102 protein-coding genes, 12 pseudogenes, 1 riboswitch and 1 other annotated feature are annotated in these 110887 nt (G+C 32.0%); of the genes and pseudogenes, 56 read left to right on the top strand and 58 right to left on the bottom strand.

From position 1 onward, the window contains the following. Window positions 1-88 precede the first annotated feature (88 nt). Entirely contained in the window at window positions 89-1036 is a 948-nt protein-coding gene (locus VK90_RS14925; protein WP_048373888.1) for a nucleoside hydrolase, read from the bottom strand. A gap of 460 nt (window positions 1037-1496) precedes the next feature. Between VK90_RS14925 and VK90_RS14920 the strand changes: the two genes are divergently transcribed. The 4 genes from VK90_RS14920 (at window position 1497) to VK90_RS14905 (ending at window position 5947) form a co-directional block, all read left to right on the top strand. Further along, complete coding sequence (locus VK90_RS14920) at window positions 1497-2291, top strand: VOC family protein (RefSeq protein WP_048373886.1); 795 nt, start codon at window positions 1497-1499, stop codon at window positions 2289-2291. A gap of 116 nt (window positions 2292-2407) precedes the next feature. Beyond that, window positions 2408-3160 (top strand): aminoglycoside phosphotransferase family protein, encoded by a 753-nt coding sequence (locus VK90_RS14915; protein ID WP_048373883.1) that lies wholly within the window; start codon window positions 2408-2410, stop codon window positions 3158-3160. A 118-nt stretch (window positions 3161-3278) separates the two neighbouring features. Next, entirely contained in the window at window positions 3279-4079 is an 801-nt protein-coding gene (locus VK90_RS14910) for an ABC transporter ATP-binding protein (protein WP_048373881.1), read from the top strand. Further along, entirely contained in the window at window positions 4064-5947 is a 1884-nt protein-coding gene (locus tag VK90_RS14905; protein WP_048373879.1) for a hypothetical protein, read from the top strand. The genes VK90_RS14910 and VK90_RS14905 overlap by 16 nt, the downstream gene beginning before the upstream one ends. A gap of 76 nt (window positions 5948-6023) precedes the next feature. On the opposite strand, the gene VK90_RS14900 is transcribed toward VK90_RS14905, so the two are convergent. Beyond that, window positions 6024-6992 (bottom strand): phosphotransferase enzyme family protein, encoded by a 969-nt coding sequence (locus VK90_RS14900; RefSeq protein ID WP_048373877.1) that lies wholly within the window; start codon window positions 6990-6992, stop codon window positions 6024-6026. Window positions 6993-7268: 276 nt separating this feature from the next. Between VK90_RS14900 and VK90_RS14895 the strand changes: the two genes are divergently transcribed. Beyond that, window positions 7269-8345, top strand: a complete 1077-nt coding sequence (locus tag VK90_RS14895) for a helix-turn-helix domain-containing protein (protein WP_048373874.1) — start codon at window positions 7269-7271, stop codon at window positions 8343-8345. 69 nt (window positions 8346-8414) lie between these two features. On the opposite strand, the gene VK90_RS14890 is transcribed toward VK90_RS14895, so the two are convergent. Together VK90_RS14890 and VK90_RS14885 are read right to left on the bottom strand one after the other, a co-directional pair. Beyond that, window positions 8415-10106, bottom strand: a complete 1692-nt coding sequence (locus VK90_RS14890) for a M3 family oligoendopeptidase (RefSeq protein WP_048373872.1) — start codon at window positions 10104-10106, stop codon at window positions 8415-8417. 17 nt (window positions 10107-10123) lie between these two features. Then, window positions 10124-11062 carry a DMT family transporter gene (locus VK90_RS14885; RefSeq protein WP_048373870.1) on the bottom strand — a complete coding sequence of 313 codons (939 nt, stop codon included), beginning with the start codon at window positions 11060-11062 and terminating at the stop codon, window positions 10124-10126. Between the two features lie 127 nt (window positions 11063-11189). Between VK90_RS14885 and VK90_RS14880 the strand changes: the two genes are divergently transcribed. From VK90_RS14880 to VK90_RS14865, 3 genes are all read left to right on the top strand, one after another. Next, on the top strand, window positions 11190-12560 hold the full coding sequence (locus VK90_RS14880; RefSeq protein WP_048373868.1) for an aminotransferase-like domain-containing protein: 1371 nt from the start codon (window positions 11190-11192) through the stop codon (window positions 12558-12560). Window positions 12561-12936: 376 nt separating this feature from the next. After that, on the top strand, window positions 12937-13815 hold the full coding sequence (locus tag VK90_RS14870) for an SDR family oxidoreductase (protein ID WP_048373866.1): 879 nt from the start codon (window positions 12937-12939) through the stop codon (window positions 13813-13815). Window positions 13816-13959: 144 nt separating this feature from the next. After that, window positions 13960-14163: a hypothetical protein gene (locus VK90_RS14865; protein WP_002172077.1), complete on the top strand. Its 204-nt coding sequence runs from the start codon at window positions 13960-13962 to the stop codon at window positions 14161-14163. A 35-nt stretch (window positions 14164-14198) separates the two neighbouring features. On the opposite strand, the gene VK90_RS14860 is transcribed toward VK90_RS14865, so the two are convergent. Next, window positions 14199-14441, bottom strand: coding sequence for a hypothetical protein (locus VK90_RS14860; protein WP_048373865.1), 243 nt, complete (start codon window positions 14439-14441; stop codon window positions 14199-14201). Between the two features lie 122 nt (window positions 14442-14563). On the opposite strand from VK90_RS14860, the gene VK90_RS14855 reads away from it, so the two are divergent. From VK90_RS14855 to VK90_RS14835, 5 genes are all read left to right on the top strand, one after another. Continuing rightward, window positions 14564-15490 (top strand): alcohol dehydrogenase catalytic domain-containing protein, encoded by a 927-nt coding sequence (locus tag VK90_RS14855; RefSeq protein WP_048373864.1) that lies wholly within the window; start codon window positions 14564-14566, stop codon window positions 15488-15490. Between the two features lie 81 nt (window positions 15491-15571). Beyond that, the gene (locus tag VK90_RS14850) at window positions 15572-16429 is read left to right on the top strand and encodes an NAD-dependent epimerase/dehydratase family protein (RefSeq protein ID WP_048373863.1); all 858 of its coding nucleotides are present in this window, start codon (window positions 15572-15574) and stop codon (window positions 16427-16429) included. A gap of 123 nt (window positions 16430-16552) precedes the next feature. Further along, window positions 16553-16993 carry a DUF421 domain-containing protein gene (locus VK90_RS14845; RefSeq protein ID WP_442853653.1) on the top strand — a complete coding sequence of 147 codons (441 nt, stop codon included), beginning with the start codon at window positions 16553-16555 and terminating at the stop codon, window positions 16991-16993. A gap of 572 nt (window positions 16994-17565) precedes the next feature. Beyond that, entirely contained in the window at window positions 17566-18081 is a 516-nt protein-coding gene (locus tag VK90_RS14840; protein WP_048373860.1) for a DinB family protein, read from the top strand. A gap of 601 nt (window positions 18082-18682) precedes the next feature. Next, complete coding sequence (locus tag VK90_RS14835) at window positions 18683-19843, top strand: SH3 domain-containing protein (RefSeq protein ID WP_048373859.1); 1161 nt, start codon at window positions 18683-18685, stop codon at window positions 19841-19843. Window positions 19844-20987: 1144 nt separating this feature from the next. Here VK90_RS14835 and VK90_RS30755 read toward each other — a convergent pair. Next, window positions 20988-21258 (bottom strand): annotated as a pseudogene (locus VK90_RS30755) (hypothetical protein); the annotation flags it as partial. 236 nt (window positions 21259-21494) lie between these two features. Further along, window positions 21495-21671, top strand: a riboswitch (M-box (ykoK) riboswitch). 213 nt (window positions 21672-21884) lie between these two features. Here VK90_RS30755 and mgtE point away from each other — a divergent pair. The 6 genes and pseudogenes from mgtE (at window position 21885) to mgtA (ending at window position 27906) form a co-directional block, all read left to right on the top strand. Continuing rightward, on the top strand, window positions 21885-23213 hold the full coding sequence (mgtE, locus tag VK90_RS14830) for a magnesium transporter (protein WP_002172084.1): 1329 nt from the start codon (window positions 21885-21887) through the stop codon (window positions 23211-23213). Window positions 23214-23357: 144 nt separating this feature from the next. Then, a pseudogene (locus VK90_RS28735) lies at window positions 23358-23519 on the top strand (FtsW/RodA/SpoVE family cell cycle protein); the annotation flags it as partial. Between the two features lie 238 nt (window positions 23520-23757). Beyond that, window positions 23758-24099: a heterocycloanthracin/sonorensin family bacteriocin gene (locus VK90_RS14825; protein WP_048373857.1), complete on the top strand. Its 342-nt coding sequence runs from the start codon at window positions 23758-23760 to the stop codon at window positions 24097-24099. Window positions 24100-24266: 167 nt separating this feature from the next. After that, window positions 24267-24524, top strand: a pseudogene (locus tag VK90_RS29890) (DNA polymerase thumb domain-containing protein); the annotation flags it as partial. After that, window positions 24519-24938 (top strand): annotated as a pseudogene (locus tag VK90_RS30750) (replication-relaxation family protein); the annotation flags it as partial. The pseudogenes VK90_RS29890 and VK90_RS30750, both read left to right, overlap by 6 nt. 274 nt (window positions 24939-25212) lie before the next feature. Then, a complete protein-coding gene (mgtA, locus tag VK90_RS14815) occupies window positions 25213-27906 on the top strand; it encodes a magnesium-translocating P-type ATPase (RefSeq protein ID WP_048373855.1) in 2694 nt (897 codons plus the stop codon). A 435-nt stretch (window positions 27907-28341) separates the two neighbouring features. On the opposite strand, the gene VK90_RS14810 is transcribed toward mgtA, so the two are convergent. After that, window positions 28342-28542, bottom strand: coding sequence for a DUF2187 domain-containing protein (locus VK90_RS14810; RefSeq protein ID WP_002172089.1), 201 nt, complete (start codon window positions 28540-28542; stop codon window positions 28342-28344). Between the two features lie 256 nt (window positions 28543-28798). Here VK90_RS14810 and VK90_RS14805 point away from each other — a divergent pair. Then, window positions 28799-29206 (top strand): annotated as a pseudogene (locus tag VK90_RS14805) (DJ-1/PfpI family protein); the annotation flags it as partial. A gap of 250 nt (window positions 29207-29456) precedes the next feature. Here VK90_RS14805 and pdxR (VK90_RS14800) read toward each other — a convergent pair. Next, complete coding sequence (pdxR, locus tag VK90_RS14800) at window positions 29457-30887, bottom strand: MocR-like pyridoxine biosynthesis transcription factor PdxR (RefSeq protein WP_048373852.1); 1431 nt, start codon at window positions 30885-30887, stop codon at window positions 29457-29459. Window positions 30888-31035: 148 nt separating this feature from the next. On the opposite strand from pdxR (VK90_RS14800), the gene VK90_RS14795 reads away from it, so the two are divergent. Continuing rightward, entirely contained in the window at window positions 31036-31953 is a 918-nt protein-coding gene (locus VK90_RS14795) for a DMT family transporter (protein ID WP_048373850.1), read from the top strand. A 71-nt stretch (window positions 31954-32024) separates the two neighbouring features. Here the strand turns inward: VK90_RS14795 and secY are convergent, their stop codons facing one another. Next, window positions 32025-33329, bottom strand: a complete 1305-nt coding sequence (gene secY, locus VK90_RS14790) for a preprotein translocase subunit SecY (protein WP_002172094.1) — start codon at window positions 33327-33329, stop codon at window positions 32025-32027. Window positions 33330-33825: 496 nt separating this feature from the next. On the opposite strand from secY, the gene VK90_RS14785 reads away from it, so the two are divergent. Both VK90_RS14785 and pulA read left to right on the top strand, forming a co-directional pair. Continuing rightward, a complete protein-coding gene (locus tag VK90_RS14785) occupies window positions 33826-34140 on the top strand; it encodes a hypothetical protein (protein ID WP_156185422.1) in 315 nt (104 codons plus the stop codon). A gap of 585 nt (window positions 34141-34725) precedes the next feature. Beyond that, window positions 34726-37296: a type I pullulanase gene (gene pulA, locus VK90_RS14780; protein ID WP_048373845.1), complete on the top strand. Its 2571-nt coding sequence runs from the start codon at window positions 34726-34728 to the stop codon at window positions 37294-37296. Window positions 37297-37836: 540 nt separating this feature from the next. On the opposite strand, the gene VK90_RS14775 is transcribed toward pulA, so the two are convergent. Continuing rightward, window positions 37837-38838 carry an alpha/beta hydrolase gene (locus tag VK90_RS14775; RefSeq protein ID WP_048373843.1) on the bottom strand — a complete coding sequence of 334 codons (1002 nt, stop codon included), beginning with the start codon at window positions 38836-38838 and terminating at the stop codon, window positions 37837-37839. A 683-nt stretch (window positions 38839-39521) separates the two neighbouring features. On the opposite strand from VK90_RS14775, the gene VK90_RS14770 reads away from it, so the two are divergent. Next, on the top strand, window positions 39522-40949 hold the full coding sequence (locus VK90_RS14770; protein WP_048373842.1) for an ABC transporter permease: 1428 nt from the start codon (window positions 39522-39524) through the stop codon (window positions 40947-40949). An 11-nt stretch (window positions 40950-40960) separates the two neighbouring features. After that, the gene (locus tag VK90_RS14765; RefSeq protein WP_048373840.1) at window positions 40961-41638 is read left to right on the top strand and encodes an ABC transporter ATP-binding protein; all 678 of its coding nucleotides are present in this window, start codon (window positions 40961-40963) and stop codon (window positions 41636-41638) included. A gap of 295 nt (window positions 41639-41933) precedes the next feature. Here the strand turns inward: VK90_RS14765 and VK90_RS14760 are convergent, their stop codons facing one another. Continuing rightward, window positions 41934-42116 carry a hypothetical protein gene (locus tag VK90_RS14760; protein ID WP_002172101.1) on the bottom strand — a complete coding sequence of 61 codons (183 nt, stop codon included), beginning with the start codon at window positions 42114-42116 and terminating at the stop codon, window positions 41934-41936. Window positions 42117-42441: 325 nt separating this feature from the next. Continuing rightward, entirely contained in the window at window positions 42442-43377 is a 936-nt protein-coding gene (gene bla / locus VK90_RS14755; protein ID WP_048373838.1) for a class A beta-lactamase, read from the bottom strand. A gap of 457 nt (window positions 43378-43834) precedes the next feature. Here bla and VK90_RS14750 point away from each other — a divergent pair, with 457 nt between their 5' ends. The 3 genes from VK90_RS14750 to VK90_RS31240 all read left to right on the top strand — a co-directional run bounded on the left by VK90_RS14750 (window position 43835) and on the right by VK90_RS31240 (window position 45847). Continuing rightward, entirely contained in the window at window positions 43835-45127 is a 1293-nt protein-coding gene (locus tag VK90_RS14750; protein WP_048373898.1) for a hypothetical protein, read from the top strand. Window positions 45128-45219: 92 nt separating this feature from the next. Then, window positions 45220-45528: a hypothetical protein gene (locus tag VK90_RS28730; protein ID WP_231595866.1), complete on the top strand. Its 309-nt coding sequence runs from the start codon at window positions 45220-45222 to the stop codon at window positions 45526-45528. Beyond that, window positions 45449-45847: an EamA family transporter gene (locus VK90_RS31240; protein WP_048373836.1), complete on the top strand. Its 399-nt coding sequence runs from the start codon at window positions 45449-45451 to the stop codon at window positions 45845-45847. Before VK90_RS28730 ends, VK90_RS31240 begins: the two co-directional genes overlap by 80 nt. A 40-nt stretch (window positions 45848-45887) precedes the next feature. On the opposite strand, the gene VK90_RS14740 is transcribed toward VK90_RS31240, so the two are convergent. After that, window positions 45888-47360: a sensor histidine kinase gene (locus VK90_RS14740; protein ID WP_048373835.1), complete on the bottom strand. Its 1473-nt coding sequence runs from the start codon at window positions 47358-47360 to the stop codon at window positions 45888-45890. Beyond that, complete coding sequence (locus tag VK90_RS14735) at window positions 47353-48018, bottom strand: response regulator transcription factor (RefSeq protein WP_048373833.1); 666 nt, start codon at window positions 48016-48018, stop codon at window positions 47353-47355. Before VK90_RS14735 ends, VK90_RS14740 begins: the two co-directional genes overlap by 8 nt. Window positions 48019-48525: 507 nt before the next feature. Between VK90_RS14735 and VK90_RS14730 the strand changes: the two genes are divergently transcribed. From VK90_RS14730 to VK90_RS14715, 4 genes are all read left to right on the top strand, one after another. Then, complete coding sequence (locus VK90_RS14730; protein ID WP_048373832.1) at window positions 48526-49203, top strand: HAD family hydrolase; 678 nt, start codon at window positions 48526-48528, stop codon at window positions 49201-49203. A 167-nt stretch (window positions 49204-49370) separates the two neighbouring features. Then, complete coding sequence (locus VK90_RS14725; protein WP_048373830.1) at window positions 49371-49739, top strand: DUF4180 domain-containing protein; 369 nt, start codon at window positions 49371-49373, stop codon at window positions 49737-49739. Between the two features lie 237 nt (window positions 49740-49976). Further along, window positions 49977-50480 carry a MepB family protein gene (locus tag VK90_RS14720; RefSeq protein ID WP_053081424.1) on the top strand — a complete coding sequence of 168 codons (504 nt, stop codon included), beginning with the start codon at window positions 49977-49979 and terminating at the stop codon, window positions 50478-50480. 235 nt (window positions 50481-50715) lie between these two features. Continuing rightward, a complete protein-coding gene (locus VK90_RS14715) occupies window positions 50716-51483 on the top strand; it encodes an arylamine N-acetyltransferase family protein (RefSeq protein ID WP_048373829.1) in 768 nt (255 codons plus the stop codon). Here the strand turns inward: VK90_RS14715 and VK90_RS30270 are convergent. Then, complete coding sequence (locus VK90_RS30270; protein ID WP_197088212.1) at window positions 51473-51649, bottom strand: hypothetical protein; 177 nt, start codon at window positions 51647-51649, stop codon at window positions 51473-51475. The two genes, VK90_RS14715 and VK90_RS30270, sit on opposite strands and share 11 nt — an antisense overlap. Before the next feature lie 144 nt (window positions 51650-51793). On the opposite strand from VK90_RS30270, the gene VK90_RS14710 reads away from it, so the two are divergent. Both VK90_RS14710 and VK90_RS14705 read left to right on the top strand, forming a co-directional pair. After that, window positions 51794-52447: a YdeI/OmpD-associated family protein gene (locus tag VK90_RS14710; RefSeq protein WP_048373828.1), complete on the top strand. Its 654-nt coding sequence runs from the start codon at window positions 51794-51796 to the stop codon at window positions 52445-52447. Window positions 52448-52572: 125 nt separating this feature from the next. Next, complete coding sequence (locus tag VK90_RS14705) at window positions 52573-53688, top strand: NAD(P)/FAD-dependent oxidoreductase (protein ID WP_048373826.1); 1116 nt, start codon at window positions 52573-52575, stop codon at window positions 53686-53688. A gap of 42 nt (window positions 53689-53730) precedes the next feature. On the opposite strand, the gene VK90_RS14700 is transcribed toward VK90_RS14705, so the two are convergent. Next, the gene (locus VK90_RS14700) at window positions 53731-53988 is read right to left on the bottom strand and encodes a hypothetical protein (protein ID WP_048373824.1); all 258 of its coding nucleotides are present in this window, start codon (window positions 53986-53988) and stop codon (window positions 53731-53733) included. Between the two features lie 136 nt (window positions 53989-54124). Between VK90_RS14700 and VK90_RS14695 the strand changes: the two genes are divergently transcribed. From VK90_RS14695 to VK90_RS14680, 4 genes are all read left to right on the top strand, one after another. Beyond that, on the top strand, window positions 54125-55555 hold the full coding sequence (locus VK90_RS14695; RefSeq protein WP_048373822.1) for a PQQ-dependent sugar dehydrogenase: 1431 nt from the start codon (window positions 54125-54127) through the stop codon (window positions 55553-55555). A 181-nt stretch (window positions 55556-55736) separates the two neighbouring features. Next, the gene (locus VK90_RS14690; RefSeq protein WP_048373820.1) at window positions 55737-56309 is read left to right on the top strand and encodes a hypothetical protein; all 573 of its coding nucleotides are present in this window, start codon (window positions 55737-55739) and stop codon (window positions 56307-56309) included. A gap of 151 nt (window positions 56310-56460) precedes the next feature. Next, the gene (locus VK90_RS14685; RefSeq protein WP_048373819.1) at window positions 56461-57024 is read left to right on the top strand and encodes a GNAT family N-acetyltransferase; all 564 of its coding nucleotides are present in this window, start codon (window positions 56461-56463) and stop codon (window positions 57022-57024) included. A 77-nt stretch (window positions 57025-57101) separates the two neighbouring features. After that, complete coding sequence (locus VK90_RS14680) at window positions 57102-57482, top strand: nucleotide excision repair endonuclease (RefSeq protein ID WP_001048942.1); 381 nt, start codon at window positions 57102-57104, stop codon at window positions 57480-57482. A gap of 57 nt (window positions 57483-57539) precedes the next feature. On the opposite strand, the gene VK90_RS14675 is transcribed toward VK90_RS14680, so the two are convergent. Then, window positions 57540-57746, bottom strand: coding sequence for a hypothetical protein (locus VK90_RS14675; RefSeq protein ID WP_048373817.1), 207 nt, complete (start codon window positions 57744-57746; stop codon window positions 57540-57542). A 132-nt stretch (window positions 57747-57878) separates the two neighbouring features. Between VK90_RS14675 and VK90_RS14670 the strand changes: the two genes are divergently transcribed. The 5 genes and pseudogenes from VK90_RS14670 to VK90_RS14650 all read left to right on the top strand — a co-directional run. Then, a complete protein-coding gene (locus tag VK90_RS14670) occupies window positions 57879-58658 on the top strand; it encodes an undecaprenyl-diphosphate phosphatase (protein ID WP_048373815.1) in 780 nt (259 codons plus the stop codon). Between the two features lie 81 nt (window positions 58659-58739). Beyond that, entirely contained in the window at window positions 58740-60062 is a 1323-nt protein-coding gene (locus tag VK90_RS14665) for an FAD-dependent monooxygenase (protein ID WP_048373813.1), read from the top strand. A gap of 63 nt (window positions 60063-60125) precedes the next feature. Continuing rightward, window positions 60126-60653, top strand: a pseudogene (locus tag VK90_RS14660) (GNAT family N-acetyltransferase). 18 nt (window positions 60654-60671) lie between these two features. Beyond that, complete coding sequence (locus VK90_RS14655) at window positions 60672-61193, top strand: YfiT family bacillithiol transferase (RefSeq protein WP_025149060.1); 522 nt, start codon at window positions 60672-60674, stop codon at window positions 61191-61193. Window position 61194: 1 nt separating this feature from the next. Continuing rightward, window positions 61195-61668, top strand: a pseudogene (locus VK90_RS14650) (GNAT family N-acetyltransferase); the annotation flags it as partial. A 121-nt stretch (window positions 61669-61789) separates the two neighbouring features. Here the strand turns inward: VK90_RS14650 and VK90_RS14645 are convergent. Continuing rightward, a complete protein-coding gene (locus tag VK90_RS14645) occupies window positions 61790-62167 on the bottom strand; it encodes a PH domain-containing protein (RefSeq protein ID WP_048373811.1) in 378 nt (125 codons plus the stop codon). A gap of 179 nt (window positions 62168-62346) precedes the next feature. Here VK90_RS14645 and VK90_RS14640 point away from each other — a divergent pair, with 179 nt between their 5' ends. The 5 genes and pseudogenes from VK90_RS14640 to VK90_RS14620 all read left to right on the top strand — a co-directional run. After that, window positions 62347-63198, top strand: a complete 852-nt coding sequence (locus VK90_RS14640) for a patatin-like phospholipase family protein (protein ID WP_048373809.1) — start codon at window positions 62347-62349, stop codon at window positions 63196-63198. A 12-nt stretch (window positions 63199-63210) separates the two neighbouring features. After that, window positions 63211-63582: a YxiJ-like family protein gene (locus VK90_RS14635; RefSeq protein ID WP_048373807.1), complete on the top strand. Its 372-nt coding sequence runs from the start codon at window positions 63211-63213 to the stop codon at window positions 63580-63582. Window positions 63583-63719: 137 nt separating this feature from the next. Further along, a pseudogene (locus VK90_RS30740) lies at window positions 63720-64406 on the top strand (alpha/beta hydrolase); the annotation flags it as partial. A gap of 21 nt (window positions 64407-64427) precedes the next feature. Then, window positions 64428-64835 carry a J-domain-containing protein gene (locus VK90_RS30735; RefSeq protein WP_048373806.1) on the top strand — a complete coding sequence of 136 codons (408 nt, stop codon included), beginning with the start codon at window positions 64428-64430 and terminating at the stop codon, window positions 64833-64835. Next, window positions 64820-65392, top strand: a pseudogene (locus tag VK90_RS14620) (YwqG family protein); the annotation flags it as partial. The gene VK90_RS30735 and the pseudogene VK90_RS14620, both read left to right, overlap by 16 nt. A gap of 830 nt (window positions 65393-66222) precedes the next feature. On the opposite strand, the gene VK90_RS14615 reads toward VK90_RS14620, so the two are convergent. The 3 genes and pseudogenes from VK90_RS14615 to VK90_RS30730 form a co-directional block, all read right to left on the bottom strand. Further along, the gene (locus VK90_RS14615) at window positions 66223-66618 is read right to left on the bottom strand and encodes a RidA family protein (protein ID WP_048373803.1); all 396 of its coding nucleotides are present in this window, start codon (window positions 66616-66618) and stop codon (window positions 66223-66225) included. A gap of 155 nt (window positions 66619-66773) precedes the next feature. Beyond that, window positions 66774-67856 (bottom strand): hypothetical protein, encoded by a 1083-nt coding sequence (locus tag VK90_RS14610; RefSeq protein WP_048373801.1) that lies wholly within the window; start codon window positions 67854-67856, stop codon window positions 66774-66776. Window positions 67857-68052: 196 nt separating this feature from the next. Beyond that, window positions 68053-68160, bottom strand: a pseudogene (locus VK90_RS30730) (endonuclease); the annotation flags it as partial. Window positions 68161-68429: 269 nt separating this feature from the next. On the opposite strand from VK90_RS30730, the gene VK90_RS14605 reads away from it, so the two are divergent. Continuing rightward, on the top strand, window positions 68430-69392 hold the full coding sequence (locus VK90_RS14605) for an MBL fold metallo-hydrolase (RefSeq protein WP_048373799.1): 963 nt from the start codon (window positions 68430-68432) through the stop codon (window positions 69390-69392). A gap of 102 nt (window positions 69393-69494) precedes the next feature. On the opposite strand, the gene VK90_RS14600 is transcribed toward VK90_RS14605, so the two are convergent. The 13 genes from VK90_RS14600 to VK90_RS14540 all read right to left on the bottom strand — a co-directional run bounded on the left by VK90_RS14600 (window position 69495) and on the right by VK90_RS14540 (window position 79718). Further along, complete coding sequence (locus VK90_RS14600) at window positions 69495-70433, bottom strand: hypothetical protein (RefSeq protein WP_048373798.1); 939 nt, start codon at window positions 70431-70433, stop codon at window positions 69495-69497. 145 nt (window positions 70434-70578) lie between these two features. Continuing rightward, window positions 70579-71709: a DNA polymerase III subunit beta gene (dnaN, locus tag VK90_RS14595; protein ID WP_048373795.1), complete on the bottom strand. Its 1131-nt coding sequence runs from the start codon at window positions 71707-71709 to the stop codon at window positions 70579-70581. A 30-nt stretch (window positions 71710-71739) separates the two neighbouring features. Next, window positions 71740-72183 (bottom strand): NUDIX hydrolase, encoded by a 444-nt coding sequence (locus tag VK90_RS14590; protein WP_048373791.1) that lies wholly within the window; start codon window positions 72181-72183, stop codon window positions 71740-71742. 182 nt (window positions 72184-72365) lie between these two features. Beyond that, window positions 72366-72782, bottom strand: a complete 417-nt coding sequence (locus tag VK90_RS14585; RefSeq protein ID WP_048373789.1) for a GNAT family N-acetyltransferase — start codon at window positions 72780-72782, stop codon at window positions 72366-72368. Window positions 72783-72961: 179 nt separating this feature from the next. Further along, complete coding sequence (locus VK90_RS14580; RefSeq protein ID WP_048373787.1) at window positions 72962-74170, bottom strand: L-lactate MFS transporter; 1209 nt, start codon at window positions 74168-74170, stop codon at window positions 72962-72964. A gap of 281 nt (window positions 74171-74451) precedes the next feature. Continuing rightward, window positions 74452-74595: a hypothetical protein gene (locus VK90_RS30265; protein WP_025149072.1), complete on the bottom strand. Its 144-nt coding sequence runs from the start codon at window positions 74593-74595 to the stop codon at window positions 74452-74454. 31 nt (window positions 74596-74626) lie between these two features. Continuing rightward, on the bottom strand, window positions 74627-75655 hold the full coding sequence (locus VK90_RS14570) for a serine hydrolase domain-containing protein (protein ID WP_048373784.1): 1029 nt from the start codon (window positions 75653-75655) through the stop codon (window positions 74627-74629). 113 nt (window positions 75656-75768) lie between these two features. Then, entirely contained in the window at window positions 75769-76026 is a 258-nt protein-coding gene (locus VK90_RS14565) for a heterocycloanthracin/sonorensin family bacteriocin (protein ID WP_048373782.1), read from the bottom strand. A 199-nt stretch (window positions 76027-76225) separates the two neighbouring features. After that, window positions 76226-76672, bottom strand: coding sequence for an NUDIX domain-containing protein (locus VK90_RS14560; protein WP_048373779.1), 447 nt, complete (start codon window positions 76670-76672; stop codon window positions 76226-76228). 25 nt (window positions 76673-76697) lie between these two features. Then, the gene (cutA, locus tag VK90_RS14555) at window positions 76698-77036 is read right to left on the bottom strand and encodes a divalent cation tolerance protein CutA (protein ID WP_048373777.1); all 339 of its coding nucleotides are present in this window, start codon (window positions 77034-77036) and stop codon (window positions 76698-76700) included. Between the two features lie 30 nt (window positions 77037-77066). After that, window positions 77067-77525, bottom strand: coding sequence for a GNAT family N-acetyltransferase (locus VK90_RS14550; protein WP_002172148.1), 459 nt, complete (start codon window positions 77523-77525; stop codon window positions 77067-77069). 77 nt (window positions 77526-77602) lie between these two features. Next, the gene (locus tag VK90_RS14545; protein WP_048373774.1) at window positions 77603-78526 is read right to left on the bottom strand and encodes a nucleoside hydrolase; all 924 of its coding nucleotides are present in this window, start codon (window positions 78524-78526) and stop codon (window positions 77603-77605) included. Between the two features lie 283 nt (window positions 78527-78809). Beyond that, window positions 78810-79718, bottom strand: a complete 909-nt coding sequence (locus VK90_RS14540) for a DMT family transporter (protein ID WP_048373772.1) — start codon at window positions 79716-79718, stop codon at window positions 78810-78812. Window positions 79719-79872: 154 nt separating this feature from the next. On the opposite strand from VK90_RS14540, the gene pdxR (VK90_RS14535) reads away from it, so the two are divergent. Further along, window positions 79873-81306 carry a MocR-like pyridoxine biosynthesis transcription factor PdxR gene (gene pdxR, locus VK90_RS14535; protein WP_048373770.1) on the top strand — a complete coding sequence of 478 codons (1434 nt, stop codon included), beginning with the start codon at window positions 79873-79875 and terminating at the stop codon, window positions 81304-81306. A gap of 45 nt (window positions 81307-81351) precedes the next feature. Here the strand turns inward: pdxR (VK90_RS14535) and VK90_RS14530 are convergent, their stop codons facing one another. After that, a complete protein-coding gene (locus VK90_RS14530; protein ID WP_002172152.1) occupies window positions 81352-81882 on the bottom strand; it encodes a DUF4269 domain-containing protein in 531 nt (176 codons plus the stop codon). A gap of 175 nt (window positions 81883-82057) precedes the next feature. Here VK90_RS14530 and VK90_RS14525 point away from each other — a divergent pair, with 175 nt between their 5' ends. Beyond that, window positions 82058-82519, top strand: coding sequence for a DUF2306 domain-containing protein (locus VK90_RS14525; protein ID WP_002172153.1), 462 nt, complete (start codon window positions 82058-82060; stop codon window positions 82517-82519). Window positions 82520-82611: 92 nt separating this feature from the next. Here the strand turns inward: VK90_RS14525 and VK90_RS14520 are convergent, their stop codons facing one another. Together VK90_RS14520 and VK90_RS14515 are read right to left on the bottom strand one after the other, a co-directional pair. Beyond that, on the bottom strand, window positions 82612-83487 hold the full coding sequence (locus VK90_RS14520; protein WP_048373768.1) for a glycerophosphodiester phosphodiesterase: 876 nt from the start codon (window positions 83485-83487) through the stop codon (window positions 82612-82614). Window positions 83488-83533: 46 nt separating this feature from the next. Continuing rightward, a pseudogene (locus tag VK90_RS14515) lies at window positions 83534-84324 on the bottom strand (GNAT family N-acetyltransferase). A gap of 517 nt (window positions 84325-84841) precedes the next feature. Between VK90_RS14515 and VK90_RS14510 the strand changes: the two are divergent. Next, a complete protein-coding gene (locus VK90_RS14510) occupies window positions 84842-85540 on the top strand; it encodes a hypothetical protein (protein WP_048373765.1) in 699 nt (232 codons plus the stop codon). Between the two features lie 192 nt (window positions 85541-85732). On the opposite strand, the gene VK90_RS14505 is transcribed toward VK90_RS14510, so the two are convergent. Next, window positions 85733-86305 (bottom strand): GNAT family N-acetyltransferase, encoded by a 573-nt coding sequence (locus tag VK90_RS14505; protein ID WP_048373763.1) that lies wholly within the window; start codon window positions 86303-86305, stop codon window positions 85733-85735. Between the two features lie 592 nt (window positions 86306-86897). After that, entirely contained in the window at window positions 86898-88193 is a 1296-nt protein-coding gene (locus VK90_RS14500; protein WP_048373761.1) for an MFS transporter, read from the bottom strand. A 167-nt stretch (window positions 88194-88360) separates the two neighbouring features. Here VK90_RS14500 and VK90_RS30725 point away from each other — a divergent pair. Further along, window positions 88361-88615: pseudogene (locus VK90_RS30725) on the top strand (MFS transporter); the annotation flags it as partial. Window positions 88616-89064: 449 nt separating this feature from the next. Then, window positions 89065-89997: an NAD-dependent epimerase/dehydratase family protein gene (locus VK90_RS14495; protein WP_048373760.1), complete on the top strand. Its 933-nt coding sequence runs from the start codon at window positions 89065-89067 to the stop codon at window positions 89995-89997. 240 nt (window positions 89998-90237) lie between these two features. Here VK90_RS14495 and VK90_RS14490 read toward each other — a convergent pair whose 3' ends face one another. The 18 genes from VK90_RS14490 to VK90_RS14405 form a co-directional block, all read right to left on the bottom strand. Then, a complete protein-coding gene (locus tag VK90_RS14490) occupies window positions 90238-90789 on the bottom strand; it encodes a TetR/AcrR family transcriptional regulator (RefSeq protein WP_048373758.1) in 552 nt (183 codons plus the stop codon). A gap of 348 nt (window positions 90790-91137) precedes the next feature. Continuing rightward, window positions 91138-92361 (bottom strand): methyltransferase domain-containing protein, encoded by a 1224-nt coding sequence (locus tag VK90_RS14485; RefSeq protein ID WP_048373756.1) that lies wholly within the window; start codon window positions 92359-92361, stop codon window positions 91138-91140. A gap of 153 nt (window positions 92362-92514) precedes the next feature. Then, window positions 92515-93321, bottom strand: a complete 807-nt coding sequence (locus VK90_RS14480) for a DegV family protein (RefSeq protein WP_025149091.1) — start codon at window positions 93319-93321, stop codon at window positions 92515-92517. 199 nt (window positions 93322-93520) lie between these two features. After that, window positions 93521-94027: a DUF3189 family protein gene (locus tag VK90_RS14475; protein WP_048373754.1), complete on the bottom strand. Its 507-nt coding sequence runs from the start codon at window positions 94025-94027 to the stop codon at window positions 93521-93523. Window positions 94028-94106: 79 nt separating this feature from the next. Further along, window positions 94107-94562 (bottom strand): DUF1453 family protein, encoded by a 456-nt coding sequence (locus VK90_RS14470; protein ID WP_048373752.1) that lies wholly within the window; start codon window positions 94560-94562, stop codon window positions 94107-94109. Window positions 94563-94832: 270 nt separating this feature from the next. Continuing rightward, window positions 94833-95426 carry a GNAT family N-acetyltransferase gene (locus VK90_RS14465; RefSeq protein ID WP_048373750.1) on the bottom strand — a complete coding sequence of 198 codons (594 nt, stop codon included), beginning with the start codon at window positions 95424-95426 and terminating at the stop codon, window positions 94833-94835. Window positions 95427-95430: 4 nt separating this feature from the next. Continuing rightward, on the bottom strand, window positions 95431-96456 hold the full coding sequence (locus VK90_RS14460) for a serine hydrolase domain-containing protein (RefSeq protein ID WP_048373748.1): 1026 nt from the start codon (window positions 96454-96456) through the stop codon (window positions 95431-95433). 109 nt (window positions 96457-96565) lie between these two features. Next, on the bottom strand, window positions 96566-97804 hold the full coding sequence (locus VK90_RS14455; RefSeq protein WP_048373890.1) for an MFS transporter: 1239 nt from the start codon (window positions 97802-97804) through the stop codon (window positions 96566-96568). Window positions 97805-97867: 63 nt separating this feature from the next. Further along, window positions 97868-98125 (bottom strand) — a binding site (T-box leader). Window positions 98126-98180: 55 nt separating this feature from the next. Beyond that, complete coding sequence (locus VK90_RS14450) at window positions 98181-99002, bottom strand: SDR family NAD(P)-dependent oxidoreductase (protein WP_048373746.1); 822 nt, start codon at window positions 99000-99002, stop codon at window positions 98181-98183. 89 nt (window positions 99003-99091) lie between these two features. Further along, on the bottom strand, window positions 99092-99769 hold the full coding sequence (locus VK90_RS14445; RefSeq protein WP_048373744.1) for an SGNH/GDSL hydrolase family protein: 678 nt from the start codon (window positions 99767-99769) through the stop codon (window positions 99092-99094). Window positions 99770-99819: 50 nt separating this feature from the next. Beyond that, window positions 99820-100416 (bottom strand): TetR family transcriptional regulator C-terminal domain-containing protein, encoded by a 597-nt coding sequence (locus VK90_RS14440; RefSeq protein WP_048373742.1) that lies wholly within the window; start codon window positions 100414-100416, stop codon window positions 99820-99822. 189 nt (window positions 100417-100605) lie between these two features. After that, window positions 100606-102744, bottom strand: a complete 2139-nt coding sequence (locus VK90_RS14435; protein ID WP_048373740.1) for a penicillin-binding protein — start codon at window positions 102742-102744, stop codon at window positions 100606-100608. 224 nt (window positions 102745-102968) lie between these two features. Continuing rightward, window positions 102969-103568, bottom strand: a complete 600-nt coding sequence (locus tag VK90_RS14430) for an undecaprenyl-diphosphatase (RefSeq protein WP_002172170.1) — start codon at window positions 103566-103568, stop codon at window positions 102969-102971. Between the two features lie 273 nt (window positions 103569-103841). Then, entirely contained in the window at window positions 103842-104831 is a 990-nt protein-coding gene (locus VK90_RS14425) for a zinc-binding dehydrogenase (RefSeq protein ID WP_048373738.1), read from the bottom strand. Between the two features lie 148 nt (window positions 104832-104979). Then, on the bottom strand, window positions 104980-106395 hold the full coding sequence (locus VK90_RS14420) for a HAMP domain-containing sensor histidine kinase (protein ID WP_048373735.1): 1416 nt from the start codon (window positions 106393-106395) through the stop codon (window positions 104980-104982). Beyond that, entirely contained in the window at window positions 106392-107066 is a 675-nt protein-coding gene (locus tag VK90_RS14415; RefSeq protein WP_048373733.1) for a response regulator transcription factor, read from the bottom strand. The genes VK90_RS14420 and VK90_RS14415 overlap by 4 nt, the downstream gene beginning before the upstream one ends. Window positions 107067-107078: 12 nt before the next feature. Then, window positions 107079-107609 (bottom strand): hypothetical protein, encoded by a 531-nt coding sequence (locus tag VK90_RS14410; protein ID WP_002172174.1) that lies wholly within the window; start codon window positions 107607-107609, stop codon window positions 107079-107081. Between the two features lie 105 nt (window positions 107610-107714). Continuing rightward, window positions 107715-108233: a GrpB family protein gene (locus VK90_RS14405; RefSeq protein WP_048373730.1), complete on the bottom strand. Its 519-nt coding sequence runs from the start codon at window positions 108231-108233 to the stop codon at window positions 107715-107717. Between the two features lie 126 nt (window positions 108234-108359). Between VK90_RS14405 and VK90_RS14400 the strand changes: the two genes are divergently transcribed. Further along, the gene (locus VK90_RS14400; protein ID WP_048373727.1) at window positions 108360-109241 is read left to right on the top strand and encodes a serine/threonine protein kinase; all 882 of its coding nucleotides are present in this window, start codon (window positions 108360-108362) and stop codon (window positions 109239-109241) included. A gap of 46 nt (window positions 109242-109287) precedes the next feature. After that, window positions 109288-110607, top strand: a complete 1320-nt coding sequence (locus VK90_RS14395) for a sensor histidine kinase (RefSeq protein WP_048373725.1) — start codon at window positions 109288-109290, stop codon at window positions 110605-110607. A 100-nt stretch (window positions 110608-110707) separates the two neighbouring features. On the opposite strand, the gene VK90_RS28705 is transcribed toward VK90_RS14395, so the two are convergent. Then, a complete protein-coding gene (locus tag VK90_RS28705; protein WP_000007808.1) occupies window positions 110708-110806 on the bottom strand; it encodes a YjcZ family sporulation protein in 99 nt (32 codons plus the stop codon). Window positions 110807-110887: the final 81 nt, after the last annotated feature.

Genomic DNA, 110887 nt, shown 5'->3' with positions numbered 1-110887 from the left:
CTTAAGTTGATGGATGTGTGGCGGGACCCCTATATACAAAAATCACAGTTAAATAAGCTTAGAAAAGTTAATTTTATTTTGAAATAACTTATCTAATTTTTAGGAATGTCCTTAAAATATCATTTGTAAATTCAAACTCATTAAAGTTAAGAGCCACTTTATGCTTAACAAAGCCTGGGGTAGGCTTACTCCTAAAATCACCTAAACTTTGCCCGAAAGCCTCTCCACGATCAACTACAATTTTAATAGGCAATTCCCTTATAGTTACCTTGTTTCTATTTAATAAATACCAAATTGGAAATACATCATGTAAGGGGCTTCCTAGAATTCCAGGTACGCTTTGTGAATAAAATTGATAATAAAAATTTAATAATGGTTTAATAATTAAACCTATTGGATCTTTTGTTTTCTGATGAAAATGATCAATCTGTTCGACTTGTTGAGGTGTAATAAGAGCTCTTTGTGTGACATTCAAAGGGATAATTGTTAAATTTTTGGCATAAGTAATGATAATGTTGGCTGCATACGGATCACTATGGAAATTAGCTTCTGCAGATGCTGTAACATTCCCTGGGTAAAAAATAGCCCCTCCCATTAATAAATATTCTTTAGCTTCTTGCATAAGTTTTAGCCCTAAAACAAACGTTGTAGCTAAGGAGGTAAGTCTTCCAACATTAACAATTGTTAAATCGTTTATGTGTTGCTCTACCAAATCTAAAACCATATGTAGAGGATAAATTTGATAATTTATTGAAGGGGTAATAATTGGCCCTAAACCTTCTGGACCATGAACATCTGGATAATATTCTGCTGTAATACCTGTCAGGGTACAGGATGCTCCTTCATAAACAGGTATATCTTTGTTTCCTGATAAATACTTTAAGTAATTTATATTTTTAAGCACCTTTTCTCTCGGGACATTTCCATAATCCGCTACAATACCGACTATTTCAATTTCTTTAGTAAAAAAAGAATATATAAGTGCTATTGCATCATCAATTCCAAAATCACCAAAAAGTAAAATTTTTTGTTTCATCATTTTCCCTCTTTCATTATATTATATTTGATATTACGATCCTCTTCTAAGCGATATATATTTCGTTATAAATAAGTTATTCTTTACAACCAATAAATATTAATGACACATAGTAATATGTAATGCTTTTATCTTTTCTAATAGGCAAATACTATTAACCTAATATACATTGTGTAAGCTAAGTATAGAAAAAATTTTGAAATCTTTATATAATACAAGGGTAGTCCATACAAGGATTGCCCTTGTTTTATAGTTTTTATTTTTAATGATGATAGGCGATTGGAAAAGAAGGTATACAGAAGGTGAAATTAGATTACTTAAATTCATGAAAATGTTAAAGCAAACAGGGATGTCTTCTAGCAAATAACTTATTAGACGATTAAAAACGTATAATACGAAAGGGGGATAGATTTAGTAAGGGTTTTGTCCATATGAGACACCCCCTCACTAAAGATAAATTGTGATTACACATATAGCAGATATAAAACTACAAACGGTTTCTATAGAAGGGGTAAAACAAGTCTATAAAGACATATTATCTTTTCCGATAAAAACAGAAACAGCAACATTTATTCAATTTGAAGTCACACCTTACACAACAATTAGTTTCCAGGAAGTATATGAACCGATTGCACCTGCGCATTTCGCTTTTGAGATTCCTTATTCAAAATTTCATAAAACGGCAAAATGGCTAGAAGGATCTGGGTTACTCATTGCGAAATGGAAAGATGGTCATACAATTGATGAGGAGAACGGTCTTTTCAATTTATACTTTAGAGATGGCGATGGAAACCTTCTCGAAATTATCGCACATAGCTATGTTGAGGAAAATATATTAGTTCCGCATTCACCTTTAAACATTTTATATGTAAGGGAAATTGGTCTTCCGGTTAAAAGTGTGCCCGTATTTACAGAATGGTTGAAATCAAATCTAGACATGAAAACGAAGGAAGATGGGGATATTTTCAACTTTGTTATTGGTGGAACTGCATATATTGTTGCAACTTGGTGGCAGCGACCTTGGATTCCAATTGCGATGAAAGCTTTACCACCGAAAGTACACGTATCTTTCGGAACATCTGATCACGCATTTTTAAAACGAATTCAAAATAATTTTAAGAAAAATAGTGTTTCATTTGAAAGCAAACATAATGAAGTATTATTTATTCAACAGGGGTATACATTTTCTGTTTTGCATACACCAGATTTTCATTCCGGTATTCCTAGAAAATTAAACTTACCACTTTCTATATAATTATAGGAAGTGGTAAGTTTTTTGCATTTTCATGAAGAAGGGATTCAGCATAATTACACTGAATTTATAGAGGAGTGTAGGGTGTAATACTAATTTACTGTAAGGAGAGAAATGAATTGAATTTAGGAAATCCGATAGCAAAAGGAAATACGGCTGAAATTTATCTTTGTGATAATAAAGTTGTGAAACTATTTAAAGAATACCTCCCTAATACAGAATCTCTATATGAAGCACAAAAACAGAAGTATGCATATTCACGTGGTTTACACGTTCCTAAAGTATTCGAAGTTACAGAGATACAAGGTAGACAAGCTATTATTATGGAATATGTAAAAGGGAAAAGTGTTGGTGAGCTTCTGCTAAATAATTTAAGTGAAGCGGAGCATTACATAAGTATGTGTGTTAATGAACAACAAAAGATTCATGCTATTTCTGTAAGCTCGGATGAAATAGAACAGATGGAAGAGAGACTTTATCGTCAAATTCAATCTGTTCAAAATCTAGATGAGAAACAAAAGAAGAATATATTGAGCAAAATGGATTCAATCGTGTTTGAACCTAGATTATGTCATGGTGATTTTCATCCGTTTAATTTAATTATGAGTAATGATAATGTGAAAACTATAGATTGGGTTGATGCTAGTTTAGGTGATATTCGTGCAGATGTGTTTCGAACATATTTGTTGTACTCACAATCTTCGGTAGAATTAGCTGAAATGTATTTACATATATATTGCAGGAATACCGGAATATCAAGAAATGAGATTTTTCAATGGGCACCTATTATTATTGCGGCTAGAATATCTGAAAATGTATCTGCTACAAACATTGAATATTTGAATGATCTGGTAGCACAGTATTGTAATTAAAGAAAAACTTTCGATATTTTAATTTTTAAATTAAATACGTTCTAACAATACAAACAGATGAGTAAAGGTATTGAGATTTACAATCAGATATTAAATTTGCAAAGAAGGAGTCCATTTTATGAAATCTTTTGAATCGATTTCAGGGGAACCTGAATGGGAGGAATCTGCTCCCGCGCTACAAATTTCGAAGCTGTATAAACAATTCGGCGAGTTTATTGCAGTCAATCATATTGATTTAACTGTTCCGAGGGGATCTTTTTATGGAGTTGTTGGCCCTAATGGGGCAGGAAAAACTACTTCGTTGTCGATGGCTGTTGGTTTATTACGACCAGATGGCGGGAACGCTAAAGTTTTTGGGGTTGATGTTTGGGGAAATCCTGCACAAGCAAAGACATTGATCGGGGTATTACCAGATGGATTGGCCTTGCCGGAAAGACTTACTGGTCGCGAATTATTAACATATATGGGCCTGTTAAGAGGAATGAGTGCCAAAGAAGTTAATCGACGAACAGAAGAATTACTTACAATACTAGAATTGAATAATGCTGAAGGAACGCTAGTTATCAATTATTCTACTGGCATGCGTAAAAAAATTGGTCTTGCACTTGCACTCCTCCATGCACCGAAATTACTCATTCTCGATGAACCATTTGAGGCAGTAGATCCTATTTCTGCAACTACTATTAAAAAGATTTTACAGAAATTTGTTAGTTCTGGTGGTTCAGTAGTATTTTCAAGTCACGTCATGGCGTTAGTTGAACAACTTTGTGATCACGTTGCAATTATTTCCAAAGGAAAAGTGGTATCTTCAGGAACAATGGTAGATGTTTGCGGTGAAGAAACGCTCGAAGACATTTTCGTTCAGTTAGTAGGCGTCCCTGCTGTTAAAGGAGGAGAACTGTCTTGGCTAGTGTTTTGATTCGAATGAAGTTATCAATCCTAAAAAATTCAATGAATAGTGGTAAAGCAGTTCTTTTAATTATTACAGGAATAGTGGGTTTATTGATAGCAATTGGAACCATCTTGCTCTTTTCTTTCTATCCTACGGAACATAACGTTTCAAAAAGTATTCTATATGTGATATTCGCTCTGTGGACAGTAGGGTGGATTTTAGGCCCACTTCTTACTGGGGGAGATGGAATGTTACGTCCTGAATATTTCGCGCTGCTTCCACTCACTTCATTTAAACTTGCTAGGGCGTTACTCGCTGTAGCTTTTATAGGATTAGGCCCACTTGCTAGTCTTATAGCATTCATAGGATTATTAATTTACGCAGCTAGGGCTAGTTTAACTGCAACTATAGTTGCAGTTCCAGCAATTATTTTACAGTTAATATTTGTCGTGCTGTTATCAAAAGTAGTAGTTAGTATAATTGGTGAGACGATGAAATCAAGGATCGGTATGGAATTTGGAGCAATGCTCTTTGGTTTCATCATTGCGTTTTTAAATGTAGGCTGGTATGCACTTCCTGCTATTAATGGGATAACACTTAACGAACCTACATTTCTTTACATGTTTCCGTCTAGTTGGGCGATACTTGCTGTAGAGTTTGCTATTCAATCTAATTGGTTATTAGCTTTTGTTTTATTAATTGTTCTAACAATATTATGCGGACTGCTTTTATTTATATGGACGACATTACTGATGAAAAGTACAGTGAAGGATACTAAGAAAATCCAAAATACGATTACTATTATTAAACATAGAAAAGCTCTACGAATCTTTTCAGAAAAGAAAATTGGAGCAATAATAACTAAAGAATTAAAAAGTTGGGGAAGAGATCCACAACGAGGTCGTTTCCTCCGGATGGGTATTTGGATAGGAGTGTTTTATGGTATTTTAATTACAAGTGCTCATATATCGTATTTAATGCCTTGGGCAGGGGTAATTATGATTGTTTTCACAAGTATGTTTGCCTGCAATATATATGGGTTTGATGGGAGTGCATTATGGTTAACATTAACGACACCTGGCGCAGAACGGATTGATGTGCGTGGTCGCCAATTGGCTTGGTTGATAGCTATTGGCCCGATTGCAATTTTAACAACAATTATTTTCACTATCTATAGCGGACTTACTTTCGTTTATCCTTGGGTATTTGCGATAATTCCGGCATTACTCGGTGGAGCTGCAGGTCTTATTATGTTGTTTTCTGTATTTAACTTAATCCCAATAACTGATCCTCATCGCCGAGGAAGAGGAACCGTTATCTCAGGTGATGATATGAGTGCCAGTAAAATGTTTATAACAACGTGGTTAATGATGGTGATGGTATTAGCAACAGCTATACCCGCTTTGTTAGTTGTATGGATTGGGACATTACTACATATAGAGCTCTTACAATGGCTAGGTGTACTGACTGGCATTTGTACAGGAGTGTTTTTAGCTTGGTGGCTTGGTCGAATTGCTTACTTAAAACTTGAAAAAAGTGGCCCTGAGTTGCTATTTGCAATGAAAAGTGGCATGAAAATATTGCGCGATGATAACAAAGAGAAAAATAACAGAATGGCGGCTGAATTACCTAAGAAAAAACTTGCTGTTGTTGTTCTATTAGTATTTATGGGTATCTTTTTTTTGATTCATCAAAGTATAATACCGTTAATTTTTGAGATATTTAGTGTAGATGAAAAAGTTCGTCTTTTCTTTCTCCCACGCTACTTTTCGCATATTGTTCGTATTCCTATAATCGTCGTATTTACTGTATTAGGTATAGCATCTTTGTATAAAGCTATTTTAATTAAGAAAAGACATGGGAAGGAAGATCAATTTATAAAAGATGAAATGTAGAATATACCTAAAAATAAACTAGTAATTACATGATGTTGTTCAACTATGATAACCGTGTAGTTGAACAACATCTGTGTTATATGTTAATGAAAGAATGATTATTTTCGATCTTCATTCTATAAAGATTCATTATCCGTACTTGTTCCTCAGTTAATTCTTCTTTATCCCAATACATATGCATTAAGCTATATTCGAATATCTCCTTTAATTTAATAAACAATGGTAGCTGGTCTAGCATCTCTTTAGGTAAATCATGTTCCTCTTTGTATCCTTCAACTATTGCTTTTGTAATAGAGTTCTCATAGTCAACTATGTTACCATTCCCAACGAATGAATATTCTATCGCACTATAGATTGGAACTGCCAAATCGAATATATAAAAATGTTTTTCACAGTCTTGAAAATCAATCATAGTTAAATTCAAATCATTTTCCACTAATATATTTTCTAGCCATAAATCTCCGTGTATTAACCCGTAATTTGAAGGGGATTTTGAAAGTTCCTGTATAGAAGTTAAAACATCAGATGCAATTTCTCTTATAGTAGTTTCTTCTATAGGGATATAGTGAAGAAAATTATATTCTTCATTTTCATACCAATCGTTTATATGTATTACCGGTTCAATACTTTCAAAGTTTTTAGATATACGATGTAATTTGCCGATTTGTTGTCCTAATTTTTTAAATACATTGGAATTCCATTCGCTTTTTGGCAAATGAATACCGGGAGCAGCTTTATATAATACAGTAAAGAGTTCTTTGTCTAGTGTTATTTTTTCTACTAAATTCCTCGTTAAAGAAGGTATTATTGGAGGTACTCCTAATCCTTCTTTATATAAAAAGTCCGTATATTTTACTTCTTCCAACTGCTCTTCATAAGTTTTATAGTTAGTTATTCTAACGAAATAATTTCCTTGTTTCGCGAGACATTGATACATTTCATTTGTTACTGGTGTAATGTTAATAAAATCCAATGGATATAGCTCGTTAATTCGTTTAAGTATTTCTTTTTCTATATTCTTCATATTAACTTCCTTTCCAAACATGGCTTTTCCATTTACAAAGCTACTAGTTTCTTAACTTACAAAATTCGTGTTTTATTTTACAGAATCCTTTGAAAAGTATTTCTCAGACTGATTAAGTTTGAACTTTATTGGAAATTTAAGTAAATGTATGACAAAATAAGATAGCTGAAAAAATATGAAAATAAAAGTTACATATAGTATTTAAAGATTTTAGAGGATATTTAACGTTATAAATCACAAGAAATATCAAAAGAAAGAAATGGATAGCTCGTATAATTTTATTCAGGGGTGAGGTTAATGAATGAACATATACAACTTATGATCGATTGGATTGAAACAAATTTAAATAGTGAATTTTCATTAGATGCATTATCTAATTATATGGGTTTTTCTCCTTATTACTGTTCTTTTAAATTTCACCAAGTAACAGGTATAAGTATTAGACGCTATACTCTTCTTAGGAGATTGTATTTATCTACGGAAGATTTGATGAATGATAGAAAGATAATTGATATTGCATTTGAATATGACTATTCTTCACAAGAGGCTTATAGTAGGGCTTTCAAAACTATTTTTGGTATAACTCCAAGAGAATTCCAGCTTAAGCAAATGCCTGTTCAATCATTTAGTAAACTCTCAATCAATAATGGTAAGGAGTGGTGTAGAATGAATATTTCTAGAAAAATTGAGGTAGAACAGTTAAGAAATAAAAAGAGTGAGTTGTTTGATAGAGATGTACTTAACATATTAAATGGTCAAGTTATGTATGAAGAATTTGAAAATGAAAAACTAATGGGAGAGTCTGATTACGCTCCATTTAATGAAGCAATGTGTGTAAACGCAGCTACTACACAGGTTTTTGATGATGAGTTTATTAAAATGAGGGCGAAGGGGCATAATAGCTCAGTAGAAGATTATATAAAAAAGGTTATTGATCCATTAGAGAATCTTTTTAAGAGAGAGTATAAATGTATCGTTTTATGGTTTGGTGAAGATATGTTTTGCCAAATAAATCTACTTACATTACTTTCATACCTTGAACAGTCTGGTTATGAGGGGAAGGTATACATCAATAGCTTCAGAGATGATGAATATAAAGTAAGTCAGATGGAACTTGAGTTAGGAAACTATGATGCTATTTACAATGAAGTAGTAATAAATCATAAAAAGCCATCTCATGAGGTATTACCCGTAATGTATCAAGCAATAGATTTGTATTTAAATATGCTAAAAGAAAAAAATGCAGTAGTAAAGTATATCTCCAAAAATAAAGATTTACCAACACAAGAACTATTAAAAAGGTTATTTAATCTTTTTCCAACAATAGGATATGGGGATCTACAATATATAAAGCTTATTAATAAAGTGAGATAAAAATTGAAACAAATTAGGAGAGAATACGGAAAAAAGATGCACCTAAAAGGATAAGTGCATCTTTTTTTCTTATATTTGTTTAAGTAAATTTAATTCTGCTTCTACAAATGCCATTAATTCTTTTATTGTTTCACTAGAAAAATCAAAACGAATTCCAGCTGCTTCATATACTTCTGTTAAAGATTTAGAGCTACCTAATGATAAAGCTTTTTTATAATTTTCTAGTGCTTGTTTTGGATTTGCTTTATATTGTTTATACATTTGAAGCGCACCAAGTTGTGCGATTGCATATTCGATATAATAGAATGGCACTTCAAAAATATGTAGTACAGGTAACCAGCCAGTTGCTATCCAATTCTCATAACCTTCAATATTTACCACATTCGATTGGTAAGTGTTATGTAATTCTAAATATTTTTCATTTCTTTCTTTAGCAGTATGATTAGGGTTTTCATACATCCAATGTTGGAATTGATCAACGATAAGCATTTGTGGTAAATACTTAATAATATCTTTAAAGAAATCTAATTTTGCTTTTATAAATTCTTCTGTATTCTCATAAAACGCATCCCAATACTCCATCGAAAACAATTCCATTGTCATGCTAGCTAGTTCGGCTGATTCTGAAGGGATTTCTAAATATTTTTGTAGCTCTAGCTGCTTCATACATTCATTATGAATACTATGGCCCATTTCATGGAGGAAAGTAGTAACATCATCATGTGTATGATTGAGATTCATAAAAATAAAAGATAATTGAGAAGCAGGTAAGTGTTCGCAAAATCCTCCGGGTCCTTTTCCTTTACGACTTTCTAAATCTAAGCAATCATTTTTATGCATACGGCTCAATAATGCAGAAAATTCAGGGTCTAATTTGTGTAAAATGTGAGAACTTTTTTCGATTAAATCCTTCTCGTCTTCAATAGGTCTTAATACTTTTTGATTTGGTGCGGCTGCTTTTAGATCCCACGGACGAAGTGTATCTACTTGAAGCTCAGCTTTTTTCTCATTAAATATATTATCAATAAGTGGTACAACGTATTTACGAATAGATTCTGCAAGTTCGTAGCAATCTTCCGCTGTATAATCAAAACGTTCATATTTTTTGAACATATAATCACGATAATTATCTAATTGAATGTTTTTTGCCTTTTGATGGCGAATTTCAACTAATTTATTTAAGATGTTTTGGAGTTCTTTCTCAACAGTTAAATACTGTTCTGAGATAAGTGTTCTTGCTTTTTTACGTATATCTCGATCTGGATCTTGTAAATATGATTGTAATTCAGTTAGTGTTTTCTCTTCGCCATTCCATATTGCACTTAAACTTCCTGTGATTTCAAAGTACTCTGTTACGAATTTATCTTCTCTTATTTCTAGTTCAATATTTTTCTCGCAAAATAATGTTTGAGCATTTTGTATTTTTTTATCCAACAAACCATAGTCTTTAGAATCTAATTCCATTCGAAAAGGTAATTCTAAATATTTATTATCAAATAAATTTTGATAACGTTTGATAAGTGGTCTTACGTGCTGCTGATCGTATTCAAATGTATCTTTAATATCCTGATTATCTGTATTACATTGAAAAGCGATATAATGAGATCTTAGCTGTTCTTCGATTTCCCAAATTAATTTAGATTGCTCTTTTAGCCAGTTTTCAAGGTCTAGTTTTGAAGAAATGTGTATATCTAATAAAGACGAAAGAGCTTTTTCTAATTCTAGTACATTACTAATATCAATCGTGTTCAAGCGCTGCATTTTACATCCCTCACTTTTTATTTATTCATGGAAATATTCTTCTTTCGCGCTAAAATTCCTTTTTTACCCAAAAAATTTGTACCTATTACACCAATAATAATCATAATTGTACCGATGATATGATAGTAGGCAATTTGCTCGTGTAAGAATACAACGCCTGCGATAATGGTAATAAGTGTAGATAAGTTGCTAAAGACACTTATTTTAGCTGCTTCAATATAAGATAATGAATAGTTTAATAATAAGGCCGTTAGTAAGGATGATAGTAATCCTAAATATAAAATGGAGATAAGAAATGTTCCGTTTGTAAAGGGCTTAAAATATATAATTATTGTACCTTTATTTAAATGATCGACGATTACGATGGAATTAAAACTAATAAAACCGAGCGCTGTCATTGTGTAGGTTAAATCCATTAGCTTGAATTTCTTTGTCATTTTTCGAGCTAACACATTATAGCAAGCAGATGATAATGCTGATAACAGGATGAGAATAACACCGATGAAGCTAGTTTTATGAGCAACGATACCATTCATGATAAATATATAAATGACACCGATGACAGAAATGAGTACAGATGTTTTTTGCCATATATTCGTATACTCTTTTAAAAAATAGGAAGCGAGTATCATTGTAAATATAGGGATAGCAGCCTGTATAATTCCAGCTTCAGATGAACTTGTATATACTAAGCCAAATGCTTGGAAAGCAAAGAACAATGCTGGATAAAATATTGCAAGTGGCAAAAGTGCAAGTATGTTTTTGAATGAAATATTCAACTTTACAAAACCAAAAATAACTGGAATGCTTGCTGCTATGAAAGCAACTGTAAAACGATGAGCAAGAGTATCAAGAGGGTTCGTAATGGTTAATGCTAGTTTCACAAACATAAATGAAAATCCAATAATAAATGAATAGAGTAACGCTGATATATATGCTTTTGTTGTATTTTTCATAATTTCACCTCATAGTAGTTGATTTCTTACTGGCCAGTATACGTACATAGTAATCTTTCTGATCTAGTGCTACAATGTGAACAAATACAAACTGTACCGGTACAAATTAAATGTTGGGGTGGTAATGATGTATAAATATTTACATGTTTTAAACGACTTAGAAAGTATGATTCAAAATGGAGAGATAAAAGAAGGAAAGAAATTACCGTCAATACGATCACTTGTTACGCAATTTGAATGTAATAAGGCTACAATTATACGTGCGCTTCATGAACTAGAAAAGCGTCATATTATTTATTCTGTACCTCAAAGTGGATACTACGTTGTTAAGAAATCTGAGAGTTACATAGAAAATAACGAGATGATTGATTTTGCTTCCTCAGCACCAGATCCAGATGTTTTTCCGTACTTAGATTTTCAACATTGTATTAATAAGGCAATTGATACATATAAAAATGATTTGTTTGTATACGGAACACCGAAAGGCTTATCGTCTTTAATTCCAGTTATTCAAAAACAGCTGGCAAACTATCAAGTCTTCACAAAAGAAGAAAATATCTTTATAACGTCAGGTGTGCAGCAAGCACTTGCAATATTAACTTCTATACCATTCCCGAATGCACATAGCACAATTCTAATTGAACAGCCAAGTTACCATTTATATATTGAATATATAGAAACAAATAACGTCCCTGTAATCGGAATAAAGCGTACGCATAATGGGATAGATTTAGATGAACTAGAGAGGGTATTCCGAACAGAAAAAATTAAATTCTTTTATACAATACCAAGATTTCATCATCCGCTTGGAACTTCTTATTCTAAAAAAGAGAAAGAGAAGATTATTCAACTTGCGAAGAAATATAATGTGTTTATAGTGGAAGATGACTACTTAGCGGATTTAGAAACTGATTCAAAAGTAGATCCGTTTTACAACCAAGATAATTGTAATCATGTTATATATTTAAAAAGTTATTCGAAGATTATCTTCCCAGGCTTACGAGTCGGTGTTGCAGTCATTCCGCAATCTATTGGAGAGGCATTTTATAAATATAAAAAAATATTAGATATAGATAGTCCTATGATTTCACAAGCTGCTTTAGAAATTTACATAAAGAGCGGGATGTTTGAACGGCATAAACATAAAATTAAAGCATCTTACTACAGTAGGTCAAAAAAACTTGCGGAAGTAGTAGAAGGTGTTCAAAATGAAAATCCACATTTGTTTACTTTTAGAGCAGTAGATCCAATTGGAATACACACGTGTTTACAGCTGAAAAGAAACATAGTTACCGACACATTTATTGAAAATGTAAGCAAGAGTCACATAAGGATAGATTCTATTGATAAAAATTATTTAAGTAACTTTCATAAAGAAAGATTGTTAAAGTTAAATGTATCAAATGTAAAAGAAACCAATATTGAAGAAGGTATTTGTAAGATAATTGAGGAAATAAAACGAATGAACCGTGTGGATTTTCAGTTCAAAAAAGAATAATGTTTTTTAGGAGGCTTATTATGAAAAGAAAAATAATAGCCTTGTTTGTATGTATTGCTGTAGTAATTGGAGTGATTACAATTACTATATAATAAAGAAAGTGATAAATGTATAGCGATTGCTATTCACTCAAAGTCAGTTGTTGTTGGCCGAAACGACAATCCTATATCATTTGTGAAGATTTACGCAGGCTCAATTAAAAATAAGGAAGTCGCTATATCAAATATGCAAGGCGAATTTCAATTTTATAATGGAGTTTGCGGTGTAATTACGCTAAAATTTATTACTCCAGATGGAGAAATCTATACGAAAAAATATGAAAGTAAGAGTGTACTCAAAATAATAAAACTTGATAATGAAAATTAAGGAGAATGATATGAAACCATTACAAGGTAAAGTAGCAGTTGTAGCCGGGGCAACAAGAGGTGCGGGTAGAGGTATTGCGATGATGCTCGGCGAAGCAGGCGCAACTGTCTATGTAACAGGAAGAAGTACAAAAGGTAATCTATCCTCTATGGGAAGAACTGAAACGATTGAAGAAACGGCAGAACTTGTAACAAAACAGGGTGGGACAGGAATTGCTGTCCGTGTTGACCATACGGTTGAAGAGGATGTGAAAGTACTATTTGCAAAAATTCAAGACGAGCAAAATGGACAGCTTGATATTTTAGTTAATGATGTTTGGGGCGGTGACCCTTTAACAGAATGGGGCAAAATGTTTTGGGAACATGATTTACATAACGGATTATTGATGCAGCAAAGGGCAGTCCATTCTCATATGTTGACGAGTTATTACGGCGTGCCATTAATGGTGAAAAATAAAAAAGGACTAGTTATTGAAATTACAGATGGCGTCGATTATCAATACCGTGGTAATTTGTACTATAGTTTAGCCAAAGTCTCCACAATTCATTTAGCAGAAGCGATGGCGAAAGATTTAGGGAAGGATAATATTACAGCAGTTGCAGTTAGCCCAGGATTTCTTCGTTCCGAAGCGATGTTAGATATATTTGGTGTAACAGAGGAGAACTGGCAAGAAGGAGCAAAAACTGATCCTCATTTTATTGCATCTGAAACTCCTTTCTTCATTGGAAGAGCTATTGCAGCTTTAGCAAGTGATCCAAATGTACATGAAAAAACAGGCCGTGCGCTTAGTTCATGGGAATTGGGAAGAGAGTATGGTTTTACAGATATGGATGGAAGACGACCGGATTGGGGCAAATATTTTGAGGAGAATGTTTTAAATCAAAATTAATATTTTTTTAGAGCACTCATTTGTAGGAGTGCTCTTTTTAAAATTTAATTATTATAGATTTTCTGTTAAAACAATGGTAAATAATTCCTGTTTAATGATATCCTATAAAGTATAGTTTATTTATTTTATATGGGGGTGAAGTATATGGCAGTTCTTTTAGTGGAAAATTTATATCAAATGTCTATAGTTTTACTGCTCTTATGCTCATTTTGTTTTTATAGATATTTAAAGAAGATGAAAAGAGAAAGAAAGCTTACAGGTTTTGAACTTACGATGTATATCGTAACACAACTTGCGTATTTCATTTGGGCATTCACTTCTTTTATTAAATTATTGTCTAAATCATAATTTGTATTAAAATTATCTATTTTAAGTAGTTCCTGTTACCTTCTAGGAAAATATATATAGTCTGTGTCTAAATCAATTACAATATCACTTAACATATCTTTTAAATAAACCTTTGAAATACGTTGGTAATTATTTTTAACGCAAAATAAAGTAACAATTTCGTTATAAGATAGATCATCTTGTTTTATGCTTTGATACTTTTTCTTCAAATCAGCAATAGAACAGTTACTTCCAATAATATATTCATTTATTTCAAATCCTTCAAATTCAACAATCACTTTATCACTGTTGGTTGCTAGCCAACTCTATAGCTTTAATTTTGGATGAGACATCCATATTGGTTATTTTATATAGTTCAAAAGTTAGTTTGAATACATTTCCATAAAAAGAGAGGATAACAATGAAACAATATAAGTTAGTGTTAGAAGGACCCAAACAACTTAAATGGGAAACGGATGAAGTCAGGTTATTACAGGACGATGAAATAATCGTTAAAACAATAGCTGGTGCAATAAGTATTGGCGCTGAATTACCACAATATAATAATTCGGATATTTCGGATTCTAATCCGTTATATCCGAAAGAAACCGGATATGAAAGTTATGGTGAAGTTGTACAGGTAGGTAATAAAGTGACCAATTTAAACGTAGGTGATAAAGTAGTTTCTTTTTATGGGCACCAAACATTAGGTGTTGTTAAGAGCCATAAAGTAATTCGAGTGCCTAATTACATAAAACCTAAAACAGCGTTATTATCAATTCTCTCATGTGATGCCGCAAAAGGAATATTGAAACTAAACCCACGTAAGGATGAAAAAGTACTTATAGCTGGAATGGGAGTTATGGGGTTACTCACAAGTTATTTCTTAAAATACTATGCAGGTGTTGATCATGTGGATGTTATTGAACCTAATAGTAGCAGAAAAAAATTTGCAAAGAAATTTAGTGCAAAAAACATATATGATTCAGAAGAGCAAATATTAGAAACATATAGTTACGGTTTCGAATGTTCAGCTACAAATAGCGGATTTCGTACATTGCAAAAAGCTCTTAATAATAATGGTGTAATATGTATACTTTCTGATGGTAATAAAGAAGAACTAACATTAACCGCCGACTTTTATGGGAAAGAATTGAAAATCATTGGGTCAAGTGATGGATACGATTATCAAAAACATGCAGATTGGTTTTTTAGCCAAATAGAATACACAACATTTATAGAAGAAATTTTTCAACATGAAATACAATATGCTAGACTCATACAATGTTTTGAGGAATTGAGTCAAGGTATAATTAGCCCTTTAAAAGTGTACGTTTCATATGAATAATGAAAAACTAACCAAATATTTGTCACATACCTTACATATGTTTCGTCTCAATTATGATATTCAAAATGAGGAGGAACACATATGAAGATTTTTGTAGCAGGTGCAACAGGTGTAATAGGACGTAATTTATTACCGATGTTAATAAATGAAGGGCATACGGTATATGCAATGATTCGGAGTGATTCACAAAAAGAGTCATTGAAAAATCTGGGGGTATTACCGGTAATAGCTGATGTATTTAATCGTAAAGAAGTATTCTCTGTTTTAAAAGAAACATTGCCAGATGTAGTCATCCATCAATTGACGGCGCTATCAAATTGGAATTTAGAGGACAATGCAAGGATTAGAATTGAAGGTACTCGTAATCTTGTCGATGCTGCTAAAAATGTAGGTGTAAAGAAAATGATTGCTCAAAGTATTTCGTGGGCGTATGAATCGGGGGATAAACTTGCGACAGAAACAGACCCGCTAGATTTTTACGCTCCTATGCCTCGTCAAGTTACGATAAATGGTATTGCTAAATTAGAAGAAACAGTTTCGGAATTACCTGAAGCAGTTATACTTAGATACGGTACGCTATATGGACCAGGAACATGGTATGCGGAAAACGGAGTATTTGCGAATCAAGTTCGTAATAACGAAATTATTGCAACAGATGGTATGAGCTCTTTTATACATGTGGAAGATGCCGCTAGAGCAGCTGTGTTAGCTCTTGATTGGCCTTCCGGAATCGTAAATATTGTAGATGACTCTCCAGTAACTAGTAAAGAATGGTTACCGATATATGCAGCTGCAATAGAGGCACCTGAACCTAAAGTTCAAGTTTGGAAAAATAGTTGGGAAAGAGGAGCTTCAAATAATAAAGCCCGTAAAGAATATGGATGGAAGCCTTTATTTCCATCATGGTTCGAATGGTTTAAAAACTTGAAAAGTATGTAAAATATAATAAAAATGATTCTTTAATGGGAATGCTAGTAACATTCACTATTAAAGGATTGGGCTATTATGAATATTCTTTTGGAAAGCATTATTTTAATCCTCACTGGAATTATTGTTTTAAAAATGACAGGTAGTAAATCTGTTAGCCAAATGACGAGAGCTGAAATAATTATAGTTGTATCAATTGGACGTATTATTGTAGAACCAGTATTGAGTAGGAAAGTGATTCCATCTATTTTTGTAGCTATAACATTTTCGAGCATACTATTTATTATTCATTTCTTAGAATTGAAATCACGGAAGGTAGAACAATTTCTAAATGGAAGTAGTATTGTAATTGTTGAAAACGGAGAGATTGTAAAAGAGAATTTGATGCGGGCGAAAATGTCAGAACAACAATTATATATGCAGTTAAGAGAAAAAGGGATTCATGATTTAAAGAGTTTACAGAAAGTTACAGCGGAACCGAACGGGCGTATTGGGTATCAACTTAATGCATTAGCGCAACCAGTTACTTTGGAAATGCTAGAAAAAATATTAGATCAGCACATTATGAAAAAGTGATTTGTCATGAGAAAAGCCAATACTACATTACAAGTATTGGTTTTTCTCATGTTTATAAATGACTTGATTTCAAATAAATACAAATGGTTTTCATGAGAATGTATCGAAAAGTTAAGAGGAGAAAGGTTTTGTACTATGACAAATCCAAGAAGTAATACAACAAAAAAATAATCCTTTTATTAATCAAGTGAAAATATTTATAAATAAACATTTTCAGGAATTGCTATATTTTGTGGTGGAATTAGTTTTGTTCTTATAATAAAAACGTTAATGGATTGTTCTTTAATCAACGTCGGAAATAGAACTCGATTAAAGTGACATGACATTAATAGTTACCATAGTGACATCTCTGGAAAAACCTGTATTAAAAAAGCTGATAATTTTAAAAAAAGTTTGATAAACCCCTGTATAATAGGATTTTTCTTTTGACCCTTTAACTTCATATGGAATGTTCAATTAAAGGGCCTGTTTGTAGAGGGTTTTAATAGGTTCTTAGAGTTATTATATAAATAGGGATTTTGAAGTCTTTTGGTGAATATTAAATATTAATCTAAAAGATGGAGGTTGCTGTGATGTTGAAACTGTTTCAATATAACTGGCAAGTTCGTGATGATTGGTTTACATTGTGCGAAGATATACCGGATGAAGAACTATTAAAAAAACGGGTCGGTGGGTTCGGCAGTATCCTACATACCCTATTTCATATTGTAGATGTGGAATGTATGTGGATCTTAGGTTTACGAGGTGAACCAGTGCCTGAGGAGCTATTATTTGAAGATTATGCTAATTTACAAAAAGTGAAAAATCTTTCAGCTCAATACCACGAGAAAGTAAAGGCATTTGTGACATCTTGGACAAATGAAATGGATTCTCGAAAACTTTCAGAAACTGATTTCAATGAAGAACCGATTAGCTCTAGAGACGCACCAATCAGGCGCCGAGTCATTGAATGTACACATGGAGAGATTATACGTCATGTCATTGCCCATGAAATCCACCATATCGGCCAGTTATCTATATGGGCACGTGAAATAGGAAAGGAGCCTGTTTCCGCAAATCTGAGAGGAAGAGGGCTATTCGATAATTAGACTGCCTTTGCCAATTTCGCAATTGGACGCTTTAATAGCACAAGGATCAAGAAATGATCAAACTTATTTTTACGATTTTTATGCATTAACGTGAGATTCTTTTGAAGTGTACCTAAAGATGCGTCAGGATATCGAGCTATCGAAACAAAATTCCCCTGAAATTAAAAAGTACGCTATCCTATCTGTAGAATCATAAGAAATGATGGTGTTTTGATGCTGGTGAAAGAACACAAAAGCTTTCGCACGTGAACCTAATATTATTAATTTCTATACCAGCATCTTCTTTTATGAAAATAAGATAACAATTTTATTTAATCTCATTTGTTTTATAGGAATTATAAGCTATGCTGAATGTAGGTGCAAAAATGTACCATTTGAAAAAGAGTGTGAGGCAAAAAGGAACCTATAAAAGGTTCCTTTTTTGTGTTTAAAAAATGAAGACACATTATAAATCTGGAATGAAAAGGGGTTTTATAAACAACCGTATATTAAGTTGTGTTAATATATTGTTACAAATATATTGTTATTCAGTGAATTATCCTAATTTTACGGAAACATTTGATATAATAAACTGCAAAAAATAAATATAATGGAGGCTATTATGAAAAAAATAATTGGTGCAGCAACAGCAACAGTTTTTGGGTTGGGGGCTTTTACAACATCCGTTACCGCAGAAACTATTGTAACAGCTGATGTACTAAACGTACGCGAAAACCCAACTACAGAATCAAAGGTTGTCGGTAAAGTATTAGATGGGCATAAGTTAAATGTCATACATACTGAAAAAGGGTGGTCGAAAATTGAGCTAAACGGTAAAGAGGCATTTGTAAGTTCCGAGTTTACAAAAAATATTTATCATGTAACAGCAAACTTGTTAAATGTACGTTCTGAAGCGAACACAGAATCAGAAATTCTTGGCAGACTGAAAAAAGATGATGTAATTGAAACAACGCAGCAAGTGAAAGATGGATGGCTGCAATTTGAGTATAAAGGAAAAACAGCGTATGCAAATGTTTCTTTCTTATCAAGTACAGCAACAGTTGAAAAGAAAGGTGAAGAGAAAACGCAAGAAGTAGTAAAAGCGAAAAAAGCAATGCAAGTGAAAGAAGTAGCAAAAGCGCAGGAAGTAGCAAAAGCAGAAGAAGTAGCAAAAGTACAGGAAGTAGCAAAAGCGCAGGAAGTAGCAAAAGTACAGGAAGTAGCAAAAGCGCAGGAAGTAGCAAAAGCAGAAGAAGTAGCAAAAGTACAGGAAGTAGCGAAAACGAAAGAAGCAGCAAAAGTACAGGAAGTAGCAAAAGCGCAGGAAATAGCAAAAGCAGAAGAAGTAGCAAAAACAAAAGAAGTGGCAAAAGCGCAGGAAGCAGTGAAAGCGCAGGAAATAGCAAAAGCGAAAGAAGTAGCAAAAGTGCAGGAAATAGCAAAGGCAAAAGAAGTATCTAAAAATAACACACAGTCTGCTAAACGTGAATTAACGGTTATAGCAACAGCGTATACTGCTGATCCAAGTGAAAATGGTACATATGATGGACGCGTATTAAGTGCGATGGGGCATGATTTAACGGAAAATCCGAATATGAGAATTATAGCAGTTGATCCGAAAGTAATTCCATTAGGATCAAAAGTATGGGTAGAAAATTATGGTGAAGCGATCGCTGCTGATACCGGTAGCGCAATTAAAGGTAATCGTATTGATGTTTTAGTAGGTTCAAAAAGCAAAGCTATTAATTGGGGAAGACAAACTGTTAAAGTAAAAGTTCTATGATAATTATGGTTACCTAAATAGAAGTCAGTTCTCTTTATTGAGACTGGCTTTTATTTTTTGAGTTAGTGCAACTCATTGCCGACCTAGGCATTTCAAGGAACTTATTGTTAAACCTGCACCTAAATATTAATATATTGGTTCAGAACCTAATTAACATTTAAACGATTTAAAATGAAAATTCGAATTTATTAACGCTGATAAACTGTCAAATAAAAAAAGACCCTGTAAAAAATACAGGGCCGGATACAGGGTTAAGGGAACACATAGTTTCTTAGCAACATAATAGCATATGTTTTTTGGGGAATTACATATGAAATTTGACAACTTTAAGAACAAGATAGAAGGTTTTTAAGAGAACAAATATAGTACTGGAATTCGATTATATTAAAAAAGAAAAGACACCTTTTTGTTGTCTTTTCTTTTTTAGTATACAGCTCACGCGTTGCTGAATTAGATATGAAACCATAATTCGATTATGAAATAAACAACATAAGAAATTCTAACATAATTTGGACTACAAAGAATATGTAATACTGCATTCTATAAGTTTTTATTTACTTTATTGGATATAGCAGCAATGTAAGTAAAAAGGGCATGCAGTTGTATCTGCCGCCCTTTTAGGAGGAATTTATTCTGGATAAAAACTACGAATAACCAGAAAATGTACTTATGATCTGTAAAATCCAAATATTAAAGAAGCTAAGAAGGAATTCAAGACACCAATAGGACACGTATTGGTAAATAGGTTCAAAAATAGTATATGTGAAAAGGAAAAGTCTTATACAAAAAGTAGACAGAACCTTACCCTTTCTGCTTTTTCAAAAATCAATTTCCTTCCTGTTTAAAATCAGTACAGCACGCAATTTCTATATGGTTTGAAATGAAATCAGAAAAAGTATACATGAAAATGGCAGGCAACAATTTTTGTTGCCTGCCGGTACCAGTGGATTGAATGAGTTAGTCAATTACAATAAATTGCTTTCCCATTACCAGAAGAGTGAAGCCGCTAGTTCAAACGGCTTAGACATAGTTTGCCTAATAAATAAAAAATTATGAGTAAAAATTCTGTATGCTCTATATGAAAAGATAAATAGATATTCATCAGACAAGGATAAAACAGCATATCTTGAATAGGGTGTAGGAACTAAATAAGGAAAAGGGTGTTCATAAAGGAAGGGACTGAATCAGGAGTGGGGTTTTCAGACAGGATTTGGAGAGCGGTAGTTGCTTGTATATAGCCATTAAAGTCTACTGAAGAATAATAAATTTCTTTTGGTATACTTTCTTTAGACTGGAAATGTGCTTTTGAGTACTTTACATAGTGGCATTTAATAATTTTTGATTCAGGAACAATAGTATTTTTGTGTAACAGTAGAAGATGGTATGAACTTAATAGAGTCTTGATAATGATGATTTTAATATACTATTAAACCTGCTTAATGAGTTCATGGTTAATATTTTATAGTTTTAAAAATTTAGCGCATAAATTGTAAGGTTCGCTGTATAAATATAAATTATTATACGGATGTTTATATCTATGATTTGGGAATGTTTTGATATTAAAAGGTGGAAAAATAAGTTTCATTATAACTTGACAAGTTCAAAAATAGTGGATATGCTTTAAAACGAAACAAGCAAAAAATTTTTAATATTTATAACCTGTTAGGTGAGGCTCCTATACAAACACAGGCTATTGCCCAAAAATATCGAAAGATGCCAATGGGTAGAACAGGAATTGTCGGATTAAGGCTCTTCTTAAGATAGCTAAGTGATGAATGATTCATCCTTTACGTTGTATAGTGCCAAAACTCAACTAGGGGGAATGAGCTTTATTTAGCTATGTCTTTTTTAAAATCAGCCTCCTTTAGTTGAATCACTAGGGGAGGTTTTTTATATGTAAAATTTTATTTGTAATAAATCTCTTATAAAAAGGGGGGAAAACTAATGATTGATGATATTGATCCCATATGTATTAAGAAATTTGTTTTCCCAAAAGTGGGAAAATGAAAACAAGTACCACTGTCCTTAAGGAGGAATTACGATGAAACAATGTTTACAACAACTATTAACGACAAAAGACATACACTTAGTGCGAGAACTTATAAAAACTCAATCTTATGATATTGCAATGGAAATGAAAGACTTTCATCATAAAGATCAGATATCTCTAATGAAATGTTTTCCTACTGAAAAAGGTGCGAAAATTCTTAGTTACCTTACTCCAGAGGAGCAATATAATATTTGCACCAACTTGTCTGTGGATAAAGGGGAAGAGCTATTAGCTAGGCAATCTATTGATGACCTTGTTGATGTAATTCTTTCAATTCATCCACTTCAGGCTGAAAAGTTGATACAACTTTTGTCTGAAGAATCTCAACAAAGAATTAGAAGTCTGCTGGTTTTTCAATCTGGAACAGCTGGCAGTCTGATGACAATTGACTATATTGCTGCCAGAGAGAATTGGAAAGTTAAAGATACGCTGTCGCATATTAGAAAAATTGGGGCAGGGGTAGAATCAATTTCGTATATTTATGTTCTTGATACGCGTGGTCAGCTTAATGGAATTGTGTCTATTCGTGAATTATTGCTAGCTTCAGATGATAAGACTTTATCATCAATAATGGCATCAGATGTTATTTCAGTTTCAGTGGACCTAGACCAACAGGAAGCTGTACAAAAGCTAATGGATTATGATTTATCCGCTATACCTGTAACAACGATGGATAATCGGATGATAGGTATCATAACCTTTGATGATGCAATGGATGTTTTCGAAGAAGAAGCAACTGAAGATATTCAAAAATTAGGAGGGAGCACCCCATTAGATAAGCCATATTTCGAAACCTCTATTTGGCAAATATACCGTAAACGTATAGGTTGGTTATTACTTCTGTTTGTAGCAGAAGCATATACTGGTTCTGTACTTCGACATTATGAAGAAACCTTGACTCATGTAGTTGCACTGGCTTTCTTTATTCCATTGTTAATTGGAACTGGTGGAAATACAGGTACACAGGTCGTAACTACATTGGTTCGTGCTGTAGCTCTAAATGAGGTGAAATTTAAAGATATATTTCGTGTTATGAAAAAAGAAGCTTTAGTAGGTATTTTACTCGGGCTTACATTAGCCGTGGCGGCATTAATTCGTGCGTACACTTTAGGCGTAGGTACAGAAGTCGCACAAGTTGTAGCTATTACTGGATTATTCATTGTTATTTGGTCGTCTATTGTTTCATCTGTATTACCCTTGATTCTAAATAAGTTAAAGCTGGATCCAGCTGTTATCTCAGGTCCGTTCATTACGACATTAGTCGATGGGACGGGGTTAATTCTGTACTTTACCATTGCAAAAATGTTACTAGGTTTATAAAAATTTTTTATTAAGTTTTTATACCTAAGTTCGTTCCCGCAAAGTTTGTAGACAAATTTGTTGGAAGTATGGAGATAGAGAGAATAGAAATGAAAAAAAGTATTAAAGTTAATAGATTATCCGTTGGTGTTTTCGATTATCATTACAATTCAAAAGGAAGGTTTTTTACCTGAGCCTCATACTGATTTTATTATGTCAATTGTATCTGAGGAGCTTGGTATTATAGGGGCACTGATCATATTAACTGGTTTATTTATAGTACTTCGCTCTTTTAAAATTGCTCAAGAGTGTAAAAGTCAATTTGGAAGGTGTCACGGGAATTTTTCCCCCTTACAGGCATCCCCCTTCCATTTATAAAAATGAGCCCATAGTAAAAACAACCTAAAAATAGGCATATGAACAAGGTGCATCATCTAGTGATAGGTCATATTTTGTTGGTGTACGTATTGAACTTAGTTTATAGCGCTATTTCTACTTAGATTTAACGAACAGAAATATAGGAGAGCATCGATGGATTTTTAGTTTATAAACGGAGGTCATGAAAATGAATAAGTTTCAACAAGAACTACAAGCGTTAAGCCTTAATGATTATCAGTCTGGAAATATTGTGTATTGGGACCAGCAAAACCAATATCCATATTACTATATTGAAGATGCTGCTCGTCGCTGTGGTGGTTGTGGTCGTTGTGGCGGTGGTCGTTGTGGCGGTGGTCGTTGTGGTGGATTTCGTTGTGGTGGATTCCGTTGTTTTGGTTGCTTCGGTTGCTTTAGTTGTTTTGGTTGCGGTGGCTGTGGTGGCTGTGGTGGTTGTGGTGGCGGTGGTTGCTCTAATTGTTTTGATGGTTTTACTGGTACTACTGATACTATTGTAACATATGAATATTGATAAGAGACAAAAGGAATCCATTTTGAAAAAAGATTGATCAAAATGGATTCCTTTTTTTGGAGTGTTATACATTTTTTGTTAAAAGTTTAATCGAAACGCACTTAGAATTTTTTACTTGAAGGAATAAAGCATCGTATCTTTTTTATAAATATCGTAACTTTATTTCAAAGCTACAACGACCACTTAATAAATTTCGGAGAATTCCCCACAAAACAGAAGAAAAGTTAAACCGAAAGGGAATACATTCTATCGGAGATTTAGCCATTTACCCTCTTAAACACTTAAAACAGAGCTTCGGTAAGAACGGAGAGGAATTGCACTTACATAGCAACGGAATTGACTTCAGCCGTAATTCGGAGAAATATATTCCTGCTACAACTTCTGTCGGGAAAAGCCAAATCCTAATGCGTGACTATACAAAAGAAGGGCATGCAAAGTTTGGTGATGATGGGAAGGTTGTATCAAGAGGAAAGCTTGCGCATGCATTACTAAGGAACGAATCATGGTTACGTTTATTCTGTCCAGATGATTGGCAAGTAGAAACAGAAATACGCTTCAGGAAGAATGGAGAGAAAAAGAAAATTATTCCGTATGTGAAATGTCGAGATGAAGAAGGCGTGCTCCATGCAATTGAAGTAAATCGCTCACAGAAAATGAAAATGAATGAAGAGAAATTAAAAAAGTACGAAGAGTTCACATGAATTTATAAACAGAAATATAACGGGAAAATGCCGATTATTCATTTTTTTACGATTACAAAATACAGAGAAAAGAAATTGGAAGAGTTAGCAGCTAAGTATGATGTTTTTGTGAAGGTGTATGTATTAGAGGGAATATAAAAAAGTGCTAACAAGTTTGCAAACGAAGTTCAAAAATAATAAATGAAGAATCTACACTACTATACTAGCGACAGACCACATTATATTCAAAAGTTTTGCTGCTAATAAGAGGAAACTTATAAATAAAAATTACTTTTTACGGTGAGAATAATACTATTTAAGTGCAATAGTACTTCTAAATTCAATTGAAAATTCAGGGTGATTTTAAAAATGTAGTTTTAAAATTATATTTTGAAAAAACAGGAGGATTTTATTTAATGGATAGGAGGTTAAGTTGTTGCGATCTAATAAAAAAAAATCTTTTTATAATCAGGAAGTACTAAGCAAAAATTATAAAATGCTAAGTGAAATTGCAAAAAGTGATGTTGAGTCGACGTTAGCTTTTTTTAAAACAACGTCTCATGGACTTTCTCAGGAGGAAGCTACTAAGCGGCTTGAAGTATATGGGGAAAATAAAGTAGTTTATCAAAAAAGAATAAAATGGTATATAACATTATTTAATTCTTTTAGAAGTCCGTTTATTTCTCTTCTAATAATATTAGGGATGTTATCTTTTCTTACTAATGATATAAAGGGTACTATTATTGTAGGGATTATGGTGGCTGTAAGTGCGTTAATTCGGTTCATACAAGAAATTCGTTCTCAGAAGTCTATAGAAAAATTACAAAATCTTGTATATGAAAAGGTAACCGTTCTCAGGGCGGGGAATGTTTTATATAAAGAAAATAAGAGGGCGGTATTAGAAGAAAGTGAAAAGGTACAAGTTGCTCTTGAGAATCTTGTACCAGGGGATATTATAGAATTATCTGCTGGGAATATTGTACCTGCAGATGTACGAATTATCTCATCGGAAAATTTACTTGTAAATCAATCATCACTAACAGGGGAAGCATTACCTATTGAAAAATCAAATCAATATTTCCATATGTACAAAAAACGTAAAATTAGAAAAATCCAAAATTTAATTGAATTAGAAAATCTCTGTTTTATGGGAACCCATATTATAAGTGGTACCGCAAAAGCAATAGTTGTAGGTACTGGAACAGATACTTACTTTGGTTCAATAGCAAAGAATCAGTTCAAACTGAACAAGAAATCTGATTCTAGATTCGATAAAGGGGTAAGCAAAGTTAGCTGGCTATTAATTAAATTTATGATTATCATGACACCTATTGTCATGATGATACATGGGGTTATAAATGGGAATTGGTATGAGGCATTTTTATTTGCTATAGCTGTAGCGATTGGACTTACTCCAGAGATGCTTCCAATGATTGTAACCGCTAATTTAGCTAAAGGTTCTATTAATATGAGTAAAAAGAAGGTACTTGTAAAACAACTATCTTCTATCCATAATCTCGGAGCTATGGATATTCTCTGTACCGATAAAACAGGAACGTTGACAGAAGATAAAATGGACCTGGTACGCCATACAGATACAAATGGGGAGAAGTCGGATGAGGTTTTGAAATTAGCGTGTTTAAATGGTTACTTTCATACAGCATATAAAAATGAAATTGATCTATCGGTTATGCGTTATGTAAGAGATAGTAGTAAATATGATATATCTCAATACACAAAAATAGATGAATACCCATTTGATTTTGATCGAAGACGAGTTTCAGTTGTTGTAGAAAAAAATGCTAACGAACGAATAATGATATGTAAAGGTGCTGTTAGAGAAGTTGAATCAATTTGTAGTTATATAAAAGAAAATAATAAGATTATTCCTATTACAGATGAAATCCAACGTAAAAATAAACACTTAATTGAACTCTGGCAGGAAAAAGGGATGCGAGTTATTGCAGTTGCATATAAGCAGTTAAAGAGTGATAAAGTGGGGAGTTACTCAATTGATGATGAATCAGATATGATACTTGTTGGATATGTAGGCTTTTTAAATCCACCCAAACAATCGGCTATCGCTGCACTTCATACTCTACAAAAGAAAGGAGTACAAGTGAAAATTTTAACTGGTGATAATGAGTCCGTGACAAGAAATATATGTAGGAAAATGGGCTTGTATATAGGAGAACCAGTACTGGGTTATGAAATTGATAGTCTTCCTGATAAAGTATTAGTAAAACTTGCAAGTAAAACAAGTGTGTTCGCAAAATTAAATCCTAGTCAAAAATTCCGTATTATTAAGGCACTTCAAATGAATGGTCATACAGTTGGGTTTATGGGGGATGGCATTAACGATGTGTTTGCTTTAAAACAGTCTGACGTTGGTGTATCTATCCATACAGCAGATGATATTGTTAAAGAGTGTTCAGATATTATACTTATAGAAAAGAATTTACATGTTTTAGAAGATGCTATAGTGGAAGGTCGGACAACGTTTGGAAATATACTGAAGTATATTAAGATGACAGCAAGTTCAAATTTTGGAAATGTATTAAGTTTATTAATTGCTAGTGCATTTCTTCCTTTTCTTCCAATGCTACCAATTCAAATATTATGTCAAAACTTACTATATAATCTATCCCAGCTTTCAATTCCATGGGATAAAGTAGACAATGAATTTTTAGTAAAACCAAGAAATTGGGACACAAAAGATTTATTTCGTTTTATCATTTTTATTGGGCCGGTAAGTAGTGTTTTTGATATAATCATTTTTATTGTAATGTGGAATATATTTGGTGCAAATATTCCTGAAATGCAATCCTTATTTCAAACGGGTTGGTTCGTAGTAGGGTTATTAACACAATTATTAATTGTACATATGATTCGTACTCAACATATTCCTTTCTTACAAAGTACGGCTGCTGGGCCAGTTTTGGTACTTACAGGCTTAGTTATGATTATAGGGATTTCCCTTCCATTTACCAGTTTAAGTGCTCAAATTGGCTTAACTCCACTTCCGTTTTATTATTTTCTGTGGTTATTGGGAATTTTAACAATGTATGCACTAGTTACTCAGATTATAAAGAGAATATACATCAGGAAGTTTAATCGATGGCTTTAAAACTAAAAAAATTGGTCAAAAAACAAGTTTTACTAAATACTACATCCTTTATGAATAAGGAATTAATGGCTAATACAATGTATATTTGGTTTGGCTGAAAATGAATCAAGTAGAAGTGATTTTTTAACAGTTACAATAAACATAAAAGAACAACCTCACGTCAGCTAATCGTAATAAAGGTGGTTCAAAAAGAAAATAACTTTTTGTAACCTAGCACCTAACAGCAGTAGTTACATATCAGACGGGATGTTACCAGCATCTTGTCTTTTATTTATTCACTATTTTATTTATGCATATGAATGTAATGGAAAAGTCTATACAAGTAATTGTTTCACAGGATACTTTCCACCATGCGGTACCCTTAAGCGTGGTAACTGTCCAACGTTAGATAAAAAGATCCTAGTGGGTACTAGGATCTTTTTATCTATTATAAATTTACTTCATTTTGTGATAACAACCATGTTTTACGACTTGTCTAGTTTCGTCTATAGCATGTGTTTCTGCAATCTCTGCAATATCAACTACAATCGTATTTTGTAAGATATTCACTACATAACCTGTTAATTGTAAGGAGGAGTTATTACGATAGGGAAATTGTACGAAAGAACCAATTGTAACGTTATTTTTTGTTTCCATATGATACACCTCATTGACACTAGTTTTCTTCTTGTGAAGTTTCTTTCATCATATAATACATGAATGAATAAAAAATACAAGAGCAAAAATCAAGTATACATGGGGAGAAGTACCTTTGACTAAGGGTGTTATAAATAGTTTTCACATGATGAAAACTATGAGAACTAGGGCATTTGTAAAGCTTACTTATTTTATCAAATAACGTTAAATAATCGTACAATATAAAGCTGAAATTAATAAAAAGAAATAATATTCACTAATGGAAGGCGTGAATACTTGGAGCGAAAATATACATGAACCTATATTGAAAAAAGTTGGTGAGGCTTTAAAGCTTGGTACTATTGTAGCTGCAATTTGTGGTGCAACTGAAGGTCTTGCAAATTTCGGATACTTAGATTCTAGAAAGCATACTAGTAATAGTTTAGAGTACATTAAAATGGTTTGTCCTAATTATAATGGAGAAAAATTTTATAAAATGGGACCTGTAGCATCTGGTGAAAATTTAATTACTGCATCAGGAGTAGCTCCTTTGGAATTTGCGATGGAAGTACTGGAAAAACTAGATGTATTTGCACCAGATACACTTCGTTCATGGTATAACTTAAATAATACTCATAAACCTGAATATTTCTTCCAGTTAATGAATTCAATAAATAATGAGTAAACAAATTAGTAGTTTTATAGTAGTTTTATAATATTTTAACTTGGGACTCTCCAGAAATTTATTAACAAAATTTTAATATGCTAAAAAGGATATTAAGTTGTTGAATTAAAATGTCTGTATACCAATAGTTTAATATTGGTTTCCGAACAAATCGCTACATTAGGACTTTATAATGCCTCAAAACAAAGGAATTGTACATCTTCTTTGTTTTAAGGTATTTGCTTTTCTTAGTATATTGGAGATGAAAAGACTATTTAAAATTGCTTATTGTATCATGTAATTTCTCTAAACCAATCAACATATCTTTTTCATTTAACATTGAATAACTAATTCGCAAGTGATTACATTGAGTTTCATGATTTAATAGACAAGCTGTGCCGGGTAAAAAAGAAACATCTACTTCATTAGCTTTTTGTAGTAATGTAAAGGGATCGATTGAGTCAGGAAGTGTAACCCATAAATTAAATCCGCCATTAGGTATTTCAAACTGTATTTCTTTTAATGGCAATAATATATCAATTGTTATATCACGTCTTATTTGTAAAGCTGTACGTAATTTTTCTAAATGATTTTTCATACGTTCTGCACGTAAAAAGGGAAGGAGTGCTTTTTGTGTTAATAAAGGACTGCCAATATCCATTGAACCCTTTACTGCATAAAGCCATTCAAAAATAGGTCCTTCGGCTACAAGTGCTGCAATGCGAAGTCCTGGTGCTAACGTCTTACTAAATCCTTTTACATATATAACATGACCATTCGTATCAAAGCTTTTCATTGGAGGTGGTACTATAGCATCCTCAAAATATATTTCTCCGAAAGAATCATCTTCAAGTATAAAAAATTGGTATAACTCTGCTAGCTCTACAATCTCCATGCGTCTTTCTTTACTCATCACAGTACCTGTCGGGTTCTGAAAAGTAGGATTCACATACAACAAAACAGGATTCTTTCTTTGACAAATATCATCGATCAAATCAGAGCGAATTCCGTTTTCATCAAGACTGATAGGTATAATTTGAGCTCCTTTATTAACAAACACATCAAGTGCAGCGCCATAACACGGACTTTCTACTAACACTATGTCTCCAGGTTTTAATAATGTTTGGGCGATTAAATTGATTCCTTGCTGGGCTCCGCTTGTAATTAATAATTGAGATGGATCTGTAACTAATTGTTGGTGTTCTTTTAAGTAATTGGCTATTTCGCCTCGGAGCTCACTATCGCCTTGAACAGGTCCGTAAGTAGCTAGTATCATCTGGTCTTTATTAAGTAATTTGTGCATTTCATCAGATAGAAATGGATTTGGTAATAAACGTGGATACAAGATCGCTTGTGAAAAATCATAATATTTACGATGTTGATTCATTACATATTGAGAACGCATAACATTGATGGATTTCGTTTGTTGCCATTGATATGGAATTGGTTTGAAATCTTTCTTTACACGTTTATATATATAAGCACCTTTTCCTTGCTCAATCCGTATATAACCTTTCGTTTCTAACTGTTTATATGCCTTACGAACAGTTAATAAGCTAATTTGCAAATCCACGGCCATAGAGCGTAAAGAAGGGAGGGAATCACCATGTAAAAGCATTCCGTTTTGCACTCTCTCAACAATTTGCATATATATTTGTTGATAATAGGGTATGTTGGATTCTTTACGTAGTACAATCTTCATGGCATCACCTATTTTTCTTTTTAATTTTATTAAAGCGAAAAATATGCTAGTAATCAACTATAACTGTGGGCAACTGTTATATGCGCTAATACACTGTTATACACCGTATCCTCTATACTCATTTCAAGAGTAAAAAGGAGGAAGCTTAATGGTCATTTTCAATTACATTTTAGTATGTATCATTTTTGGAACAACATTTTTAACGATAAAGCTCGGAATAGAAGCAGGTGCACCACCTTTGTTTTCGGCAGGAATTCGTTTCTTTTTGGCGGGGATTATTCTTATGGTTATATTTAAGTTAAAACGAAAAGAAATTATGCCGTATTTATTTTCAAAGCGTATTATGTACGCTGGTTTTTGTTTAACATTTATGACATTTGCAACATTGTACTGGGCTGAACAACATATTTCTTCTGGCTTAGCTGCTGTCCTTTCTGCGACGGGACCAATGATGATTTTGTTATGGCAGTCAAGGCGAAATAAAACGAAATTACAAAAAGAACAACTCGTTGCTTTAGTTATAGCACTTGTAGGTGTTTTTTGTATTTCTTTACCTGGACTGCATCAAGAACTAACATTTATATGGAGCATCGCTTGCCTCGTTATATTAGTGGGAGAGTTATTTTACGGAATAGGTTCTATTCATTCAAAAGAAATACTTTCAGATTTATCGGACGTATCACCATTTCTAATTAACGGTATTCAAATGTTTTATGGGGGGATTTTGTTATTAATTGTATCTATTACATTTGAACAGCCAAATCTAACAATCTTAATATCTTGGAATGTACAATGGCCGATTTTATATCTCATATTTGTAGGGTCGATTGGTGGACACGGCTTATACTACTGGCTCTTATCAAAAACAAATCCAGTATTTCCATCAACATGGTTATATGTATCACCATTAATCGCCGTTATTGTGGGATATATCATTTTAGGAGAGCCTTTAAATCCTGCCATGGGTATTGGAGCTTGTTTAATCTTGATTGGTGTATTTTTAGCGAATCGTACTACACTTGGAGTTTATTTTAAGCAAGGGAAGTTATTGAAGAAGGAAATGTAGTTTTGAAAAATAAGTTTTTATAATAAAAAACACACTAGATAACAATTGTGATATCTAGTGTGTTTTCGTAATTAATTCACTTTTTTTATAAATCCTTTATAATGACGTTTCACAAGTTGGCTTTCTAACGTCTTCATCGTTTCTAATGCTACACCTACGATGATAAGTAAGCTTGTACCACCGATTTGAGCAGATGGCGGTAATGTAGCGATTTTCGTAAATACAAGTGGCAATATTGAAATTGCTCCTAAGAAAATTGCGCCAATAAATGTTAAGCGATATAAAATTTTTGTTACATATTGTTCTGTAGATTTACCTGGACGAATGCCAGGTACGTATCCATTTTGCTTTTTCAAATTCTCAGCCATTTGTTCAGGGTTCACTTGAATGAATGCATAGAAATATGTGAAAGCAACGATAAGACCTACATAAAGTGTCATTCCAATTGGATGTGCGAAATCGAAGTTCGCAATTATCCATTTAGATACGCTTGAATCAGGGAAGAGCTGCGCTATTGTACGCGGCGTCATTAAAAAGGCAGAAGCAAAGATGACAGGGATAACACCTGCACTATTTACTTTAAGAGGTAAATGAGTATTTTTTGCTCCTTGATATTGATTGTTTCCTGAAACAGCTTTTGCATATTGAATAGGTATTTTCCGAACAGCTTGTTGGATGTAAATAACACCTACAACAATTGCTAAAATAACAAGTCCAATTAAGACAATTTTTATGATGTGCATAAATAACTGATCGCCCGCGTTTTGGAATTGTTGTAAATAAATTTGATTTGCAACGTTTGGAATCGCTGCAACAAGACCTGCGAAGATAATCATTGAGATTCCATTACCGACGCCGTTAGCGGTAATTTGTTCACCTAACCAAAGTAAAAATGCAGTACCAGCAGTTAAAACTGTCGCAATAAATAAGTATGTAGTCCAGCTTGGATCTGTTATTAATTGTCCGCCTGCTATATTATTAAAGCCAATAGACATTCCAATGGCTTGTATGAATGCGAGAATGATTGTAAAGTATCGAGTGAATTGAGCTGATTTCTTGCGGCCCATTTCTCCTTGTTTTGCCCATTCTGTAAATTTAGGTACAACGTCCATTTGTAGTAATTGTACAATAATAGAAGCTGTAATATATGGTGTGATACCTACAGCAAAGATTGAGAAGTGTTGCAGTGCTCCTCCGCCAAATACGTTCAGCATGCCTAAAACGTTGGCTTGATCTTGTACTTTTAATACCTCTGCGTTAGTATGAGGAACTGGAATAAACGTGCCAATTCGAAAAACAATTAACATCGCTAGTGTAAAAAGAATTTTGTTTCTTATCTCAGCCACTCTCATAAAGTTTGAAATCGTACGAAACATCATGTCGCCTCCTGTATTTTTATCAGTTCAATAAAACTGATTATTATATCCCGATGAAATAACCACAAACCTCCTTCCGCATTAAATTCATTTGACAAATGGAATTTCATACATTTTGTAGTTTTCACGGATATAAAAATATAAGGTGTTATATAAGCGACCTATAAATTTTTCGTAATCATTCAATACCCATAATATATCGAATAAATTAACAAATGTACATACATACGCATTAAAAATGAATGAATAGGGTGATTTTTTACATTTATTTAATGTTTGATTGATAGAACATGTTCTTAATTGTTATAATTTTCTTAACGAATAAAAGGAGGTGAGTAGATCGGATGAAGTCTTTAAAAGAGAAACATGTGGAAATACATCTAGATCTTTCTCACATAATTGATGGTGTATACATTAATAAGTATTAAGCAGTATTTTATACATCATACATAAAGTACATTTCCACATTGTTTAAAAACGTGATGAGGTGGATTGTATGATGAAATTAAGTACGATGTTAAAAGTGGTCGTAACTGTTGATGAAGAATGGCGAAGTTCTTTTGCTGAAAATATTTTAACAAACTGGGAACACGATGAAGGTACTCTTTATTACATGCGTGCTAGCTCAAATTTTGTATTTATTTTTCAAAACAATGGTGAGCATTTTTTTCTTAGATTTGTAGAAAAAGAAGAAAAAAGTACAGAAGCTATTCAAGCTGAAATTCATATTTTGCAATATTTATCAAGTCGTTCATTGGAAGTGAATGTACCAGTTTTATCGAAAAATCAGTGCTATATTTGTACCGATTAAAAAAATACAAAATAACAAATAACTTCATATCCGAAATATAAGTTTAAATAAGTTTTATAATTAAGTAAGTTAGAAATATAGTTTTCATTCATATATTAATACATTACAAACAAACAGCTAATATCTTGATATGATATTAGCTGTTTGTTTGTAATGTAGCAAGGCATTAGCGGAAATAAACTTATTTTGTCTAGAAGATAAGTTTATTTTCAAATTTAAATACTATTCACTCTGTCTAACTTCAATAAGTTGTGACTTTAACCATAAATGAAATTAGTAAAAACAGAAAATTAATAATATATTGACCTCTTAGTAGTAAGTGCTATAGAATGAAAGCGATAACAAACGATTGCTTTAAAATGATTTCCCTGATCTTTTAGTATTTACAAATATAAGAAGGTATAAACAAATCTATTTTTTTAATATTTAATGCAAACGCTTTCGTATTAAAAGATCATTGAAATACGTATGTGAAAATAGCAAATATGGAGGTGAAGTAAAAGAGATTTCTAGATTAATTTAAGCAGTGTTATTTAGTATGAGTATAATAAATCGCTCGTAATATTTAAAGAAAGGGTGTATGTGGTGCGAATTACAAAAAGATTAATTAACAAATCGTTTTTATTACTTACCATTATCGTTATGTTATCATCTGTTTTCTCTTTTCAGAGTGTGAAGGCAGTTTCAAATTCGAAAACTACTGAAATTATCATTCATTACAAAGAGAAGTCTGGAAATACAAAAGACTGGAATCTTTGGATATGGGGAGAAAATGCAAATGGTAAATCTTATGAATTTAATGGTGAAGATGAATTTGGAAAGTACGCTAAGATAAAAATAGATGGTGACTATAATCGTGTAGGATTTATAATTCGCACGAATGAATGGGAAAAAGATGGTGGTGATCGCTGGATTGAAAATATAAAGGACGGTCGTGCTGAAGTATGGGTCCTTTCAGGCGATGAAAAAGTATATGATTCTAAGCCTTCTTCTGAACTCTCTATTCAAAAAGCTACTATTGACAGTTTCAATGAAATCACTGTAACTACTAATGTTCCGTTTAATATTAAGGAACAGAAAATTGAAATTGAGGGCGTTAAAATTAAGGGAATTAGTCCTTTTGATACAAATGGTGGGGATATTACTAATAAAGTTAAAATAATTACGGAACAGAAAATTGATTTAAAACAAACATACAAAGTTAAAATAGAAAACTTCGCTGATGCGAATACTGAAATCGGTAAAGTCATTCGTAGCGAGGAATTTGATAATTTATTTTATTATGGTGGTAATGATCTAGGGAATATATATACTCCACAACATACAAAGTTCCGTTTATGGGCTCCTACTGCGAGTGAAGCGAAGTTAGTTACATATAAAAAATGGAGCGATAAAATAGGTACTGAAATAAACATGCAACAGGGTGAAAAAGGAACTTGGATAACAGAACTTAAAGGGAACCAAAAGGGTCTCTTTTATACGTATAAGGTGAAAATTGGTGATAAGTGGACTGAAGCGGTTGATCCGTATGTGCGTGCTGCTTCTGTAAATGGCGATAAAGGTGCAGTCGTTGATTTAGAAGAAACAAATCCGAAAAACTGGAAAGCAAACAAAAAACCGAAATTTAAAAATCCGGAAGATGCTATTATTTATGAATTGCATGTACGCGACCTTTCCATCCAACCTGAAAGTGGTATTAAGCATAAAGGGAAATATTTAGGTGTAACGGAAAAAGGAACAAAAGGGCCTGAAGGTGTAAAAACAGGACTTGATTATATTAAAGATCTTGGTGTTACTCACGTTCAGTTTTTACCGATATTTGATTATGCTTCAGTAAATGAAGAGACTTTAAATGAACCACAATATAACTGGGGATATGACCCGAAAAATTTCAACGTCCCAGAGGGTTCCTATTCTACAAATCCTTATGAGCCGGCTGTTCGAATAACTGAATTAAAGCAAATGATTCAAACACTGCATGATAATAATCTTCGTGTTGTGATGGACGTAGTATATAACCATATGTATAATGCCGCTGAATCTAATTTTCATAAGTTAGTTCCAGGTTATTATTATCGTTACAATGAAGATGGAACATTTGCAAATGGAACTGGAGTAGGAAATGATACAGCTTCAGAACGAAAAATGATGAGGAAATTTATGGTTGATTCTGTAACATACTGGGCAAAAGAATATAATTTAGATGGGTTCCGTTTTGATTTAATGGGTATTCATGATTTTGAAACGATGAATGAGATACGTAAAAGCGTTAATCAAATCGATCCTTCTATTATACTACATGGAGAAGGTTGGGATTTAAATACACCACTTGCCGCTGAGTTGAAAGCAAATCAAAAAAATGCAGAGAAAATGAAAGGGATTGCTCATTTTAACGATAATATACGTGATGGATTGAAAGGCAGTGTATTTGAGGATAAAGATAATGGTTTTGTAAATGGAAAGCAAAACATGGAAGACCGTATTAAAAAAGGCATTACGGCAGGTATTGACTATGATACAAATTCGTCTACCTATCAAGATCCAGAGCAGGTGCTTACTTATGTGGAAGCACATGACAATCATACATTATGGGATAAACTTGAGTTGACTAATTCAGGTGACAGTGAAGAAGTGCGAAAACAAATGCATAAATTGTCTTCTTCTATTTTATTAACATCGCAAGGTATTCCATTTTTACATGCAGGACAAGAGTTTATGCGCACAAAGTATGGTGATCATAACAGTTACAAATCTCCTGATTCAATTAACCAAATGGATTGGTTGCGCCGTGCAGCGTTTAATAATGAAGTAGAGTATATGAAGGGCTTAATAGATTTACGCAAAAAATACCCAGCTTTTCGAATGACATCTGCAGAGCAAATTAAAAAGGATATATCTTTTATTGATGCTCCAAAAAATGTTGTAGCTTATATAATAGATGGAAAGGGCAATGGGAATAAAACTGAATACTTTATGGTGGCTCACAATGCAAATAGAGAAGCGGTTGACATAACGCTCCCATCGAAAGGTCCATGGAAAGTACTAGTAGACGGTAAGCAGGCGGGAAGTAAAACACTTTATGTTGTCCATGACAATAAAATTAAAGTTCCTGCATTAAGTTCATTTGTTTTAAAATCAGAAAAGCCGATTAAATAAAAGCAAATAATGTGAAAGTGTATACTGAATTGAGCAAGTTGAATAAGGATTGCAAATGCAAAAAGCGAAGTGAAGGTTGTTTTCACTTCGCTTTTAAAGTTAAATTAGTATAATTTCACATACTGTAATTATATTACAATTTAATAAAAAATAAACAAAAAGAGAAGAACTCACCAAGGTTCTTCTCTTTTTTATGTGTAATTAGGGTTTCCATAACTGTAGATATGGATGGTGTAAATTAATGGATGAATAATTTACTCTTAAAATTATAACAGAACAAATAAAGATTTTTATATGTAATATTGCATATAAAGGGTAAACAACAATAATTTCTTTTGATAAAAAGGAGCCACTGGTGAAAATGATGAGTAGCGCTTTTTCATATGGCGAGTTTGTTTCTTAGTTCTTTCCTATACTTTATTTCATTTTCCAATCGTGTAAGGTTAAGGGAGATACCAGTAGAAAGGAAGATTTAAAAATGAGCTTGGTATAAAATGAAACATTGCAAGTATAAGATTCTGTACTTAGTAATCTCCCGTCTTAATGCATGTCATTGGGTAAGTACGGGGAGTTCAATCGATTCCGAATAAAATCGATAGTATCAATTGCAATTTTTTTACGTTTAAGAACAATCCCGGCATGTCCACATGTATAAATATATCGTGTAGGTCTTTCCCAGGATTCCCACAAGTAGTCCGTATCCTCAGAGTGCACATATAGATCGTGCTTGCCTGAAATTAATAAAATATTTTCTTTTTTTACTTTTGGTAATGCTTGACTCGGTTCAGTGATTTTCCAATAATCTATTAAATCATCATACGTTATACCATGATGTTCCAAGTCTTCTCTAATAAATTTACCTGGATTTGACTTCCAAATTGAATAAGATAGTCGATTCGCGTAGAAAATGGATGCTAATACATCAATCTCTGATTCAACAAGAGCTGTTAGGTTAGTAATAACCCCACCTAAACTGATTCCTATTAGAATTAAGGGGCCATTTTTATTTGCTTTAATCCATTTAATCAAAGTTCGTAAATCAGCTACCGCTTGTCTAGTGGCTTGTACAGTTCGTTCAATATTAGCACTTACCATGTACTCTCCACTGAATAGGGATTGGTTGGGTTTTCTTTCAAAATGATATGGTAGAGTGAAATAATACATATTCCACTTCAAGTTAGTCATATGGCCGTGAAATATTTTTTTTACACGTTCGTTAGAATCCATTCTCCAACCGTGAACAAAGATGACATGAGGTGCATCTTCATTTTTATGTAAAAATAATTCCCCAGTTACAGAGTCGTTGCGTGAATCACCAGATTGAACCGAGCTTTTATATTTGAATTGTCCAACCATGTATTCCTTTTCCTGTTTAGAATGCTTAATGTTAATATGAATATCAGATGGTTTTACTTTATAAAAAAATTTTATGTCCTTTATATCTAGTGAAGTGTTAGAAAGAGAAGTATATTGAAACTCTACACTTCTTTTTTTGTGCAAATCATACAAGGCGTATCGATCAATGAGTTTTGAAAAAACCAAATTAACCTCCTCCAAAATACATATTGTTTTAAACGTGGGCAAAATTTATGTTTTATTTATGCTGTAAATTAATTATAAAATATTAAAAGGATTATACATCATGAATAATCTAAATGTATTTCTAGAAGAATATCAATTTATCAAATGTTCTCTTTTCCTAATATTAGGTGCTTGAATTATAAAAATAGGTGATAAATTTGTATATTATATTATAAAGCTAGTAATAAAATAAAACCATAAATAATTTATACTAAAATCTAAAAAGAAAGTTAATATTCTCATTATTATAAGAGAATATTAACTTTCTTTTTTTCGTATTAAAAGGTAAACCTTTTGAAGTGACGTGCTTTCTATGAAAGACATTAATAAATACCCATATAACTATCCAAATAGGATGCTTTTTCTTTGTTGCGTAAAAATTACATAACAAACATAAATTTGTATGTTATATACATTAAATAAAGCTTAACTCTTTCTTTTTTCTATAAGTGCCTTAAATGGAGTGACTCCTTACCAATATTCAAAAACGATTGCGTTTTTGAAATTGTGCTCCAGTTTTTCTTGACCAGGTCAATGCATAACTACACATAAACTCCTTATATCTCTAGATAAACTACCGATTAGCTCCATATAGACTCTAGATAACCTATATAGAATACAAGTTATCAAGGAGGTAAGAAAAAATGAATTTTATGAAACGAGCAATTCTCAGTATGAAAAAAAGAGTAGGAACATCATTAATTTTGATGGCAGTCTTCCTAATTGTTACAAATTTAGTGTTGGCAGGATTCACAATCCAAAATGCATCAAAAAAAGCTGCTGATGCAGCAAGAAAAAAACTGGGGGCAGATGTTACTTTAGGTCTTGATTTTGACAAATTAGGTCAACAAGCTCGGGAAACTGGAGAGATGCCTAATCCGCCGAAGCTCAATACAAATGAAGCAGATCAATTAGCGAAGTCAAGGTATGTAAAAGACTATAATTACATAACCAATACTTTCGGAATTTCTGATGGACTTAAACTAGTAGGAGCTTCAGAAGGAGAAGAAGGAAAAGGTAAAGCGGGAATGGCGGCTGTACGAGGCGGTTCAAGTTCCGGTACAGAAATAGATATGAATGCTTCTTTTATGATTGAGGGAGTTCGCAAGACTGCATTACAAGAAAGCTTTAAAAATGGAAAAAGTAAAATCATTGATGGGAAACCAATTACAGAACAGATGAAAGATCAGAATGTAGCTTTAATGGAAAAACGATTAGCGGAATTAAACAATTTGAAAGTAGGAGACAAAGTTAAAGTGCAATCAGGGGATAAGAAGGAAACCCTCGAGGTTGAAATTATCGGTATTTACGAAACGACTGAGCAAGCAATGGGTCAACAGGCCCCTCCTATAATGGATCCAGCTAATAAACTATATATGCCGCATTCAACTATGAAAAAATTAGAAGTAGATCAAGGTATGAGTAGCATTCAAGTCGTGTATTTCTTGAAAGATCCACAAGACATTGATGCATTTAAAAAAGAAGCAAAAAAATCTGATATTGATTTTAATTATTTTAAATTAGATGCGCATGATTCATTGTACAAACAAATGATTGGACCTATCGAAAATATCTCATCCACTTCTCAAATGATTATTTATATTGTATCAATTGCAGGTGCGATTATTTTAGGATTAATCATTATGTTATCAATAAAAGGACGTCGTAAGGAAATGGGGATTCTGTTGTCTATTGGAGAGAAAAAGTGGAAACTGATGGCGCAGTTCGTAGTAGAAGTAGTATGTGTGGCTATTTTAGCATTTGGATTATCCATAACAACAGGAGCTAAAGTTTCTCAATTCATAGGGGATAATTTACTTTCGAGTGAAATTGCTACAGCAAGCGAAGAAACAGACACCTCGCAAAATGGTACTGTAATGATGTCTGGACCTGGTGGTACTCTACAAAACCAAAAAGAAGATCCAATTGATAAAATTGATGTAAGTGTAACAGGAGAAGATGTAGGGAAAATGGGGGGGATTGGACTAGCTATTGCTATATTAGCAACACTTCTTCCAGCATTATCTATTCTACGCTTAAATCCAAAACAAATTCTTTTAAAAGATGAATAGGGAGGCTCGATATGGAAACGATTTTACAATTTAAAAATTTGGATTATTATTATGAAAGTAATGGGAAAAATGTAGCGATACTAGATAATGTTAACTTTTCTTTTCAAAAAGGGCATTTCTACACGATTTTAGGACCATCTGGATCTGGTAAAACCACAACTCTGAGCTTAGGTTGTGGTCTGGATGTCCCTAAAAATGGTTATGTACTGTATAATGGCAAAGATATTCGAAAAATCGGTTTGGATCGATACCGTAATAAAAATGTATCTGTAATTTTCCAATCTTATAATTTGATTACCTATATGACTGCTCTTCAAAATGTCCTAACAGCAATGGAAATTACAGGTGTTAAAGTGCAAAATAAAACGGCAAGGGCATTAGAATTATTAGAGAAAGTAGGACTTACTGAAGTAGAAGCGAAACGTAACGTTCTGCAACTAAGTGGCGGGCAACAACAGCGTGTAGCAATCGCTCGAGCGTTATCTTGTAATGTTGATTTACTGATTGCGGATGAGCCGACAGGAAACCTCGACGAAGAAACGGCAATGGATATAATAGAACTGTTTCAAGAACTTGCACATAAAGAAAATAAATGTATTATTGTTGTGACGCACTCACAGGAAGTTGCTAAAAAATCAGATCGTGCAGTTTATTTAAGTAAGAAGAAGTTGGTAGTAAACGAAATCTAATATAAACACAGTAGCTTTTCAATTCACACAATTTTCGAAAATAAACTTCTGCAAATGTTTATATTTGATATACAATAAAAACAAGCCATAATCAAAATGGTCTCCCTGTATTGAATGTTAAGATAGTTTGTTGTTCCCTTTTTAACAATATTTGAAAAAGAACTTGTAGGATATTCTACAGGTTCTTTTTGTTATGATCGGTTAACTATATCATTGAGGAATTACATATAAAAAAAGGGACATTACCTAGATGTATAATCTAAATACTGTCCCGTTTAACTGTTTATCTGTATAGTTATTGAAGAATTAAACCTACAATCATAATTAAACTAAATACTATCATCCAACCAAACGCACAATAGCCGAAAATTCTAATCCATTTTGGTAATTGATTCATGTTAACTTTATTTGTGGGAACTCCTTGCATAGAAAACATCATTTTTTGATCTCTATCCCTATTATTTTGCTGTTCATACATAACATCATCACCTTTCTAGCACTATTGTATGTATAATATATCAGCCTGAAGATAACTAAGTACAGAATATTAGACGAAATAAAAGTGATTCGACAATTATAGTGGATGATTTTCTTTTCCAGTACTGTATACTATATTTCAAAAAACTAAAACTTGATTACTCAAAAGCTATATATACTAAAGTATTTGCTCATTTAAAACATAGTAAACCTTTAACAAGAGATGCTTATTATTCGATATTGAATAATTTGGATAAATTCACTTATACTTCTTAACGTTTAGATACGTATATGTGCAGTAAAGTAGGAGCAGCTTAAATTCATTACTATGATTTATTCGTTACTTTTAAAGAATCTAACACTATTTTGGTTGCGCCTGCAATAAGTTTATCATCGTATTTCGCATCCTCTTTAGCATGATTAGAAAGTATTGCAAGAACAATTGGCTTTTTATTTGGTGGCCAAATGATTGCGATATCATTCCTTGTTCCATAAGGCCCAGAGCCAGTCTTATCGGCTACTTTCCATTCTCCTGGAACTCCAGCACGAATTAAGTTGTCCCCCGTAGTATTCTTTTTCATCAAATCTATTAAAAAGTTCCGTTTCTCAATTGAAAGTATATCGCCTAGCGCGTAAGCTTGAAGACTAGTAGCTAATGCCTTTGGGGTACTAGTATCACGAGTGTCTCCTGGCTGTACTTCGTTTAATTCTGGTTCAAAACGTTCAGGATTTGTGACAGTATCTCCTATTTCTCTCAGTGATTTTTTGAATTCACTTGGCCCACCTAATTGTTTAAGAATAAGGTTTTGTGCAGTATTATCGCTATATCGAATGGAAGCATCCGCAAGCTCTTTCAGAGTCATACCTGTATCTACATATTTTTCAGTAATTGGATTGTAATTCACAAGATCTTTGCTAGTATACTTAATTCTTTGATCTAAATCTTTTATTGATTTCTTTTGTAACAGTGCTCCCACAGCAAGGGCTTTGTGGGTAGATGCGTATGCAAACCGTTCATCTGAACGATAAGTAACAGTTTGATTCAAACCGGTGTCCAGTGCATAAATACCAAGTTTAGCATCATATTTTTTTTCAAGTTTAACAAAAGATTGATTACTTATGTGTTCTTGTTTGGTTTGTTTTGGGGATTCAGATTGAGTATTACTATTGGAACAGCCTATAAGCGTTGCACATGAAAGTAATACTACAGGTAGCATCTTTTTATAATGTGAAATGGGGAAAAACTTCTTTGAAACTATCATGCATTTTCAACCTCTTTCAAGAATATATGGATTTTGTTTAGGCATTTTACATACCGATACAATTAACAAATGTACAGGATAGCAATCCTCTTGTATTTCTTACGTTACAAAATGAGAGAACTACCAAGAACACCTTTTTTATACGTAATAGACAATCTAGGTAACACATTTGTTCCATTTATTGAATATATCCATTAATTTTATTTATAAGAATCACAAAATCCACCTTTTTTGAAGTCCACTTAATTTAATATGGATTTAGGTTGAGTTCCCTCGTAATGGGAATTTCAATTGGATAGCGCATATATAACAACCTCGTTTCGGATAGAATAAGTAATAACAACTACTGATTTCATTTTAAGTGAGGTGTTATACGATACATACGACAAAACAAAAAAGACTTGTGGTGCAAAGTATAACTACATTTAGTCTACTAATAACGACTATCTTCACACCCATGCTTATTTACATTGTTTATGGATTACAGATTTCGAAAGGCTTTGAGGGATACTGGCCATCAATCTTGTTTTATACAACCTATATGACGGGTGTGTTTATCTGGATACCTATTGTGAATAAAGCTGGGATTCAACGCTCCTTATATTGGGCTGTTTCTATTCTGATAGTATCATTACTTAGTGTTACTTTCTTTGGATGGAGTTCAAAATGGCTAGAAATAAGTGCGTTAGTTTCTGGTTTTGCAGTTAGTACAATTTCTACCATGACGAGTACTTTATTGTTTCTACATGTTGAAGGCGGGGGAAAGATTTATAATAAAAATCAACAAGCGATTATTATTGGTATCGTTTTTCTATTACTAATCATCGTATTGTTAGCGATTAGTTTTCTATCGCCGCCGCTGATAACATGCATATATGGGATTTGTTTAATCAGTATCCTTTTTGCTATAAAAATGATGCCGAGAACGGAGTTAGCCAAAGGGTTTTTACCTATCTCCATCGTATCGGTAGTAGGAAAGTTTCTTTTTGTCTCAATGCTTATTCTTATGATACGAACAAGTCGTAACATAAATAATGAACAATATATTTTCTATTTTTTTCTGCTCTCTATAGCGCTTATTTGTTTCATGTTTTTGAGTTTGTTGAAAGGAAAGTTCTTTCATAAACTTTCATCTTCTTTACCAATTCGATTAAAGGCAGAATCATTTTTACTTGGATTAGGAAATGGATATTTATTTTTGATGGGTATTTTTTATAGTTTTACTTTCTATAACATGTTAACCTGTATTTTCATTGTAGTTGGTCCATACCTATTAGGGGTTTTGATGTCCATATTTTTAGATATCAAAGCTGCTAAGAAACTTAATCCAATCCATTTGTTTTTAGTAAGTACCTTAATCATGATATTCGGGTTTTATTCTCCAATATTTATAGTCCTTAGCGTTACATTTGGGAGCTATGCCATTAATAGTATTTCTTCTCAAAATAATATGAAAGTATATATGGTGAATGCTACACAAAGAGAGCTTTCTTTACTCATTTACACAACATGGAGAAATATGGGGAATATATTTTTGCAATTTTTTATTTTGATTGTGATTGTGGGAGTAGGGGTGTTTTATGATGTCGAATGGTCGCAACTTTTCCAAACAATTGTTGGGAAGAGTCAAATGCAGATTGAAGGGTTATCCGTACAACGATTGATGTTTATGTTAGCAATTTGCTGTTGGCTTGGCATGGTGGGCTTAGGTATGTGGATTGGTAAAAAAGCTAATCCCAATATTGCTTAAAAAGTATCTAGAAAAATACCGGTACTAAAAAATGGAGTACCACAAATATCTGAGTGTAGCTTTTAGTTTGTCCACGATCTAAGTAACATAAGGTGGATGATAAAAATAAAGGGCGTAAAAAAACGAGATGTAATCGCATCTCGTTTTTTATGTTATGCGAGGTGTCAGATCAATTTAAAAAACTAAAGGGGTACCATTCGTATTATGGTCACGAGTATGTCAGTACCCATATCGCTTGCCGCTTTTTAATAGAACTTGGTTACGAATGGGAGTTTATCGACAAAGTATTAATGATTACAGAGTTTCATATGAAGATGTTACATGGCGGAGAAGAAGCAGCGCGTGAAATCTATCATTACTGCGGTGATGTCTTGCTATTATTATGGGAGGTTTATCATTAGGGATGCATGGACCGAGTGCACTAAATTTAACGTTTCCCATCAACTTTTGGATTTTAACACTATATTTGGCGATTTTCGGTACGTTGTTAGCATTTATATTCAATTAATAATGATACGGAAAACATCCCCCACACGTGCAGGCTTACTCATGGGAACAGAACCAGTTATTGCTGTTCTTTTTGCTGTTATAGTAGGGGGAGAATATTTAAGTTGGATACAGTGGATTGGGGGAGCCTTAATTGTTATCGCTACTTATTACGGTCGCCATTTAGAAAATAGAATACGTCATAAAGCGAAAATCCAGCCTATTGATTCCTAATAAGTTTATACTTACTACAAAAACAAACAAACTCGTCCTACTAAGAGGGGAGTTTGTTTGTTTTTTGTTTAGATAATGGAATGCTCATGCAAAATTGTACACTATGTTCCATATTATTTATAGAATATTTTATACCTAGCGTTTCAAGAATTTGTTTAACAATATATAGCCCCAAACCACTTCCTCCAGTATTTCGATTCCTTGATTTTTCAATTCGATAAAATGGTTTAAAAATTTGTTGTATATCTTCTTCTTTAATATTGACACCTGTATTCATAATTTTCATTTTGATTTGACCTTGTTTAGAATCCTCACTTAACTTTATATAGACTTTTTCATTATGTGGTGAATACATAACCGCATTATGGATAATATTTTTACATGCTTTTTCAAAAAGAACACGATCTGTATAAACAGAAAGGTCAGAATCTATTTCTTTTATTATTTGGATACTTTTTTGAGAAGCGAAAAATTCGAGATCTTTTGTGATTGTACCTATTAACTTTGAAAGATTAACTTCTTCTATATTTAGTTTAAAGGTATGTTGTTCTAACTTCGACATGCTTAAAATTTCACGAACTAATTGTTCCATACTTTCAATAATTTGATGATTTTTCTTTAAATATTGATCACGATTTTGATAAGGGCCAATATTGTATATCATCCCTTCTAAGTATCCTTTCATTACAGTAAGAGGGGACTTTAATTCATGTGCTACAATCGCAAAAAACTCTCTGCGTTTTGTTTCTATTTCTCTTTCTTTTTCAATATCATTTTTTAATTGTTGATTTGCTTTTTTTAAATCAAACATAGCTTGTTGTAAGTTAATAGACATGTCATTCAAACTATTAGATAATTCTCCTAACTCATCTGTAGAGCGAACCTCAATTTTTTCGGAGAAATCTAAATTTGCCATCTTTTGTGCACCTTCATTAATATAAATAAGTGGCTTTGTAATAAACCTGGAATAGAAATAAGCACTCCCTACACCAATTACGAGTACAATGATACTAATATAGGGAAGAAAGCGTACTAAAACCTGTGAAGCTTCATCAATCGGTTGAAATGTTGCGAACACTACAAGCGTTAAACTACCATCTTGGAATTGAATTGGTTTCGTAACGTTATATGAATTGCTAAGGGGAGCTGTATTCTCGAACCGTGTCGCTCTAGTAACCACTGTTGTTTGCGCACCACTTTGAATAAAAGAAAATGAAGGAGAGTAAATAATTACTCCTTCTTTATTTTGAAGTGAAAGCATCGCATTATTTTTTTTTGCGTAGTCATCAAAAAGTGGTATCGCATCTTGAAACGTAAGATCTTTAGACTTATCAATTATTTCTTTTATACCTGTTTGAAGTTGATCTGTTTTGTATTGCTCATAAAACGTAGGGAGAAAGAAGTATAAAGTTAAATAAATCAATACTGCAAAGGATAACAAAATGAGAGATGTAGTCATAAAGAGTTTATAAGTAATTTGCTTCATCTTCATGTTTTTTACAATTCTATTCATCAATTTTATAACCAATACCCTTTATTGTTTTAATGTAAGGGATAGCTAATTTTTTACGTAGGTTTTTAATATGTGTATCAATTATTCGTGTTTCTCCAAAATAATCGTATCCCCAAACTTTTTCTACGATATTTTCTCTTGTAAGTACTTTTCTCTCATTTAGAAATAGTAGTTGTAGAATTTCAAACTCTTTTGTCGTTAATAAAATTTCAACGTCATTTACATATACTCTATATGCATCAACATCGACACGCACTTCTTTAAACACCAAATGATTATTTACATTGTTATCATAACTTCTTCTCAGTACAGCTTCGACTCGTCTAATCAAAACATGAAACGAAAAGGGTTTTGTTATATAATCATCGATTCCAAGATCAAACCCTTTCATTTGATCTTCTTCTTCCTCTAATGCAGTTAGCATAATAATTGGTATATTTGACTGGCTTCGAATCATCTTGGAAACTTCAAATCCATTAAGATTGGGCATCATTACATCTAGAAGAATTAAATCAAAGGATTGCTTATTAAACTGCGTCATACCCTCTAATCCATCTGATGCAACTACAACTGTATACTGTTGTGTCATTAAAAATTGTTTAATTAATTCCTGAATTTCTTGATCGTCCTCTACCACGAGAATATGATAGTTCCTCATAATATCACCTCTGGTAGTCATTATAGCCTTACTATCTGGAGTTTATGTGGAGATGCATTACGAGACTTTACAATACGTTTATCGTGTTAGCTCCACGTTCAAGATTATGTGTTATCAGCTAATAAGTATTAATAGCCTCATTACTTTTTTATGGATAAATAATTGTATGCTTGAAAAAAATACTCATCGTATAAAAAATGAATGATTAATATTTACGAAAAATCAATGTATAATAATGTAAATTGGATGTAATTTCTTAAACTGTATGAAAATATACTTTCGCTTCTTTACTAGAAGGGGAAAAGGAAATGAATTTCAATATAAAAGGAGCCACCGAAATTCTGGAGCATGCGCCACAAACTTGGGAGTTTTTTATCTAGTCTCTGTTTAATCGTTAATCACCTAAATAACAACTCTCTTGGTAAACCCAAAGTTTAAAGGTACAAACTAGGGATTATTTATATAATGCGAGAAAGGTTGTGAAATTATTTGAGGGGTTATAAAGCAATGCTATTTGATTTAGATGATACGTTACTTGATAGGGATATGGCAGTAGATAAATTGTTCTCCATTATTTTAGAGAAGTTTTATGGGGATGTTAAACAACATGCAGTAAAAAATGTTATGTTACAGAAATTCAAAGAATATGATAAAAAAAGCTATGGTCACAGTGATAAAGTAATGGTTTTGGAATCATTTTTTAATGAATTCCCATCGAAATATAGATTACCACGCAATAGTATTCAAGATTTTTGGAATAATAATTTTCCTAAATGTTTTTCTATAAACCAAAGTACTATTAATATTATAAATACTATAAAGTTGCATGTTAAAGTTGGAATTATAACAAACGGATCAACTCAGAGACAAAAAGCTAAAATAATTAACACGAATTTGAATCGTCATTTTGATACAATTATTATTTCTGAAGAAACGGGATTTAGTAAACCTGACAAACGCATATTTGAAATAGCATTAAATAAGCTAAATGTGCAACCAGAAGATGTACTATTTGTTGGAGATGACTTAGAAAAAGATATTGCTGGTTGTCAAAATGTAAATATAAAGGGTATATGGTTCAATCCTAATATGATTAAGAATAACACCGACACAAAACCGTATGCTGAGATTACTTCTTTTGATAGTTTATTAAGTTATTGTGGAGAAGTACATTTTCAACAATAGTGATATATTACCCTTAATTTCATTGACCGTATGAAAAATTTAAAAATAATATTCATTTATAACAGCATAGGGAGGATATTGAGCCAGGGCAAATCATTTATATGTATTAATGAAGAGCTGCAAAGCATGTTTAATATATGCCCTATACATTATAGAGGAGTGAGACTATGGAAATAAAGAAAGTAGTAATTGGCGGAATAAATATAGCGGTCATAAGAAACGATACGCTAGTGATATCCGACGTTCAATCTGCATTGGATCTTATGGCAACAGTTCAATATGAGGTAGATGCGAAACGTATTATTATCCATAAATCATTAATAAGTGAAGATTTCTTTAACCTAAAAACACGTCTTGCGGGTGAAATTCTTCAAAAGTTTATAAATTACAAGGTAAAGATTGCTATCGTTGGGGATTTTTCTATGTACGCTAGTGAAAGCTTAAAGGACTTCATTTATGAGTGTAATAAAGGTAAAGATATTTTTTACTTAGCAACTGAGCAACAAGCAATTGAAAAATTAAGTACAGCAAAGTAATTTGGTCGATTTGTTTTTGTTCCATAGGATTTTTTTGAAAAAATACAATCATACTTCTCTTTTTCTAATGCTGCTATTTGTATTTTTAAAACTTGATTCAAAGTTGATACTCTTGCATAATCATATTCCACTAAAATACCCCTCTTTTTCACGTCGCTAATGACCATATGTTATTTATCCAATATATAAGAACTAACGTTTGTGATAAACTTAGTGATGGATAAAGGGGGCGTTTACTTGAACAATTTTAATGATATAATCCAAAATTTAAATAATATAGTATATAAACCAAATAACTTAATGATAACTAATTTAAAAGAAGAAAAACAAAACTCAGAGTATGCAGGGGCGTTATTTCACTTAAATAACAAAACGATACGTTTTAGAGTATCAAAAATTACTCCTAATAAAATTGGTCAATTTGTTTCTTTTTGGGAGAAAAATGAAAACATGCAAAATCAAGCATTTTCTTATGACTCTGCTCCTGAATTATTAGTTATCACTTGTATAGACGATAATAAACTAGGACAATTTATTTTCCCAAAAGATATTCTTCTTAAAGAGAAAATATTGAAAACTCAAAGTCAAAAAGGAAAGATGGCTATGAGAATTTATCCGATTTGGGATATCCCTGTTAGTAATCAAGCTAAAAAGAGCCAAATGTGGCAACTTCAATATTTTGTTGATTTAAGTGATACTAATAATTTATCCATAGACAAACTATTACATTTATATTCGTAGCTTTTTGTTTTAGTTTTGTATGTGGCTCCAAAAAGAAGTAATCGTTGCTGTATCGCAGAGTAAATAAGAGGCATTTATAATAATGCCTCTTATTTTAATTTTCATATTAAGTTATCTTGTGAATCAGTTTTTTTGTACCGGTACAGTTAAACGAAATGTACATTGTTACAGTACCCCATCAAATTTACAATCAGCATATACTATTTTAACTTATAACTAATAAGGGGTGCTGAATATGACAAGATTACAAGATCAGCTTTTTAAAAGATTGAACCTTGAAAAACGTATTGAAGTGAAATTTGACGAGTTAAATACAATTCTCTTTGCATTTGCACACACTATACCGTTTGAGAATTTAGATGTAATAGCAGGTAATACGAATAAAATCTCTATGGAAAACTTACAAGAGAAAATTTTAACTAGTTCCCGCGGTGGACTTTGTTATGAATTAAATACTCTTTTTTATTATTTTTTAAAGGATAGTGGTTATGATGTACAACTCGCACTAGGTACCGTATATAAAAATGATATAAACGCTTGGGCACTTGAGGACGGACATATAACAATTATTTTAAATAATGATAACGTACGGTATTTAATTGATGTAGGTATAGCTTCGTTAGTACCTCTCGTTCCTGTACCTTTTACTGGTGAGTCTGTTTCTTCAAAAAATGGTTCGTACCGGGCGAGACGAAAAGATACGAGTAAAGGAAATTATGTTCTAGAAAGAATAGATGTTGATGGAGAATGGAAAGTTTGTCATGCTTTTTATATTCATATTATTGATGAGGCGGTAGTAAATGAGGTTCAAAGACGAGTAATAGAAGATGAGAAGTCTATTTTCAACAAGGGACCAATTGTAGTAAAGTTGACGAACGCTGGCCATGTTTCTTTAACGAATACTAGTTTGACTGAAATTATTTATGGAGAAAAAACGAAACGTGAAGTTACAGAAGAACAATATAGAGAACTTTTATATACTTTATTTGCTATTAAGTTATGAATAAACAAATAGCCGGTTTAAAAGGTTTTCTTCTAATATGTTTTGGAAACTGCGGTATAGTTAGTGTTTTTAACGTTTCTGCAACCTCTTCATACGTACGAAAAACGGGTTCTTTTCCATTGTCTCCTTGCAAAACTAGTCCTTCATCACGGATTACATACGGCATAAAACCACTCCTTCTAGTAAAAGAATTATGTCCTTTTGAAATAGAATGATACGATTTAAAGTTTGATTTTCTTAATAGATATAATACACTAGAACAGTATAAAAAAATATGTACAATGAATTTTGAATGTAAAGGAAGATTATTATGTCAGTTATCGATAAATTGAAACTTAATAAGTATACAAATATGGTCGTTATTAACGAACCAAGTGATTACAACATTTTTACAGGTAAAGAAACTGCATTTTCAAAAGAACACGATGCTATTTTTATTTTTGTTGAAACGCTTGATGAAATGGTGAAACAAACGAATTTTATTATTAGTAATGAAGAATTACTAATTGAAAAAGGTTATGTGTTTTTCGCATATCCGAAAAAAGGCAATTCTCGTTACAGTACTTTTATTCATCGTGATGAGATGTTTCCAGCATTACAGGTTGGGGATGACGGGTATGTAGGAAAAAGCGATATTAAATTTGCGCGAATGGTAAGTATGGATGATGTCTTTACTGTTGTAGGTTTAAAACGTGAAAAGAAAAAAGCGACGAAAACGCCTGCTGCGAGTCAATGTGTAGCTGATTATGCAGATCGAATTCAAGATGTTGAAGCATTATTGGCTAATCATCCGAATGAACTTCAGTTTTATCAAAGTTTAACACCTGGATACCAAAAAGATTGGGCACGTAATCTTTTTTCTGTAAAACAAGAAAAAACACGTGAAAAACGTCTTGAGAAAATGATTGAAATCCTTTCACAAGGCTATAAAACAATTGAATTATTCCGTAAGAAGAAAAAATAGCGATAGGAAAGTCACAATGATGCAACAATTAATTGCGATGAGTACATTGAAAAAAGTATTCCTTCCATTATACTAAGGAATGTTCTTATATTTATATAATTAGCCAAAGAGAAAAGGTGTTTGAAATGAAATCTTATATTGTAGTTGGAGCTGGAATTTTAGGAGCGTCTACTGCTTATCATCTTGCTAAGGCTGGTGCGAACGTTACTATCGTAGATCGCCAACAATTAGGTCAAGCAACTGATGCAGCAGCAGGTATTGTCTGTCCATGGCTTTCACAACGTCGTAATAAAGCGTGGTATAAAATCGCTAAGGGCGGTGCACGTTACTATTCTTCGTTAATTCAGCAATTAGAAGAAGACGGTGAAACGGATACAGGTTACAGCCGTGTAGGTGCAATTAGTTTACATACTGATGAGAAAAAGCTAGATCAAATGGAAGAGCGAGCTTATAAACGACGTGAAGATGCCCCAGAGATTGGTGAAATCACTCGTTTATCAGCTGAAGAAACGAAAAAATTATTCCCGGCATTATCGGAAGAATATAGTTCTATTCATATTAGTGGAGCTGCACGAGTAAATGGAAGATCATTACGCAACGCATTAATAAGCGCTGCGAAAAAACATGGTGCAACTTTCATAAAAGGAGATGCAGTAATAGTCTGTGAAGGAAATCATATTACTGGAGTTAAAGTAAACAACGAGACAATTTTAGCAGAAAAGGTAATTATAACTGCAGGCGCTTGGGCGAACGAAATATTAAACCCATTAGGAATTAATTTCTTAGTTACGTTCCAAAAAGCACAAATTGTTCATTTGCATATGGAAAATACTAATACAGAAAATTGGCCAGTTGTTATGCCACCAAACGATCAATACATTTTAACATTTAACAATGGTCACGTTGTAATTGGTGCAACACATGAAAATGACACTGGTTTCGATCATCGTGTAACAGCTGGTGGTTTACATGAAGTATTTCATAAAGCATTGACAGTTGCACCTGGTTTAGAAGATGGTACAATGCTTGAAACAAGAGTTGGATTCAGACCATTTACACCAGGATTCTTACCTGTTATCGGACCACTACCTAACTTTGAAGGTATTCTCGTTGCGAACGGATTAGGAGCTTCAGGTTTAACGGCTGGTCCATACTTAGGAGCAGAACTGGCTAAACTAGCACTCGGACAACCTATTGAATTAGATATAAATGATTATGATGTTGCTGGTGCAATTGAATAATAAAAAAGATTAGGATAGAATCCTAATCTTTTTTATTTATACTTAATTACTATATGGAGTGGGGGTTCTTTTGAATAAAAACACTACTGACAGAATAATAATTACAGCCTTCAAACTGCCCCAATATGGATAAACAGCATGGTCTGTTAAACTAGCATATTGAAAAATATTCTCTAAACCGAAAATCCCTATCATGACTGCTAAAAGGAATGAAGCTGTTCCAAACCTCCCATTACGATAGAGGGTAAATAAATACACCGCGAAAATTAGTGGAAAGATGATTTGTAGTACGATTGTCATAGCTCGTCCCCCAGATTATTTATAATTATATTATATACAAAATTGTAATAAAAAGGAATGTTGCTTGTTTGATACTAATAGAACTACTCTAATCATATTCTTCTATAAAAAAGAATAAAAAGGGGTGTACAGTTAATTGACAAAAGTTAAAGTTAATTTGCGACCCATTGTTCATAATATAAATTTACCGACTGTAATGAAAACAACTATACTTCCGGGCGATTCAACTGAAAGACTATTTATTGCAACACAACTGGGAGAGATTTTTTACATAGGAGACGGAGTTATAAAAACATTTTTAAATATTCGTCCGCAAGTTATCAAGTTAGGTACATCTGAAGAAGGCGTTTCTAGTAGTGGCTATGATGAACGTGGATTGCTAGGTCTAGCGTTTCATCCACAATTTTATCAAAACGGTTTATTTTATCTTCATTATTCAGTAGCTGGAACTCAAGGACCGGGTGCGCTTACTGAACAATTTAAACCGAATCCTTGTGACCCTAAAGCTTTAAACTTAAAGTGGGTAAATAGAGATACTCAATATGATCATATCGATACAGTTGAGGAATGGATTTTACAATCACATGGTCAACCTCAAAAAAGACGAACATTACTTAATATAAGAAGGCCATTTTTTAATCATAACGGAGTCAATAGTTTAAACTTTTCACCGGAGACTGGAAAACTTATTTATACAAATGGAGATGGTGGATCGGGTTATGATCCATTTAATTTAAGTCAGGATGATTTAGAAATAGCGGGTAAAATAATTGAAATCGATGTAAGTAAAAATACATTCATACATAATCCGCCAGTTGTTACACGTTTCAATGAACTTCCTTTATCTATACAAGAAACACTTACAGTAATTGCGAAAGGAGTTCGTAATATAACAGGTATTTCATTTCAAAGATTTTATAATCAATTTGTAAAATATGCTGGAAATGTCGGACAGGATATTGTAGAGTCTATTTTTTCGTTTGTTCATTATAAACCAATCCCGGTTACCGAACTTGTTCAAACGTATTTAATGAGATCTACTCCTAATCAAGAAGGATTTATTAACTTTGGTTGGCGAGGGTGGGAAGGAGAATTGCCCACCTCTTTTATAAGACACTGTTCTGAGAATCCTACTTTGGATGAGAGAACAATGGCTTATTATGATGAAACAATACAAACATCAGTGAAGCGTATTCAGCCTCTTATTAGTTATTTTCATAAAGATTCTAGACCGGATAAGTTTGGAGGAACTTCACTTACAGGAGTTCAGCCATATATGGGAACTGCAATCTCGAATTTAAATGGTAGCGTTGTGTTTACTGATCTCGCCAAGAAAGAAGAATCTCAATCTCCAGTTAAAGGCGTTTTAGCTTATACTAGAGCAGGTATAGACGGTAAACATAATGACTTTCATGCTATTGAAACCAATTATGATTTTGGTGCTCAAGCAGCTTATTATGTTAGTTTGGCAACAAATTTGGATCAAACTAGATTATATTTAGGAGTTTATGGTTCTATGAAAGTATCTGATTTTAATAAAGGTACTATTTTTGAAATTGTTCCTTGATACGATATAAACTCTCAGTCTAAATTCTTCAAAATGCACGATCTATTTTCCCCCTAAAAATACTTCTAAGTATAAACGACTATTGTATAGTGATCGATAACCAGCAGAAAGTAACGCATAAACAAAAAGTGTATGAATAATATAGGAAGTGATGAATTAGGTATATTTAGGAGGGATTTTGATGAATCGGTTTGTATGTTATTGGTATCAACTGATGATAGAGCAGGATGCGAACTTTGTTCATAAAAGAAAGTTGTCCCTTGTAAATAAGTTAGTAATTACAGCTTTAATGAGTGCATTGGCCACCATGTTTCAAGCGGCGGGGAACTTAATTCCTGGTATAGGATTACTCATTAGTCCATTTGCGACGTTACCGATTTTCTTTGCTATTTGTTATTCTATTCGTGAGGGAATACTCTCTTATGTTCTTACTATTTTCCTACTATTTATTATTCAACCAAGCGAACTATTTGTTTTCCCTTTTACTACTGGCTTATTAGGTATAGCGTTAGGAGTATCCTTTTTACAATTAAAGAGGAGAATATGGGTGGTTTCTTTTTCAGCGACATGCCTACTTATAGGTATTATGATCGTTCTCGATATTTTCCATTTTCCAGTACTCGGTCCTGCTGTTCATACAACTATGGATATAAAAATTATTTCATTAATATTTATACTGAGCTTTCTATACTGCTGGAGCTATGCAGGTCTTTGTAGAATAATGATGAATAGATTATATAAAGTATTGTATTAATAATGTTATAAAATATTTTTGAACGAATATACGTGTGATGCGATATAAGTTCAAAAAGAATCAGTAAATATGATAAGGCTACTGTTTAGTACCAAAATAATTTACAATATAAACTTTTCTCGGATATTTTCATAGATTGGAGAATGAATTCATGACTAACGTTGCGATTAGAAGACCGAATTCGAATGATTTAGATGAACTATACTTGTTTTTCCGTATGGTTATTACGAATACATATAAAGATGAAGGATTATCACAATTATTGGATGACATAGAAAATGAAATTAATACGAAAAAGCAATATTTGAAAAATGATTTTGATAGTAATGGAGAAAATCGTTACTTTTTATTAGCAATCGATAAAGATAACGAAAAAATCATTGGAACAATTGAAGTCGGTCCAGCAAGTACATTGATTAATAGTTGTACTGGCGATGTACTTAAAAATTTATATGAAATAGGAACTGTATTTGTCCTTCCTGAATACCAAAGAAAGGGTATAGGGAGTTTACTACTAAATGCAATGTATCTTACATTACTTAGCAGAGGGATAACCGAATACTGTTTAGATAGTGGATACAAAAAAGCACAAAGTATATGGACAAAAAAGTTTGGAGAACCTAGTTATATACTGAAGGATTATTGGGGAGAATCAAGCGATCATATGATTTGGAAAAAGAGTTTGCATGATGTACCTATAATATTTGAATTATAAAATGAAATATACCTCTGAACGTAGCTTTTCTTACATATGTATGCTATTATTTATCTTTATAATAAAAGAGGACGTGAATGAACTTGATTAAAATTAATATTCCTGAGGCTGATGTTTCAATTACTGAACGTAAACAAGTTATTAAAGGAGACGAGCCGATAATTACTCCTATTAACGGTTTTATCGATTTCCACTTGTTCCCTAGAGATAAAGGCGGCATTTTTATGTTTTACAATATTAATGACGAACTTCTTTTCGTAGGTAAAGCTCGTAAAATTAGACAACGTATTAAGAAACATTTTGAAGACAATGTTTCACCAATTAAAAATCACCGTGATGAAGTATACCGCATTGATGCATGTATCGTAGAAGATCCAACAGAAAGAGAAATTTATGAAACATATATCATTAATGAATACCAAGCGAAATATAACGTTGATAAAGTATTCTATAAATAAGCAACATAAACGAAAAACAATCCTAGCATATTTACTGGGATTGTTTTTTATTTAGCTTCATTCTTCATTTCTTTCTCCTTTTTTAAAGTGATTAGCAACAATTAAACAGAAAAGCCCTATAAATAAAATTATTACTCCAAGCGTTTTATGTTTTCCTTCAAAGAAAGGAATGTCTGAAATAACATTAGTCATACATAACCCTAAAAACACAAGGATAGGTCCCATCCAAAGTAATACATTGCCGAATTTTGTATGCTTCCACATATTAACCCTCCTCGATTCTCTTTACATATATATCCATAATTTAAAAGTAAATTCATAGAGAAATATAGTTTTTTTCATATCGAAAATTTAACCTTCATATATTGGTACAAGCAAACGAGAAAGGAGACCATCATGAATTGGTTAGAAGCTTTTATTTTAGGCATAATTCAAGGTTTAACAGAGTTTTTACCAATAAGTAGTACAGGGCATCTTTATTTAGGAAGGCATTTGTTTCAATTAGATGAAGCAGGATTATTTTTAGATACGATGCTGCATATTGGGACTTTGCTTGCAGTGTTTATTTATTACAAAAAAGAATTTATATATTTAATTAAAAATCCATTTTCAAAGCTAATGTTATTACTTATTGTCGGGACGATACCTGCGGTCGTAATCGGATTATTATTTAAAGATTTCTTTGAAGATATTTCAAAAACAGGTATCACCATTGGTTGGGAGTTTTTAGTGACAGGTTTATTTCTGTATATGGTCGATAAACAAAAGAATGGTCGTAAAAAAATGGATGACATTACATATAAAGATGCATTTATCATCGGTTCATTTCAAGCAGCTGCTATTTTCCCTGCAATTTCTCGCTCTGGTATGACAATTGTCGCTGCATTATGGAGAAAGTTAGACCGCGAAACAGCTGCTTACTTTTCTTTTTTATTATCAACACCAGCCATTGTCGGAGCTATTATCTTGCAATTTGTTGATGTTTTTCAAGGGAAAGCAGAATCTATTTCTAGTACATCCTTAATTGTCGGAACGTTATCAGCAGCTTTCTTTGGTTACATAGCAGTTTCATGGATGATTCAATATTTAAAACGTCATTCATTAAAAGTATTCGCGTATTACGTATGGGGGCTAGGTATTTTAATTTTAACGTTGCAATTTACTCATGTATTTTAAATATAATGATAAAGAAGCTATTAGTTTAAGATCCTGTTTCATTCATACACAACAGGATCTCTTTTCATTAAGGGGGAAAATATGTTTAATAAAGCTATTGTTATTGGCGGAAGTATTGCAGGAAAACTCGCAGCAAAAGCATTATCAACTACTTTTAAAGAAGTAATCATTTTAGAGGCTGGGGAAAGATGGAACGGAATAGACCCTCGTAAAAGAGTTCCACAAAGCAATCACCCTCATGTGTTATTAAAAGGCGGAGAAAAAGCAATTGAGGAATTGTTCCCTAATATTACTAATGAATTAATAGAAGCAGGCAGCATCGTAAATAACTTTACTCGGGATTTAAAATGGCATCAATTTGGCTTATGGAAACAGCCATTTATAGGAGAAGTGCATATGATCCAACAAAGTCGTCCTATGCTAGAATCACATATTCAAAACCGAATTGAACAAGTTTCAAATATTACTACGAAGTATGAAATATTGGTTGAAGCATTACAAGTAGATGAAAAACGTAACAAAGTATATGGAGTAAAGGCTAAATGTTTAGAGAAAGGCATGCAAGAAGAAATTCACGCAGATATTGTTGTTGATGCGAGTGGATTTGGTTCAAAAAGTATAGGGTGGTTACGAGCATACGATATTGAAGTGAAAGAAGAGAAAGTACGCATTGATTTATTTTACGCAACTAGAATGTTTAGGCTAAAAGAAGATGAGACGTTAGACTATTGCAATATGCTAATGTCTCCAAGTTTTCCGGAAAACCCTTATGGTGTACTTATACAAACGATTGAAGATAATCGTTATTTTGTTACTTTTAGTGGATATGCAAATGAGAAAGCACCACGAACTGATGATGAGTTTTACAATTTTGCTGAAAATCTTTCAATCCCTAATGTAACAGATTTTCTAAACAAAGCTGAGGCGATTACCGATATAAAAACGTACAAAATTCCTTATCAAGTACGTCGGAGATTTGATCTAGTTAATAATTTACCAGAAGGATTGTTAGTAGTTGGAGATGCACAATGTCGTTTTGATCCCGTTTTCGGTCAAGGTGTTTCAGTTGCAGCTATGGAAGCTCACCAATTGCAAGTACTTCTGCAAGGTAGAAAACAGTTTGATAAAACATTTACACAACAATTTTATAAAAAAGCCGCTAACATAATAGAAACCCCTTGGGATATGACAACAACGGAAATATCACGTCACCCGCAGCTAAAGAGAGAATTAACTATGAAGCAAAAGTTTCAGCTTTGGTACACGAAACAAATATATCGACTATCCGCAAGTGATTCTGACGTTTATATTCGATTAGTACGAGTGATGAATTTAATTCGTAGTCCATTTCATCTTTTTCATCCGAAAGTGTTACTAGCTGTATTACTTAATCGAAAGAAATAGCAGGAATATAATCGATTAAAAAAGAATGTATAACAGTTAGTAAATTAAGAAGGAGTATAGGGGATGGAAATATACATAGAGCAACTAAAGAAACAAGATACTGGGGATTTATTTACGTTTGAACTTACGAATAAATCTTTTTTTGAAACAATGGTACCAAATCGTGGTTCAAAATATTACGATTTTGAATATTTTCAAAAACTACTAGACGATTTATTAATAGAACAGGCAGATGGAAATTCTTATTTTTATTTAATTCGTAATGATGAAAAAGAAATTGTAGGATGAATAAATTTAGTAGATATAGATACGGAAACTCGAATCAGTTCGTTAGGTTATCGAGTTGGAGAAAAGTTCACTAAAAAAGGAGTTGCAACAGCAGCTGTAAAATTAATTTTAGACGTAGCGAAAAATAATGAAATTAATGAGGTTCATGCTAAAACAACGACTAATAATCTCGCATCACAAATTGTACTAGAAAAAAGCGGATTTTCTTATAAAAACGAAGCAGATACAACTTCTGTAGAATTAAACGGAGAACATGTAAATTTTGTACATTATATTTGGAGAAATACTTCGTGTTCAAAATAATAGGGGGGGGACTTATTCATGAAGGATTTACGTTATCCAATTGGCCAATTTACTTATGAAGGTACAATTACAGAAGAAATGATTGATAAATGGATTCAAGAAATTGAGGATTTACCAAATGAATTAACAAAAGCGATAAAAGACTTAGATCAGAAACAGCTAGATACACCGTATCGTGTTGGTGGATGGACAGTTCGTCAAGTCGTTCATCATGTTGTAGATAGCCATATGAATAGCTACATACGCTTTAAATTAGCACTAACAGAAAAGAATCCGACTATTAAGCCATATAAAGAAGAAAAGTGGGCAGAGCTACCTGATTCAAAGCTACCAGTAGATGTTTCACTTGTTATGCTAGATTCATTACATAAAAGATGGGTAAACTTATTATATTCTTTAGAAACTACGGATTTAGAAAAGACATTTAATCATCCTGAATCTGGAGAAACAAAACTTGCTGCTGCAATCGGTTTATATGCATGGCACGGTCGTCATCATACAGCTCATATTACGTCGCTCCGAAAGCGTCTAAATTGGTAAAATGGAAATTACATTAGAGAAAGCGACAGAAATTGATGCAGAAATTATTTTTCATATGCAAGTAGAATCATTTAGCTCATTATTAGAAAAGTATAAGGATTATGAAACAAGTCCAGCAAGTGAATCCATTGATAGAACAATTTCAAGAATAAATCATCCGGACGGTGGTTTCTATAAAATTATAGTAAATACGAATCTTGTTGGCGCGATATGTATATCACGAAAAGAAGATCCCTCAAGATTTTGGATTAGCCCAATGTTTATTCATCCAAACTATCAAGGGAACTGAATTGCTCAAAAAGTATTAATTTTAATCGAAGAGATGTTTCCGGAAGCAACTACTTGGGAGCTTGCTACAATTTTAGAGGAAGAACGAAATTGTTTTCTATACGAAAAGATAGGGTATAAAAGAACAGAATTAAAAAAGAAATTAAATGATAAAGCAACTTTAATTTATTATAAAAAAGAAAGGTAAAGCACATTTTAAACGCTTTACCTTTTTGTGGTGTTTTAGATTAAATATACAAATTCAATGTATATTCTTCCAAAATATTCGGGTTAGTATTTTTAAAATAGAATAAATATACAAAAACAAACTATTTTGTCGTATATGTTACTAACGCTTTTTGAATACTTAATACGCTATCGTCACCTTTAAATTCTTTCGTAATTGGCGCGCTCAAACTAGAAATCCAAATTTTAAGTTCTGCATCTAAATCAAAATGCCCAGCTGTTTCAATACTAAATTGTGTAATACTTTTATAAGGGATAGAATGGTATTCTGTTTTTTTACCAGTTACTCCTTGTTTATCTACTAAAATAAGACGGCGATTTGTAAATACGATTAAATCGCGAATTAATTTATAAGCATGCTCAACTTTTTCATCATCTAGCATAATCTTTTCTAAATCACGTTCTACACTTTCTGTACTCGCATTTGATGCATTTCCTAAAATACCACTAAATAAACCCATATGAAATTCCTCCTTTATAATATGTGGAATGAGTTTCTTATATTGTACCATGCTATTGAATAAGAAATTATGACATACGTTCAATAGTTTTTCGCCAAAGTTGCAATTAATTTATATAACCTCATCCTAAAATCTTGTGCTAACATGTAAGTAAGAAAACAGAAGTAGAGGGATTAAGCATGAATAATATCGGTTTAGTATTAGAAGGCGGCGGAATGAAAGGATTATATACTGCAGGAGTACTCGAGTATTTCATGGAAAAGGACTTATTCTTTCCGTATGTAGTCGGTGTATCGGCTGGAGCCTGTATGGGAGCAACATATTTGTCACGTCAAAAAGGAAGGAATAAGAAAGTAAATACAGAGCTAGTAGTAGATCACAGATATATATCTTATCGAAACTTAATTCGAAAACGTGAATTATTTGGAATGGATTTTTTATTTGATGAAGTACCAAACAAAATTGTACCGTTTGATTTTCAAACTTTCCAAAATTCAAATGAACAGTTTGTAATCGGAACAACCGATTGCGAATCAGGACAGGCAATTTATTATAATAAAACAGAACATGGAAATGATATTTTGAAAGTTATTCGTGCATCAAGCTCTGTACCATTTATTGCACCTGCTGTAGAATATGATAATCGAAAATTGTTAGATGGAGGGATTATAGATCCTATTCCAGTTTTCAAAGCACAGAATGATGGTTATAAAAAGAACGTTGTTATTATGACAAAGCCAGAAGGATATGAGAAGCAGCGGAATAAATTTTCTGGACTGTCCAAAATTTTATATAGAAGATATCCGAAAATCGCAGAACTTTTAGTAGAACATTATCGTTTTTATAATGAAACCGTATCTTATATGAATCACAACGAACAAAAAGATAATTTTTATGTAATTCAGCCAAGCGCACAGCTTCCTATAAGCGGAATAGAAAGAAATAAAGAAAAGCTCGTTAATTTATATAATCTTGGATATAACGATGCTCATAATCATTATGAAAACTTATTGAATTGGATGAAGAAATAAAGGGGTGGAGAGCTGATATTAGGAAAAAAGGTTATTTTTAATGAATTGCTGAAAATGCATAGTCTTCTGAATAAGCCATTTCCTTATCGTGACACACGAAAATTGCAGCAAGACTATAAAAATACATTGTCAGAGGCTGATTGTATAAATGCCGATTTAAATTATTGTTGGATGCATATAGCAGGAACTTTGAGTAGGGTACTTAATAAAAACGAACATAAAATTTCGTTTCAACAAATACTATGGCTACGAAAATCGTTTTTCGAATGGTTTCCCCAATATCGTATTCTTGAAACAGAAATTGTGAAATATCCCATTTTATATAGAGATTTCATGAATTTTGAAAAGGCTAGAAAACTGTTACTTTACTATCTTACTGAATAAAAACGAACAGGCTAAATGGCTTGTTCGTTTTTAGTTCATAGAATATACAATATTCTACATTGTTTATATAGGGATTTCTCTCATGAGAAAGAAGTACATATAGAATGCTGTAAAGGAGGGAGGAGAAGTACAATTATAGTTCACTTTTAAATAACACACGTAAGAATCATATTTATGCGCCTCATGATTATTCTCACACTTCACACCTCCAAGAACTTCTCGTTGTATTTGATGGAAATTCATTTATTGAAAATCTTTCAATCACAAGAACACTTAATTATTTAATTTATGAAAAAGAAATTCCATCTTGTATTACTGTTGCTATAGATCATGTAGATCGATTAGATGATCTCACTTATAACGATAAAATGATTGCATTTTTAAAAGATGAATTACTTCCGTGGATTCAAGCTAGATATCATGTGCTTAAAGAACCAAAGCATACAACAATAGCTGGTTTAAATCTTGGTGGTTTAGCAGCTTTTTATGCAGCACTTCAAAATCCTCATATTTTCGGGAATGTGCTGTCATTGTCAGGATCTATACATTGGAAAAAGGAAGGATTCGAAAATAATATTCCTTGGATGGAGAATCAAATTGCATCTGTAAATTTAAATGCAAATCATGTTCAATTTTATATGACAGCAGGACAACTTGAAAACGAACCTCTTTTAACGGCGAATAGACACCTGTATGGAGCTTTAAAAGAAAAAGGATATCAAACCACTTATGAAGAGTTTCAAGGCGGTCATGATAGTGTTTGGTGGCGTGAAAAGTTATTTGATGGATTAAGAGCATTAAAACATCCAAAAACAACACTATAAAATGAAAAGAGGAATGAAATTATGAATCAAAATGAGTTAGATAAAAAGTTAAAAAACCAAGAAATTTTAGTGAAAGATGAGAAAGTTTGGTCTTATACGTATGAGGATCATATTAGTTCAATCGTTAAACGGGCAGAAAAAACAGGAGCGTTTAATGATTTACCTGGTAAAGGGAAACCTCTTAATCTTGATAAAGACCTTTCGTACAATCCTGAAAAACAACTTTATAGAACTTTGAAAAATAATCATGTTTTACCTAGGTGGATTGAACTTTCGAAGGAAATTGATAATCTAAAAGAAAAGCAAAAAGAGGCAAAAGATGCAGAAGAAGCAGCTAAACTAATTCAAACTATCAATAAAAAGGTCTCAGAACATAATTTACTTTGTCCGCCAAGTGCGCAAAAAATGAGGGTGAAAACGGATTTTTAGCTTTTTTTAATGAAACCACTTTTCGCTATACAATAGATGAACTTTTTAGAGCAGACTTTGAGCAACCAACTACACAAAAAGACTTTCGTATTATTTATCATCCTGAAATAACGCAAGATTCAACTAAGATTATCACTGATTTTAGTTATTTAAACCCTTTAAATTTAGAGGAGTTTATCATACCTGAAGCAGCAAAACTAACATTTGAATTAGACTATCAACCTGTATCTGCTAGAGACTATCGATTCGAAAAGATTTTTCAAGATAACATTTATTTAGAAAAAATTATTAATGATAAAAATGAAATACTAGAACTAAGCGACCTATACGATGAACATTATGATGGTGAAGGTCATAAAATTGGTGGATATCCATTCTTTACACAAACTGATCCGAGAGATTGGGGAGAAGAATTATTAGAACATAATGTGTTATTATTACAAATCGATACTGATGATGTTTTAAACATTATGTGGGGAGATGCTGGTGTAGCTAATTTCTTTATACGTGAAAAAGATTTAATAAACTTAGATTTTTCTAATGTAGTTTATAATTGAGAGTGCTATTAAAATAACAATTTAGAGCATTGCTTATTTTGAAGTAGGGAATAGGAGCCTATTTCTTAGCGTATATATGTATAAGTGTTATAAAATAAAAATCTTCCTAACAGTTAGGAAGATTTTTTTATAAGAATAATTAATTATGTTAACCAAATTAAAAATAGAAATTGTAATAAAAGTCAAGTGATGATTTGAAAAAAATAATATAACATGTAGCAAATCGTATATGTAGCTAAAAATGATAAATCAATCTCAGCGGAAAATTTATTAGTCATAAAAATATTTTAATCGAATTTAAATTTTTGTTATAAATGTATCGTTACATAAATTTTTTTGTGCTTATAAACAGAACGATTCATGAATTTTAAGTTCGAATTTGCTATGAACCGATTGAATATAAATTTAGTGATAAAAACGTAAAAAATCATTTAAATTTGATTTAGTATAAATCTCATTACAAATATCTCTCACATCTCATTAAGTATAGTATACTTGGTTTTTGATACAGAGAAGCGTCTATTTTATATAACTTTGTATAATATATATTATGTAAACTAGAAAAAGTAATAAACTAAATATGAATTAATTTATGGTTTTACACTTCCCTTTTTTCTGTTTGTTCATGATTAGTTGTTTGTTTGATGGATTGATAAAATTTAATAGCTTGGATGTTAAGTTTATAAATTGCTCTAATATATTTTGTTGCTTATTTTCATCAATAATACAGCAAAATATATTTTAGTTAAGACTATAAAAAGCAATTTGTTTAAAGTTAACGATTAAACAAATTGCTTCGGTATTAATTGAATGAATCATACGTTTTTAAATTAGTTTGCTACAGCAATTGCTTCAATTTCAATTAATAGTTCGTCGTGAATTAGTTTGTTAACTTCTAAAGCTGAACTAGCTGGTGGATTATTTGTGTTGATGTATTGATCTCGAATATCTCTAACAATGGCCATTTGCGAAATGTCCGTTAAGAAAAATGTTAATTTTACTACATCGTTAAAATTTAATTCTGAAGTTTTTAATGCAATTTTAATATTTTCAAATACTTGTCGCGTTTGTGTTGCTAAATCTCCAATTCCAACTATATGGCCATCAGTATTAATAGCTACTTGTCCAGATATGTAAATTGTGCGTTTAGCATTATTGACCTCGACTATATGCGAATATCCGAAAGTTGCTGGCATATTTTCTGGATTGATAAATTTCTTTTGCAAGGTGCCTCTCCCCTTTTTATATCGTATTTTCTTCATGTTCAATTTCAATTTTGGATGACTATCTATTTTACAAATGATCTTTCACATATCCTTCTGCTACATATGCGAAGTAATAATATGCTGCTTATATTTATAAAATTAGGTATTTAACGTATTTAATTGATTATATATGTTTGATTTTCTTGAATGCTGATTCTAATTATGTCTTGTTTTATTAATTCTTCAGTTACTTTTGTATAGAAAAAGTGATACCACCAAATAAAAAATTCTTCGTAAGTTATTTCTTTTGAGTATCTGCTGCTTGCAAAGTATTTTTTTAAAGGTTTCTCATTTTCTTTAAATAATAAGATCAAATCTCCACTGATCGTGTTCGCGATTTCACTAAGTATAGATAAGTCTGCAGCTTTAAACACTGGGATAATTGATTGTGAATTTTGATACAAGCCTAATTTTTCGTATAATACAATTAAATTTAAGTCTACTGGTCTATCTACTGCTACAAAATTTTTAACTAATTGCTTTTTTGTATAATTAATATCAGTAATAGCATCGTGAAAATGTTCTTCAAAAGCTTCTTTATTCGCATTTATTAAATTCAAAGTTGTATATCGAGTGTTTCCATAAAGTCCAATTTGATATTCTCCTAAATCCAAATACGTATTACCATATATCCCAAACGCCTCTTTGTCTATTTGTTCTTGTTCTTGAATCGCATAATAATATCTTTTATTGTTTCTCAAAGGCCGTTCCGTTTCTAAATAGTTTTCTTCAATGTTATTTATTTGTCCAGAATCTAATAACACACCGCTATAAAGTAAAAGACTATACGATTCTTTAGATAAATGATTAAATGTCTCAATTTTTTTAGAAATAGCATCAATTTGATTATAATACTTCTCAATTATGTTAAGTGTAGGTTTAATTAGAGGTTCACATAGGTTATACAGCTTTTCTCCTTCATTAGCTGTTATAACCATACACGTTGGATAGTAACTCCCTCCTGTCTTTTTCAATAAACCTTCTAGTTCTAGTGCATGCATTTGTTTTTCGAATTCCTCGTTAGTCCAATTTAGCTCCGTTTTTATAGCATTTGATTCTATACCCAGATGAAGCATTACAAGTAAATATTGAAGATTAGTTCCACTTATTTTTATAGATGGAGAATTGTCTCCAGATGAAATCGTTTTAGTCTCATAAGCTGTTTGTAGTACTTTCTCTGGGGTATTAATAACAAGCATCGTTGAATCACTCCTTTTTAATTAAGTTAGTTGTAAAATCTATGTATTAACTATGTTCTATAAATAAAAATAAGTATCCTCTAATAATCTCAAATTAAAAAACGTAGTATAGATATACTACGTTTTTTTGGGTTTTTATAATGAATTATTGCTATATGTTAAATTGATTTCTTCATAGTCTTTTTTAAATTGATTAATTAGCAAGTAAGGCAATTTCTGAGGTGCTCTTCCCTTCTACATAAAGCTGAATTATTTCCGATTTTGATAGTATACTTTTGGACTTCTTTTTTCTTTCTTCATGCATTTAAAGACTATCCTTCCATTGGATAATTAGATGAATTTCTGCTTCTTAAACATATAATAAAACGTATGTTCTTTGTTGTTTGTGAGAATGAATTTACTTAATTAAAACAATTTACAATTACATAATATTAGTTTTAGCTGCTGCTAAATGAATTTGACGGATTTATGAAATGTACTGCATTTAAGATGAAAGGTAAAGCGATATAGTTTAAACTACAAATAGTCAGAATTACAACATACCTATATTGTTAAACGTAAAAAGGAGAACCAATGACAAAGAAATATCAAAATCAAATTCCAACTGATGTAAGTTTTAATCCAAAAGATATTATCGGTTTAATGACGGATTATTTTAAAGTGAAAACTAAGCTACGTCCTATAAAGAATTTACCTATCGTTTTACCGAATCTGAATAATGAATCTTTAGAGAGCGTTACATGGTTTGGTCACTCTGCTTCTCTTTTGAAAATAGAAGGTAAAAAGCTGTTATTAGATCCCATGTTTGGTGATGCCTCTTCCCCGTTTCCTGTTTTTAATAGTAAACGTTATAGTGGTAATTTTTCTTTAGAACGTGAAGATCTTCAAGAGATTGATGCGATTATCATTTCTCATAATCATTACGATCATTTAAATTACAAAAGTATTATGCAGTTAAAAGATCATGCAAAGCACTTTTATGTTCCGACTGGAGTTGCAAGTTATCTGATTAAATGGGGTGTTTCACCTAATAAAATTAGTGAGCATAATTGGTGGGATGAAATTACGTTTGATAATATTATATTAGTTTGTACACCTGCAAGGCATTTCTCAGGACGTAGTATGACAGATAGAGATTGTTCGTTATGGTGTTCATGGGTTATCCTTGGTCAAAAAACTAAAGTCTTCTTTAGTGGTGATAGTGGCTATGCTCCTCACTTTAAAGAAATTGGTGATAAATACGGCCCGTACGACCTTACTTTAATGGAATGCGGACAATATGATACGAGATGGTCTACTATTCATATGTTGCCTGAAGAAACAGTTAAAGCTCATATAGACGTTAAAGGAGAATTACTTGTTCCTATCCATTGGGGTGCTTTTACATTAGCGTTACATGAATGGAGCGATCCAATCGAACGAGTTACGAAAGAAGCAAATCGTTTAGGGGTTAATATTGCAACGCCGCAAATTGGTGAATCTATTACTTTAAAATCTACAGATTATCCTACGTCAGCTTGGTGGCGAGAAGTTTAAAATAGAAAAAGCGAACCTTCTATAAAAAAGTGGTTCGCTTTTTCTTAATCATTTAACTGGAATTACAGCTTTCATCATTTTTGTCCAATATAATTATACTCATTATTTTATTATATTTGCTTTCCCGCTATCTAAAACTCTACTTGTCGGTACAGAGGTAATATTAATAACTGTATCCATGCTTTTATCAGTCAGTTCGATGAGTTCGTTTTCGTGATTTATTTTATTTAAATCCCATACCATTCCATTAAACTCGTTATGCTGTCCGCTTACTCTTACAATACTTTTTGTTTTATTTGAAGGCTGTATTTGAAGGTTTGTAAATTGATTCCCACTTATCTCATTTGGTGTAGTTACATGACTATCCATATAAATCATATTTACACAATCCTCTAGAGAAAAGTTCATAAAACGATTGGCATTTATCCAAGCATGTCCAGAGTTCGGTTTTTTTGCTACTAATTTTATCCCAATTTCCATTCCTACAACTTTAATGTTTTCGAAGTTAATAAACGAAATTTCATTTTCTTTTCCACCGGAATATAAAGAAATTCCTGTACCTTTATTTGTTTCAGTCCAATTTATAATATTTATATCTTTTATTTGTGTTTTGTGCCAAGTGTTATAATACTTATTCTTTCCGTCTAAATATATAACTTCAGAATTAAATTTAGGATCATTGATAGCTATATAAGCTCCTTCAATAGAAGCATTTTTTTCTAGTTCTAGTACCCTAAAGTTTCCCTCAACAACAAATTGTGTTCCATAACCGAATAATAATTTCACCCCTTTTTTAACAATAATTGGTGACGTGATTTTATACTTTTTATCATCGAGCAATACTGTTTTAATTTTACTAGACTCTGCTTTATTAATAGCAGATTGTATTTTGTTTGAATCATTGTTTCCTTTAAAGTCTTCTACATACAACTTATCATTTTTAGCCAAACTTTCTTTATTGTAGTAATGATAAAAAGCAAAAATAATTAGAACTATACCTATGAGTAAAACAATTAATTTCTTCATCACATTCATCCTCATATAAAATTTCTCCTTAGTAACTCTTTAAAGGCACCATGTTTTTTATATTTAGGTAGTAATTATTTTGCTATATATTACAGATTACAATTGATACTTTGTTTATAATTGAATTGTATTTAGAAGTTATTTATTCCTTCCTTTTTTCCTAATAAGCTCTAACTGGTGATATAAGATGTACAGCTGCAGATTGTTCTCCTGCTTCAATTAATATCGGTCTCATAGAACCACCAAAGCTTAAAGTAACTATATCTTCTTTCATTGCTTTTAAAGCATCAACCATAAAGCGTCCATCGAAAGATATATTTAATTGCTTTTGTCCGTGAATGGTATCTATTTGTTGTGTTTCTGATATTTTACCGACCTGAGAAGCGTTAGAAGAGATTTTTATTGTGGATTCATCGATGATTTCTAAATTTACGTTGTTATTCGCCCATTCACTTGCTAATAAACTAGATCGATCTACACCTTGTAAAATCTTTTTTCTGTCTATGTTAATTACTGTTTGAAATTCATGTGGTATTAGGCTAGATATATTAGGGTATTTTCCTTCAATTAGTCTTGAATACAACGTAATTGTACCGAATTTAAAAATAATGTGACTCTCTGAAAGATATATGTATACAAAATTTGAATTGTTGTTCATTAATTTTAGAAGTTCACTAATAGTTGAACTTGGTATAATGCAATTTGCTTTCGCATGAGATGAAATTAGTATTTCACGTAAAGCCAGTCTATGTGAATCAGTCGCAGCGCAAACTAATTTATTGTGATCAAATACGATATGTACGCCAGTAAGAACTGGTCTGGATTCATTTTTAGCAGCTGCAAAGGAAGTTTGTTTAAATACTTCGATTAATTTTTCTGTCTCTACTTGTATTTCTGCATGTTCGTCTATATATGGTACATTAGGAAACTCATTCGCTAAGAATCCATTTAAGTTTAATGTAATTTCATCAGATTGAATGGTAATTATTTGCTCATTCATGCTTTTTATTAAAATATCACTTGGCATTTTCTTTATAATTTCAATGAAATATTTAGCCGGTACAACAATACTTCCTGCTTTAAAGATAGTTGCAATTTGTTCGTCTTCAATTGAACTAGGTATAAATTTTTCAATGAAAATATTCGAATTGCTTGCGATTAAAGTTATTCCAGATTGATTTGCTGTTATTTTAATTCCAGATAATATAGGAATTAAAGTTTTTGTCGAGATAGCTTTACTCACTTCTGAAAGAGCTTGTGTAAATTGTTTGTGTTTAACAATAAACTCCATTTTTCCCCCGCCTTAAATGAAATAATATCTTTATGAAGATTGATGAATTATAGTTCCATTAAAAATATAAGGTACTGTTTCTTTCCCTTGCAAAATTCCTTTTAATTGTTCTGGTATACGTAAATAAGGTTCTGCTGTATGTAATTCCATCCATATAATCTCTTCAATTTCTTTTGGCCGCGATATACATATTTCTCCTCCGATTATTTCCCCTAAAAAATTAAAGAAGATTGCATGATGTCCTCTCTCCTCAAAAAGGGCTTCGCTAATGAAACAAATCCCTTTTATGGATATGTCTAATCCTGTTTCTTCTTTCACTTCACGAATAGCAGCCTCTTCTAACGTTTCCCCGGATTTAACTGCGCCACCTGGTAATGTGTAATAAGAACCATTTTTCCCTTTGTTTTTAACCATTAAAAGTTTTTCATGAGTTTCATCATATAAAAGTGCGTATGTTACATTTACTTTTTTCATATGTAGTCCCCTTCAACAATAAGAATTTTCTGTCTTTATTACATTCTACCATTAATTTGTTTTGATTCATAAAAAGTAATATGAGTAAATAACGAATACGAAACGATATCCCGTTCATAAACACAGAAAAAAAGAGCATATTTTGAAAAAGATTCATCAAAATACACTCTTAAATGATTCATTTATAACCTTTTTTCTAAATAGTAATGATTATGCCCTTTAGGGTGATCTTCACTCATTCCAATCACTGTATAGCCATGTTTTTTATAAAAATTGGGGGCTTGGAAACTAAAAGTATCTAAGTTTATCAGCCGACATTCTTTTTCAATTGCAACTTCTTCAATAAGATTCATTAATTTGCTCCCGTAACCTTCGTGTCTATATTCTTCAGAAACCCATAGGAAGTCAACATGTACATGGTGCCAAAATATGATTGCCGTTATCCCTCCTACTATTTCTTCTTTTTCATTTTTCACTATAAAACTAACCTTTTCAGAGGGTGTTTTTTCTTCATTTGAAAGATGTTTTTGGTTATATTCAATTACTTTTTCTCTTATGTAATCACTATCTTCTTGTATCCATTGCTTTACTATTTTCATTTTAACTATCACGCTCCTTTATGTTATTTATTCAATTTAATAATCGGATTGTCCTGTCTTCTTTAATATTAGGTTATGTAGTAAGTAAAGAGACAAAATTAGATTTTTTGAATGACATCCATTGTTTATACATTATTTTGTAATGAAAAAAAGCCCTAGTATAAGGACTTTTTTTAGTATTAAGCTATTTTCCGATTTAACTGTTTTATTTCCTTCTTCTTTTCTGTATTTGGTGGACGGATTAAAATAGAAATAACGAAAGATATAATACTTAAAACACCGATTGTAATAAAGGTTGGCTGAAATCCTCCAAGTAATGCGCCGATAAATGATCCTGCAAGTGCACCAAATCCGAACCCTTGGTAAACAACCCCATAATTAGTACTATGGTTTTTTAATCCGAAGAAATCCCCGACAATGGCTGGGAATATAGTGATGTTACCACCAAAGCAAAAAGCAACACTTGCTACACATGCAAAATAAATACCGTAATTCAATGGAATAAAACTTAAAGTAAAGACGGACAATCCAATAATCACAAATGTCGCAGAAACGATTTTTAATCGGCCTATTTTATCCGATAACGTTCCGAGAATAATTCTCCCCACTGTATTAAAGATGGCAATCATTGCGACGGCATTAGCAGCGGTTGCTGCACTAAGACCAACGAGTTGTACTCCAATGTCTTTTACCATACCAATTAAATATAAACCACCCATACATGATGTGAACAACATAATAAATAAGAGATATACTTGCTTAGTTCGCATCATTTCACGTGTAGTATAATCGTTCTGTAATGATTCAGTTACAGTATTACTAATATTTGCCTCACGTAAGAAGAACGATCCAATTAACACTAAAAGTAAAACGATAATGCCCCAATATAAAAATGCTTGTGATACACCAAGGCTATCGATTAGCTTTCCGTTTACATATTTAAAGATTAAGCTCCCCATTCCGTATGCTGAAACAGATATACCAGATATAAGCCCTTTACGGTTTGGAAACCATTTAATTAAATTAGATAGTGATGTAATATATGCGGTTCCATCAGCATATCCAACGACAACACCGGCTAGTAAATAAAGTAAAGGTAATGAAGAAACTTGTGAACTAAGTATTAAACCGATTCCTAAAAAAATTCCTGCAGTAGCGATAAGTTTACGGAGTCCGAACTTCTTCTGTAGCTTACCTGCAAATAAAGTTGAAAAAGATAAAGAAAAACTCGTAATAGAAAAAGTTATTGCGACGGCATTAAGATTCCATCCAAACTTACTTACAAGGGGTTGATTAAATAAACTCCATGTATAAATCGTTCCGAGGCCAATTTGTACAATGATTGTACCTAGAACAATTAGCAACGGATTTATAGATGTTTGTTTCATACTAACTGTCCCCTTCTTTTTTCATGACATGAATTTTCACAGTTAGTATATCCATGATAAATTGCAAGATACTGTACGGAAAATGGAAATTAAGTTAGTATACACAAAAAGACACTTCATAAAGAAGTGCCTTTTTGCAGGTTATATACAGAAATATTTAAAGAAAGCTTTGTTAAGATAAGACATTTTCAAATGCTTATGTACATATGTTATCAAATAATTGTCTAAATGTGATGAGACTTAAGACGTATTTTTCTTTCATAAAAAAGTCGGAGAGAAAATTAATATTCAATTTCCTCGAAGTCTTTCGGTTGCGGTACAGTTTGCATATTAGCTGCATCTTTCGGATCACTATAAATCGCGTTTTGTTCCGTATTTACATCTTTTATATTTTGCTTCTTATTTTTACGCACTTCTTTCTTCATTAAACCTCACTCCTTTACTTTATAGGAGTAGTTATGCCCTCATCTTATTATTTTTATTGCTGCTAAATGTATCAGCGACTAAATTACTAAATTCACGTAAATAATATAAATAATTATCCCCGCCATAGTTATATCTTTTGTTGTACATTTTTGCGACGACAACATTATATTCTGGAAGCACTAAAATTGTTGGTCCTGTAATTCCTAATATTTGATAAGCCCCTTTAGGAACTCGTTCACCAAGTTCGCTAAGCAAAGCAGGTTCGTTTTGAACGAACCAAAATAGCCCGTTTTGTGGCAGTTCTTTATTTATATAGGTTGGACTCTGTAAACTAGTAGCAATTTTTATAACTTCTTTTGGCACAATTTGTTTACCAGTTATGACACCTTGATTTAAATGAAGATTTCCCCAATAAGCAAATTCTCTAGCAGAGACAAAAAGATTTTTTTCCGTACCATCATCTACTGTGCCAATAGTACATATCGCGTCATCGTTTGGATTTACAACAACATTAACTAAATTATCATCTTGCTGTCTTCTCCATCCTGTTTCTTTGAAGTTAGCTGGTTTAAATACACGCTCCTTTAACAGTTCAGGAAAACTTTTATTATAAAGCTGATAAATAAGACGTGTAATCATTCTTACATTAATATCTCTATACGCCCAAGCTTGTCCAGGTTCAAATTCACGATAAATTGTCCCATCATCAGTTTCATTTAATCCGTGCGAATGGGTTACTAAATGTCTTATTGTTGTTTTACCGAGTAACGAAGGATCATAGTCTTTAAAATAAATTACTGCTTCGTCATCTAGAGATTTTATTTTCCCCTCATAAAGCGCATATGCTACCATTAGTCCTAAATAACTTTTTCTAGCGGAAGCAACATTGAACTGTGAAGTTGCTGTTATCTTTTTACTATTTGGTGTGTTTGAATGATTTCCGCTATAATGCTCTAGTACAATTTTATTATTTTTTATAATACAAAGTGCTGCCGCTGAACTTTGGTTTGTCTCTTTAATGTTTTCTACCCATGAAATTAACTTCTCAAATGTGTACAAATGAACATCTCCCTACAACGTATAAAAATGACAGTATGAAAGAAAAGCGTCAATACTATATAATCGGGTATCTACACTTTTCTTTCATGAAATATACTATTAATTTATGTTACTTAAATAATCCACCAGCTCCAGCAATTAGAGCAGCCGAAACAACCAACACAACCAACACAGCCTACACAACGTCCACCACAACCACCACAGCGTCCACCACAACCACCACAACGCCCGCCGCATCCGCCACAACGCCGTGCATCATCTTGAATGTAGTAGTAAGGATACTGACTTTGTTGTTGATCCCAGTACACTACATTACCAGGTTGATACTCATTAAGGTTTAATGATTGTAGTTCTTGTTGAAACTCATTCATTACGAAAACCTCCATTTATAAATATAAATTCCGTCCAAATTTTTAAGTATATTTACTTTTTAAAATAAAGTAGAAATAAGGCTATAGACTAAATGCGTACATCAACAAAATATGACTTTACATTAGGTGATGTACCTTGTTTTTGAGCCTATTTTCTTTATATCTTTTCGGTGGACGTATTTACTATAAATAGAGCGACTTAAAGGTTACTAATCCAACAATTTAGTAGTTCATCACTTAATCTTCTTTCAAGTAATTCTTTAACTAAAGGCGACGGCATTATTTTATAAGAATTAATACTCTCATTATTAAAATCAATCCAATGAAATGCTAGATGTGATTCTTTAGATATTGGTGCTAAATTACAATGTAACTCTTGTGAATCTATTTCAAAAACGTGGTTAATTTCATGATGAAGTGTTTCTATGTCTTGCCATTGGTTTTCAATGACTCCTAAAAATTGTTTTATACTGCAACTTACTCCAAGTTCTTCTCGTAACTCTCTTATTAGTGCATTCTCTGCTGATTCACCAACTTCAACATGACCACCAGGTAAAAAATAATGATGTCCTATGTATTCAGCAACTAGCAATTTTTCATCTTTAATCATAACAGCTCGTACAATGTGATGGAATTTACTGTTCAATTGATATTCCTCCTAGTTATTTACTTTATACCTGATTAAAATAGGCATTTAAAATTGGGATAATGTAAATCATAGGCGTCTCATAAGGATGAATTTCATTTATAACTTCGAGAGCATCTTTTACAAGTTCTCGTTTACACTTTATTTCAACTTTACATTCTTGACCTTCACATTTTTGATCAATTTCGCCATTAAAAGGCGTTGCCTCTGCCAATGGTCTCCAGTATCCTTTAACTGAACTATACGAAAGACAATTGTCATAATGTCCAGTTCTACAAGCACCAACTTTATTTAATTCATCTTGTAATAATACAACGTATTCTTCAGGAATAAACACTTCTATTTTAACCTCAGTAAATTGCATGTATCAGTTCACACCTTTACCTTATTAAAGTTATACAAATAAACGATATACTTGCTCACCATCATAAATCTTTCCTAATGGTTGAAAACCGTAACGTTCATATAGTTTTTTTGCAGAAATATTATCCTTATGTACAGTTAATCTAATTTCTTTACACTCTTTAAATCTATTTTTTATTAAATTAATAATTTCCTTTAACGCTGCTTTACCATATCCATTTCCTTGCTGCTTTTTATCAATGATAAATCCGTTTATCCAATACATGTCTGTTGTCTCCCGTACAAAAGCGTGCATAATAAAACCAACTATAAGATTACGATCATATATAGCGAAAGGAATATATTCAACGTTTTCACCATCTGGCTTTATGTATACTTTAGCAAGTGATACTGCAACTGCCGGGACAAATTTTGTTTGATTTTCTTTAACTTGTAAGTTTAATGCCTCTTCCCAATTTTCTCTCGTAACAACTTTTAATTGGACGTTCAATATTTTAAGCTCCTTTGTATAGAGAATGTATCTTTTATATTCAACGGAGTGAAATAAATCCCTTTTTCGACATCGCCTTATAACATGATTTTCATAAAATCCTGAATGAATTTTTCCTCATCTAATTGTAACGCAATACGAGCCCCTTCAGATTTAGAATGTGGGCGAAAATCAGCAAAAGTTTGTCCCTTCGTTTCGCCGCATATATCCACAGTTACTTTTCGGGATGTATATTTTAAAAACGTAGGATTCACCAAACCGCTTATAGCAAGTACATCATGTAATAATGGCCCTTCAATAGATGGATTGAGCTTTTGGTATGCTGATAAATAATAATCGTACATGGGTTTCATGATCGATTTAAATGGATTTTTTGTATTAGCTAAAATATAAGTAAATACATTTGGAGTTAAAACTGTTTTATTTGTTACATTTAAAGGGAATAACGTTAAATTTTTCGCTTGCTGAAGTACAATTTTACTTGCTACAGGATCTCCGTACACATTTGCCTCTGCTAATGGAGTAACATTTCCTGCTTCTAAAAAGACACCACCCATAAAATAAATTCCGTTTACATTTAACATCATGTCGTGCCATAAATTAAAAGCAATCGCTAATGAGGTAAATCTTCCTACATCGACAATCGTTAATTCTTTGCCATACTTTACGAGAATTGCTGCAATACTACCAAAATTGTATATCGGAATAGATAACACGCTTTCCGGTACATGAATGGGACCTAATCCTTCTGGTCCATGAATTTCAGGATAATACGTTGTAATTCCATTTGTAAGTGGACTAGTTGCACCGCTAATGACAGGAATATCTTGTCTGTTTGCTAACTGTAAAATATACGCGGCATTATGAGCGGCATGTATATGTTCAACATTTCCATATCCAGTTACGATACCGACAATTTCAATTTCAGGATGTAGCAAACCATACATAATTGCAAAAGAATCATCAATACCTGGGTCTCCGAAAAATAAAACTTTCTTCAAAAAACGTTCTCCTTTCATAGGTAAGATAATTATGTATATGTAGAAATAATTTAAATCTATACAGTTCTAAGCAAATATTAATGGTAAGTAGTGTATTGATAAAAAAGAACTAGCATTATGCTAGTTCTTACTCTGGTAATAATCTAATAGTATAATTAAATTTCGTACAATTGCTAGACTAGCGCATTTTAATATAGATATTTTCCGCTATATCTATATTAAAGGCCCCATTTCAATTCAATATTTTTGGTTTCAAATTGCAAATACTCACTGAACTGTATTACTATAATTTTTCACTCTCAATTTGCATATAATTCTCTTTTTTAAATGTTAAATGAGCAATCACAACTCCAAGTATAGTAATTATCCCTCCGATTATCGAAACAAAGGTTGGCAACTCACCTAACCATATCCAAGCAATAAAACATGCAGTTACTGGTGTTAAATATAGAGAACTTGTTGCCTCAGAAGCACCCGCATGGGATGTAATATATGCTAATGCAATATACGGTAGCACTGTCGGGAACACACCTAAATATATAACACTCAAAGTAGTTTCTATAGGAGCTGCTACGATTTCTTGATAAATCCCTGGTAAAAAAATAAGCATACATACAGTACCAGACCAAATTGTATATATTGTAAATGGCAAGAAACCGTACTTTTTTAAATACGACTTTTGGAAAACGAAAAATAGACTTTCTGAAAATGCCGCTAATAATATAAGTAATACCCCGCTATTCAATTGAATGGAATCTCCTTGACTTAATGATAAAAAAGCAATTCCTACTAAACTAATTACACCACCAATCCAACCATTTAACTTCATTTTTTCATTCATAAAAACAGAAGCAAGAATTGCCGTTAATATAGGTGTTACTGATACAATTAAACTAGCAGGTCCAGCATTCACATTCTGTTCACCATAGTTCAGTGCAATATGATAAATAGTAAATCCTAGAGCGCCAAATATAAAAATCACTGGAATATCTTTCAAGTCAGGTAAACGTAATTTGTATATAAACGAAAACAGTAGAAGAATCAAAGAAGCGATTAATAATCGTAGCAATGTGAGGTGCTCAGGCGTGTAAGCTTCAAGCCCCATTCGAATCCCTGGAAAAGCAGTTCCCCATATAAGAATCGTAAAAGCGTGAGCACATACAATACGAAAATCCCATTTTTTATTATGCATATTTTCTCTCCCTCTCCAATAAACCAGCCTTTTTCTAATTACCAATTATTTCTTTTCATCATATTTAATAGTTGATACAATGTCTTCAACCAGTTATTCCTCGAAAAAACCAACGACTTTGCATTTTTAAAATGAATGAGGGAGTTTTTTTAATATGTCTACCGATAAAAAATTACCAAAATATCGACAAATAATAGACTATATGAAAGAGAAAATTGAAAACGGAGAATGGCCAATTGGAAGTAAGATTCCGAGCCAGCGGCAGTTAGCAAAATTATTTCAAGTAAATCGTAGTACTATAATAACTGCGCTAGAAGAACTTATGGCAGATGGTTTAATTCAAGGGAAAATTGGAGCGGGAACAATTGTAATGAATAATACATGGTCATTATTAGCGACTAATCCCCCGCCTGATTGGAGTGAATATATGAAAGCTGGTATTCATAAACCAAGTAAGTTAATGGTTCGAGAAATTAACGAAGCAGAAGCAAATAAAAAATTCATTCATCTGAGTAAAGGAGAACTTGCACCTGATCTTTTCCCGTTAGAAACTATGCAATTCATTATGCGTAACGTATGTGAGGAGCTAGATTATTTCGGATACGAGGAACAAAAAGGATATTTCCCTTTACGTGAAGCGATAAGTAATTATGTAAAATCATTTGGAATAAATACTTCTCCAAATTCTATATTAATAGTCTCTGGTGCATTACAGGCATTACAATTAATATCAATCGGTCTCTTGCATAGAGAATCAACAGTGTTACTTGAACAACCTTCTTACTTATATTCTCTTCATGTATTTCAATCGGCTAATATTCATCTTTCTGGAATACAGATGGATCAACATGGAATTATCCCAAATGATTTGTTAAGAAGAATTAATTATAGTCAAAAGAAAAATATTTTATATTCGATTCCTTGTTTTCAAAATCCGACAGGTGTATTAATGTCCGAAGATCGACGAAAAGAAATACTAAAAATATGCGAAAAAGAACAATTGCCTATTATTGAAGATGATATTTACCGTGAATTATGGATTGATGAACTACCTCCGCCTCCTTTGAAGTCAATGGATAAACATGGACATGTATTATATATCGGTAGTCTATCAAAAACACTTAGTCCAGGACTTAGAATTGGTTGGATTATTGGACCAGAGCCTGTTATTGAGAGATTGTCAGATATAAAAATGCAAACTGACTATGGATCAAGTTCTTTATCTCAAAGAGTTGCTGCGGAATGGTTAAGTAAAGGTTTTTATTCGGAGCATGTAGCGAACGTAAGAATTCACCTAAAAGAGCGAAGACAAATAATGATACAAGCTTTAAATAAGTATTGTGCAGATATTGCCACGTGGGATATTCCTAATGGTGGATTATTTATATGGCTAAAGATTGTTCCTAACATTTCGATGAAAAAACTATTTTCAGAGGCTCAATCAAAGGGTGTTCTTTTTAACCCGGGACGTATTTATGAGGAAGAATCAGATCAGTTTATACGTTTGTCTTATGGATATGCTTCTCCTGAACAAATTACTCAAGGTATTATTATATTAAGTAATTTGATTCGTAAGTTAATGGTATAATAAAAAATCCTCTTTTATATAAAGAGGATTTTTTGTGTACCTTTTTTACCACAATCTCATTTCCTGTCCTAATAAAATAAGTTCTTTATAGGGATCACCATCAATTTTTAATACTTGCGCAAATGCCGGTTCTGTTTTTACACCTCGTTCTTTTAATTCAATTACTTCTCCTCTAATGTGTGGGTGCTGCATTAATAGCATGTGCTCCACTATCATATGTTTATATGCATTTTGGTTACGAACTGGCTGCGGTTGAGCAAATAATTCAAATTCAAAACCTTCAAATTGAAAATTCACCTTTATTGTTAAGATATTTTTAATATTTTTCTTTTTCATTTCAAATCCTTCGTATGAGCCATACAATGATCTGATTTCCTGTTCAAAAAAATCATAATTATGTACTTCCATTACAATGTCTAAGTCAGAATGAAGGGTATCAATTCTAATAGGGATTGTCCCGCAAAGTACAGGGCTATATAAAGCTAAATCCTCCATTATGTTTAGTTTATTAATAACTTCGTAAACTTTTTGTTGCTTATCATTCCCAGATTGTAAATATGTGATAGATGTAAACATAGAAGTCTCTCCTTCATTTAACGTAATACTCGTCTCACTAAATTTGAGAAAAAATTTAATCGTTTTATTTTGTTCTAGGAGTACCTATATTTCAATATATTAAGCCGAACTAACAATATTTTTCAACTTTTCTCCTATACTGCAATACTATAAAAATAAAAAAGGAGGAATTTTTATGAGCATTTTCAACATGATTTTGATCATACACATATTATTTGGAGCAATATGCTTAATCACTGGTATCGTAGCGATGCTTGCTCAAAAAAAGAAAGGAAAACATACAGAATGGGGCGAAATATATCATGCATCCTATGTTGTTATAACCATTACTGCAATTATATTGTCCATATTAAATTGGGATAAAATCGCATATTTATTTTATGTAGCAATTATCTCCTATGCATTTGCGATTTACGGATATCTTGCAAGAAAAAAGAGATGGAAAAATTGGCTAGGGCATCATATTAGGGGTATGCTAGGCTCTTATATCGGTGCAGTTACCGCACTTTTAGTAAACATAGGGATGTATATTCCTGTTATAAATTTACTTCCACCAATATGGTTTTGGTTCTTACCTACACTAATTGGCATTCCTCTTGTATCTAGTGTATCAAAAAGGTATAAAAAACAAAGGTAAAATTAATTACAGTTTAATTACTTTCTAATTTATTTTTATAGGGATGACCAGGAAGAGAAAATAAAAAGAATCCAATAATACTTGGATTCTTTTTATTTATGATTTTTTTTAGACGAAATTGAATGCAAACGATCCGGATAATTAGTAAATATCCCGTCTACACCCCATTTTAGTAACTTTTCCATATCTTTTTCATTATCTACTGTAAATGGATGAACTTCTAATCCATGTTTCTTTATTTTTTTTACATAGACTGCATCAATATATTTGTAGTTCATGCCTAAGCCAATGCAGTATGTTTTATAGTTTTTTATTTCTAAATCTGTTAATTGAACTGCTTTTTTAAATGATAATAATTGTACTAACGGTATATTGGCATTTAAACTATGAATCTTTCGTAGACTTTCTTCACTAAATGATTGAATAATAACTTTATCACTTATTTGATATTGATTTATAATTTCTAATAACTTTTCTTCCATTCCCGGATATTCATCTGGTGATTTTGTTTCGATATAATAATTAGCATTCTGTCCAAACGTTTCAATAATTTCTTCTAGTGTTGGAACTTTAGCATTTTCAAATTCTTTCTTTGCTAACTTTGGATACTTTTTATTGAAAAAAGAACCTGCATTCAGTTGTTTTATTTCATCTAATGTATGATCTTTTACAAAACCAGTACCGTTTGTTGTGCGGTTTAATGTTTCATCATGCATAGCTACTAAATGTCCGTCTTTTGTCATTTGGAGATCTATTTCTATATAGTCACCTTTTAATTGCTGTCCTAATTGATACGCCTCTAATGTATGTTCCGGTGCATATGCAGAAGCCCCTCTATGCACGATGTTTTTAATATGGTTTGATTGATTAATAGCTTTTGTATATTTATGTTCATTTTCTTGTTGAAAAACAAAAATGCCTATTACTATAAAGAAACAGATGATTGTAATTATAGATATTTTCTTCATAACGGTATGTTTACTCCTATATTTAAAGCGATTTGACTCGGGTGAATTAATCAATTAAATGCCGATTTTCAAAAACAGTCATTTGTCCTACAGCTTGAAATCCAGATTTTTTATAAATATTTATTCCATCAGGTGAAGCTTGTAATACGCAGTAAGTATCTTTTAGTTGTTTTGCTTCTTGAAGCAGGAAATTGAACATAGTAGAACCAAATCCTTTTCCTCTCATATCTTCTTTAGTCGCTATATCATAAATACCGACGCTATCTTCCGTACATACTAAAGAGCCAACAGATACTACCTTGCCTTTATAAAGACCTAAGTATAGTTTCATGGCATCACTACTCCATAAATTTAAAGAGGCAATTTGATTATAGTATGCTTGAACGTGAGTACCTTCTGCTGATGTACCGAATAAAGCTGCTAACGTTTCACCAAATTGTTGTATTTGTTCTGGTGTAGACGCTTTTTGAATTATAAAATCTGCTGGTACGTCTATTATTGGATGTATTATTTTTAAATCTGCAACCATTGCAATATTATTTTCTGCTTCTTTTAAGCCGAGCTTTATTAATTTGCTTTTAACGTTTTGCTCTTGCTCTTCATTCCAGAACCAAACACTCATTGGAAAGCTCTTTTGATTAAAGTGTTCTAACGCAGTATATAATTGATTGACTCCTTCCGATAAGTTGTTGTTTAGTAAATGAATGTATCTGCAGGTAAACAGCAGTCAACGGCAATATAATCCTTTGTTTCTTTTACATTCATCCCTTGCACATGATGGGCAACATATGTAATTTTGTATATAAAATTTTCTATGAGTAAATTTTGATAATTCATCAATTATTCTCCTTTAAAAAATAGTAATTAAATAATATCTATATTAAATATAACATATAAAAAATTTCACTTAATCTATACTCCTCCCTTTCTAACCGCTTAATATCACACGATGTAGCATGAGAAGAATTAAAAATGATATAACATTGTCGGAATGAAAAAAGTGGTATATAATAAATATTAACATTACTAGTAATTATTTTAGGTATTCCTAGAATAAAGGAGCGATACATATGAAAATTACTATTTATTTCGGAAGTCATGAAGATCAAGATGTTCGTACTATGGACTGTCATTTAGATGTAGAAGATACAGAAGAGATTGTTTCTGTATCATAATATAAATAGTTGGGATGAAGCCTCTTCCCTACAGCGTTTAAGACACCTTTTATAGGTGTCTTTTTTGTTGTTTTTTCCATCAAAAAACCTTTACTTTAGAGTGTTTTAATAGTAAAATATAAATATACGAACAAACGTTCTTTTTTATTTTAATTGTACATGAAGGGATGATTTTTACAATGGCTCAAGCAAAGCGCAGAGGAAGAAAAAAGCAAACACCTATTATTTCAAATACAGGCTTTATCGGCTCTGTCTTTATTGATACATTGGAGTTACAAAAGAAATCCTATTATTTCGCTCGTAAAAAACTTCAAATTGTTCATCACGTATTAGATGGTCTATCTGGAGCAATGAGTGCTTTATTTAAAGAACATAATATTTCAGCACATATGTCATGTGTATATTTACATAAACAAAAGAAAATCGGATTTGTTCTTTCAACAAAACCGTTTGAACAAAATGATGGCGTTGCTTACTTTATAAATTATTTGATTGAAAAGAATTTTTACGGTGACGAAGATATTGAATATCAAGAAGTATTTAATACAGGCTTTATCGGTGTAGTATTCGCCGATTTATCTAGTATAGATCGTTTTAATTTTGATTTTGAAATGAGCATGTTATCAAAATTAATGAAAGATATGATTATTCCTGTTAAGGAACTCTTTTTACGCCACAATGTACCAGCATACATCTCTACCTCTCATTTAGAAGAACAAAATAAATTAGGTTTCGTTCTATCTGTAAAGCCATACGATGAACGCGCTGAAGCCGATTTATACTTTGAAACGTATTTAAAAGAACGCGGATTATTTATTGGTGATGAAGAGGATGATATTGATAAGATTGTTATTAGAAAAACAGCTGAATTACGATAGAAAAGCGCAGGATGATACGCCTGCGCTTTTGGTAATTTATGAACAACGGGTATATCCAAAAATCTTATCCACGAAATTACCCTCTCAAGTAATGATTATCCTCTAAAACGTACATTTTCGGGATATGAACTTAATTGTTTTTCTTATTTATCAAACATATAACCCCGTTCAAAAGAGAACTGGTTAGAAATTTTAAATATTCATGTATTCTTCTTTGAGGATACCGAATATTTCTAAATCGACAACTCCCTTACCAGACCATAATGTGGCTTGTCTTAACAATCCTTCCTTTATAAAACCGTTTTTTAAGAGAACCTTTGTTGAAGCTTCGTTTGCGGGCATGACCTCTGCTTGAATTCTATTTACATTCACTTCATCAAATAAAAATTTTACTAGCATATGAACGGATTCAGTTGCAATGCCCTTTCCCCAATTGTCCTCTGCTAAAAAGTAACCAATAGATACCATGTTCACTTTTTGATTAAAATTCATAGCTTCTATAATTCCCAACAATGTATTACTTTGCTTTTTCTGAAAGGTTCCCCACTTAACTCTACTTTTTTTATGGTAATCCCTATCAAAATGACCAATCATCTTCTTTACCGTTTGTATATTATGTTTAGGAATGATCCCGCAATATTCAAATACATTTTCGTTGTCATAGATCATATATACTTCTTGTAAGTGTTCCTCTTCAATTTTTCTTAATACTAGATTAGCAGACTCCAATACTGGGAAATCTCCAAAAATCATTTCTAAATTCATGTTATTCTCTCCTTAAAATTATTCCTCAATGGGTATGTAAATCTTCCTTTTCATTTGGAGATATTGAATTTAAGACATCGGTAATATCAGTAAGTTCTTTTCAATGAATTCAATTGATTTTTGTATACTTTCAAAGTAATCCATTCCTCAACACCTCTGTATAGTTCATATTTTATAATTTAAACAAAAGATTTTTTTGATAATTTGTACATTTATATTGTAACCTACACATTAATCTTTTTATGGGATTTTGAGTTCAATTTAAAAAACAGCTTTCCTTTAACGTAAGGAAGGCTGTTTTTTAAATTCTATAAAATGTATTAGTGTGGGTTTTATATCAAAATGTTGGTGGTACCCCTTTTTGTACTAATGAAATCTTCTCCATTTTTCAAAATGAATTTAAAGGTTAACTTTACACTTCTTTTATAGTTTTCTTGTGTAAACTCATTACCAAAAACTCACCTTCAAGAATTGCTGCATTCGTTTCTTCCCATACTAAAACATACTCCTCTAGTAAATTTACGGTATGACAATCAGATACTATTCTATAATTAATTTTATAACACTACTTAATAAACAATTTAAGAAGCTACTAAACACTATAATCTTTCGAATGAACTTCTAATATTAAACGATTTGAAGAAACCTTATTCAATATTAGATAAAAGATTCCTCCTATAATTGGAATAGTATAGGCTGGAATATAGTTTAATAATATACCTGATAGTGCCATTGCTATAGGAAGCATAATTTTACCTATACTTAATCCAATGCTGAGTACTCTCCCTCTATATTCATTTGGAATCTCTTTTTGCATGAAATAAGCTAATGGTATATCAATTAGAACTATAATTAGCCCTAAAAAGAACATAACAACACAATACGTAATAACGTATGCAAAACCATTTACTTCAAAACTTTTGAATAAAACTGGAATTCCTGAAATAATCATAAAAACTGCCAACATAAAACTTAACTTTTTTAAAAGATAGGAGTAAGAAAAACGATTAGTTATCTTTTTTACTAGTATTGCACCAACTATCATCCCTACTGGAAAAGTCCCTTGAATCATCCCAAATTGTTTAGAACTTAGATTGAGAACCGTGTTAATAATGTATGGCAATGGAACAGTTACTGCAAAACCTAAGAAGAAATTAAGTGATATTAAAATACTAAACGTATTCTTTAAGCTTTCATTTTCAATTAAGTAAGAAAATCCCTCTTTTATATCTTTGATAAAATTAATGCCTGTTTGTGAACATTCCTCATTTATGTTGCACTCGAACAATTTAAAGTGAATAAACAACATGGATATGCCCGAAAGAATAAATGAAATACCATTTATAATAATAAAAGTTTTTATATCTAAGAAAACAAAAACGATGCCACCTAGCATAGGACCGAGAATTAAAGATACAGAATCGATAATTTTACTTATAGAGTTAATACTCATAAGCCTCTTTTTAGAGACGATATTTGGTTTTGCGGCTTCTAATCCTATTCCAAAAAATGTTGTAAATACCGTCATAAGAAAGGTAGTAGTATAAATGATGAATAAGTTTAATCCATAATTGCTGCTGAATATATAAACTGCGATTAATACCCCTCCATTAAGTATATCCATACAAACAACCAGCTTCTTTTTATCAACCTTATCTGCAATTACGCCGGCAAATGGATTTATAATAATCATTGGAATAGTTCCTAATATGAGCGTAATTGCAAAATTGAATGCTGACCCAGTTATTTGTAAAACATATAATCCTAATGCGAAACTATAAATAGAGCTACCAAATATAGATACTGTTTTCGCAATTGAATAGAGACAAATATTTCTTAGTTCTTGACTGCTTTTTTTATTTTCTAAACGTAATCGTAAACTTCCCATAACTTTTCCCTCCCGCTGAACTTTGTATTACGTACAGTGTAAGTTCTCGGGTCAACCCAATATCAATATGCTATTATTAAAAACTTCTAAAAGAAAAATTTTAAAAGATGGGGTTAACCCCATGACCATCAACTTAAGGTTTTGGTATACTCCCACAACGATAAAATCAACAAAGGTATTTAATCCAAACTGCCCCAGACACATCAGATATACAGCAAAGTTTTAATAATTCCGTACTACAAATCGGAATTTCACTCGGATCTGCAGCCGGAGGTATAGCTTTAAAACAAGTAAATAATGTCGCCAACATGGCCTGGGTTGGCGGATTTCTAGTTCTTCTATCTTTAGGTTTGGCTATCTTTTCTCTCACTAGACATACGCTGACAAGAGAATGCCATGTGAGTGCTAAACGTATAGATTAACACTCTCTTTTACTTTTATTTACAAAAAATATAGATATGGTATGCACACTTCTATTTAATTTAACTTTGGTGTTACTATATAATTCGTCTAATAAGTAAAAGAGGAAGTGAATCGCTTGTTTTAATAAAAAGTCCGGTTATAAAACCGGACTTTTTTTATTTGGGCTAGCCATAGACTATTAATCTTTTGATTATCTATTCACCACTCTTATAAACACTTTCTAATTAAGAAGCTGAATTCATTTTAATACATGAGTTCACCAAAACACCTTAAAATAATTAACACTTTCAACACTTTTGTTGAATATCCAACAAATCCAGCTAATTTAACCATTGTATGTAGTTTCCTATTAATTATAATTATAAACAGTTGTTGATTAACAAGATCTCATTTGCTTTAACTGATATTACAAACAAGTTTTATAATGAATATTTTAGGAGGTACATGTATGAAAGTACTTATTATTGGCGCAACTGGATACCTAGGTTCAACGATTGTAGAAAATTTCAAAAAACAAAATGTTGAACTTTATGGATTGGCTAGATCTATAGAATCATATGAAAAAATCAAAAGAATGGGCATTTCCCCAATAAAGGGAGATATTTTTAAACCAGAAACATTAAAAGTAGCTACAGAACAAGTAGATGCAGTGATTCATGTAGCTGCACCAGGTAATGCATTTAATGATGGAGCTCCTGCATTTAATGAGGATCACGAAGCTATCAAAACAGTTCTAGATACAATGAAAGGAACAAATAAAACCTTTATATATTCAAGTGGTGCAATGGTTATTGCGGACTTACAAAAAATCGGAGAAGCAGCTCCACATATGTCTGAAGAAATACCTGCGATTAATCCACCTTCTTTTGTTGCTAAGAGGGTAGAAACAGAAAATATGGTTTTACAGGCAGCAGAATTTGGAATTAGAACGATTGTTATTAGAATTCCTCACATTTATGGCAAGGGAAAAAACTATATGTTCCCATTTTTAATCGATACGGCCATGAAAGAAAAAGCTAGCTTCTATATTAATAAGGGGGAAAATCTTATCTCCTTTGTTCATGTAGAAGATTTGGCAGAACTCTATTGGTTAGCATTGAAGAATTCTCCTGCTGGTGAACTGTATCATCCAGCAAGTTTCGACATGAATATGAAAAGTATTGCCCTGTCAATCAGTGACAAACTAGGTTTTGTTGTACAAACAAACAGCATTTCGTTCGAAGAAGCTAAAGTACTTTGGGGAGAGGCCCCCTCTCTTGTGTTCGGTATAAATACAAATTTAAACAGTACCAAAGCAACTAATGTATTACATTGGATTCCCAAATATTCCTCAATTGATGAGGAAATTGAAGAGATTTTCAAACTGAAATATGGTAACTAATAACACTTAAGAGGATTTTTCGAATTTACGATCCTATTAAAATTCGGATTTCTTTTCTGTAAATAGTTTTTTTGTTATTTTGAACCTACTCTATTCTTAATTTTTCTCTTATCATCCAAGAAATACCCTATAGAATGGACTTTTTTCTATGTCTATTCTATAGGGTACATTTTTATCATTTACGTAAACCTTTTATAGTTTTCAAAATGATAAGAAGGGTTAAAACGGTAATAGGGACACCTATATATTTCTTTCAATCAATATCTCAAGTTGTTGCTCCATTACATGTGGTGGATAAGGCATTTTGTTCATAAACCACCACTCCACTACTTGTACGCAAGCAGCCCCCAAAAATTGAAGAATAACTTCTTCTTTTACCCCTTTATTTTTCCCCTCATTTGTATTTATCCTCCTAGCATCCTTGATACTTTCAATGAAAAACTCCAGGAACCGTTTTCGGAAGAATGGGGCTCCTTTGCTGCATAACATCGCTGAAAAAAATATATAATTGCTTTCAAAATATTCGAATGAGCTAGTGATTCCATCTGTAGAAGCACTTTGAGATGGCATCTCACAGATTCCACGCAATTCGTTAATATGTTCCTCAATAAATTTATCCAACAAATCATATTTATCAATATAATGAAGATAAATGGTCCCTCGGTTAACATCTGCGCTATTAGCAATATCCTGTATAGTAATGTCATCAAATGATTTTGTACACATCAGTTCAGTAATAGCTTTTTTAATAGCTTTTTGATTTTTTGTTATTCTCCTATCCACTTTAGACATAACTCGTTCACCAAACTTTCCTAAACATAATTAGTAATTCCTATTAACGTGCTGAATATTAAGTAGATAACGCTCACTTAAAATATTATAATATTTTCAATAAAGATTATAGACAAATGTTGATTAATCACTCAATGTTTATTTTCCAAAAGCTTTAATAATCATAACTATTATAAATCCAAAAGAAATAGCAATAATAAATTAAAACGTAATGAGTATATAAAACTGCTGTTTAATCTCTTACAGAAAAATGGACGAAAATCCCATAGGTATGAGATGAAAACCTTATTTGATATCTTAGGTGTCATATACAACTTTTCTATGTCGCACAATCATGTAGAGATGGGATTACCCCCATCTTTTTCCGAAAAATGAATATGTATAAATTTCTTCTCCTTGAACAAAGAAATCCTCGTATTTTCCGCCTCGTTCCAAATAACTTGAAGTTCTTTCATCAATAGATTGAAACTGTAGATTTTGGATTTCTTTCGTTACTTTTGAAAGTGTAAAATTTTCTCGAAACCTAGTTGCAATTTGGCTGTTTATGCTAAAATTTTTAAATAAAATAAATAAACTTAATAAAAAACAATCAGGTTTTAAAAGAGAATTTAATTTGTGAAGTAAAAAATTTTCATGCTCAAAACTGTAATTACTAGTACCAGACTGATCAATTACAATATCAACAGACTGATTCTGAATAGGTATATTTAAAAAATCAGAACAGATAAAGAGGATGTTTCTTTTCGGATTACTCCTCTCTAATACATCTTTTAAAAATAGCAGTTTATTCAAATCTCGATCAACTGCAATATATAAGCAATCTTCGGGTAGTTCTTCATAAATGTTTCGCAAAAAGAACCCAAGACCCGATCCTATATCAAGTAGAATTTTGTTATTTAAATCTAATTGTATTAGTTTCTTTTTCGCCCATTCTCCCTCTCTATGCATATTTTCCAAATATGCAGTATCAGTTTCATGAATATAATCCGAAATAGAATCTTCAAGTGAAGTTCGCTCATTTGCTTTAAATAATTTACCAGCTGTCATAATCCCTGAAGTAATAATGTATTCTTCACCACAGTTACAAATTAACTGCCCCTCTGTAATTTGATTGCTTTTAATAATTCCATTTTGAAGAATTAGGTTTTTGCTACACTTAGAACATATAAGTAAATGAAGTATGCTTAAATCTATCCCTATAATAGAATTCGAAGTTTCATTTGTTAGAGATAAATCATTTAACACTTCTTTTAATTTATCTCTTCTCTCCTCTAAAATTTGTATTTCTTGTTCAATCTTTTCGTATTTCAATTTAAATAAAGATTGGTAAAAAGTATCTTTTTCGTAATTCATAGATTTCGCTAAATTTTTATAAAGAAAAAGTTCTTTAATTTCATTCAAGCTAAATCCTAGCCATTTGTACTCTAATATAAGCTCTACATCTTTTTGACAATACTCATCAAAAAAATAGTGGCCACCCTTCTTTTCAGGAATAATTAGTCCGAGATCCATATAATGTCTGATTGTATCTATACTTAGATTATTTATCTTTCCGAATTTACCGATTTTCATAATATCACTACCATTATAGTATTTTTTTATAAATACTTCTTTTTTTATAGTAGAAAATCCTTTTATCTATACATTATTATTTATGATACGGGGATGATGTAATGAAGGTTTTATATAATAAAAAAACCCGCGAATCATTCACGGGTTTTCTTTTTAATAACTAATTGCTATTGTACCTTCACCGGCATGAACAGCAAATGAAATTGGTAATGGATACAGTTTGAAATCCATTTCAGGGAATGCTTGTCTTATATCTGAAATCCATTCCTCAGCACCATCTTTATCATTAGCATGGAACATATGGAGTACTTTTGGTAGCTCTTTCTCAAGTTCATTTTTAATGTATTCTCTACACTTTTGGATTTTGCGCACTTTCTTTTCAAGTAAAAGTTCCCCACCTTTTACTTCCAATATTAAGTTGACACTTAATAAACTTCCAAGTAAAAATTGTACTCCTTTTACACGACCACTTGCATATAGACCTTTTAAACTCTTTGGAAATACATGAAAAGGCCTTCTTTTTTCATCTACTAATGTTTTGTGTATATCTTGTAAAGTCATACCATCATTGTATAACGATTTCGCTTTTCTAATTAGTTCATCCATTGGATAACTTGTTGTTTCACTATCTAATACAGTTAAATGGAAACCTGCCATTTCTGCAGCTAGCTTCATATTTTGATATGTTCCACTTACTTTTCCGCTAATAGCGACTGCGAATCCTTCTTCGTATTCTTCTTTACATTTCGTAAATAACTCTACCATTTCCCCAATGTTAGGTTGTGATGTAGTGACAGTTTTTCCTTCGTTTAACGCATTATAGACGCGTTCACGAACACCTTCTTCACAATCTTTGTACGGCACTCCATCAATAATAACTTCAATTGGGATAACAAAGTTATCTCCTTCTGTTGTAAAACTCGCAGTTGTACTATCAGTAATCCAAGCAACACGCTTCATGTTGTTCCTCCCTTAATTCTATTCCTCTTTTCTGACTTTTCTATATATTTATATTATAAAAAGAGAATATCCCTGTAATAGTAACAGGACTTTCTTATTTTTGCTATAGTAGATGAATATTAAATGTGAATATTTTTTGTCTATTTCACAAATAAAAAAGAAAATCAGGATATTTCCCCGATTTTCTTTTAATACTACATTATTTAAAGGTTTCATTATCTAAAATTACAACATAATCATTGGTCAATCGCCCAGCTTCTTTCGTATAACTAACAAGTCGTTGTATGTTATCACAGCAAATTTTCGCTCCCCATACGAGTAACGGTACACCGATAAAGTCGATGTGTAACCTTCTAGAAAACAGACCACCTAAAGTCATTGGTAAAGGCACTGTTGGTGATGTATTAGAAAAAATAATCTTTTCATGACTTTGATAATGTTTTTGCAGAATCTCTCCTAAATGCTTCATCGCAGGTACAACGACTTTTGATGCCCCGCATCCAATTGTATATACAGGATTCCCATATTCATCTTGTCCATGAAAAATAATTTTCCCCATATCTTCTGTTTTCAATTTATTAAAGTAATCCACATTTAAAATTTCTTCTTTCGTTAACTTCCGATCAGTTGGTAATTTATTTAGATGATAAGCTGCAGCGAGTGAAGTTGTATGTGTTCCACCGAAGTCTGTATAGATAAAAATCATAATATCATCCCTTATTATAAAAAGTTCAATGTTAATTAGTATCACCATTCAAAAGATTGTTAAACAAGGGATGAATTTTTTATACTTTTTGTGTTAATTCATTATATTTCTTCCAAATATAATATCGTCTACTAATAACAGTACCTAATGTGATACATAAAAAGGCATTCGTTACAATCATTAATGTATAGGGCGTACTGCCAGAAAACATGCTTTGCTTAATTACGATTTTCGCACCTAAAATAACAAGGAGAATAACTGTACTTAACAAATTTCCTTTTCGTAATACATGACCCGTTTCACTATCTAATCGAAATGTTAAAGCTTTGCCTCTTATAATTCCAAGGACCAATCCAATTCCAAGCATTGCAACGAAAAGAAGTCCTTGCAATAAAGTTACTTGCTCCATGTGAACAATGGATTGAATTGTTACATAACACAATAAAGCTGGAACGAGCCAAATACGATTAATTTTTATTTTACGTTCTTTCCCTTGCATTAAAACGATAATAAGAATAACAACGATAATATCCAATTAAATCCCCCCTATTTACTCACTTCCCTTTAAAAATTATATTTCCCTTTCTTTATTCCATACTTGAAATACAATAGCTACTTTGAATTGTAAAATATAGAATGTGATTTTTCATCAGTCTTAAGCATTATTTATAAAAGCAAAAAGACGTACTTTTTACTCGTACGTCTTTTAGTACCTTTATTCAAAACAAGTACATTTTTTATGAACTCGTTTAAACTTTTAGTTATTATAAATCAAAAAAAGGCTTTTAATTGATGACTTAGCTCATTAACTAAAATACTTCTCAAAGCAGATACAATCATGAACCCGTTTAAATTGTTTTCTTATTTCATCTTTATTTTCACCTGTATAATGAGCAAATGTATGAACTGGATATAACTGATTTATATTACTTTTCATAACATCTTTTATCTCGTCCGTATGATCGGAATATACGTGCAAATATGAATCTACATTTACAAAAGCGTTTTTTTCATACCATCCATGTACCCATAGATTGTCTCTAGTCCATGCTTCCAGTCGATTTAGCTTAAGTTCTTTTGCTAATTTTTCTGCTTCATTTAATAGACGATTAGCAATTCGCCTTCTGCGAAAATCGGGATGAACTGCAATATGCCAAATCATACCGCCAAGACCAGTTCCTCTTGAACATACAGTACGTTCTTCTAATTCGTATTCAATATCTATTAAACCCACTATTTGATCTTCATGTACAGCTACTAATTCAATAGCAGGATTTTCATATTTTTCTTTCTCTCTAAATACATTATCATAATATGCAGTATCTAAAAAAGATAACGCACGACAACGTACCCAGCCTATTTCATCGTCTTTTTTATATGCCCTAATCTTAATATCCATGTAATCAAAAAACTCCTTCTATTTCTGCCATTAATTTTTCAGGTCCTGCCCCTTTATTTGATGGAATAACTAATGTAATTCCTAAGTCTGGGTATACGGCCGAGCGAAAACTCACACCTGGATCATAACCCATTACATGATATTTAATAATGTTGTTTTGTTTTTTCTCAATCCATATTCCATAGCCGTAAGACTGACTATCGTTTACCAAAATGTGAGGAGTTAAAAGTAACTTCGTATATTCGCGGTTTAATATTTCATTGTTAAATAGAGCCTCCCAAAATTTCAACATGTCCGGTGCGGTAATGTAAGCCCCACCATCAGCACCGCCCTTTATAGGTATAGAGTATGTATTTGTTCTCCACTTTTCGTTATTTCCATCTTTTATATATCCAAGGGCTGTATGCGTTGGTAATTTATCTAAAGAAAAATAGCCGGAATCATTCATTCCAATTGGCATGAATATATTCTTTTTTATATATTCCGTAAATTCGAGTCCCGTCTGTTGTTCTATAATTAATCCAAGTATGATAAAACCGGCATTGTTGTAGTGAAACTTACTTCCTGGTGTAAACATCATAGTACTGTTTTGGAATAATGGTAAAAAGTCTCTTAAACCTTTTAAAAGATACATAGGCGTTTGTTTCCAAAGGTCCTCAAAGTTATCCATAATACTTTCATCAAAATAATCAGGAATACCAGAGCTATGTGTTAAAAGTTGATGTATTGTAATATCTTTATCGAAGTTTGGAAATTCAATATGTAAACAATCTTTTAATTTTGTATGAAAAGTAATTACACCTTTTTCAACAAGTTGACAGATGCCAATTGCAGTGAATAATTTACAACCTGAAGCAATGCCAAATCGTGTTTGTAGCGTATTATTTATTCGTTCACTTCGGTTAGCATATCCAAACGAACTTTCGTAGATAATGTCATTTTCTCTTTTAATTAAGACTACTCCAGAAAACTCTAATTCTTGGTACAGTTCTTTTACAATCCTCTCAACCGCATCATTTGTATTAATCATAACAACCACCCTCATATGCCAATAATGTTCTTCTACCTAATTATTGTTCAATATATAGATGGAAGAACCCTCTAATTACGTACCACTAATTGTAAAAAGGAAGAAAAAATTATTTCGAATCTATTGCTTCAGCTGAATATACCTTGAACCTTGAAGGTAATAAAGTAAACACACACAATATGATAGTAATAAGTAGCATTACTAATACACCTACAATGACTACAAGTTGTATAGAAATGAATTGAGTTGCAACGCCGAACAGTATCGTTATAAAAATGGTTATTGTCGCAATAACAAGCCCATATATACTTCCGATTCGTCCCATCATATGAACAGGGATGTTATTTTGATAAAATGTATAAAATCCTGTATTTGCATATGCCATAGAGAAAGATAAAATAAAGAATCCGATAGCAGCTATTAAAAACTCATTTGAAAAAGCATAGACTAAATAACCGATTGCGATAAATAACGAACCCACTCCTATAAGAAATGAAGGTGCTAATTTTCTTGACAAAATTGTATTAGTTATTGCGCCTAAAATAAATCCCGCCCCAGCGATACTAACTAGGAAGCCATACTCACTATCTGTTAACAATAAAACTTCTTTTGCAAACGATAGTTCAAGTGAATCAATAGCAGTAGCTAATACCATCATTCCCTGGAATAAGAAGTAAACACAAACGATATACATAGATTTTTTACTGAAATTTAAAACTATGTTCCAATCTTTCTTTAATACAGTTAGAGACAATTTATCACTGGATGTATTAGAATCGTATTTTTTATCAAGATTAGGTAAAAGTAATGTAATGAACCCCGATAACAGAAATGCTATAGCATTCATATATATTGCAAACTCTGGTGTGCCAGTTATTAATAATATCCCCGCCACTGCTGGACCAATTAGAAATGCACCAGATCCTATTAAACTACGTAATGAATTGAAACGCTGTCTTTGCTCTACTGGAATTAATTTCGTCATATACGTCATGGCAGTCGGTTCATAAATCGCACTGGCCATGCTTATAAAGAATACTAAGAGATAGACAATCCAAAGGGATGGAACCAAGGGTAAAATAGCGATAAATACTGCACGATATATATCGAGATAAACCATTAACTTCCGCTTATTTAAACGATCTATCATACTTCCTGACCAAGCGTTTGTAAATAAAGCGGCTAATGGTTTTATCACATATAAAGTAGCAACAGCTAAGGCTGAGCCTCCCATATTATAGACAAGTATATTCAGTGCTATTAAGTAAATCCATGCACCTAAATTCGCAATACCAACTCCAGACAGTAGTAATAAAGGGTATTTCCAATCTTTAAGCAATTTTTTCACTTTAGGTCCCCGCTTTCTAAATTGTTTTAAAACAAAAAAAATCCCACCCCCAAGACTTAAAGTCTTAGGGACGAGATTTATCATCGCGGTGCCACCCTAGTTTATTAATATGTCGCCATATCAACCTTATCAGGTACTGCATTGTTTTCATGCTTATACCTTATCTCTATAACGGGAGCTCCCGTCACACCACCCCCTCATAAAAGGTTCCGATGTGCTGCTCAGAGGCTTGGTTCAATAAAGAATTTTTACTCCTTTTCAGCTAAATGGAGCTCTCTGTGAAAAATTCATTTTATTTACTCTTCTCTTCACTGCATTTAATTTTTTCCATATTATCACAAGTTTATTTAACTGTAAATAAAAAATAATCAGATATTTAAAGTTGTGTCATTTTTGCTTTTCGTCCAATTCGGCATACGAAACGCATTAGTTTTTTATGAAAATAAGGAAATATAGTAAAAAATACGTCCATTGTTTTTTTAAACGGCATTGGACATATTACTAATTTATTTTTATGAATAGATTTCAGTGCAATTTCAGCAAACTTGTCAGCTGAAATTGGCTTATTTGTTTTTAGTTGTTTCATAATGTGATTCTTATTCATATTAATTGCAATTGATTTTTCAAAGATAGGTGTATCTACAAAAGTTGGACAAAGCACACTTACATTTACACCGTATTCTTCTGCCTCATAATGTAATGAAGTTGTTAACCCTACAATAGCATGCTTTGTTGTAGCGTAGGCAGCACAAAGTGGAGCTGGTCCTAGTCCTGTAGCAGATGCTGTATTAATGATATATCCAAATCCTTGTGTTTTCATATGCTTATAAGCTGCTTGCGTACCATAAATTACTCCTAATAAATTTATTTCAATTATTCGTTTCCAATCATTTAATGACATATCTAGTACTTCTCCGTACATAGCAATTCCTGCGTTATTAAACATATAATCAATTCTTCCAAATTCATTATATATATTATTTATCAGTTTTTCGACAGATTCAGCATTTGTAACATTTAAATTTTCAAACCTAGCATGCTGATTGTTATTTCTAATATAATTCACAACTTCTTGGCCAGCAGTTTCATTAATATCTGCAATAATTATAAATAGCCCCTTATTGGCTAATTGAATAGATAAAGATTTCCCAATTCCAGAAGCTCCGCCAGTGATAATCGCGACTTTTTGCTCATCCATATAAACATCTCCCGTTGTCAATATATTTAAAGTATACGGACGAAAGTAAGAAATTGAACAATCGTTCTAATTAACGTATCACAATTCACTTATTTCTTTATTAAATGAATTATTTTAGCATATTGATTAGCAACCAATGCGGCGCCTTTACTATTAAAATGCACTCCATCTAAAGTCAAATATAGATCTCTTTTTTGTGATACAAGATCTATTTTTTCTTGCTTTTTTAAGAATAAAGCTTCCCACATTATCTTTATGGGGTTAGTTGCTATATATTCAGAGGGATTATTATTTTCGAGTAATGATGCAAATTCTATATATAAATCAAGGTACAATACATTTTCATATTGTTTCGATAGTGTAAATATAGTGTTTCCTAATACCCTTATTTGTTTATTCCATTCACTATTTATATTTTCTCCAACAATCGTAGGCGATACTGCAACGACTATGTTGGAGTGACTCATAATTTTCTCGAGCAATAGCTTATAGTGTTCTTGGAATTCCACTTCATTTGATGTTATTGGATTTGCTTTTACCTTTAATAGTTTTGTATAAATATCATTTACACCAATCCATAAGAAAGAAATATCAAAATGATTTTTGGGTATTTGGGAGCTTACTCGATTTGTTAAACTTATAACCGTTTCGCCTGGTTTACCAAGATTGTATAACGTATCATTCGGAAATTCTTCATTTAATATGTTATAAAATGAAATACCTGGCCTTCCTTCTGTTAAGCTATCTCCATATAATCCTATTTTCATTTCACAGAACTCCCCTTCCATAAATAAATGGAATAAAAGATGTAAGAGTGTTAAACAGGTTTGTTTGAAATAGAAAGCAAAAAAATTGTAATCGCTTCTTCAAATAAGAGCTCTAATTTTTCAGTTTCAATTGAATAGATAAACTGGCATAATCCACCTAGCCATGCTCCTAATAAAAGACTTGAGTTTTCAATATTGTTTATGAAGAATTCACCACTTTTTATACCTTCATCTAAAATTTGTTGATATGCAGTTAAGGGGACAACAGCTAAACCATAAAGTTGCTGAACTGTAGAAGAGTTTGTGCTTGGATCCGAAGCAAGTTCTTGACCTGCTTTCAATAAAGGGGTTGTATAATTATATAGTACATAGTTAGCCATTCCATATAATTTTTCAGTAGCGTTCTTGTAATCTTTTTCTGCTGTTATCCACTTTTCGTGCCAGTTTCGCATACTGTTTTTAGCTAAATAAACAAATAAGTTTTCTTTATTTTTATAATGATAATATATATGCCCTTTGCTGTAGCCGGATGCTTTTGCGATGTCTTCAATCGAGGTCCTTGTATATCCTTTTAAAGAAAATAACTCTGTGGCTTTTTCAGCTATAATTTGTTTGGCTAATTCGCCATCATATCGTCTTTTAGTCACAGGTGGCTCCTTTCACCTTGTAATCCTTAAAATTGAACGACTGTTCTAATTTATATATATGAAAGGGTTTTTGTTTTAGCAACTGATAAATGTTTTATTTAATATTTTTTATAAAAAATACGGTGCGTGAAATTGCTTGTCACCTTATCAAAAATAGCCTATTATCTATAGGCTATTTCAAAATCCTTATTAATTTGTATTCGCTTCTGCTAATGGTTGTAACGGAGGCTCTAAGTCTAGCTTTAAAGTAGCCCCTTCTTGTAAATCTTGTCCTTTTTCAATACTTTGACTCGTCACATAGCCCGTACCTGTCGTTTTTAAATCTAATTTAAATAATTTTGATAAATACATAACATCACGCATTGACCAACCTTTTAAGTTAGGCATTTTCACATTATTTCCTACTAGAAATATACGATCTCCTTCACTTATCACCTCATCAGCCTGTGGATATTGTTTTATTATCTTCCCTTCTCCTAATAATACTGGCTGAAGTTTCTCTTTTTCTGCAATATTTTTTACTTTATCCATCGATTGGTTCACATAATTTTGTGCTTTTATTTGAGATTGCTTCGTTGCATCTGCCATTTGTTTTTCTGTATATGGTTTCACCTTTAAATATTCTAAACTATTTTTCATAACTGGTTTAAAAATTTCAGCAAGAGGCTGAGCGCCGTACTCATCCCCCTTTAAATTCGGTTGCTTAATGGCTAAATATACGACTAATTGTGGATCATCAATCGGAGCCATTCCTAGAAATGAAAAAATGTAATTTTCCTTTCCTTCCATATATCGTCCATTTTCAGGATTTGGAATTTGTGCTGTTCCTGTTTTACCACCAATCGGATAACCATCAACTTTATACATCGTTCCCGTTCCTTTTGATGAAGTTATTACACGCTCCATTAAGTTCCTTACCTTATCTGCAGTTTCTTTTTTAATCGGATTCCCTATTTCTTTAGGTTGATTTTCCATAATAACTTGATTGTTTGTTGGATTTACAACTTTATCAACAATAAATGGCTTCATCATTTTCCCGTCATTCGCTATTGCTGTAGCAGCTTGCACTAATTGAATAGGAGTTACAGTTGAACCTTGACCGAAAGAAGTAGTAACTTGTTGAATCTGTGTGTTTAACAATAATGTATTTTTACTTTCTCCAGGTAGATCTATGCCTGTTTTTTGATTGAATCCAAATTTATTCATATACTTCTTAAAGTTGTTTGGCTTCAATAACTGATCTTCTAAAATAGAAAAGCCGACATTTGATGATCGTTCAAACCCTTCATCAAATGTAATAGAACCCCATCCATAACCACCATTATGGTCTTTAATCTCTGCTGAACCAACTGCGTATTTTCCTGATTGGAAATATTCTCTCCCGTTATATACACCTTCATTAATTGCTGCAGCTAATGTAAAAACTTTCATTGTAGACCCTGGTTCGTATGCGTTTGCAATTGGATCATTTAAAAAATATTCAATGTCTCCTTTGTTAGGATTATAACTAGGCTTACTAGACATGGCTAAAATCTTACCTGTTTTTGGATCCGCAATAATACCTACTAACATAGAAGGATCATAGTGTTGCTGTGCTTTATTCATCGCTTCTTCTAAAAAACTAGCAATTTGTTTATCTAATGTGAGATATACGTTATGCCCATTTTTAGCAGGTTCTATTTTTTCTATATCATTTGTAAGCGGAATTCCTTTTCGAGTGCCTACATATGAAATATTTCCATTTGTAGAGCGCAAATATTTATCTAAACTTTTTTCAAGACCAAATTTCCCTTCTGCATTGCCTTTATCATCTGGTCTTGCAAAACCTAGTATATAAGAAGCGAAATCTTCATTTGGATATACTCTGGCTTTTTCAGTTTTAAAAGATACACCTGGTATTTTTAAATCTTTAATTGTTTCCTTCACATTTCTAGATAAATTCCGACCAATTTTACCAATTTCAACTTGTGTACGTCCTTCATGGAAGTTTTTCATGATTTCCTCTTTATCAACTTCAAGCGCATCTGCTAAACGTTGAGCAGTGTCTTCTTTATCTTTTAATTTATCTTTTCCCTTTAAATTTACAACGATGCGATATGTTGTTGAATCTTGAACTAATACTTTCCCATTTTGGTCATAAATTGTACCACGATTTGCTTCCAGAACTCCATTTTTGTTATGTTGTTCATTCGCAAGATCCTTTACATTAACATTATGCACGACTCCTACAGCTTGAATATAAAATATACGTAAAAGCATAGTAAGAAACAAAACAATAAAAGCAATCATCATATATCGAGCGCCTTTATTCGTTTGAAGTTTATGCATACTTATCTCCTTTCCTTTACAATTTATTAATGCAAATATGCGCTTTTTTATTTTAGATACTATATTTTTCGAAGTTTTTTTAGTGAATTCCTCTAAAACGATAAGAAAACAATCTATGTTGCCAATTGTTTCTTATCGTTTTATGTTTTTACATATTAAATACGGTAAGTGAAATTTTAGAATCTTCAAATAAAAAGAACCTACTTTTTTGTAGGTTCTTAAGTTTACGATATGTGGTTATATTTCGCTAAAAAAGGAACTCGTTTTGCTACTAGTGCATACATTTTGAAAATAAAGTTTGCTAACGGTTCAAATATACGTGTACTTTGCATTACTAATCCGCTTGTAATAAATGTTAAGAACGCAGCACCAAGTATATCTAGAGGATAATGAACACCTACGTACATGCGTGATACACCGACTAATATTGCCCATATAAGCGCGATATATTTAAGTTTTTCTCCTCTAAGAATAAATGCGAAAGCAATCGAAAATACAAGTACGGAATGATCACTTACAAATGATGAATCTGCTGCATGCGGTACTAATTGATTTACATGATGTGTAATAAAAGGACGCGGATGATAATATACCGCATGTATAAGAACATTTACTAATAATGCAATACTAACTGAAAGTGTCGTATATAACACTGTATATTGTTTTCTAATTGCATTCTCTTTCTTTCCATTATTGAACCATAGGATAAGCATAAATAAAATAGCTACATATGGAACACTATTTGTAATAGCGATCATTAGCGTATCTAATAGCTTGGATGATCCAGCAAAATTATTAATCCATTGAAATACTGTGTAATTCATATTACTCTCTCCTTATTCTTTCTCATTGTACTTTAAATAAAGATACAAGTGTTCTTGACTTACACAGTATACAACATTAATATGAAAATGGGCTTAAACTTTTCTCATCTAATTCTCATTTTGCTACTATTAATTTGACAATCGTGTAACTATTTACACGTGCTAAATCTGTATAAAAGTTGTAAAACATTTAAAATAGTATGGTAAACACTCTATGTATGAAAATAATACTTAACATGTTCATTTAAATATACTCGCTACGAAATCATATTTTCATTTCATACGAAGGGCTATATTACCGAATTGTTCTCCTTGCTGCATTCGATTTAAAGCTTGAATTGCTTCTTCTAATGGATATACTTTATCAATGATTGGTTTAATATTATGTTCCTCTATAAAATGAATCATCTCATTAAATTCCTCACTACTTCCCATTGATGTTCCCATAATATCGATTTGATTATAAAATAATGCTCGTAAAGGTAATTCAATTTTATCTCCTGAACTTGCACCAAAATTAACGATTCTTCCATTTGGTTTTAATATATCAAAATATTTTAAGAAAGTTGCTGGCCCTATACTATCTATAATTAAATCTACTTTTTCGCCATGTAAGCACTCTTCCCAATTACCAGAACTATTAAAAGAAAAGTCTGCTCCATATTTTTCTGCAGCCTTTCTTTTGCTCTCTATCCTTGAAGTAACACTCACCTTTGCTCCGATTGCTTTAGCAAATAACATAGCATAAGTAGCTACACCACCGCCAATTCCCGGAATTAGAACATGTTCTTCGGATTTCAATCTACCTTTTGTGAAAAGCGCTCTATATGCAGTTAATGCCGATAAAGATAACACACCCGATTCTTCCCACGAAAGATAGGATGGCTTTTTCACTACATTTTCAGCTGGCAGAATAACATATTCGGCAAACGTTCCATCTGCTGGTCCACCTAATACTTCAGGTAACTCTGGTATTTCATGAGTATTATTCCATCCAATACTAGGATTTATAATAACCTCTGTATGTAGTGTGATATTTGAAACACCTTCTCCTAATTCCGTAACAATACCTGCACCATCTGATCCTAAAATTAAAGGTGATTTCATTTCTCTTCTATTATTTATTATAAATAAATCACGATGATTTAAACCTGCTGCTTTTAATTTCACTTTAACTTCCCCAACATTAGGAGTTATCTCAGATGATAATTTATATTCTAAACCTTTTAATCCTTTTTTATGTTGATGTACAATAGCTTTCATTCATTATTCCCCCTTAATACTTTCAATGTACTAGAAATATCGAAATAAATAAAATAATTTGATTAATAAGCATCAAAAAAGGAGGAAATACAAAATGTATTCCTCCTTTTAAAGAGTTTTTTCAAAAAGAATTTTCTACCTTTAACTATTAATGAGTAGCATAAGGAAATGTAATCGTAACAATTGTTCCTTCGTTTTCTTTACTCTCTAATTGAATAGCTCCGTTATATTTTTCTACAAGCCTTTTTGCTATAGATAGACCCAGACCATTTCCACCCTGTTTTCGACTTCTCGCTTTATCGACTCTATAAAAACGATTAAGAACAAATGGTAAATCCCCTTCAGGTATTCCCGCTCCATGATCTATTATGCGAATTTTAACTTTTCCCGATTGTATACTTGATTCAATGCAAATATACTTATTAACTTCTTTTGCATATTTCACTGCATTATCCATTACAATAATAATAACTTGCTCTAAGTAAGATGATGGCATTGAAATATATGCTTCCTCTGCATCCAATTTCATATCAAATTGAAAGTCAGTTTGAAGTACTGCAAAGTTTTGTGTAACTTGTTTTAATACGCTATTAACATGGACTTGTTCGACTGCTATTGGATGCATCTGTTCTGATTCAGCTCTTGATAGCTCTAGCAATTCTGAAACTAATTTATTTAATCGATCTACTTCTTTTAGACTGGATTGAAGAGATTTATCCAATACTGCTGGATCATTTTTCCCCCATCGATTCAGCATTGATAAGTGCCCTTGAATAATTGTTAATGGTGTTCGTAATTCATGCGATGCGTCTTCTACAAACTGTTTTTGCTGTGTAAAAGAAGTTTCTACCTCATCCATCATTTCATTAAAAAGAATCGATAATTTTGCGAGTTCATCATTATTTTCTCGTACTGGAACTCTTTCATTTAGTCCGTTTTTCTTAATGCGCTTCATCGTATCCGTTATGTTTTGGACACTTGATAAAAGCTTTTTCGTTATAAGTATCCCGCCTAAAAAACTAAGCACTAATCCACATATCCCTGCGATAACCATTACCACTAAAATTATTTTTAATAAATGATCAAATGTCTCTAAGTTTTTCGCAAGTTCAATAGTTCCTGTAAATTCTTTTGTTTGAATTGGTATTCGTTCAATTAAAATTCGATCTTCTATCTGTCTTTTTATAAATGATTCATCTTGTGAAACCATTTTTGGTTCTATCCACGCTTCATTAAAATCTCGCGAAACAGTAACAATGGATTTTCCATCATTTCCTATAATACGAATCATTTGATGTTTATCAATCATATTGTTAAGAAATTCTTTACTATTTTCAAATGTTTTGCTCGAGAGTGTATCATTTTTATCTTGAAAATATGCTGCTATTTCTGTCACTTGTCTGTTTATTTGTTTCTGTTCATAATCTATAGTCCACTTATTAATTACAATGAATTGTAACGCGCTATACAAAATAAACAATATGAATACAAGTGTAGTGGACCAAAGTGTTAATTTCCACTTTATAGGTAAATTTCGAATTCGGTACATAATGTTTTTTATCATTTCATTATATATCCAGCACCGCGAACTGTTTGGATATATTCCTCCTTATCTACACTATGTAACTTATTCCGTAAATAACGAACATATACATCAACGATATTTGTCTCAACCATTGCATCATATCCCCATACTTGGTCAAGTAAAATATCACGGGTAAGAACTCGATTAATATTTTTCATAAACATAAGCAGTAGCTCGAATTCTTTATTTGTAAGTTCGATTTCTTCATTTCCTTTAGTTATAGTTCGAGATTCAATTTGAAGCTGTAAGTCTTTAAACGTAAGAGAAGATGTGTGCTTATGCTCTATATTTTCTTCTCTTCTAAATATAACTCTCATACGTGCTAAAAGTTCTTCAATCGCAAACGGTTTTGGAAGATAATCATCAGCTCCACTATCTAACCCTGTCACACGGTCCATAATACTATCACGAGCAGTCAACATAATAATAGGTGTATTTTTAGTTGCTCTTAGTCGACGACATACTTCCAGTCCATTTAATCCTGGTAACATTAAATCAAGTAAAATGAGATCATAACTATTTTCAAGTGCTACTTCTAATCCCTTTCTTCCATCAAGTTGTATATCTACTTTATATCCTTCGTACTTTAATTCTAATTCTAAAAACTCTGCTAAGCTTTCCTCATCTTCAATAATTAATATATATTGCAACGATACTTCCTCCTATACGATTAAATGAATAAGCAATCCTATTCCGAATATAACCGCAATGAATTGATGTACTTTTCGATACATCTTCAATTTTGTTTTCTGATTAGATTTCTGTAAAACAAATCCTGCAATCCCTAATGCTATTAAGGCTAATAGAGAAAATATACCACTGTATATTAGTATAATATGACGACTTCCTTTTATTAAAAAGTAAATACCGTGAGTAGTCGCAACAGCTATTACAGCGTATCCAATTAATACGTGAAACTGTTTTATAAAAAGATATAGCTCTTTAATTATTTTAAATCCGTGCATATTTTTCTTCTTTAAAAATAACCATATTTGACGTAACAACCATAATGATGCAGCTAGAATTGCCCCATATTCACCGAAAGAACCTAATTTCTTATTTAATCCTTTTACATTTAATACATTCCCGTACAAAACATTAATAAATAGCAATGCTACACTGCAAATAATAATAGTAATACCTATTATTTTAACATACATATGAACATATTTATTTCTTAGTATCTTTTCCATTTTTTATCCCCTTACTTATAAAGGCTTTGTAACAAGCAGTGTATCAAATAAAAAAGAAAGTAACATGAGAGAAAGATTAAAATAAAATGAGAATTTCAAAACGACTTAAATTTTGTATAGATCCCTTTTAGCTAAAATTATTATTTTTTGAATAAACGGGGCTTTTTCATTTGTATAAGCAACTCGATCGAAAGGATATGTAGTAGCAAGTCTTTCTTTTAAACCTCTATATTCTTTTCGTGCCCATTCATGCTTTATGAGAAAATCTCGAAATAAAAGGTTGTTCTTCCATTCTTCACTATTATAAATATAAACATGTAAATGGTGGGTACCAGCTCTCCATTTCCCTTTTCTAAAAAAACGCCAATTAGAGTTTTTTTTAGGAACATATTCATATCCAATTTCCGCAAGGCTTTCAGTCCAATTTTCAGTAATTTGTAAGTTTGTTACGCCAATCATCATATCAATAAGAGGTTTAGCTCCTAATCCTTCTACCGCTGTACTTCCTATATGTTCCATTGTTATCACTTCTTTATTTAATAAAGACGTAATTTTATTTTTTTCATTTAAAAACTCTTTATGCCAATGATGTTGGTACGGTTTAATTATGATTTTTTCATCCATTTTCTTTCCTCCTTATAACTGTACATCATTATATTTATAAAATTTCACGTTAATAACATAGGGATTTCACAAAATATGTCGAATACTGCAATATACAATTTAATTATATTTAATCCGAGGTGAATAATGAAAGATATTCCAGTTGAAATTCAGTTAAATAATATAACATTCCAATTAAAAGAGCATCATAATTTTGATTGGCTTATGAAATTAGGAAAAGTATTTGTAGCTTTTGATCAACAAGATTCGGGTAATATTTGCTTTGGGGTTGAAAAGAATGGTCAAAAGAAATTTATTAAATATGCAGGGGCACAAACAATAGCATATAAAGGGTCTACAGATGCAGCGATAATAAGATTAAAAAATTCAGTTATTCTTTACAATGAATTAAAGCACAATTCACTTATAAACTTAATTGGACACTTTCCAGTACAACATGGATATGTTTTAATTTTTGAGTGGTTTGATGGTGAATGTCTTCATCCGCACTGGAGTTTCCCACCCCCGGCGAAATATAAAGATTCTAACTCACCATTTTATAAATATAAGAAATTATCCGTTAAGGACCGACTTATTTCATTACATTCTATTTTTTCTTTTCATGCTTATGTAGAGCATAAAAACTATGTAGCTATTGATTTTTATGATGGTAGTATTTTGTATAACTTTAAAACAAATGAAACAAAAATTTGCGAAATTGATTTATACAGCAAAAAACCTTACATAAATACAATGGGGCGATTATGGGGATCATCACGCTTTATGTCCCCTGAAGAATTTCAGCTTAACGCAATAATAGATGGAAAAACGAATGTATTTAATATGGGTGCAATGGCTTTCACACTTTTAGGTGGCGGACAAGATCGTTCCTTTATAAAATGGGAAGCTAGTAAAGGTTTATTTGAAATAGCTTATCGTGCTGTAAATGAAAATCGAAGCGAACGCTATGCGTCAGTTGAAGAATTTTATAATGCATGGTTAGAAGTACATACTACTCAGAAGCTATAAAAAATTTATATATTTATTAGACATATGTAAAACTATTACTTTTATAATGTATAATACATATGGAATTGAAATTCAGGATAACGGGGCATGTATTATGAACTTTATTTACATAAATCAAAATGTTTTAAATAATCTTCTTTATATTTTAAGTAGTATATTTGTTTTTTATTTCGTTTATGATAGTGGGCTCTTTGGGAAAAAATACAAAAAACTACTTATTATTCTTTGTACGAGCATCCCACTTATTTTATGTATGCGATATCCTATCTATATGGATGAAAATTGCATTCACGATTTAAGACAAATACCCTTTTTAATAGGAACACTTTATGGTGGGTTTCCTGTCGGTATTATATTACTCATTATTTTATTAATAACACGTTTTATGTTTTATGGTTTTAGTCTATTAACAATTATTGTTTATGGAACAATATTTATTATTACAGCATTCGCATCAGCTAAATTTAATACATACAATAGAAAAATTAAAGTAGCTTCGTCTATGTTTTTAACTTTTTTCCTTGCAATATTTACAACTGTTATTGTTTTAACTTTATCAGATTTTGAAGTTAATAATTTATATATTATTTATTTTATTCTATTACCAACTACATTAATGTTATTTGTTGTCTATTTTAATGAAGTTTTAAAAGATGCGGTAATCATGCGATCAAAGTTAATTAAAATTGAAAAAATGGAGATTGTCAGCCAACTCGCTGCTAGTATTTCACATGAAGTAAGGAATCCTTTGACTGTCGTAAAAGGATTTACTCAACTTTTAAAAATACCCAATTTAACCCCAGAGTCCAGGAATGAATATATTGAACATATACTTGAAGAGTTAAATCGAGCACAAATAATTATTGATGATTACTTAACTTTTGCTAAGCCAGCATCAGAGAAACTAGACCGTATCTCTGTGGAGCACGAGTTACATCGAGTAATTAATATGATATTGCCTTTATGTAATATGAACACTATTAATATTACAAAAGAGTTCTCCGGGGGGACAATTATTGGTAATACACAGCACTTCCACCAATGTTTTTTAAACTTAATTAAAAACAGTATTGAAGCAATGCCTAGTGGCGGTGATCTAATTATTTCTGCAACTGCTAGTAATAATAAAGTCATAATAAGGATTCAAGATAGTGGAATTGGAATGTCGCAAGAGCAAATAAATCGATTTGGCGAACCATATTTTAGTACAAAAACGAAAGGTACTGGTTTAGGTACGATGGTTGCTGTTAAAATTATCGAAACAATGCAAGGTACTTTAAAAATCCGAAGTATTGTTAATAAAGGAACGGCTCTAACTATTACATTCCCAAAATATAGTGATGAGAGTATTCCATATAATAAATAAAAAAGGAGCCATTATGCTCCTTTTTTATTTCGATACAACAAGTATCTGCTATGTTTTTTTAAGTTTACATTTTGTGAAGACTAATTAGAAATTAGTACCCTTAGCTCCAACAGCTACATCCAACAATAATTAATAAAATAAATAACACAACTAATAAAGCGAAACCTCCACCAAAACCACAAGAACCACCGAAGCTCATATTTTCTCCTCCTTTTGGTTTGAAAACTAATAGGTAGTTGATCATTTTTAACTGGTTCGTATTATACAGTATGTGTATATC

Source organism: Bacillus sp. LK2, assembly GCF_001043575.1.
Classification (GTDB): Bacteria; Bacillota; Bacilli; order Bacillales; family Bacillaceae_G; genus Bacillus_A; species Bacillus_A paramycoides.
The sequence above is the reverse complement of the archived record's forward strand: the minus strand, read 5'-3'. Positions and strand labels throughout refer to the sequence as shown.

Coding starts and splice junctions, on each gene's coding strand:
- VK90_RS14640 (WP_048373809.1), top strand. CDS start 62,347: ATGAATAATATCGGTTTAGTATTAGAAGGCGGCGGAATGAAAGGATTA.
- VK90_RS30265 (WP_025149072.1), bottom strand. CDS start 74,595: ATGAAGAAAGAAGTGCGTAAAAATAAGAAGCAAAATATAAAAGATGTA.
- VK90_RS14395 (WP_048373725.1), top strand. CDS start 109,288: ATGTATAATACATATGGAATTGAAATTCAGGATAACGGGGCATGTATT.
- VK90_RS14680 (WP_001048942.1), top strand. CDS start 57,102: ATGAACTTGATTAAAATTAATATTCCTGAGGCTGATGTTTCAATTACT.
- dnaN (WP_048373795.1), bottom strand. CDS start 71,709: ATGGAGTTTATTGTTAAACACAAACAATTTACACAAGCTCTTTCAGAA.
- pdxR (WP_048373770.1), top strand. CDS start 79,873: ATGTCTACCGATAAAAAATTACCAAAATATCGACAAATAATAGACTAT.
- VK90_RS14845 (WP_442853653.1), top strand. CDS start 16,553: ATGACAGGTAGTAAATCTGTTAGCCAAATGACGAGAGCTGAAATAATT.
- VK90_RS14465 (WP_048373750.1), bottom strand. CDS start 95,426: ATGGATATTAAGATTAGGGCATATAAAAAAGACGATGAAATAGGCTGG.
- VK90_RS14435 (WP_048373740.1), bottom strand. CDS start 102,744: ATGCATAAACTTCAAACGAATAAAGGCGCTCGATATATGATGATTGCT.
- VK90_RS14690 (WP_048373820.1), top strand. CDS start 55,737: ATGAATCGGTTTGTATGTTATTGGTATCAACTGATGATAGAGCAGGAT.
- VK90_RS14585 (WP_048373789.1), bottom strand. CDS start 72,782: ATGAAAATAGTAAAGCAATGGATACAAGAAGATAGTGATTACATAAGA.
- VK90_RS14645 (WP_048373811.1), bottom strand. CDS start 62,167: ATGGGTTTATTTAGTGGTATTTTAGGAAATGCATCAAATGCGAGTACA.
- VK90_RS14590 (WP_048373791.1), bottom strand. CDS start 72,183: ATGAAAAAAGTAAATGTAACATACGCACTTTTATATGATGAAACTCAT.
- VK90_RS14580 (WP_048373787.1), bottom strand. CDS start 74,170: ATGAAACAAACATCTATAAATCCGTTGCTAATTGTTCTAGGTACAATC.
- VK90_RS14855 (WP_048373864.1), top strand. CDS start 14,564: ATGAAACAATATAAGTTAGTGTTAGAAGGACCCAAACAACTTAAATGG.
- VK90_RS14565 (WP_048373782.1), bottom strand. CDS start 76,026: ATGAATGAGTTTCAACAAGAACTACAATCATTAAACCTTAATGAGTAT.
- VK90_RS14505 (WP_048373763.1), bottom strand. CDS start 86,305: ATGAATTTAGAAATGATTTTTGGAGATTTCCCAGTATTGGAGTCTGCT.
- VK90_RS14715 (WP_048373829.1), top strand. CDS start 50,716: ATGACAAGATTACAAGATCAGCTTTTTAAAAGATTGAACCTTGAAAAA.
- VK90_RS14530 (WP_002172152.1), bottom strand. CDS start 81,882: ATGTTTACATCTATCACATATTTACAATCTGGGAATGATAAGCAACAA.
- VK90_RS14400 (WP_048373727.1), top strand. CDS start 108,360: ATGAAAGATATTCCAGTTGAAATTCAGTTAAATAATATAACATTCCAA.
- VK90_RS14445 (WP_048373744.1), bottom strand. CDS start 99,769: ATGAAAATAGGATTATATGGAGATAGCTTAACAGAAGGAAGGCCAGGT.
- VK90_RS14610 (WP_048373801.1), bottom strand. CDS start 67,856: ATGCTTGTTATTAATACCCCAGAGAAAGTACTACAAACAGCTTATGAG.
- VK90_RS14735 (WP_048373833.1), bottom strand. CDS start 48,018: ATGAGGAACTATCATATTCTCGTGGTAGAGGACGATCAAGAAATTCAG.
- VK90_RS14500 (WP_048373761.1), bottom strand. CDS start 88,193: ATGGGAAGTTTACGATTACGTTTAGAAAATAAAAAAAGCAGTCAAGAA.
- VK90_RS14425 (WP_048373738.1), bottom strand. CDS start 104,831: ATGAAAGCTATTGTACATCAACATAAAAAAGGATTAAAAGGTTTAGAA.
- VK90_RS14655 (WP_025149060.1), top strand. CDS start 60,672: ATGAAGGATTTACGTTATCCAATTGGCCAATTTACTTATGAAGGTACA.
- VK90_RS14480 (WP_025149091.1), bottom strand. CDS start 93,321: ATGAAGCGTGTTGCTTGGATTACTGATAGTACAACTGCGAGTTTTACA.
- VK90_RS14840 (WP_048373860.1), top strand. CDS start 17,566: ATGTTGAAACTGTTTCAATATAACTGGCAAGTTCGTGATGATTGGTTT.
- VK90_RS14760 (WP_002172101.1), bottom strand. CDS start 42,116: ATGTATGAACAGCAAAATAATAGGGATAGAGATCAAAAAATGATGTTT.
- VK90_RS14910 (WP_048373881.1), top strand. CDS start 3,279: ATGAAATCTTTTGAATCGATTTCAGGGGAACCTGAATGGGAGGAATCT.
- secY (WP_002172094.1), bottom strand. CDS start 33,329: ATGTTTCGTACGATTTCAAACTTTATGAGAGTGGCTGAGATAAGAAAC.
- VK90_RS14750 (WP_048373898.1), top strand. CDS start 43,835: ATGCTTATTTACATTGTTTATGGATTACAGATTTCGAAAGGCTTTGAG.
- VK90_RS14540 (WP_048373772.1), bottom strand. CDS start 79,718: ATGCATAATAAAAAATGGGATTTTCGTATTGTATGTGCTCACGCTTTT.
- VK90_RS14770 (WP_048373842.1), top strand. CDS start 39,522: ATGAATTTTATGAAACGAGCAATTCTCAGTATGAAAAAAAGAGTAGGA.
- VK90_RS14890 (WP_048373872.1), bottom strand. CDS start 10,106: ATGCAGCGCTTGAACACGATTGATATTAGTAATGTACTAGAATTAGAA.
- bla (WP_048373838.1), bottom strand. CDS start 43,377: ATGATAGTTTCAAAGAAGTTTTTCCCCATTTCACATTATAAAAAGATG.
- VK90_RS30270 (WP_197088212.1), bottom strand. CDS start 51,649: ATGCCGTATGTAATCCGTGATGAAGGACTAGTTTTGCAAGGAGACAAT.
- VK90_RS30735 (WP_048373806.1), top strand. CDS start 64,428: ATGAATCAAAATGAGTTAGATAAAAAGTTAAAAAACCAAGAAATTTTA.
- VK90_RS14525 (WP_002172153.1), top strand. CDS start 82,058: ATGAGCATTTTCAACATGATTTTGATCATACACATATTATTTGGAGCA.
- VK90_RS14740 (WP_048373835.1), bottom strand. CDS start 47,360: ATGAATAGAATTGTAAAAAACATGAAGATGAAGCAAATTACTTATAAA.
- VK90_RS14710 (WP_048373828.1), top strand. CDS start 51,794: ATGTCAGTTATCGATAAATTGAAACTTAATAAGTATACAAATATGGTC.
- VK90_RS14900 (WP_048373877.1), bottom strand. CDS start 6,992: ATGTTTGGAAAGGAAGTTAATATGAAGAATATAGAAAAAGAAATACTT.
- VK90_RS14865 (WP_002172077.1), top strand. CDS start 13,960: ATGGCAGTTCTTTTAGTGGAAAATTTATATCAAATGTCTATAGTTTTA.
- VK90_RS31240 (WP_048373836.1), top strand. CDS start 45,449: ATGGCGGAGAAGAAGCAGCGCGTGAAATCTATCATTACTGCGGTGATG.
- VK90_RS14490 (WP_048373758.1), bottom strand. CDS start 90,789: ATGTCTAAAGTGGATAGGAGAATAACAAAAAATCAAAAAGCTATTAAA.
- VK90_RS14405 (WP_048373730.1), bottom strand. CDS start 108,233: ATGGATGAAAAAATCATAATTAAACCGTACCAACATCATTGGCATAAA.
- VK90_RS14685 (WP_048373819.1), top strand. CDS start 56,461: ATGACTAACGTTGCGATTAGAAGACCGAATTCGAATGATTTAGATGAA.
- VK90_RS14810 (WP_002172089.1), bottom strand. CDS start 28,542: ATGGAAACAAAAAATAACGTTACAATTGGTTCTTTCGTACAATTTCCC.
- VK90_RS14925 (WP_048373888.1), bottom strand. CDS start 1,036: ATGAAACAAAAAATTTTACTTTTTGGTGATTTTGGAATTGATGATGCA.
- VK90_RS14880 (WP_048373868.1), top strand. CDS start 11,190: ATGTATAAATATTTACATGTTTTAAACGACTTAGAAAGTATGATTCAA.
- VK90_RS14850 (WP_048373863.1), top strand. CDS start 15,572: ATGAAGATTTTTGTAGCAGGTGCAACAGGTGTAATAGGACGTAATTTA.
- VK90_RS14670 (WP_048373815.1), top strand. CDS start 57,879: ATGAATTGGTTAGAAGCTTTTATTTTAGGCATAATTCAAGGTTTAACA.
- VK90_RS14785 (WP_156185422.1), top strand. CDS start 33,826: ATGATGAAATTAAGTACGATGTTAAAAGTGGTCGTAACTGTTGATGAA.
- VK90_RS14795 (WP_048373850.1), top strand. CDS start 31,036: ATGGTCATTTTCAATTACATTTTAGTATGTATCATTTTTGGAACAACA.
- VK90_RS14430 (WP_002172170.1), bottom strand. CDS start 103,568: ATGAATTACACAGTATTTCAATGGATTAATAATTTTGCTGGATCATCC.
- VK90_RS14765 (WP_048373840.1), top strand. CDS start 40,961: ATGGAAACGATTTTACAATTTAAAAATTTGGATTATTATTATGAAAGT.
- VK90_RS14705 (WP_048373826.1), top strand. CDS start 52,573: ATGAAATCTTATATTGTAGTTGGAGCTGGAATTTTAGGAGCGTCTACT.
- VK90_RS14600 (WP_048373798.1), bottom strand. CDS start 70,433: ATGAGGATGAATGTGATGAAGAAATTAATTGTTTTACTCATAGGTATA.
- VK90_RS14475 (WP_048373754.1), bottom strand. CDS start 94,027: ATGATTTTTATCTATACAGACTTCGGTGGAACACATACAACTTCACTC.
- VK90_RS14665 (WP_048373813.1), top strand. CDS start 58,740: ATGTTTAATAAAGCTATTGTTATTGGCGGAAGTATTGCAGGAAAACTC.
- VK90_RS14700 (WP_048373824.1), bottom strand. CDS start 53,988: ATGACAATCGTACTACAAATCATCTTTCCACTAATTTTCGCGGTGTAT.
- cutA (WP_048373777.1), bottom strand. CDS start 77,036: ATGCAATTTACTGAGGTTAAAATAGAAGTGTTTATTCCTGAAGAATAC.
- VK90_RS14895 (WP_048373874.1), top strand. CDS start 7,269: ATGAATGAACATATACAACTTATGATCGATTGGATTGAAACAAATTTA.
- VK90_RS14485 (WP_048373756.1), bottom strand. CDS start 92,361: ATGAAAATCGGTAAATTCGGAAAGATAAATAATCTAAGTATAGATACA.
- VK90_RS14410 (WP_002172174.1), bottom strand. CDS start 107,609: ATGGAAAAGATACTAAGAAATAAATATGTTCATATGTATGTTAAAATA.
- VK90_RS14835 (WP_048373859.1), top strand. CDS start 18,683: ATGAAAAAAATAATTGGTGCAGCAACAGCAACAGTTTTTGGGTTGGGG.
- VK90_RS14725 (WP_048373830.1), top strand. CDS start 49,371: ATGGAAATAAAGAAAGTAGTAATTGGCGGAATAAATATAGCGGTCATA.
- mgtE (WP_002172084.1), top strand. CDS start 21,885: ATGAAACAATGTTTACAACAACTATTAACGACAAAAGACATACACTTA.
- VK90_RS14605 (WP_048373799.1), top strand. CDS start 68,430: ATGACAAAGAAATATCAAAATCAAATTCCAACTGATGTAAGTTTTAAT.
- VK90_RS14450 (WP_048373746.1), bottom strand. CDS start 99,002: ATGGATGAGCAAAAAGTCGCGATTATCACTGGCGGAGCTTCTGGAATT.
- VK90_RS28705 (WP_000007808.1), bottom strand. CDS start 110,806: ATGAGCTTCGGTGGTTCTTGTGGTTTTGGTGGAGGTTTCGCTTTATTA.
- pdxR (WP_048373852.1), bottom strand. CDS start 30,887: ATGAAGATTGTACTACGTAAAGAATCCAACATACCCTATTATCAACAA.
- VK90_RS14420 (WP_048373735.1), bottom strand. CDS start 106,395: ATGATAAAAAACATTATGTACCGAATTCGAAATTTACCTATAAAGTGG.
- VK90_RS14675 (WP_048373817.1), bottom strand. CDS start 57,746: ATGTGGAAGCATACAAAATTCGGCAATGTATTACTTTGGATGGGACCT.
- VK90_RS14730 (WP_048373832.1), top strand. CDS start 48,526: ATGCTATTTGATTTAGATGATACGTTACTTGATAGGGATATGGCAGTA.
- VK90_RS14885 (WP_048373870.1), bottom strand. CDS start 11,062: ATGAAAAATACAACAAAAGCATATATATCAGCGTTACTCTATTCATTT.
- VK90_RS14825 (WP_048373857.1), top strand. CDS start 23,758: ATGAATAAGTTTCAACAAGAACTACAAGCGTTAAGCCTTAATGATTAT.
- VK90_RS14460 (WP_048373748.1), bottom strand. CDS start 96,456: ATGATTAATACAAATGATGCGGTTGAGAGGATTGTAAAAGAACTGTAC.
- VK90_RS14520 (WP_048373768.1), bottom strand. CDS start 83,487: ATGAAGAAAATATCTATAATTACAATCATCTGTTTCTTTATAGTAATA.
- VK90_RS14510 (WP_048373765.1), top strand. CDS start 84,842: ATGGCTCAAGCAAAGCGCAGAGGAAGAAAAAAGCAAACACCTATTATT.
- VK90_RS14870 (WP_048373866.1), top strand. CDS start 12,937: ATGAAACCATTACAAGGTAAAGTAGCAGTTGTAGCCGGGGCAACAAGA.
- VK90_RS14495 (WP_048373760.1), top strand. CDS start 89,065: ATGAAAGTACTTATTATTGGCGCAACTGGATACCTAGGTTCAACGATT.